This window comes from Oceanicaulis sp. HTCC2633 (genome assembly GCF_000152745.1).
Classification (GTDB): Bacteria; Pseudomonadota; Alphaproteobacteria; order Caulobacterales; family Maricaulaceae; genus Oceanicaulis.
Window position 1 is genome coordinate 2,323,425 of record NZ_CH672428.1, and the last position, 115,343, is coordinate 2,438,767.

General features: G+C 63.0%; 97 protein-coding genes, 1 tRNA gene, 1 pseudogene and 1 riboswitch (1 of these 100 only partly in view). Of the genes and pseudogenes, 40 read left to right on the forward strand and 59 right to left on the reverse strand.

Annotated elements, in window-relative coordinates; all coding sequences use genetic code 11:
* Window positions 1-1,004, forward strand: a pseudogene (locus OA2633_RS16550) (NAD-glutamate dehydrogenase domain-containing protein); the annotation flags it as partial.
* 16 nt (window positions 1,005-1,020) lie between these two features.
* Here OA2633_RS16550 and OA2633_RS11115 read toward each other — a convergent pair.
* The 11 genes from OA2633_RS11115 to cysG form a co-directional block, all read right to left on the reverse strand.
* Entirely contained in the window at window positions 1,021-1,623 is a 603-nt protein-coding gene (locus OA2633_RS11115; protein ID WP_009802647.1) for a response regulator transcription factor, read from the reverse strand.
* Entirely contained in the window at window positions 1,620-2,798 is a 1,179-nt protein-coding gene (locus tag OA2633_RS11120) for a sensor histidine kinase (RefSeq protein ID WP_009802648.1), read from the reverse strand. The genes OA2633_RS11115 and OA2633_RS11120 overlap by 4 nt, the downstream gene beginning before the upstream one ends.
* 77 nt (window positions 2,799-2,875) lie before the next feature.
* Window positions 2,876-3,604: an ABC transporter permease gene (locus tag OA2633_RS11125; RefSeq protein WP_009802649.1), complete on the reverse strand. Its 729-nt coding sequence runs from the start codon at window positions 3,602-3,604 to the stop codon at window positions 2,876-2,878.
* A 2-nt stretch (window positions 3,605-3,606) separates the two neighbouring features.
* Window positions 3,607-4,524 (reverse strand): ABC transporter ATP-binding protein, encoded by a 918-nt coding sequence (locus tag OA2633_RS11130; RefSeq protein ID WP_009802650.1) that lies wholly within the window; start codon window positions 4,522-4,524, stop codon window positions 3,607-3,609.
* A gap of 106 nt (window positions 4,525-4,630) precedes the next feature.
* The gene (locus OA2633_RS11135) at window positions 4,631-4,918 is read right to left on the reverse strand and encodes a hypothetical protein (protein WP_009802651.1); all 288 of its coding nucleotides are present in this window, start codon (window positions 4,916-4,918) and stop codon (window positions 4,631-4,633) included.
* A gap of 140 nt (window positions 4,919-5,058) precedes the next feature.
* Window positions 5,059-5,874 carry a ferredoxin--NADP reductase gene (locus OA2633_RS11140; RefSeq protein WP_009802652.1) on the reverse strand — a complete coding sequence of 272 codons (816 nt, stop codon included), beginning with the start codon at window positions 5,872-5,874 and terminating at the stop codon, window positions 5,059-5,061.
* An 11-nt stretch (window positions 5,875-5,885) separates the two neighbouring features.
* On the reverse strand, window positions 5,886-6,893 hold the full coding sequence (locus OA2633_RS11145) for a cysteine synthase A (RefSeq protein ID WP_009802653.1): 1,008 nt from the start codon (window positions 6,891-6,893) through the stop codon (window positions 5,886-5,888).
* 25 nt (window positions 6,894-6,918) lie between these two features.
* A complete protein-coding gene (locus OA2633_RS11150) occupies window positions 6,919-8,019 on the reverse strand; it encodes a phosphoadenylyl-sulfate reductase (protein WP_009802654.1) in 1,101 nt (366 codons plus the stop codon).
* Entirely contained in the window at window positions 8,009-9,640 is a 1,632-nt protein-coding gene (locus tag OA2633_RS11155; protein ID WP_009802655.1) for a nitrite/sulfite reductase, read from the reverse strand. Before OA2633_RS11155 ends, OA2633_RS11150 begins: the two co-directional genes overlap by 11 nt.
* Entirely contained in the window at window positions 9,633-9,923 is a 291-nt protein-coding gene (locus tag OA2633_RS11160; protein ID WP_009802656.1) for a DUF2849 domain-containing protein, read from the reverse strand. Before OA2633_RS11160 ends, OA2633_RS11155 begins: the two co-directional genes overlap by 8 nt.
* On the reverse strand, window positions 9,865-11,319 hold the full coding sequence (cysG, locus tag OA2633_RS11165) for a siroheme synthase CysG (protein WP_009802657.1): 1,455 nt from the start codon (window positions 11,317-11,319) through the stop codon (window positions 9,865-9,867). Before cysG ends, OA2633_RS11160 begins: the two co-directional genes overlap by 59 nt.
* Before the next feature lie 109 nt (window positions 11,320-11,428).
* Between cysG and OA2633_RS11170 the strand changes: the two genes are divergently transcribed.
* A complete protein-coding gene (locus OA2633_RS11170; RefSeq protein ID WP_009802658.1) occupies window positions 11,429-12,295 on the forward strand; it encodes a LysR family transcriptional regulator in 867 nt (288 codons plus the stop codon).
* Here OA2633_RS11170 and OA2633_RS11175 read toward each other — a convergent pair whose 3' ends face one another.
* The 7 genes from OA2633_RS11175 to OA2633_RS11200 form a co-directional block, all read right to left on the reverse strand.
* Complete coding sequence (locus tag OA2633_RS11175; RefSeq protein WP_009802659.1) at window positions 12,296-13,228, reverse strand: ABC transporter substrate-binding protein; 933 nt, start codon at window positions 13,226-13,228, stop codon at window positions 12,296-12,298. It lies immediately after the preceding gene.
* 17 nt (window positions 13,229-13,245) lie between these two features.
* On the reverse strand, window positions 13,246-15,363 hold the full coding sequence (locus OA2633_RS11180) for a sugar phosphate nucleotidyltransferase (protein ID WP_009802660.1): 2,118 nt from the start codon (window positions 15,361-15,363) through the stop codon (window positions 13,246-13,248).
* A 129-nt stretch (window positions 15,364-15,492) separates the two neighbouring features.
* Window positions 15,493-17,214: a SulP family inorganic anion transporter gene (locus tag OA2633_RS11185; protein WP_009802661.1), complete on the reverse strand. Its 1,722-nt coding sequence runs from the start codon at window positions 17,212-17,214 to the stop codon at window positions 15,493-15,495.
* A 264-nt stretch (window positions 17,215-17,478) separates the two neighbouring features.
* Window positions 17,479-18,000: a hypothetical protein gene (locus OA2633_RS11190; protein ID WP_009802662.1), complete on the reverse strand. Its 522-nt coding sequence runs from the start codon at window positions 17,998-18,000 to the stop codon at window positions 17,479-17,481.
* Window positions 17,997-18,152, reverse strand: a complete 156-nt coding sequence (locus OA2633_RS16155) for a hypothetical protein (RefSeq protein ID WP_009802663.1) — start codon at window positions 18,150-18,152, stop codon at window positions 17,997-17,999. Before OA2633_RS16155 ends, OA2633_RS11190 begins: the two co-directional genes overlap by 4 nt.
* A 267-nt stretch (window positions 18,153-18,419) precedes the next feature.
* Window positions 18,420-19,394, reverse strand: a complete 975-nt coding sequence (locus tag OA2633_RS11195; protein ID WP_009802664.1) for an SDR family NAD(P)-dependent oxidoreductase — start codon at window positions 19,392-19,394, stop codon at window positions 18,420-18,422.
* 3 nt (window positions 19,395-19,397) lie between these two features.
* Window positions 19,398-20,699: a UDP-glucose/GDP-mannose dehydrogenase family protein gene (locus tag OA2633_RS11200; protein WP_009802665.1), complete on the reverse strand. Its 1,302-nt coding sequence runs from the start codon at window positions 20,697-20,699 to the stop codon at window positions 19,398-19,400.
* 437 nt (window positions 20,700-21,136) lie between these two features.
* Here OA2633_RS11200 and OA2633_RS15880 point away from each other — a divergent pair, with 437 nt between their 5' ends.
* The 4 genes from OA2633_RS15880 to OA2633_RS15890 all read left to right on the forward strand — a co-directional run bounded on the left by OA2633_RS15880 (window position 21,137) and on the right by OA2633_RS15890 (window position 26,835).
* A complete protein-coding gene (locus OA2633_RS15880; RefSeq protein ID WP_083783261.1) occupies window positions 21,137-22,387 on the forward strand; it encodes a site-specific integrase in 1,251 nt (416 codons plus the stop codon).
* Window positions 22,388-22,459: 72 nt separating this feature from the next.
* Window positions 22,460-23,551 carry a hypothetical protein gene (locus OA2633_RS11210; protein WP_009802667.1) on the forward strand — a complete coding sequence of 364 codons (1,092 nt, stop codon included), beginning with the start codon at window positions 22,460-22,462 and terminating at the stop codon, window positions 23,549-23,551.
* A gap of 129 nt (window positions 23,552-23,680) precedes the next feature.
* The gene (locus OA2633_RS16740; RefSeq protein ID WP_083783262.1) at window positions 23,681-23,893 is read left to right on the forward strand and encodes a helix-turn-helix domain-containing protein; all 213 of its coding nucleotides are present in this window, start codon (window positions 23,681-23,683) and stop codon (window positions 23,891-23,893) included.
* 896 nt (window positions 23,894-24,789) lie between these two features.
* A complete protein-coding gene (locus tag OA2633_RS15890; protein ID WP_009802668.1) occupies window positions 24,790-26,835 on the forward strand; it encodes a recombinase family protein in 2,046 nt (681 codons plus the stop codon).
* Window positions 26,836-26,867: 32 nt separating this feature from the next.
* On the opposite strand, the gene OA2633_RS11230 is transcribed toward OA2633_RS15890, so the two are convergent.
* A complete protein-coding gene (locus OA2633_RS11230; RefSeq protein ID WP_009802669.1) occupies window positions 26,868-27,224 on the reverse strand; it encodes a hypothetical protein in 357 nt (118 codons plus the stop codon).
* Between the two features lie 594 nt (window positions 27,225-27,818).
* Here OA2633_RS11230 and OA2633_RS16400 point away from each other — a divergent pair.
* Window positions 27,819-28,076: a GIY-YIG nuclease family protein gene (locus OA2633_RS16400; RefSeq protein ID WP_009802670.1), complete on the forward strand. Its 258-nt coding sequence runs from the start codon at window positions 27,819-27,821 to the stop codon at window positions 28,074-28,076.
* A gap of 52 nt (window positions 28,077-28,128) precedes the next feature.
* On the opposite strand, the gene OA2633_RS11240 is transcribed toward OA2633_RS16400, so the two are convergent.
* The 13 genes from OA2633_RS11240 to OA2633_RS11295 form a co-directional block, all read right to left on the reverse strand.
* Window positions 28,129-28,716: a hypothetical protein gene (locus tag OA2633_RS11240; RefSeq protein ID WP_009802671.1), complete on the reverse strand. Its 588-nt coding sequence runs from the start codon at window positions 28,714-28,716 to the stop codon at window positions 28,129-28,131.
* A 583-nt stretch (window positions 28,717-29,299) separates the two neighbouring features.
* Window positions 29,300-31,276 (reverse strand): ATP-binding protein, encoded by a 1,977-nt coding sequence (locus OA2633_RS11245; protein WP_206740505.1) that lies wholly within the window; start codon window positions 31,274-31,276, stop codon window positions 29,300-29,302.
* A gap of 20 nt (window positions 31,277-31,296) precedes the next feature.
* The gene (locus OA2633_RS11250; RefSeq protein ID WP_009802673.1) at window positions 31,297-32,388 is read right to left on the reverse strand and encodes a DNA cytosine methyltransferase; all 1,092 of its coding nucleotides are present in this window, start codon (window positions 32,386-32,388) and stop codon (window positions 31,297-31,299) included.
* Entirely contained in the window at window positions 32,385-32,708 is a 324-nt protein-coding gene (locus OA2633_RS15505) for a hypothetical protein (protein ID WP_009802674.1), read from the reverse strand. Before OA2633_RS15505 ends, OA2633_RS11250 begins: the two co-directional genes overlap by 4 nt.
* Before the next feature lie 315 nt (window positions 32,709-33,023).
* Entirely contained in the window at window positions 33,024-34,253 is a 1,230-nt protein-coding gene (locus OA2633_RS11260) for a TolC family protein (protein WP_009802675.1), read from the reverse strand.
* Window positions 34,250-34,561 (reverse strand): DUF3240 family protein, encoded by a 312-nt coding sequence (locus OA2633_RS15900; RefSeq protein ID WP_009802676.1) that lies wholly within the window; start codon window positions 34,559-34,561, stop codon window positions 34,250-34,252. The genes OA2633_RS11260 and OA2633_RS15900 overlap by 4 nt, the downstream gene beginning before the upstream one ends.
* Complete coding sequence (locus OA2633_RS11265) at window positions 34,537-37,647, reverse strand: efflux RND transporter permease subunit (RefSeq protein ID WP_009802677.1); 3,111 nt, start codon at window positions 37,645-37,647, stop codon at window positions 34,537-34,539. Before OA2633_RS11265 ends, OA2633_RS15900 begins: the two co-directional genes overlap by 25 nt.
* A 2-nt stretch (window positions 37,648-37,649) precedes the next feature.
* The gene (locus OA2633_RS11270; RefSeq protein ID WP_009802678.1) at window positions 37,650-38,705 is read right to left on the reverse strand and encodes an efflux RND transporter periplasmic adaptor subunit; all 1,056 of its coding nucleotides are present in this window, start codon (window positions 38,703-38,705) and stop codon (window positions 37,650-37,652) included.
* Between the two features lie 145 nt (window positions 38,706-38,850).
* Window positions 38,851-39,843 (reverse strand): HAMP domain-containing sensor histidine kinase, encoded by a 993-nt coding sequence (locus tag OA2633_RS11275; protein ID WP_241760738.1) that lies wholly within the window; start codon window positions 39,841-39,843, stop codon window positions 38,851-38,853.
* 5 nt (window positions 39,844-39,848) lie between these two features.
* Complete coding sequence (locus OA2633_RS11280; RefSeq protein ID WP_009802680.1) at window positions 39,849-40,520, reverse strand: response regulator transcription factor; 672 nt, start codon at window positions 40,518-40,520, stop codon at window positions 39,849-39,851.
* Window positions 40,521-40,640: 120 nt separating this feature from the next.
* Window positions 40,641-41,252 (reverse strand): cyclopropane-fatty-acyl-phospholipid synthase family protein, encoded by a 612-nt coding sequence (locus OA2633_RS11285; protein WP_009802681.1) that lies wholly within the window; start codon window positions 41,250-41,252, stop codon window positions 40,641-40,643.
* 52 nt (window positions 41,253-41,304) lie between these two features.
* Window positions 41,305-41,757: a hypothetical protein gene (locus OA2633_RS11290; protein ID WP_009802682.1), complete on the reverse strand. Its 453-nt coding sequence runs from the start codon at window positions 41,755-41,757 to the stop codon at window positions 41,305-41,307.
* A gap of 17 nt (window positions 41,758-41,774) precedes the next feature.
* Window positions 41,775-42,215 carry a hypothetical protein gene (locus tag OA2633_RS11295; RefSeq protein ID WP_009802683.1) on the reverse strand — a complete coding sequence of 147 codons (441 nt, stop codon included), beginning with the start codon at window positions 42,213-42,215 and terminating at the stop codon, window positions 41,775-41,777.
* Window positions 42,216-42,438: 223 nt separating this feature from the next.
* Here OA2633_RS11295 and OA2633_RS15905 point away from each other — a divergent pair, with 223 nt between their 5' ends.
* Complete coding sequence (locus tag OA2633_RS15905; protein WP_083783264.1) at window positions 42,439-42,912, forward strand: DUF2202 domain-containing protein; 474 nt, start codon at window positions 42,439-42,441, stop codon at window positions 42,910-42,912.
* On the opposite strand, the gene OA2633_RS11300 is transcribed toward OA2633_RS15905, so the two are convergent.
* From OA2633_RS11300 to OA2633_RS11335, 9 genes are all read right to left on the reverse strand, one after another.
* Window positions 42,909-44,636 (reverse strand): SulP family inorganic anion transporter, encoded by a 1,728-nt coding sequence (locus OA2633_RS11300; protein WP_009802685.1) that lies wholly within the window; start codon window positions 44,634-44,636, stop codon window positions 42,909-42,911. The genes OA2633_RS15905 and OA2633_RS11300 overlap by 4 nt on opposite strands.
* Before the next feature lie 106 nt (window positions 44,637-44,742).
* Window positions 44,743-46,422, reverse strand: coding sequence for a bifunctional protein tyrosine phosphatase family protein/NAD(P)/FAD-dependent oxidoreductase (locus OA2633_RS11305; RefSeq protein ID WP_009802686.1), 1,680 nt, complete (start codon window positions 46,420-46,422; stop codon window positions 44,743-44,745).
* 12 nt (window positions 46,423-46,434) lie between these two features.
* A complete protein-coding gene (locus OA2633_RS11310; RefSeq protein WP_040613551.1) occupies window positions 46,435-47,316 on the reverse strand; it encodes an MBL fold metallo-hydrolase in 882 nt (293 codons plus the stop codon).
* Between the two features lie 79 nt (window positions 47,317-47,395).
* On the reverse strand, window positions 47,396-47,539 hold the full coding sequence (locus OA2633_RS16310) for a hypothetical protein (RefSeq protein WP_009802688.1): 144 nt from the start codon (window positions 47,537-47,539) through the stop codon (window positions 47,396-47,398).
* Window positions 47,539-48,540 carry a cytochrome d ubiquinol oxidase subunit II gene (gene cydB / locus OA2633_RS11315; protein ID WP_009802689.1) on the reverse strand — a complete coding sequence of 334 codons (1,002 nt, stop codon included), beginning with the start codon at window positions 48,538-48,540 and terminating at the stop codon, window positions 47,539-47,541. The genes OA2633_RS16310 and cydB overlap by 1 nt, the downstream gene beginning before the upstream one ends.
* Before the next feature lie 9 nt (window positions 48,541-48,549).
* Complete coding sequence (locus OA2633_RS11320) at window positions 48,550-49,953, reverse strand: cytochrome ubiquinol oxidase subunit I (RefSeq protein WP_009802690.1); 1,404 nt, start codon at window positions 49,951-49,953, stop codon at window positions 48,550-48,552.
* Between the two features lie 246 nt (window positions 49,954-50,199).
* On the reverse strand, window positions 50,200-50,847 hold the full coding sequence (locus OA2633_RS11325) for a peroxiredoxin (protein WP_009802691.1): 648 nt from the start codon (window positions 50,845-50,847) through the stop codon (window positions 50,200-50,202).
* Window positions 50,848-50,983: 136 nt separating this feature from the next.
* Window positions 50,984-51,478, reverse strand: a complete 495-nt coding sequence (locus tag OA2633_RS15910) for an Rrf2 family transcriptional regulator (RefSeq protein ID WP_206740507.1) — start codon at window positions 51,476-51,478, stop codon at window positions 50,984-50,986.
* Window positions 51,479-51,795: 317 nt separating this feature from the next.
* Window positions 51,796-51,872, reverse strand: a tRNA-Arg gene (locus tag OA2633_RS11335).
* 197 nt (window positions 51,873-52,069) lie between these two features.
* Between OA2633_RS11335 and OA2633_RS11340 the strand changes: the two genes are divergently transcribed.
* On the forward strand, window positions 52,070-52,492 hold the full coding sequence (locus OA2633_RS11340) for a response regulator (RefSeq protein ID WP_009802693.1): 423 nt from the start codon (window positions 52,070-52,072) through the stop codon (window positions 52,490-52,492).
* Between the two features lie 2 nt (window positions 52,493-52,494).
* On the opposite strand, the gene OA2633_RS11345 is transcribed toward OA2633_RS11340, so the two are convergent.
* Window positions 52,495-53,658: a class I SAM-dependent RNA methyltransferase gene (locus OA2633_RS11345; RefSeq protein ID WP_009802694.1), complete on the reverse strand. Its 1,164-nt coding sequence runs from the start codon at window positions 53,656-53,658 to the stop codon at window positions 52,495-52,497.
* A gap of 83 nt (window positions 53,659-53,741) precedes the next feature.
* Here OA2633_RS11345 and OA2633_RS11350 point away from each other — a divergent pair, with 83 nt between their 5' ends.
* From OA2633_RS11350 to map, 4 genes are all read left to right on the forward strand, one after another.
* Window positions 53,742-54,410: an HAD-IB family phosphatase gene (locus OA2633_RS11350; protein ID WP_009802695.1), complete on the forward strand. Its 669-nt coding sequence runs from the start codon at window positions 53,742-53,744 to the stop codon at window positions 54,408-54,410.
* Between the two features lie 79 nt (window positions 54,411-54,489).
* The gene (locus tag OA2633_RS11355) at window positions 54,490-55,233 is read left to right on the forward strand and encodes a 2OG-Fe(II) oxygenase (protein ID WP_009802696.1); all 744 of its coding nucleotides are present in this window, start codon (window positions 54,490-54,492) and stop codon (window positions 55,231-55,233) included.
* Window positions 55,234-55,303: 70 nt separating this feature from the next.
* The gene (locus tag OA2633_RS11360) at window positions 55,304-55,510 is read left to right on the forward strand and encodes a ParD-like family protein (protein ID WP_009802697.1); all 207 of its coding nucleotides are present in this window, start codon (window positions 55,304-55,306) and stop codon (window positions 55,508-55,510) included.
* A 1-nt stretch (window position 55,511) separates the two neighbouring features.
* On the forward strand, window positions 55,512-56,282 hold the full coding sequence (map, locus tag OA2633_RS11365) for a type I methionyl aminopeptidase (RefSeq protein ID WP_009802698.1): 771 nt from the start codon (window positions 55,512-55,514) through the stop codon (window positions 56,280-56,282).
* Window position 56,283: 1 nt separating this feature from the next.
* Here map and polA read toward each other — a convergent pair whose 3' ends face one another.
* The 3 genes from polA to OA2633_RS11380 form a co-directional block, all read right to left on the reverse strand.
* Window positions 56,284-59,058, reverse strand: coding sequence for a DNA polymerase I (gene polA, locus OA2633_RS11370; protein WP_009802699.1), 2,775 nt, complete (start codon window positions 59,056-59,058; stop codon window positions 56,284-56,286).
* Window positions 59,059-59,137: 79 nt separating this feature from the next.
* Window positions 59,138-60,664, reverse strand: coding sequence for an SLC13 family permease (locus OA2633_RS11375; RefSeq protein WP_009802700.1), 1,527 nt, complete (start codon window positions 60,662-60,664; stop codon window positions 59,138-59,140).
* A 97-nt stretch (window positions 60,665-60,761) separates the two neighbouring features.
* On the reverse strand, window positions 60,762-60,962 hold the full coding sequence (locus OA2633_RS11380; protein WP_009802701.1) for a zinc-finger domain-containing protein: 201 nt from the start codon (window positions 60,960-60,962) through the stop codon (window positions 60,762-60,764).
* 175 nt (window positions 60,963-61,137) lie between these two features.
* Between OA2633_RS11380 and OA2633_RS11385 the strand changes: the two genes are divergently transcribed.
* The 4 genes from OA2633_RS11385 to OA2633_RS15510 all read left to right on the forward strand — a co-directional run bounded on the left by OA2633_RS11385 (window position 61,138) and on the right by OA2633_RS15510 (window position 69,792).
* Window positions 61,138-62,100 (forward strand): ABC transporter ATP-binding protein, encoded by a 963-nt coding sequence (locus OA2633_RS11385; protein ID WP_009802702.1) that lies wholly within the window; start codon window positions 61,138-61,140, stop codon window positions 62,098-62,100.
* A 61-nt stretch (window positions 62,101-62,161) separates the two neighbouring features.
* Complete coding sequence (locus OA2633_RS11390) at window positions 62,162-62,458, forward strand: hypothetical protein (RefSeq protein ID WP_009802703.1); 297 nt, start codon at window positions 62,162-62,164, stop codon at window positions 62,456-62,458.
* Between the two features lie 245 nt (window positions 62,459-62,703).
* Window positions 62,704-65,556 carry an S-layer family protein gene (locus tag OA2633_RS11395; RefSeq protein WP_009802704.1) on the forward strand — a complete coding sequence of 951 codons (2,853 nt, stop codon included), beginning with the start codon at window positions 62,704-62,706 and terminating at the stop codon, window positions 65,554-65,556.
* 24 nt (window positions 65,557-65,580) lie between these two features.
* Window positions 65,581-69,792, forward strand: a complete 4,212-nt coding sequence (locus OA2633_RS15510) for an Ig-like domain-containing protein (RefSeq protein ID WP_009802705.1) — start codon at window positions 65,581-65,583, stop codon at window positions 69,790-69,792.
* Between the two features lie 67 nt (window positions 69,793-69,859).
* Here OA2633_RS15510 and OA2633_RS11405 read toward each other — a convergent pair whose 3' ends face one another.
* The gene (locus OA2633_RS11405) at window positions 69,860-70,318 is read right to left on the reverse strand and encodes an Lrp/AsnC family transcriptional regulator (RefSeq protein WP_009802706.1); all 459 of its coding nucleotides are present in this window, start codon (window positions 70,316-70,318) and stop codon (window positions 69,860-69,862) included.
* A 110-nt stretch (window positions 70,319-70,428) separates the two neighbouring features.
* On the opposite strand from OA2633_RS11405, the gene OA2633_RS11410 reads away from it, so the two are divergent.
* Window positions 70,429-72,093 carry an aminotransferase class V-fold PLP-dependent enzyme gene (locus tag OA2633_RS11410; protein WP_009802707.1) on the forward strand — a complete coding sequence of 555 codons (1,665 nt, stop codon included), beginning with the start codon at window positions 70,429-70,431 and terminating at the stop codon, window positions 72,091-72,093.
* On the opposite strand, the gene OA2633_RS11415 is transcribed toward OA2633_RS11410, so the two are convergent.
* Entirely contained in the window at window positions 72,094-72,768 is a 675-nt protein-coding gene (locus OA2633_RS11415; RefSeq protein WP_009802708.1) for a Fe2+-dependent dioxygenase, read from the reverse strand.
* 69 nt (window positions 72,769-72,837) lie between these two features.
* On the opposite strand from OA2633_RS11415, the gene OA2633_RS11420 reads away from it, so the two are divergent.
* The 3 genes from OA2633_RS11420 to OA2633_RS11430 all read left to right on the forward strand — a co-directional run bounded on the left by OA2633_RS11420 (window position 72,838) and on the right by OA2633_RS11430 (window position 76,667).
* Complete coding sequence (locus OA2633_RS11420) at window positions 72,838-73,680, forward strand: hypothetical protein (protein WP_009802709.1); 843 nt, start codon at window positions 72,838-72,840, stop codon at window positions 73,678-73,680.
* A gap of 139 nt (window positions 73,681-73,819) precedes the next feature.
* Window positions 73,820-74,740 (forward strand): alpha/beta fold hydrolase, encoded by a 921-nt coding sequence (locus OA2633_RS11425; protein WP_009802710.1) that lies wholly within the window; start codon window positions 73,820-73,822, stop codon window positions 74,738-74,740.
* A 16-nt stretch (window positions 74,741-74,756) separates the two neighbouring features.
* Window positions 74,757-76,667 (forward strand): amidohydrolase family protein, encoded by a 1,911-nt coding sequence (locus tag OA2633_RS11430; RefSeq protein WP_009802711.1) that lies wholly within the window; start codon window positions 74,757-74,759, stop codon window positions 76,665-76,667.
* Between the two features lie 159 nt (window positions 76,668-76,826).
* On the opposite strand, the gene nth is transcribed toward OA2633_RS11430, so the two are convergent.
* Entirely contained in the window at window positions 76,827-77,519 is a 693-nt protein-coding gene (gene nth, locus OA2633_RS11435) for an endonuclease III (protein WP_009802712.1), read from the reverse strand.
* A gap of 38 nt (window positions 77,520-77,557) precedes the next feature.
* Window positions 77,558-78,277, reverse strand: a complete 720-nt coding sequence (locus OA2633_RS11440; RefSeq protein WP_009802713.1) for a TerC family protein — start codon at window positions 78,275-78,277, stop codon at window positions 77,558-77,560.
* A 125-nt stretch (window positions 78,278-78,402) separates the two neighbouring features.
* Between OA2633_RS11440 and OA2633_RS11445 the strand changes: the two genes are divergently transcribed.
* The 5 genes from OA2633_RS11445 (at window position 78,403) to OA2633_RS11465 (ending at window position 85,379) form a co-directional block, all read left to right on the forward strand.
* The gene (locus OA2633_RS11445; RefSeq protein WP_009802715.1) at window positions 78,403-78,840 is read left to right on the forward strand and encodes a thioesterase family protein; all 438 of its coding nucleotides are present in this window, start codon (window positions 78,403-78,405) and stop codon (window positions 78,838-78,840) included.
* An 80-nt stretch (window positions 78,841-78,920) separates the two neighbouring features.
* Window positions 78,921-80,210, forward strand: coding sequence for a hypothetical protein (locus OA2633_RS11450; RefSeq protein ID WP_009802716.1), 1,290 nt, complete (start codon window positions 78,921-78,923; stop codon window positions 80,208-80,210).
* A 63-nt stretch (window positions 80,211-80,273) separates the two neighbouring features.
* Complete coding sequence (locus OA2633_RS11455) at window positions 80,274-82,742, forward strand: DNA translocase FtsK (RefSeq protein WP_009802717.1); 2,469 nt, start codon at window positions 80,274-80,276, stop codon at window positions 82,740-82,742.
* Window positions 82,743-82,843: 101 nt separating this feature from the next.
* Window positions 82,844-83,977: a hypothetical protein gene (locus tag OA2633_RS11460; RefSeq protein ID WP_009802718.1), complete on the forward strand. Its 1,134-nt coding sequence runs from the start codon at window positions 82,844-82,846 to the stop codon at window positions 83,975-83,977.
* A 229-nt stretch (window positions 83,978-84,206) separates the two neighbouring features.
* Complete coding sequence (locus OA2633_RS11465) at window positions 84,207-85,379, forward strand: DUF418 domain-containing protein (protein ID WP_009802719.1); 1,173 nt, start codon at window positions 84,207-84,209, stop codon at window positions 85,377-85,379.
* 114 nt (window positions 85,380-85,493) lie between these two features.
* Here the strand turns inward: OA2633_RS11465 and OA2633_RS11470 are convergent, their stop codons facing one another.
* Complete coding sequence (locus OA2633_RS11470; protein WP_040613557.1) at window positions 85,494-86,720, reverse strand: argininosuccinate synthase; 1,227 nt, start codon at window positions 86,718-86,720, stop codon at window positions 85,494-85,496.
* Window positions 86,721-86,852: 132 nt separating this feature from the next.
* Between OA2633_RS11470 and OA2633_RS15515 the strand changes: the two genes are divergently transcribed.
* Window positions 86,853-87,389, forward strand: coding sequence for a GAF domain-containing protein (locus OA2633_RS15515; protein WP_009802721.1), 537 nt, complete (start codon window positions 86,853-86,855; stop codon window positions 87,387-87,389).
* Here OA2633_RS15515 and OA2633_RS15520 read toward each other — a convergent pair.
* Both OA2633_RS15520 and OA2633_RS11485 read right to left on the reverse strand, forming a co-directional pair.
* Window positions 87,368-88,054, reverse strand: a complete 687-nt coding sequence (locus OA2633_RS15520) for an SdpI family protein (protein WP_009802722.1) — start codon at window positions 88,052-88,054, stop codon at window positions 87,368-87,370. The genes OA2633_RS15515 and OA2633_RS15520 overlap by 22 nt on opposite strands.
* A complete protein-coding gene (locus tag OA2633_RS11485; protein WP_009802723.1) occupies window positions 88,051-88,335 on the reverse strand; it encodes an autorepressor SdpR family transcription factor in 285 nt (94 codons plus the stop codon). The genes OA2633_RS15520 and OA2633_RS11485 overlap by 4 nt, the downstream gene beginning before the upstream one ends.
* 72 nt (window positions 88,336-88,407) lie before the next feature.
* On the opposite strand from OA2633_RS11485, the gene OA2633_RS11490 reads away from it, so the two are divergent.
* From OA2633_RS11490 to pyrF, 3 genes are all read left to right on the forward strand, one after another.
* Window positions 88,408-89,805: a S9 family peptidase gene (locus tag OA2633_RS11490; RefSeq protein WP_009802724.1), complete on the forward strand. Its 1,398-nt coding sequence runs from the start codon at window positions 88,408-88,410 to the stop codon at window positions 89,803-89,805.
* Between the two features lie 94 nt (window positions 89,806-89,899).
* Window positions 89,900-90,733: an SDR family oxidoreductase gene (locus tag OA2633_RS11495; RefSeq protein WP_009802725.1), complete on the forward strand. Its 834-nt coding sequence runs from the start codon at window positions 89,900-89,902 to the stop codon at window positions 90,731-90,733.
* Window positions 90,734-90,796: 63 nt separating this feature from the next.
* Window positions 90,797-91,483, forward strand: coding sequence for an orotidine-5'-phosphate decarboxylase (pyrF, locus tag OA2633_RS11500; protein WP_009802726.1), 687 nt, complete (start codon window positions 90,797-90,799; stop codon window positions 91,481-91,483).
* 78 nt (window positions 91,484-91,561) lie between these two features.
* Here the strand turns inward: pyrF and trxA are convergent, their stop codons facing one another.
* The 6 genes from trxA to tsaE form a co-directional block, all read right to left on the reverse strand.
* The gene (gene trxA, locus OA2633_RS11505) at window positions 91,562-91,882 is read right to left on the reverse strand and encodes a thioredoxin TrxA (RefSeq protein ID WP_009802727.1); all 321 of its coding nucleotides are present in this window, start codon (window positions 91,880-91,882) and stop codon (window positions 91,562-91,564) included.
* 100 nt (window positions 91,883-91,982) lie between these two features.
* Window positions 91,983-95,642: a double-strand break repair helicase AddA gene (addA, locus tag OA2633_RS11510; protein WP_009802728.1), complete on the reverse strand. Its 3,660-nt coding sequence runs from the start codon at window positions 95,640-95,642 to the stop codon at window positions 91,983-91,985.
* On the reverse strand, window positions 95,639-98,692 hold the full coding sequence (addB, locus tag OA2633_RS11515; protein ID WP_009802729.1) for a double-strand break repair protein AddB: 3,054 nt from the start codon (window positions 98,690-98,692) through the stop codon (window positions 95,639-95,641). Before addB ends, addA begins: the two co-directional genes overlap by 4 nt.
* Complete coding sequence (locus tag OA2633_RS11520; RefSeq protein WP_009802730.1) at window positions 98,689-99,411, reverse strand: nucleotidyltransferase family protein; 723 nt, start codon at window positions 99,409-99,411, stop codon at window positions 98,689-98,691. The genes addB and OA2633_RS11520 overlap by 4 nt, the downstream gene beginning before the upstream one ends.
* Window positions 99,412-99,413: 2 nt before the next feature.
* On the reverse strand, window positions 99,414-100,514 hold the full coding sequence (locus tag OA2633_RS11525) for an aminoglycoside phosphotransferase family protein (protein WP_009802731.1): 1,101 nt from the start codon (window positions 100,512-100,514) through the stop codon (window positions 99,414-99,416).
* Window positions 100,495-100,956 (reverse strand): tRNA (adenosine(37)-N6)-threonylcarbamoyltransferase complex ATPase subunit type 1 TsaE, encoded by a 462-nt coding sequence (gene tsaE / locus OA2633_RS11530; RefSeq protein WP_009802732.1) that lies wholly within the window; start codon window positions 100,954-100,956, stop codon window positions 100,495-100,497. Before tsaE ends, OA2633_RS11525 begins: the two co-directional genes overlap by 20 nt.
* 138 nt (window positions 100,957-101,094) lie before the next feature.
* Between tsaE and OA2633_RS11535 the strand changes: the two genes are divergently transcribed.
* From OA2633_RS11535 to OA2633_RS11575, 9 genes are all read left to right on the forward strand, one after another.
* The gene (locus OA2633_RS11535) at window positions 101,095-102,312 is read left to right on the forward strand and encodes an NAD(P)/FAD-dependent oxidoreductase (RefSeq protein ID WP_009802733.1); all 1,218 of its coding nucleotides are present in this window, start codon (window positions 101,095-101,097) and stop codon (window positions 102,310-102,312) included.
* 57 nt (window positions 102,313-102,369) lie between these two features.
* On the forward strand, window positions 102,370-102,690 hold the full coding sequence (locus OA2633_RS11540; RefSeq protein WP_009802734.1) for a 2Fe-2S iron-sulfur cluster-binding protein: 321 nt from the start codon (window positions 102,370-102,372) through the stop codon (window positions 102,688-102,690).
* Between the two features lie 32 nt (window positions 102,691-102,722).
* Window positions 102,723-102,924: riboswitch (cobalamin riboswitch) on the forward strand.
* Between the two features lie 151 nt (window positions 102,925-103,075).
* Complete coding sequence (locus OA2633_RS11545; protein ID WP_009802735.1) at window positions 103,076-105,028, forward strand: TonB-dependent receptor domain-containing protein; 1,953 nt, start codon at window positions 103,076-103,078, stop codon at window positions 105,026-105,028.
* Window positions 105,028-105,876, forward strand: coding sequence for an ABC transporter substrate-binding protein (locus OA2633_RS11550; protein WP_009802736.1), 849 nt, complete (start codon window positions 105,028-105,030; stop codon window positions 105,874-105,876). Before OA2633_RS11545 ends, OA2633_RS11550 begins: the two co-directional genes overlap by 1 nt.
* Window positions 105,873-106,862, forward strand: a complete 990-nt coding sequence (locus OA2633_RS11555) for an iron ABC transporter permease (protein ID WP_009802737.1) — start codon at window positions 105,873-105,875, stop codon at window positions 106,860-106,862. The genes OA2633_RS11550 and OA2633_RS11555 overlap by 4 nt, the downstream gene beginning before the upstream one ends.
* Entirely contained in the window at window positions 106,859-107,626 is a 768-nt protein-coding gene (locus tag OA2633_RS11560; RefSeq protein ID WP_009802738.1) for an ABC transporter ATP-binding protein, read from the forward strand. The genes OA2633_RS11555 and OA2633_RS11560 overlap by 4 nt, the downstream gene beginning before the upstream one ends.
* A gap of 204 nt (window positions 107,627-107,830) precedes the next feature.
* Window positions 107,831-108,157 carry a DUF4212 domain-containing protein gene (locus OA2633_RS11565; RefSeq protein WP_009802739.1) on the forward strand — a complete coding sequence of 109 codons (327 nt, stop codon included), beginning with the start codon at window positions 107,831-107,833 and terminating at the stop codon, window positions 108,155-108,157.
* A gap of 11 nt (window positions 108,158-108,168) precedes the next feature.
* Window positions 108,169-110,109: a sodium:solute symporter family protein gene (locus OA2633_RS11570; protein ID WP_009802740.1), complete on the forward strand. Its 1,941-nt coding sequence runs from the start codon at window positions 108,169-108,171 to the stop codon at window positions 110,107-110,109.
* 152 nt (window positions 110,110-110,261) lie between these two features.
* Window positions 110,262-113,681 (forward strand): ATP-binding protein, encoded by a 3,420-nt coding sequence (locus tag OA2633_RS11575; protein ID WP_009802741.1) that lies wholly within the window; start codon window positions 110,262-110,264, stop codon window positions 113,679-113,681.
* On the opposite strand, the gene OA2633_RS11580 is transcribed toward OA2633_RS11575, so the two are convergent.
* Complete coding sequence (locus OA2633_RS11580; RefSeq protein ID WP_009802742.1) at window positions 113,678-114,340, reverse strand: response regulator transcription factor; 663 nt, start codon at window positions 114,338-114,340, stop codon at window positions 113,678-113,680. The genes OA2633_RS11575 and OA2633_RS11580 overlap by 4 nt on opposite strands.
* Before the next feature lie 194 nt (window positions 114,341-114,534).
* Here OA2633_RS11580 and OA2633_RS11585 point away from each other — a divergent pair, with 194 nt between their 5' ends.
* On the forward strand, window positions 114,535-115,343 hold the 5' portion of the coding sequence (locus tag OA2633_RS11585; RefSeq protein WP_083783268.1) for a DcaP family trimeric outer membrane transporter. 532 nt of this gene lie beyond the right edge of the window; only the first 809 of its 1,341 coding nucleotides appear in the window; its start codon is at window positions 114,535-114,537; its stop codon lies off the right edge, out of view.

Here is a 115,343-nt window from a genome sequence, read left to right on the forward strand (position 1 = left end):
ACGTGCCGGATGACGCCCACTTCAAGCAATCGCTGGTGACCTATTTCCCGGACAAGCTGGAGAAATTCTCCGACGCGATGGACGGTCACCGCCTCAAGCGCGAGATCATCGCCACGCGTCTCGCCAACGACATGATCAATCTGGGCGGTCCGACCTTCGTGAACCGGGCCATCGAGAGCACCAGCGCGGATGTGGCCGCGGTGGCGCGGGCCTTCGAAGCGGGACGCAATATCTTCCGCTTCAACGAGTATAGCGACCGGATCAACGCGCTCGACAACAAGGCCCCGGCCGAGGTCCAGATCGCGCTGCATGACGAGGTGATCCGCCTGCTGCGCCGTCAGAGCTACTGGCTTTCGCGCCGGACCCTGGGTCAGGACGCCCTACCGATCGCGGATGTGATCGCGGCCTATCAGCCGGGTGTGGATGAGCTCAAGCCGCTGGTCACCGAGATTGCGAGTCCGTTTGATTGCGAAGCGGTCGAGCATCGCTTCCAGGCCTATGTGGAGGCCGGGGCGCCCGAGGACATCGCTCGCGATGTGGCGCGTTTGCGCCCGCTGACCTCGTCGTCTGACGTGATCGATCTCGCAAAGGCTGTGGACTGGCCGCTGGCGGCGGTGGGGCGTCTGTATCACGCCGTGGGGGCGCGCTTCCTGTTCGACCGCTTGCGCGCGGCGGGCAATCAGCTCTCCTCGACCCTGCACTGGGACCGTCTGGCCATGCGCCGCCTGATCGAGGACCTGTATGGCAGCCAGCAGGCGATCTGTGAGGGCATGATGGCCTACGCCAAGTCCGAGCGCGCCGATCTGCTCAAGGATCTGGGCTCCGCCGATGCGGCATGGGCTGATGAGGTGGTCTCGGCCTGGACGGACTCCCAGAGCGTCATGGTCAAGCGCGCCGACCGCGCGCTGGAGGAAATCTCCTCCACCGGCGGATGGACCCTGTCCAAAGTGGCGATCAGCTCCACGCAGTTGCGGGAGCTGGCGGCCGTGGTCGACCGCGGCTAGGGCGCAGGCTGACGGGTCAGAGCCAACCGTTTTCGCGGGCGATCTGGAACGCCTCGATCCGGTTGGCCGCCCCCAGCTTCTGGGTGGCTTCGGCGAGATAGTTTCTCACCGTGCCCGGCGACAGATTGAGAAGGCGGGCGATCTCCTTGTTGGACTTGCCCTCTTCCACCAGTCTCAGAATATCGCGCTCGCGGGCGGTCAGCACGACCGGCGCGCTCCAGGCGGTTTCGGCGAGTTCCGAGGCGATGGCGCGCTGGCCCTGCGCCACGCGGCGCACGGCGTCCGCGAGTTCCTCACTTGGCGCATCCTTGAGCACATAGCCCAGCACCCCTGCCTGCAGCGCGCGCTGCAGATAACCGGGGCGGGCGAAGGTTGTCACGATCAGCACGCGCGTGTCGCTGCCGGACTGACGCAGGGCTTCGGACGCCTCGATCCCGGTCAGGCCGGGCATCTCGATATCGGTGACCAGAACGTCGGGCTTGAGTTCGTGGACGAGGCGAACGGCTTCTTCGCCATCCTGGGCCTGCGCCAGAAGCTCGATATCGGGCTCGAGCGTCAGAAGGGCGGCCAGCGCGCCGCGCAGCAGCGACTGGTCCTCAGCGATGACAATGGAAATCATGGGTGGGACTCAAGGCTCTCGGTATCAGGCTGGGGCGGGGGCAGGCTGAGGGTGACGCGAACGCCGGTGTCCCGGCTTTCGATCTCCATTTCGCCGCCGAGGGATTCAATCCGGCGGCGCATGCCCATGAGGCCGGTGCCGGCGTTCAGCTCGCCGCCCTGTCCGTCATCCTCGATCACGAGGACTCCCTCGGGGGCGAAGCGGATCAGCGCCGCCTCCGCGCCGGAATGGCGAATGATGTTGGTGACCGCTTCGCGCAAGGCGAGGCCGAGCGCCGCATGGGCGGCCTGGTCCAGATCGGGCGGTTCTCCCTCGACCCTCAGGCCTATATCCGCCGCTGACAGCGCAGATCGCGCCCGCGCCAGCTCCTGATGCAGGGTGGTGACATGCATGCCCGCGACGGCCGCGCGCACATCCTTGAGCGTGATGCGGGCGGCGTCTCGGATCTCGATGATTTCAGAGCGCGCCCGGTCCGCATCCGCATCCAGAAGGCGTGCTGCAAGCTCGGATTTGACGGCGATCGTGGTCAGGGTGTGGCCCAGAAGGTCATGCAGATCCTGGGCGATGCGTTCGCGTTCGCGCAGGGCGGCGAGCTCGGCCTCCATGCGCAGATTGCGCTCCCGCACGGACACGCGCTGGGCGGATTCAAACCCGGCGAGGGTCGCCATCCCCGCCATAACGGCGATGAACTGGGACAGCACCATTTCAAAGATCGTCACGCCCAGCAGCCAGGAGGCGCACAGATAGAAGGCGCTCAGCCCGGCCATGGCCAGCAGCGCGACTCTCTGGGGGCGCAGGCCCGCCAGCAGGGTCACCGCATAGATGTGGAAATTGCCGCTCATGCCCACGACCGGGATCAGGGCGAGCGAGAGGGCCGAGGCGTAGCCCGCCGCCATCAGCGTCCGGACGGGTTTGACGCCGTTGCGATAGGGGTCGCCGGCATTGACGTACAGATAGACCGGGATGAAGCTGCCCACGGCGGCGAAACCGATCAGCGCATCCCTCAGGCCCGGGAGCTGGAAGAACCAGGGCGTGAAATAGAAAACGAGATAGATCAGATAGAAGGCAGGCGTCTCTGACAGGCCGCGCAGGCGGTTCGCCCGTGTGGGCGGAGCGCTTTCCGGTCCGGCGCGCTCCGAGGCGCTGTCGGGTTTGTAAAGAGGGTCTGACGCCATGGGAGAGGGGTTTCCGTAGTGTGGCGGGCGGAGCGCGAGCGGATACCCTGCCCTGCTCCGCCTTCCAGAACCAGACCCTAGCGCTGGCGCGCCCAGGCCAGCAGCGCCAGCCCGGCGGCGATGGCCGTGATCGCCAGCGCGGCGAGGATATGGCCCAGAAGGGCCGTCTCACCGCCCGCGCCGCTGACCCCGAGCGCGATTTCAGCCAGATGATAGCTGGGCAGGACTTGCGCGATCTGGCCCATGATCTTCGGGAAGACGCTGATCGGCATCCACAGGCCGCCCAGCACCGCCATGCCCAGATAGGCGATATTGGCGACCGCTACGGCGGCGTTGGCGCCAAAGACAAAACCGAGCGCCAGACCCAGCAGGACAAAGGGGATGGCCGACAGGACATGGACCAGCAGAAGGCCCAGCCAGACCTGAGGGGACAGCTCCACCCCGGCGGCGAAGGCGGCGACGGCGTAGATGGCGCCCAGCGACACGCTGGCGATCAGCACGGTCGCGGTGGTCTTGGCCACCAGCAGGGCGGCGGCGGGCGCCGGCACGGCGCGCTTGAGGGTCAGCCAGCCGCGTTCGCGTTCCTGCGCCACTCCCGCGCCAAAGCCGAACAAAGCGGGGCCCATCACGGCGAAGACGCCGAAGGTGGACAGAAGATAGGCGGCGTTGTCCCGGCTGCCCGGAATGATCACTCCGAACAGGGTGAAGAACATCACCGGCAGGATCAGCGTCGGGATGGCGAATTCGGGCATGCGCGAGAGCTTGAGGACTTCGGCCTTGATTTCAGCAAGATAGGCGTTCGCCATGATCAGGCTCCCTCGGTTTGCGGTTGGCCGGTCAGCGCCTCGAAGGCGTCTTCCAGCGTGGGCTGGGCGACGCCGAGATCGCTCAGCTCCGGGTCCAGCTCGAACAGCGCCTTGAGCGCCGGGACGGCGTTGCTGACCTGCAGGCGCAGCTTGCGACCCGACCGGCTGAGCGCGATCAGGCCGGGCAGGGCGTTGAGGGCGTCATCGTCCAGGGCCGTCACACATTCGATGATGGCGCCGCCCATGCGGGTGCGCAGGCCGTCGGCCGTGTCATCCGCGATGACGCGCCCGTCCTTGAGCACCACGACCCGGTCTGCGAGCGCATCCGCCTCTTCCAGATAGTGGGTGGTGAGGATGACCAGCGTCCCGCTCGCCGCCACATCGCGCACGATCGCCCAGAGCGCGCGTCGCGCTTCGGTGTCGAGCCCGGTCGTGGGTTCGTCGAGAAACAGGAGGTCGGGCTGGCCCACAAGCGCCAGGGCGAACTGGATGCGCCGCTTCTGGCCGCCCGAGAGCTTGCCATAGCGTTGCCGGATGAAGCTCCCGAGGGCGCAGCGCTCGATCAGGGCGTCGAGATCGGCGGGGTCCGGATAATAGCTCGCGAACAGCTCCAGCAATTCGCGCCCGGTCAGGGTGTGCGCCAGATCGGTGTCCTGCATCATCACGCCGATGCGGGTCCGGATGGCGCGATCCCCGGGACGGGCGCCGAACACGCTCAGGCGGCCGCTGCTGGGGCGGGTGAGGCCGAGGGCGGTCTGGACAAAGGTGGTCTTGCCCGCGCCGTTGGGGCCCAGCAGGGCCAGCACGCCGGGCTCTGACAGGGAGAGTTCAAGCCCGTCCAGCGCCGTCTTGCGGCCATAGCGTCGGGTCAGCGCATCCGCCTTGAGAATGGGCGGCGCAAGATCATCGGAAACAGTCATCAGCCCTCACAGCCTGGCGATCAAGGCTGCAAGCATGCCGGATGGGGCCAGGGGAGAGGAGTGACGCGCGTCACATGGGCGGGATGACAGATGTCACCCCGAGCGGTCAGCCGAAGAAATGGATCGCGCCGCCGATCATGGCGCCCCAGAAGACGCCGCAGGAAAAGACCAGGAAGGCGAGGGTCTGACGCGGGCTCCAGCGATTTTCCACCACGGGCGCGGCAAAGGCGGATTCAAGCCGCTCCTGCAGGGCGTGCGCCGGGGAGGGAATGGACGGCGCTTCGCCGCTCGCGCCAATGGTCGGGAAGGGCGGCGGCGCCACGCGCGCTTCAGGCTCCGGCGTCTGGGCCGGGGCGGGCATCGCGTTCATTTCAGTCTTGCGTTGGGCCTGCATGACATCCCTCCATGATCACCGAAGGTAGCAGGAAAAGCTGAACAAAGACCCAACCAGCGTTGTAAACAAAGTGTTAACAGGTTCTAAACGACTGGCGCGGCCGGCGCGGATTTCCGGTCCGGCCGCGGGCCCGACGCGCCTCAGACACCTTCGCCCGCGAAGGCTTTCTCGACAACGAAGTCACCGGGCTTGGCGTTCGAGCCTTCCTCGAAACCGCGCGCCTCGAGCATGGTCTTGAGCTCCTCAAGCATCGCCATGGAGCCGCAGATCATCACGCGGTCAGTCTCGGGGTTCAAAGCGGGCCGGTCGATCATCTCGAACAGCCTGCCGGTCTCGATCAGCGTGGTGATGCGGCCCGTGCGCGGTCCGTCCTCGCGGGTGACGCTGTCAAAATAGACCAGCCGTCCCTCCGCCGCCTCGCCCACCAGCGGATCGGTCTTGATCGCTTCCACGAGGCCGCGCGAATAGGTCAGTTCGGCCTGGGTGCGGCAGGTATGGGTGAACACCACCTCGTCAAACTGCTCATAGACGCCCGGCTCCCGGATCAGGCTCGCAAAGGGCGCCGCCCCGGTGCCGGTGGAGAGCATGTAGAGCCGCTTGCCGGGCTTGAGCGCATCGGTGACGAGCGTGCCGGTGGGCTTGCGGCCCACCAGAACCCGGTCACCGGGCTGGATATGGCGCAGGCGCGAGGTCAGGGCCCCGTTCTCCACCTTGATGGAGTAGAATTCGAGCGTATCGTCCCAGCTCGGGCTCGCCACCGAATAGGCGCGCAGCACCGGTTTCTTCTCGCCCTCAAGCCCGATCATCAGGAATTCGCCCGGCCGGAAGCGCAGCGTCGCCGGGCGCGCCGTGCGGAAGCGGAACAGGTCGTCGGTGAAGTGTTCGACCTCGGTGACCTTGCAGGCGAAGAAGGCGCCCTGATCGATCACGTCCAGGTCTTGAGCCGTATCCAGCATGAAAATCTCCGTCAGGCGCTCAGGCCCGCACTGGCGTCGGCGTCCGTCCAGGGCGGAACCGGCAGCCCGCGGGCGCGTAGAAATTCGGGGTTGAAGAGCTTGGCGGCATAGCGCGCGCCGGAATCACACAGAAGGGTGACGATGGTCCTGCCCGGACCCAGGGTTTTGGCGAGCCGGATGGCCCCGGCGATATTTACGCCTGCCGAGCCGCCCAGCGACAGGCCTTCGGTCTGCACCAGATCGAACAGGAGCGGCAGGAATTCGGCATCCTCGATCCGGTAGGCGTGATCGACACTGAGCCCTTCGAGCTGGCCGGTGATCCGGCCCACGCCAATGCCTTCGGTGATCGAGCCGCCCTCGGATTTGAGCGCGCCTTCAGTGAAGTACGAGTAGAGCGCGCCGCCGGCCGGATCAGCGAGGCCGATCTTCACGTCCGGCGTGGCGGCCCGAAGCGCGGAGGCGATGCCCGCCAGCGAGCCGCCCGTACCCGCCGCGCAGATGAAGCCGTCGATCTTTCCGTCTGTCTGCTCAAGGATCTCCCGGCCCGTGGTGGCCGCGTGGAACGCCTTGTTGGCGGGATTGTCGAACTGGTTGGCCCAGACCGCATTGGGCAGGCTCTCGGCGATTCGGCGCGAGGCGTGGACGAAATGGTGCTCGCTGGAATAGGGGGCGGGGTCGACCTCGATGATCTGTGCGCCGGCCGCGATCAGGGCTTCGCGCTTGCCGGCGCTTTGCCCGCGCGGCATCACGATTAGCGCCTTGTATCCCAAGGCGCCGGCGACCAGCGCCAGCCCGATCCCGGTATTGCCCGCCGTGCCCTCGACGATCACGCCGCCGGGCCTGAGCGAGCCGTCGGCTTCCGCGGCCCGGATGAGGCCCAGCGCGGTGCGATCCTTGACCGAGCCGCCGGGATTGAGAAACTCGGCCTTGCCGAATATCTCGCAGCCCGTGGCCTCTGACGCGGCTTTGAGGCGGATCAGCGGCGTATCGCCGATCAGCTCCACGATCGGTGCGGTCATGACAAATCCTCTTTGATCAGCCGCCTCAGATCAGGCGGATGGCGCCAGCGCGTTTGGCGCGCTCGGCGCGGGCCGGATCAAAGATGCCGCACTCATCCCGGTCCTGACCAGCCCAGCGACCATCGCGAGAGCCGGGCTCGTCCGCCGGGGCGGTGCAGGGCCAGCAGCCGATTGAGGCGTAGCCATCCTCCGCCAGCGGGTGGCGGGGCAGGTCGAGCGCCTTGTACCGATCCGCCACATCCTGCGGGCTGAGGAAGGCGAACGGATTGATCTTCACGCGTTCACCATCAAACTCGACGGCGGCAATATCGCCGCGCTGGCCGCCATGGTAGCGCTTGCGCCCGGTGATCAAGGCATCGAACGGGTCCAGCGCGCGTCCCAGAGGGCGCACCTTGCGCAGATCACAGCACGCCACGCCATCACGGTCATAGAGCCTGTTGTCGGGATCCTCGTTGCGCAGCTCGGCTTCATCAGGCTTGAGGATGTGCAGGTTCGTCAGGCCCAGATGCTTCACCAGACGGTCGCGATAGCTCAGCGTCTGGGGGAAATGCATGCCGGTGTCCAGAAACAGGATCGGCGTGTCCGATGCGATCTCCGCCACGAGCGCGAGCCCCAGCGCCGCTTCCGCACCGAAGGAGGACAGCATGGCCATGCGCCCGCCATAGACCTGGGCGGCGCGGCAGAGAATGGCTTCAGGCGTTGCGCCATCAAGTTCTTTCGCCAGCGCTTCTGCGGTCGCCTTACGCGCCGCCAGCGCCCGGATTTGCAGCGCCGTCGGGCGGGCGGTCACAGCGCCGGGGTCGGGCTGATAGATATAGGGGGCCCCGCCGGTATTGCGGTTGCGGGCCGGGCCGTCGGGACGTTCGATGTCGACCGCGTCAAACCCCATGCGCAACAGGTCATCGACCTGATCGGGCAAGAGCGGGCCTGCGGCGCGCAACTCGCCCTCATAGCCCGAGCGGCGCAGAAGGGCAGCGAGCGAGAAGCCGCGCCCATCCTTGAAGGTGGGAAAGCGGATCACGACCCGGTCCGCGCCCTTGATGGCGGCTTCGGCGTCGGCTGGTGCGGCGTCGCCCGGCAATTCCACGGCCTGCGGTTCGATCCGGCGTAGGGCATCAAGCGCCATAGACGGCCTCCTTGAACGGGTCTGTGCCCAGACGGTTCAGCGTCTGGGTGAAGCTTTCCTGAGGCTGGGCCTGTTCGGCGTAGACCCGCACGCAGGCGATGACGGCGGTCACCGCATCGTCGGCGGACAGGCCCGGACCCAGAATTTTACCAATAGCCGCCTGACCGTCGCCAACCCCTCCGAGGGTGAGCTGGTAGACTTCCTCGCCCGCCTTATCGACGCCGAGAAGGCCGATATTGGCCACATGGTGGTGGCCACAGGCATTGATGCAGCCGGAAATCTTGATGGTCAGATCGCCGGTGGCGTCATCCAGCCCCGCTTCGTGCAGGCCGGTCGAAATGGCCTGGGCGATGGGAATGGAGCGCGCATTGGCGAGATTGCAGTAATCAAGCCCCGGGCAGGCGACGATATCGCTGGCGCGGCCATGATTGGGCGTCGCCAGCCCGGCGCCGTCGAGGGCGCGGAACAGATCGCCCAGAGCCGCCTTGTCCGCATGCGGAAGGACGAGATTCTGCTCCTTGCTGACGCGGATCTCGCTCAGGGCGTAACGATCCGCCAGGTCGGCGATCAGGTCCATTTGCTCGGCGCTGGCGTCGCCCGGCGTGGCGCCCGGCGCCTTGAGGGGGATCACCACGACGGCGCGGTTCTTCACCTTGTGCGGCTTCACATTCACTGCGCGCCAGCGGGCGAAGGCCGTGCCGGTCGGAATGTCGGTCAGCGGCTCGCCTTCCGCCGGCGGCGCGAAATGGCTGCTGACGCGCTCGATCTCTTCGACCGGAAGGGTCAGGGCGCGACCCCGGCTGGCGTCATACTCGGCCTCGACCGCATCGCGGAATTCGTCCGGAGCCATGGCGTCGACCAGGATCTTGATGCGCGCCTTGTACAGATTGTCCCGGCGTCCCGCGAGATTGTAGACGCGCAGGATCGAGGTCAGATAGGCCAGCAGTTCGCGCTGGGGCAGGAAGTCGCGAATGATTTTCGCCACGATGGGCGTACGGCCCTGACCGCCGCCCACATGCACTTCAAACCCGGTTTCGCCAGCGTCATTCTTCACCAGACGCAGGCCGATATCGTGCACGCCGATGGCGGCGCGATCGGCGGGCGAGCCGGTGACCGCGATCTTGAACTTGCGCGGCAGCCAGGTGAATTCGGGGTGGGTGGTGGACCATTGCCGGATCAGCTCGCACCAGGGGCGCGGATCGGCGATCTCGTCCGCCGCCGCGCCTGCAAACGGATCTGTCGTGGTATTGCGGATCGTATTGCCCGAGGTCTGGATGGCGTGCATCTGCACGCCCGCCAGATGGTCGAGCGCATCGGGAATATCCACCAGCGCGGGCCAGTTGTACTGGATGTTCTGGCGGGTGGTGAAATGGCCATAGCCGCGGTCATAGGTGCGCGCCACATAGGCCAGCGAGCGCAATTGTTCCGAGGACAGAACGCCATAGGGAATGGCCACGCGCAGCATGTAGGCGTGCAGCTGCAGATAGACGCCATTCATCAGGCGCAAAGGCTTGAACTCGTCCTCGCTCAAGGCGCCCGAGAGGCGAGCCTGCACCTGTTCGCGGAATTCAGCCGTGCGCGCGTCCAGAACCGCGCGGTCGATCTCGTCATACTTATACATGGGCGCCCCCAAGCTTGGTCGATCCCGCGCTGGGGCCGGTCAGGCGAATGGTCTCGCGCACATGCTTGCGACCCGCGGGCGCAAAGCCGTCGCGATCCGCATCAATCTCGATGGGGTAGGGGCCGACAACGGTCAGCACATCGCGCAGCGCGGTCTCCAGCGCCGCATCCGTGGCGTCATCCTCGAGACGGACAGCCTGATCGGCGTCTTCCGTCCAGCTCTTTTCAGGCGTCAGATAGACCACGCGGCCATCGGTCAGACGGTTTGCCGTGATGGTTTTCATGCGGCGTGCTCCAGTGCTGTTGGCTCAGGCTTGCAAGGTGTTCGGGGGCATGGGCGACCACATCGCCGATCACGAGGACGGCGGGGCCGGTGACGGCTTCATAGGAGATCGTGTGCGCCAGGGCGTCGAGCGTGGTGAAGACCCGGCGCTCGGTGCTCAGGCTGGCGTTCTCGATGATCCCCACAGGGGTGGCGGGGGAGCGGCCGGCTTCGACCAGACGGCGCGCCAGGGTCGCGGCCACCGCGACGCCCATATAGACGACGAGGGTGTGGGTGGCGGCGGCGAGGGCTGTGTAATCGAGATCGGGACCGCCCAACTTGGGACGGCCGGTGACGAAGGTCACGGCCTGCGCGGCGTCGCGATGGGTCAGCGGGATTTGCGCTTGCGCGCCCGCGGCCAGCGCGGCGGAAATCCCGGGGGTGACATGGACTTCAATGCCCGCCGCGCGCACGGCGTCGACTTCTTCGCCGCCACGCCCGAAGATGAAGCTGTCGCCGCCTTTCAGGCGCACGACTCGGCGGCCCAGCTTGGCCTGTTCGATCAGGATTTCGCAAATGCGTTCCTGCGGCACGGGATGGTCGCCCTGGCGCTTGCCCACATCGATGCGGTGGGCGTCGCGGCGGGCGCGGTCGATGATTTCGGGCGAGACCAGGCGGTCATGCACGATCACATCCGCATCGCGGATCAGGCGCGCGGCTTTGACGGTCAGAAGCTCGGGGTCGCCAGGGCCGGCGCCCACGAGATGCACCACGCCCTTGCTGGCGGGGGCGTCGTCTTTCAGGGCGTCGATCAGGGCGGCGCGCACCCCGTCTTCATCGCCCGCATCGGCCAGCTGGGCGGCGGGGCCGCGCAGCGCGCGCTCCCAGTATTTGCGACGGGCGTCCACGCTGGGGAAGGCATCCATGACGCGCTGGCGCAGGCCGCGGGCGGTTTCCGCTAGCAGGCCAATGCCCGGCGCGATGACGGTCTCGATCGCGCTGCGAAGATCGCGCACCAGGATCGGTCCGGCGCCGCCCGAGGACAGGGCGATGGTGATGGCGCCGCGATCCACAAGGGCGGGGGTGTAAAAATCGCAGAGCGGCAGATTGTCGACCACATTGACCAGCGCGCCAGCCTTGCGGGCTTTCGCAGCCAGCTTGATCGCGCGCTTCTCATCCTCGATCCCGATGAAGACGAGGCGGGCGCCCCTGAACACGTCATGGGGGCGGGCGCGGGTGTCGATCCGGGTGTTCGGGTTGAGATCCGACGGCAGGGTCGGGGAGACGCCCAGCGTGCACCAGACCAGCTCGCACGGGGCGGTGCGGAAAAGGCGCAGCTTGTTCAGCGCGGGCTCTCCGGCGCCCAGAACGACCACGCGGGCGTCCTTCAGGGGGATGGCGGGCAGGAACTGATCCATAACACTAAGGCCTTCTCGTAATGCGGCCCGCACTCTCGCTGTCAGTATAGCTTTTTACAAATCAGTATTTTTGCGTCATATAGAAAGAAATTCTTTTCGATGGTGATCCATGGCCGGTCTGGCTCCGCTCAATGCCCTGCGCGCTTTCGAGGCCGCCGCCCGTCAGGGCGGATTTGTCGGCGCGGCGGAGGAACTCAATGTCACGCCCGCCGCCGTGGGCCAGCAGGTGCGCCAGCTCGAAGCCCTGATTGGCGAAGCGCTGTTTGAACGGCAGGGCAAGACGCTGATCCTGACCGAGCGCGGCGCGGCGGCGTTGGAGCCCTTGCGGCGCGGTTTCGAGCTGATGGGAGAGGCCAGCGCCGCCCTGCGTGCGGTGCAGGCGACCCCGACGCTGACCCTTGCCGCGGATCACGATGTGATGATCGCCTGGCTTGGCCGGGACCTGGCCTCGACGGACGCCGCCATAAGGCTGGTGGCGCGCGGTGAAGAGACGGAGCTGACCCTGACGCGCTCCTCTGTCGCTACGGCGCCGGCGGGCGCGGATCGCATCATGGACGAGGTGCTGACCCCGCTCGCGCGGCCCGGTCTGGTCGCGCCGGATGCGGGTTTGGCGGTGCTTGAAACCCTGCCCCTGATCGAGGACAGCGCCAGCGGATTGAGCTGGGCGCAATGGCTCAGCGCGCGGGGCGGCTATGGCCTTGAAGCGCAGCCGCGCCTGCGGGCGGCGGACTCGCTGGCGGCGCTGGCGCTGGCCGAAGAGGGCGCAGGCATCGTGCTGGGACGCAAGCCGCTCGCCTATGACGCCATCCGCGCCGGGCGCCTCGCGCCCGTATTTGCCGACGGGGATCAGCCGACGGACCAGGCGTATTTCCTGCAAGGCGTTGCGGGGCGGTCGCCGTCGGCCGCCGCGACCCGTCTGGCCCAGCATCTGAAGGCCTGCGCAGCGGCGCGTCAGGATCTCGCGGGCGAGCTCTGATCAGGCGTCGAGCCGAGACAGCGGGTGAACCGGGCCCATCTCCGGCTCGATATCGGGCGCGGGATGGTGATCGGGCCACAGCCAGTGGGCCAGCGCTTCGAGGCTGTCGACAATGCGCGGGCTCGATCGGCTGAACAGGCGATTGCCGTCAAACACAACGAGCTGACAGCCCCGGGCTCCGAGCTGGCGCAGCGCAGCGACAGCCTCCAGATCGCCGGCGATGTCCTCAAGCGTGCGCGCGGCGGGGAAGCCGCATGGCGCGATCACCAGACGCTCAGGATTGAGAGCGTGCAGATTGTTCCAGCTCGTCATCCAGCTGGGCCGGTCCGCGGTATTGCCCGCATCCTCGGCGCCCGCCAGCGTCAGGAGTTCATGCATCCAGTGGCCGCCAATGAAGGGCGGGCTGGTCCAGTCCAGCAGCACGGTGCGCGGGCGCGGACCGGGGAGCGCCTGACTGCGCGCGGCCACCGCGTCGATGCGCGCCTGAAGGCTGGCGCGAAGCTCGGCCGCGCGATCAGCAACGCCCGCCGCCACGCCGATCATGGTGATCGTCTCGAGAATGTCGCGCAGCGAATAGGGTTCGAGATTGACGAGGGTCGGCTGCGGATCGAGATCGCTCAGGACCGTGCTGACCTCCGCGCCGGAGACGGCGCACACATCACAGAGCGCCTGACTGATCACGAGATCGGGCTTGAGCGCGGCCAGCGCCTGCGCATCGAGCGCGTAGATCGCATCCTGTCCCTGCAGTTTGGCGCGCACCGCCTCATCAATGTCGCGGGCGGTCTGCGCTTCAAAGAGGGCGCTCGTCAGCGCGGGCAGGTCCCTGACTTGCGGCGGCCAGTCACAGCAATGGGAGACGGCGACCAGATCATCGGTCAGGTCCAGAGCGGCGACGATTTCGGTCGAGCTGGCGAGGAGGGAGGCGATGCGCATGCCGCGAAAGGCTCGGATCAGGATTTGGGCGGGGCGACGAAAGGCGCGATGCCGGTCATCAGATGATAGACCATGCTGGCGGGCACATGATCGACAGCGGGTTCGAACTCCGCGTCGAGACGGTCAACCCAGCCATGGGCGGGGCCCTTCTGCAGATAGCGGGCGTTGATCTCGTCGATCATCGCCTTCACCGGCGCCTGGGGCGAGCCCAGGGTGATATAGGTGCGCAGGCGTTCCAGCTGGGGCCACAACCGATAGGTGGTTGCGCCATTGCCCAGAACGTCCAGCGCCAGGCCGTTGCGAATGCCCTCACGCTCGGCGAAGGCGTAGATGCGGCGCAGCCAGCTGCCGCAATCGCGGCCGATCAACCGGTCCGTCTCGCTCAGCAGATAGATCCATTCATAACAATGGCCGGGCTCGATCCGGTCATCCCGGACCCGGGTCCAGTCCGGACCGAAGCGCTCCAGAACCGCGCCGGTTTCCGGCGCGAACATGAAGCGTTCAAACAGGGTGGCGATCGTCTGGATGCGCGCGGCCGACGCCGGATCGCCCATCACCTCGTAATGACGCAGGCTGGCTTCCAGAAGATGCATGTGCGGATTGGACAGCTTGCCGCCGCCGCCGGTCTCGTGATCGACCCAGCCGCCATAGATGTCGTCGGCGAACAATTCGTCGATCAGGGTGAAGGCTTCCTCGGCCAGCGCTTCGCCTCGCGCATCGCCCAGGGCGGCGAGCTCGGAACCCGCCAGCGCCACAAAGGCGTGATCATAGAGATCGCGGCGCGGATCATTGATCTTGCCCTGACCGTCAAAGCCATGCGCCCAGCCGCCCTGGGGCGCGCGGGCCGGACCATTGAGAAAGGCGACCGCCGCATCGATGACCTGATCAGCGAGTCCGTCCGGATTCCAGCCCAGGGATTTGGCGCGGGCGAAGCTGAACAGCTGGCGCTGGGCGACCCGTCCGCGCCGGTGGAGATTCGGCGCGGCTTCGCCGCTCAGATCGAGCCCCTCGACAAACCCGCCCGAAGCCGGATCGACGGCGCGTGCAGCCCAGCCCGGCATCACCGTGTTCCAGAGCCAGTCGCCCAGGGATTTGCGCTGATCAGCGCGCAACAGGGTCTGGCCCAGGGTCTGGATGGCGGAAACGGCGGGCTTGATCCCCGCCGCGCCGTCCAGGCTCGACACCAGCACGGCGTCGCGGGTGGCGATGACGGCGATGGCGTCCAGCCCGTGGACGGCCACCTTCGGGCCTGAAGACTGGATGAAGACGCGTTCGGCGCCGGGCGCGACCACGGCCCCGCGCAGAACCTTGGGGTCGTGCGTGGCTTCGGCGTGCAGGGCGTGCACGGCGCGGAAATCGCCCACATCGCTCCAGCCCATCGATACGGGCAGGACGGCGATATTGTTCGCCGCTTCCATCACCGCATAGTCGATGGATTCAGAGCGGCATCTGGCGAACAGGGTGCGATCGAGCTGGCCGTGTTCGTCCAGGGCCGCCTCGACGCTCTGAAGAATGTCGGGCGCATGGGCCTCAAGCGCCTCGCGCATCACACGCGCGGTGAACATGAAGACGCCGGCGTTCCAGTAAAAGCGTCCGGTCTCGATATAGGTGCGCGCGGTTTCAACGTCGGGCTTCTCGACAAAGCGCGCGACAGGCTTGGCGGCGCTGTCGGCGGGGAGCGCCTCGATATAGCCATAGCCGGTGGCCGGGAAGTCGGGATTGATCCCGAAGGTCACGATCTGGCCTTCGCAGGCGGCGGGCTGGGCGTTGCGGATGGCGCGGTGAAAGGCCGCCACGTCCTTGATGTGATGGTCGGCCGGCAGGATCAGGAGGATCTCGTCCGGCTCGGCCAGCAAGGTGGCGGCGGCGATGGCCGGCGCGGAATTGCGGCCCATGGGCTCCAGCACCAGCTTCACGCCCGGAAGCTCGGCCTGCAGCTGATCCTTGTGCCGGAAGGAACCCACGGCCATGGCGGGGTTGAACAGGCCTTCATCGCTGACGCGCGACAGGGTTTCGGCCACCATGGATTGCGGGCCGGTCAGGGGCAGGAATTGTTTCGGGGTGCGCGGGGTGGACAGGGGCCATAACCGGGTGCCGCCGCCGCCGCACAGAATGACGGGCGTGACTTTGGTCATGTTGGCTCTCCCCCGTTGATCCGTATCCGTCCAGACCGTGCGTCAGCTATCGCAGCTCGCCTTAAGCCTTGCAATGTTTTGTGTGAGTGTCCGTCACTCAGTAAGGGCTTCAATCCGGAGCGCCGCCCATCAGCGCTCGTGTCGGGTCAGCGCTGTCCACGCATCATGCTGGGACAGGAAGACCTCGCCCGTCAGCGCGGTCAGGAAATGGGTGTGCTTGAGCTTGTCCATGACAGGTCCTTTCACCTCGGACAGGTGCAGGCGCACGCCCATGTCGCGAAGACGCGCGTTGAGCGCCTCCAGGGTTTCAAGCGCGGAGTAATCCACCTCGTTCACCGCCGAGCACATCAGCACGACGTCCCGGACCGCCTCGGCATTCTGGCTGAGTCGCTTGAGCAGCATGTCCTCGAGGAAGTTGGCGTTGGCGAAATACAGGCTCTCATCGATCCGCAGGGTGAGCAGCGAGGGCGTGGTTTCAACCTGGTGGCGGTGGATGTTGCGGAAGTGCTCGCTCCCCGGCACGCGGCCCACCTCGGCGATATGGGGTTTGAACGTCTTGGTGACGTGCAGGAGCATGGACAGGCCGACCCCGGCTGCAACGCCCGCCTCGACGCCCAGGGAGAGGGTCAATGCGATGGTGGCGAAGACCGCGATGAAATCGGACGTGGAATACCGCCAGGTGGCCTTCAGGATCGAGAAGTCCACCAGGCTCAGCACCGCCACGATGATGGTGGCGGCGAGCGTCGCCTTGGGCAGATAGTAGATCAGGGGCGTCAGGGTCAGGGCGGCGAGCGCCAGCCCGAGGGCGGTGAAGGCTCCTGCGGCGGGCGTGCGCGCGCCGGCATCGAAATTGACGACCGAGCGAGCGAAGCCGCCCGTCACGGGATAGCCGCCGGTGAACGCCGCGCCCAGATTGGCCGCGCCCAGTCCGATCAGTTCCTGGTCGGCGTCGATGCGCTGGCGCTTTTTCGCGGCGAGGGTCTTGGCGACCGAGACCGACTCCACGAACCCGATGATCGAGATCAGGACGGCGGGAATGAACAGGGCGCGGATCAGGTCTGGCGACCAGTCCGGCGCGGTCAGGGGCGGCAGGGTCTGGGGCACGACGCCGACCACGGCGACGCCGCGCGCCTCAAGGTCCAGCCCCCAGGTCAGGGCCGTTGTCACAAGCACCGCGAAGACCGGACCGGTCTTTGTGATGAAGCCCGCAATCCGGTCCGGCAGGCCCAGCGTGGTCAGGACGGTTTTCAGACTGGTGCGCACAAAGAACAGGAACGCCATGGCGCCCGCGCCGATCGCGAGAGTCGGCGCATGGATGTCGCCCGCATGCCGGACCAGGGAGATCGTCATCTCGATCAGCGAATGACCCGAGGCCTCGACGCCCAGCACATGCTTGAGCTGGCTGGCGGCGATGAGAACCCCGGAGGCGGTGATGAAACCGGCGATCACCGGATGACTGAGAAAATTCGCCAGAAAGCCCAGTCGCAACACGCCCAGCACCAGCAAGATTGCGCCGGACAGAAAGGCCAGCGTCAGCGCCGCCGCGGCGTAGCTCGCGGTTCCCGGTTCGATCACCTGTCCGATCGCGGATGCGGTCAGCAGCGAGACCACGGCGACCGGACCCACGGCCAGCGCCCGGCTGGTGCCGAACACGGCATAGAGCAGGATGGGCGCGATCGAGGCGTAGAGCCCGGTCTCGGGCGGCAAACCGGCCAGCATGGCGTAGGCCAGCGATTGCGGGATCAGCATCAGGGTGACGATCACCGCCGCTGTCAGATCCTCGCTCAGGGCCGCTCTGTCATAGTCGCGACCCCAATCCAGAACCGGGAAATAGCGTTTGAAGCGGTCCATGGGGTCGGGGGCCTTTCTGATTTGCGGCGGGATCTGCAAACCGTCGCTAACCCTTACTGGGACTGAGCTGATCTTTGTTTGCAATCTGCTTGCTTAAGAGAATCAAACTGGATTTCTGTTCAGCTTTGCTAGCCAAGTGCTTTAAGGTTGTAAGAGTGCTGCTCTATTGTCTTGCCAACTCTGCGTAGCGCGCACGTAGGATTGTACCAATGACAATGATTTAAAAAATAATAGGAGTAATTCAATCATGATTGAATTTCATTTTTAGGCGGATTGGGCGACGAGATAGTAAACTGTTAGGTGCCTTCCAATAATATTTGTCTCCGGCCCAACCGCGATAAACTCCACCCCCTCCGCCTGACACTCATACCTCAGCACCAGGTCGGCGCTGCCGTCCGGCAGGGCGGTGTTGGAGACAAGGGTCAGGGGGCCGATCTGTTCGCGGGTGACCTCCAGATTGGAGAGCGGTCCGGTGAGGAGGCTCGCAAGGCTGCCCGGACCCATCGGGCCGATCCGGCGGTTCTGGCTGGTCCCGTCCGCCGTGCGGACGCGGATCCACACCGTCTCCCCGATCCTCAGCGGTCGTTTCAGTTCGACATTGCAGCGATGCCAGGTCTCCCCGCCCGTATTGATGAGGCGGGCGGGCGTGAAGGGGGCGGGCAGCGGATCGGGCTCGACCCTGACGCCATTGCGCGGCCACAGATCGGGGCGCAGCCCGTTCACATCGAGCCGCACCGGCCCGTCGGCCGGGGCGCCGCTGAGCAGTTCGGGCCCGAAGCCGATCATGCCAGCACCGTGATGCTGGCCGCGGTGGTGCCGGCCTCATGGATATGGGTGAGGGCGAGGGGGTAGAGCACGCCCTCGCGCAGGGCGGGCAGGGTCAGGCTGTCGCCGCCCGCGAGGGTGACGCTGAGATCGCCGCCCAGGCCCAGCAGCACGGCGCGGCTTTCAAAGGGCAGGTCGGTCGTCTGGCCGGGGGTGAGGGCGAGGTTGGCGGCGCGGCGCAGCGGGTCGGTGGCGCGTTAGGCGGGGACAGCTTGGGTCATGGCAAGGCCTTTCAGCTTGGCTTGGGTGAGCGCTGAAAGCCTAGGCGCAATGCGGGCGCCCGCGGACAGGGGCTGGCGCGGAGCGGCGGGCCGCGACGGTCATGGCCGGGGCGCGGCGGGCCGGGCTCCGGGTGTTTGGGCGGGGATAACCGGCGGGGTCTAGTGGCCGTAATAGGCCTTCCACCAGGCGGCGAAACGCTCAAGCCCCTCGGCCAGCATGACTTTGGGCTTGTAGCCGGTCAGGGCGCGCAGCTTGCTCACATCGGCATAGGTGGCGGTGACGTCGCCGGGCTGCATGGGGCGCATGATCTTCTCCGCCTCAAGGCCCAGGGCCTGTTCCAGCGTGGATATCATGTCCATCAGGCCGACCGGATGGCTGTCGCCGATATTGTAGACCTCGTGCCCGCCGGTGGGGGGCGGGTTGTCCAGAACGCCGATCACGCCGTCCACGATGTCGTCGATATAGGTGAAGTCGCGCGCCATCTTGCCTTCGCCATAGACCTCGATGGCCTGGCCGCGCGCCATCATCTGGCTGAACTTGAAATACGCCATGTCCGGCCGGCCCCAGGGGCCATAGACCGTGAAGAAGCGCAGGCCGGACAGCGGGAAGCCGTAAAGATGCGCATAGCTCTGGCTCAGGAGCTCGCACGAACGCTTGGTGGCGGCGTAGAGCGAGACCGGGGTGACGGTGGGGTCGTCCTCGCTGAAGCACTTGCCGTCGAGCGGGCGGTCGCCATAGACCGAGCTCGAGGAGGCGTAGACCATGTGGGTGACGCCGTTATGGCGCGCCGCCTCCAGCAAAGACAGGTGCCCGGCGAGGTTGGAGCGCTCATAGGCGAACGGGTTCTCCAGCGAATAGCGCACCCCCGCCTGGGCGGCGAGATGGACGATCCGCTTCACGCCATGCTGCTTCACCAGCGCGCCGATCATGGCGTGGTCGGCAATGTCTCCGCGCACCATCTCGAAGGCCGTATGCTGGGACAGCTCGGCCGCGCGCGCCTCCTTCAGGCCGGGATCGTAGTAGTCGTTGTAGTTGTCGACTCCCACCACACGCTCACCCCGTTCGAGCAAGCGCTGGGCGACGTGCATGCCGATAAAGCCGGCGGCGCCGGTGACCAGGACGGGCGTGCTCATGACCTATCGCCCCACGCTGACATAATTGAAGCCGCGGCCCTTCATGTCTGCGGGGTCGTAGATATTGCGCAGGTCCACGAGGATGGAGCCCTTCATGGACTCCTTCACACGATCGAGATCGAGCGCGCGGAACTCGTTCCATTCGGTGATGATCACCAGAACGTCCGCATCCTCCGCACACAGATAGGCGCCCGAGGTCATCTCCACATCGCTCAGAAGCTTCTCCGCCTCCAGCGCGCCGGCCGGGTCATACGCCTTGATCCTCGCCCCCGCCTTCTGGAGCGCGGGAATGATGTCGAGCGAGGGCGCATCGCGCATGTCGTCGGTATTGGGCTTGAAGGTCAGCCCCAGCACCGCCACCGTCTTGCCCGACACATCGCCGTCGCATGCCTTGATGACCTTGTCCGCCATCGCCGCCTTGCGCCGGTCATTGATGTCGACCACCGTCTCCACCAGACGCACCGGGCTGTCATGCTCCTGCGCCGTGCGCGTCAGCGCCAGCGTGTCTTTCGGGAAGCACGAGCCGCCATAGCCCGGACCGGCATGCAGGAACTTGTTGCCGATCCGGTTGTCCAGGCCGATCCCCTTGGCCACCTGCTGCACGTCCGCGCCCACCGCCTCGCACAGATCCGCCATCTCGTTGATGAAGGTGATCTTCATCGCCAGGAACGCGTTCGCCGCGTACTTGATCAGCTCCGACGTGCGCCGCGCCGTGAACACGATCGGGGTCTCGTTGAGAAACAGCGGACGATAGAGCTCGCGCATCACCTCGCGCGCGGTGTCGTTCTCAACGCCCACGACGACACGGTCAGGGCGCTTGAAGTCCTCGATCGCCGCGCCCTCGCGCAGGAATTCGGGATTGGACACCACCGCGAACTGCGCATCCGGACGGGTCTTGCGGATCACCGCCTCAACCTCGTCGCCCGTCCCGACCGGCACGGTGGACTTGGTCACCACAACCGTGAACCCGTCCATGGAGCGCGCGATCTCTTCAGCCGCCGCGTACACATAGCTCAGATCCGCATGACCATCGCCCCGCCGCGACGGCGTGCCCACCGCGATGAACACCACATCCGCCGCCTTCACCGCATCGGTCAGATCCGTCTCGAAATCCAGCCGACCCTCGCGCACATTGCGCTCGATCAGAAGATCAAGGCCCGGCTCGTAGATCGGAACCCCGCCCGAGCGAAGCTGATCGATCTTCTCCGAATTCTTGTCGATGCAGGTCACATGGTGACCAAAATCAGCAAAACACGCCCCCGAAACCAGACCCACATATCCAGTCCCGATCATCGCTACGCGCATCTGATCCCCCTCACGCTGTGCCTGTCACAGGGTTTACCGCACCTGCACAATTTCAACAACTCCGGCGGCGCGGGGCGGGCCGGATTTCAGGCTCGGGACAGGGTCGGGCGGGTCCGCGAGTGGGTCCGCCAATGCTTGCAAATATGTCCCCGGACAAGAGAAGGAGATCTGACGCCGCGCCTCGAGGGCTCGATTGGGCGAACGCCCGTCCGCACATTCAACGAGAATATTCCGGGAAAATGGCGCACCCATGAGGATTCGAACCTCAGACCTCTGCCTTCGGAGGGCAAGGGAAGAGTGTTTCCCTGAGTTTCCCTCCCTACCATCGAGCCCATTAATCACATACAGATAAGTCTGGTAGTTAGCATGGGGTGTCTGCGGGTTTCCCGCAATTTACCCGCACTGTGCTGGAAATGTGCTGGATATTTGAGGTGGTTATGTCAGCGGGCAAAGTGAGACTTTCAAAACGTACGATCGATGCAGCTGTACCGGGACCCTCTTCATACAGGCTTTGGGATAGTGACCTTTCCGGGTTCGGACTTCGAGTGTCTCCCAAGGGGAAGAAGGTATACATAATCGGCTATCGTCTCGGGCACGGTGGGCGAGGTGCTCCTTGGCAGGAATACACGATTGGGCAGCATGGAAAACTGACACCTGATGAGGCCAGGACCGAGGCGAAACGTCTCCTTGGTCAGGCTCAATTGGGTGTGGATCCGCGCGAAGAGCGAAACCGTGCCAGAACCGAGCTTACGGTCTCCCAGCTTTGTGATCTTTATCTTACTGAGGGCGCAACGACGAAAAAAGAGTCAACTCTTGCGACTGACCGGTTAAGGATCGAGCGCCACATAAAACCACTGCTTGGCAAGCAGTCCATCTCTGCTGTGACATCTGCCGATATTGAGCGCTTTATTCGAGACGTGGCGGATGGAAAGACTGCAGTTAAAGGATCAGAGTCCCGGCGTCGCACCGATCCTGTTGCCCGTGGGGGTAAAGGCACAGCCACGAGAACGACAGGTCTTCTGGGGGCGATATTCACATTCGCGATGAAGCGAAAAATGCGCACCGACAACCCGGTCCATGGCGTGAAGCGTTTTAAGGACGGCAGCTCACAACGATATCTATCATCTGAAGAACTAGCTCGTGTAGGCGCAGCGCTTCTGCAGCAGGACCTTAGCGCTAAAGGGCGTGCGGTCATTCGGCTCTTAATTCTAACGGGTGCGCGAAAAAGCGAAATCGAGGGTTTGCGATGGAGTGAGGTTGATGTCTCTGGAAGTCGCTTGTTGCTTCAGGACTCCAAGACTGGTGCAAAAGTGGTTCCTATCGGGCCGGCCGCGCTGGAAGTGCTTCAGGGTGTCGAACGGGAACCGACATCACCTTTTGTCTTTCCAGCTGAGCGCCAGCTCATAGAAAACCCGAGAGAGGCTCATCGACACTATGTCGGTACGCCAAAGGTTTGGAATCGAGTGCGTGAACAGGCGGGTTTGCCGGAGGTGAGGCTGCACGACTTGCGGCACACATATGCCAGCCTTGCAGCCGCTGGCGGACAGTCTCTGCCTCTGATTGGCAAGTTGCTCGGACATAAGGATGTTAAAACTACGGCTCAGTATGCTCACTTGGCTGACGACCCCGTCAGACAGGCCGCGCAAGCAACTTCAGACGCTGCCGCTGCAGCGCTCGCTGGAAAGTGACATTGAGCACGGCTTCATCAAGACAGCTTAACTTCCCAAGCTATCGACTGATTGCTCAAAGAGAACGATTGAATGGATGACGACGCACCCAGGGTCCTGATCGGTCGCGAGGACGAGTTTGATGCTGAATGGCATGAGACACGTACTGCTGTAGAAACAACGCTGAAGATGCCACCACCGCCTGGGGCGGAACTGTCTCTAAATAATGGCGAGTATGGCTGGTTGCTGGACGATTTCAAACAGGTTCGCTCGCGATCTGACAGGCTGGTCATGGGGAAGGGCTTTGACCAGGTAGGCGCTCATCTCAACGCCGATGCTGATGGCGTCCAAGTTTTACAATTGATGTATCAACAATGGGAGTTCGCAGACTTTCAGAGCGTGGAGGGTCGCGCCGAAGCTTCAGATGCGATCAATACCATTTTCCAAGCTTATAATTTCCCTAGCTTTGGCAATGCATCCCAGAAGCTGGCTTTAGCGTGGGTTTGGCGGAGTGAGGCATTATGTTGGGCGTATGTGCCGAAAGGCGCTCGTATAGCGGCTCATTTCCCAGGAGATCCGCTTTATACGATCGCACGCGCGATTCTAACAGAAGGTGAGACCTTTCAAAAGCCGGTCAGTGATACTTGGGGAAGTGTAAAATCTAACCCCAAATTCTATGAACATTTTCCTCCGGGAGCCCCTATTCACTGGGCCCTTGCTGTGAGTGCGCTTTTGCGCTCCCTAGAAGTAGTCAGAGAGACTTTTGAGAGTGGTTCCGCCAGAGACTTTGTTCTGGATTCGCTAAGAGCGTCGTACGATGCAGGTGCAGTTTCAGCAGAGTTTGTAGCGCGTCGTTTCGCATCCCACGTTGAACGGTGGGACCAAACTCAAGAAATTCGCCAGCTCAAAGGCAAATTTGAGGGGCAGCTTCGTAGAGAGGAAGCGGAAGCCCGTTGGTATGGTGCCGCTATCAGTTGGCTTGAAGAAAACATGCCGACAATGCGCAACCTAGGGATCGAGAAGATTTATAACGCCATTATTGAGGCCCAACGTAATGGGGAGCTCTCTGCCTCACTCCCCGGGTACGAGCACTTTCGTAACAAATTTGTAGAGTGGGAAGATGAGGGTCGTTTTATGGCTCGGAGCCGTAAGGGTAAGCCAGGGCGTCCGCCGAAAAAAAGCTAGTGCCCCATTTGGAGCATGTCCGGGAAATACCTAAGCCAGTTTATTGAAGGGATAATAAGAGGCTGAAAATTGAGCTTATTTCCTCTCTGCCGATCGCGTTGCCTGCGATTGCAAGGAATAGGATGATCAATGACTGTCTCACCCCCCATTTTGCTCAACACGGCGCAAGTCGCCGAACGTTTCAATCTCAGCGCCAGCTATTTAAACAAACTTCGCCTTACTGGTGGCGGGCCTCGCTTCGTCAAGATCGGGCGCCGTGTCGCTTACGATATCGTTGACCTTTTGGAGTGGGTCGAAGCCCAAAAACGCGTCTCTACGTCTGAGTGTCCATTCCTCGATTAAGTTAATCGTCTGAAATGTGGACGGTAAAAAGCGGCTGCCCTGCAAACCGCACAAGCCTCGCCCCCACCCCTGGAAGGCTGATTTGGCGAAAAGTCACGTCAAAGCCTTCAACGAGGCCTGAGTTTGGCGTTTGTAGAAATCTGGGTGAATCGTTGTCGTGCCAGCATATCGCCGACGATGGTTGTTGAGGTTCGAGCCCGGAGATGAACCCGGCATGATCCGTACTGCCTTCGAATTCCTGCCAGAATGCTTTCTTTTTGTGGGGGGATCCGATCAGCTGAATAGCGGCTTGAGGAAAGTTTAAGAGCGCTGAGTAGAGAACGCTTGGTCCTGCTGTTTCGCCTAAAGAGGCACTCTCCTTGGCGGGAACGCCTAGATCAGCAGCAAGCGAACGGACTGCCAAGGCTGCGACTGCCGAACTTGTCATTTTCCCTCTCGGGCCGTCGCTGGGCGGGAGGTGGCCGCGCAGTCGCCAGTTCCTCTGTCCGTCCATAGAGAGTCCAGTCATCTCGGCGATACGTGCCGGCCCGTGGATGCTCTGTTCGAATTGAAAAATCACAGGCGCCAAACCCTCACTCGCTTTTGAGACGCTAAGCAGTTAGCAGAAGGATGATACGTATCAAAATCTAAGTTGACGACTTTTCATCGAGAAAATAGAATTTCTCAATGAAAAGCACGGAGACAAAAACAATGGCATCCGAACTCGAACTCAGCAGTCACCACATCCTCACAACGCTTCAACGAAACCGTCGTCAGCGCCAAGAGGCTGAATTGAGCAGGTCTATGGATCCGCTCGCTGCGAGTCTGATGCCGCTATCAGTCTCAATAGCTCGCCTATCAGCGAGGACTTATGTCGTCTCCGCAAATGGCGATGAACCCCAGAAGGAATAGGTTCTATGCAAAGCATGCCGCCAAGCGGCAGTCGGGTCGCGTTCTACAGCCGTTACTCGACTGACAGGCAGAACCAGAACTCAATTGATGGCCAAGAGCGCCTTTGTGCGAATTACGCCTCTGAACGTGGCTGGCGGGAGGTTGGGCGCTATAGCGATGCCGAACGATCTGGTACCACAACCCACGGCCGTGCTGGTTTGTTCAAGATGCTGCAGGCTGCCGAATTGGGTGAGTTCGATGTGCTCCTTGTCGAGGATATTGACCGTGCCAGTCGCGATGCAGCTGATATGCATTTTATCGCAAAGCAGCTCGAAGAGCTCGAAGTGGTGCTGTGTACGGTCAGTGGGGGTGTCGTCTCTGACATCGAACTCGCCTTTAAAGCCGTACAGAACCAGCAGTTCATCAAGCAGAACGTTGCGAAATCCAAACGCGGCCAAGAGCTCGCTATTAGCCAAGGGCGTATGTCAGGCTCAGTGGCTTACGGTTATCGCAAGGTGGCAAAATTCGATGATCGAGGAGAGCCCATTAATGGCCTCCGTGAAATAGACCCTGATAAGGCTGAAATTGTTCAGAGAATTCACCATGAGTTCGACGCAGGACGAACCACGTTCGAGATTTGCAAGACCCTGAATGCTGAAGGCGTTCCGAGTCCCAAAGGTAAACTCTGGAGGCCAGGCGCTCTCCTTGGCAATCGCCAGGGTGGGATCGGGATTCTTAGAAATCCAATTTACATCGGACAATTTCAGTTCAGGAAAACGCACCGTCGCTTCCGCAAGGGCGAAGTAAAAATGACGTTCAAGTCCGAAACTGAAAGACTGATATCGGATCACCCGGAGCTTAGGATCATCGATCAAGAGCTCTGGGATCGAAATCAGGCGCGTCTCGCAGAACATCTGGATCGGCCATTCTTCCGAAAAAAGCGCAATCGCTTCGCATTCAGTGGCATGGTGTTCTGTGGCGAGTGCGGCTCAACAGCGATCGTGTCTGGTGGGAAGTATCTGTGTACTGGGCGGCGTGATAAGGGTATCTGTACAAATACGCGGCGAGTTTTCCGTGAAGCCGTTGAAGAAACCGTCTTTCAAAAAATCAAGCAGCATATCCTGGACACGGCAGTGCTCGGGCCAGCGCTTGATGCGTTCCGCGATGAAGTCCAGCGCGCGCATGCGGACCAAGCCGAAAAACTCGAGAGCCAGACCGCCGCTCTTCAGGATGTCGAAGCTCGTATCAGCAACCTGACCGACCAGCTCTCTAACGCGAGCGAATCTGTATATGCGAGCCAAATGCTAATCAAAAAGCTGGATCAACTTGGCGCAGAAAAGCGACAATTGGAAACCCAGATCCAGCGCACGCCGCCACCTGTGCCTATTGGTGAGACCGATGAGATTATCGCTGCAATCTCAGACACAATCGATGAGCTCAGTGCAAACCTCCAAGCGGATGAGGCGGAGGCGGCTCGCGCTAAAGAACTGCTGCGCGGGCTCGTCAGTCGCATTGTACTGACACCCATTGGCCCTCAGAAAGATGGTCGAGGCTCTGGTGATTTAAGGGTGACGGTTGAAGGGCCGATCGCCAATTTGATCGACTTGTCCGATTTGAGCACCGATCGCGTTACGAAGAATGGACATCGGCCGATGTTCGAACTTGATAACGCGAACTTCGTTTGGACCTTCTCATACGAGCTGCAATGGGAGGATACGCGCCTGGATACGGTGCGGTCAGACCTGGAGATCATTGGTCGCTTGCTCGATGAAGCTGACGTTCCGGTATCCATGGATGTCATAGTGGAGGCGTTGGCGGAAGAGGATGAAAGTCAGGGAGTGGTTGCAGATCGTTCCCCTGCCCATCGTGCTCGCAATGCCGTAGCCTACCTCCAGGACCAGGCATTGACCCGTTGTATCAATGTGCGCAGTGCGGATACGGGTTATGTCTGGAACGAACGGCATCTGACGGATGCTGAGTGGAAAGCTCGCATTGCTGAGCCTCCAGTAACCCGGACAATTCCGGTAATACGCGTGCTGCCGCCGGAGGCCGTTGTGGTATTGGTAAGTTGAGGGCAGGGCGTGCGGCGGAAGCGCCGGCTGCGCTAGTCCGCAGCCGCGCTTGGGCTGAGGGGCATATAACCTTCCGCCCTTGCGCCTTCGCGCCAGCTCGGGGCGGCCTTCAGTGAGGCAGCAAGGCGCCAGCGATGCTTGCGCTTGGTGCCGATGTTCCGGACGGTCGGTCGATTGGAGGCGCTTAGCGCATTCATGGACGCCTCGAGCATCCGTTTGCTCGGGGTCGCCGGAACCACATGCAAAGATCGGCTTTCAAGATGCTCCAGGAAGAACCGAGCGACGTAAGCCAGATCATCCTCTGACAGCTCAACTTTGCGATCCTGCAGAGCCTTGCCCAAGGATTTTACAATCATCCGCCAGTGCGAAATATCGACTTGGTCAGTCATTGGGAAATGATCTCGCTGTTCGTGTTTCTCAGCCCTGTCCAGACGCAATGAGCTAAACCGCGTGGAGGTGAAGACCGGATTTGAGTGAGCCGTCCTTTCATGAAGCAGCTCACCTTAGAAGTGTCTTTCCAGGTGAGGCGGCAACGATGATATCGTGTGCTGGGGAGCGGACTAGAGTCAAGTCAATTAATTGAAAAGGTTGCTATTTTTCGTTCTGTCAGCGCCGCGTTGACGGAGCGAAAGCGTTCTGGAAATGAGCTCGTGAACCGCCATGGAGCGCGCATCTGGCTGCCGCATGGATAGATGTACGGCCGTTTGCGCGTGATTTGATCAAATGAGGGCGAAAACAGTTTGCTTTTCCGGTCACTTTAGCGCGCAATCTATAAGGACGAGACCAGCCGGCGCATTACAGATCGAACGGCCGGCCCCCTATTTGGTGACGCTCTGGAGGAAGAGGATCTCGCGAGCGGAATAATCTATGTCCTACGCAGCAAGTCGACCAATCCAGTGGTCGCAGAGAACCGTGAGGTGCTCCACAAGATCGGCGTGACGTGAGGCAGCGAGGAGGCGCGTATCGCTGGTGCGACCTCTCTATTGGCAGAGGTCGAAGTCGTCGCGACCTATGAGTTGTTCAACATCAATCGCAAGAAGTTCGAGCGCTTGATGCACCGCGTCTTTGAGCCCGCTCGGCTCGAGATTTCCATCCCGGATCGGTTTGGAAATCCCGTTGAGCCGCGCGAGTGGTTCCAGGTACCACTGTTTGTGATCGACCAGGGTATTGAGAAGTTCAGGGAAGGGAGCAGAGACGACTTCGTCTATGATCCCTCAAAAGGCTTGCTGATTGAGAGATAAGGCTGTTTGAGCCTATCTCTGTTGCAGTGCCCTTATGCGTGCTGTCCCAGGTTTAGGCGAACTGCTCAGTCTTACCGAACTGGAAAAACCCAAATGCTCGGCCTTTGAGGTCGAAATCCGGGTTGTGCCATGGGTTAAGCCATTGCTGTGCTTGGTGTGGATCGATGAAGAGGGGCTCCCAATAGCTTACGTGTCCGAGGCCGTCACTTGAGCGAACCAATTTCGGGTAGAAACAATCTGGTTCCATAGAGCCAGGTTTAAGGTCGTAGGTTCCGGCGATGTAAAAGACATCTCGCCCATTGCCCGGCCTTACTGTCCTGTAAGGGTCAGAGGGTTTGCGGCTCAAATGGTCATAGACGAAGCTGGCTATCGGCAGAATGCCGCGCTTCTGATTGTGCACATCGATGTCTGTGTTCAGCCGCGGCATTACATTTAACCCGGGCAACCCTGAAACTGTAAGGAACCTACGGTATACGCCGCCCGACTCCCTAATTATGGTAGGCACCGGCTGATCTGCGGTGACCTTGCGCCCCGTGATCCACTCAGGTTTCCGGCGGGGGTTCAGCTTATCCCAGAGGTGGGGTTGTAGCGAAGCGAGGACGTGGCCCTCATCAGGGTATTGGTAGCCTATAATTTTCATATTTCTCTCTTGCGAGTTATGAGCACACTGGATCGATGACCGGTGGTCATAGATTTTGGTGCTAAGATTTTTGGTGGGATTTTGTCAGCATGTACGATGCGCTGCATTGAAAGCGAATTGTCATGCTGCGGACGATTTACCGAAACCTGGGCAGGCTAAACACGGCCTGCTCTTAACTTGAACAGCATCATTAAGCACACGTGATGTCGCGCACGTGCGATGTGTGCTAAAATCAAGCTAAATTTTCGGAGAGAAATGCACCCCGTGCATTCATTTTGTCTTTATACTTCAAATTTTTTAAAATTGCAAGAAAAACAGCTTTCTCGCTGCATTTTTTATCAGCTTGAAACTGATTTGCCTGCTTCACAATTCGTGGCTGGGAAAGAGATTGGGTGCATGCGCGCAACCCAATAAAGGTAGTTAAAGGCGCTGTTTGTTAAACTACCCAATGCGATGGCACATAAGAGTCCGCTTTGGCGCAAAAGCGGACATTAGCTCGTGGTGAAAGTTCGGGTGCTCACAGCGGTGACGGGTACGCAATGCGCTCACATTATACGACTTTGTGTAGGATTGATCTCGGCGCTCATTCCTTGTCAGGAGGGGAGAAGTTATCGATAGCTTCGAACACCCCCCAAAGCTTATCGACCTTTACGTGCTCCGTCAGATAATCGGCATACGCGCGCTGTGAATTGGTGAGGAGTTGGTCGTAAAAAACGATCCGGGCATCTACGTTTTTCAGCGCATCGATTACACCTTGCGGCCCTGTGCCATCGACATCGTCCCATTCCGGTGGGGGTTTTCCGATTAGACAAATGATTTCAATGGGCCAGCCGGCATAATCTGTGGTGCGCAGCAATCGTCTCGCACCATCGCGATACTTCCGAACCTGCTTAGTCAAATCGTCTAGTGGTACAGAAACGGAAGCACGCTTTAGCTCAATGATGACGTGCTTGCCTCCCGCTGTCCGATAGCCAATGTCAATACGGCCTGTCTTCTCATTGCCCTTCAAGGCTGCTGAGTCCTCTTTGAGAAACTTGTTTATGAGCGTCTCAGCGTGCTCCGTGCCCTTTGCTCGCTCCCAAGATGGATCAAGGAGCCAAAGATGCTCGAATATATAATCCCTTAAGACCAATTCTTTATCATTTTGCTTGAGTTTTTCCTGAAGCGCTCGAACAACCCCGATTCTAAGCTTTACAATTTGACCGTAGTAGCTGAGTTCTAAGTCATCTATATTCTTGAATATATCAAGAATTTGCTCCATGGATTCGTCTTTGATGTCATCCAGACGATCCAATTCTTCCTTGCGTCGATAGCTCTCAAAGGCAAGTATCGACGCCTTGAGCAGCTCTTTTTTGTCCGTATCGCCTTGCGAGCGAATCGTGTTGAGCCGGCCAATCCAACGCTCGGCTTTCTTCTTCGTGTCGCCTTTTAGGCTGCTGAGCCAATTCGACACTGCTGGCACAGTCATCGCGACCTTGGCTCCATCGCTCCGCCGCCAATCACTCCAGCGGCTTGCGATATAACGAAGTTCGGACAGAACGATGCGGCGCAGCGCCTCGAAGCGCGGATCGTCTTCCTTGAGTGATTGGCGGCTACTCGTCGCAATGTCACCTTTCTCGTCGACATCCAATTCTTCGCAATGAAGCTCGCCAATGACGTAGTCGGCGTAAATTTCCTTCTGACCGAAAATATCAAGAATGTCCTCTTGGGCCATCTTCCCGCGCATGAAAATCGCGACCCTGTTGAGATTGTCGCCCTCCTCATCTTTAAGCTGGCTTGGACTGGAGACCGTCCCGATCCAACCCGTGAGGCTGATGCCTGCCTTATTCAATTCGTCGTTGATGGCGGTCAGTCTCGGCTCTGCAGGCCGTTCTAGGTTGCTGCATGAACTGGCGAATGTATTCTGATCCCCATACGTCCAAAGGTATTGGAGCGCGTTGTGATAACCACGGTCATCCGGGCCGACCGCGTTGCCGTTGATCTCTACGACGAAATTGTTCTTCGGCCCAATTACCGAAAACCGGCGAGCAACCCTTCGCTTCAACCCTTCGACCGTCATTCCTGACAAGGACTTGGAGATCTTCGACAACACGATTCTTGTGCCGGCCTGTAAGTCGGAAGGCCAGTCGGTCAGTTCATCTGGCTTGTAGGTATTGTCTCCCTTGCCGGCGATCGCCTTCCGTATGACTTCCCTGTCCATGCGAAAGGCGGTTCGGTCGCCGTCCAGCGTCGTGAAGACTTCGGCCACCTGAGCGACAGAGAAGATGGACAGTTTCCCGATGCCCTTGCGTCCCATTGGCTTTCGCCCAAGAGCCGTGACATCTCCTAGCTCGTCGCGCCGTTTAAATCCTACCGTCAAGAAGCGGTCGATGACGCCATCGCGATCCATCCCCGTGCCGTCATCTTCAATGGTGATGGTCTCGGCCACCTTGTCGATCGTGACCTGAACCTTCTTTGCGTCAGCATCCCATGCGTTGGCGACGACTTCCGATAGAACCGCAGGAATGTTGCTATAAAGATTGATCCCCAAGTGCTCCAACGCATTGAGGCTGATCGTCATGACCAGTTCCCGTGGCTCCGTCATCCCACATTCTCCAAATGCGTCCGCACCGCGCGCGCGATAGCTGCCGCCAGCTTGACGGGCACGGCATTTCCGATCAACCGACCAACGGCCTTGAATTGAATCCGTTCTCCAGGGGGCACGAACTCGTAGTCACGAGGAAACCCTTGCAGCATCGCTCCCTCGCGCAACGACAACGCCCTCGGCTGTTCGGGATGGCCGAAACGACCATTGCCGAAGCCGAAGAACTGTGTGGTGATTGTAGGTGACGGTTCGTCCCACTTCATGCGTCCATAGACTGAAGAATAGCCTCGACCTGTTTCTGCTTTATGGCACTTGGCGATCAGGTCGTCGTCCCAATCCCTCCACGTTCCTCCAGGCTTGGACGCGCTGATTCTGCGGACGTTAATTTCCGACAAGCGACTAGAGCAATGAAGCGGGTCAACGTCATTCGCTTCGCCATGGCCGAGCGGTGGTAAAGCACCGATTTCGTCCCTGACCGTGCGTGGTCTATCCTCGTGCGTAGGCACAGGCAGTGCGATAGGGCCTACCTGAGACGCCAATAGGACCAGTCTGTGTCTCGTTTGCGCTAGGCCGAAATCTGGGCCGTAGAGAACTTTCCAGACGACGTGATAGCCGGCCGCTTCGAGGCGCCCCACGAACTGCCGAAAGACGGCACCTTCTTTGAAGTTCAGAAGTCGTGGGACGTTCTCCATGGAAACGACGTCAGGTCGAACCTGATCGATAAGATCGCCGAAATACGAAAGCAGCTTCCACTTCGGATCGTCGTTTTTCTGGTTGTATGTCGAGAACGGCTGACAAGGCGCGCAGCCCACCAAAACACGACGTTTGCCCGGAATGAACAATCCTTCGATTTCTGGCCCTGTTAATTTCGCAACGTCGCGTCTGATGAATGGCGCATCATTGTTGTGCTCAAAAGCATATCGGCACGCTTCGTCGGTATCGATACCTCCGACGATGTCGAATCCTTCAGAGTGAAAGCCGTGCGACAGACCGCCGGCACCGCAAAACAGGTCGACGACAGTGGCACTCGGTTTCGTTGTAAGGTGATGGCCCACTTGGGCCTCTGTCGTGGTGCTCGCAGTCGTCATTTTACCTTCCTCCGATCCTTCAGCTCCTCTTCAGGAACCTCAATACCAGCGGCAGCAAGGGCTTTCAGGACGATCACCCTCATAGGATCGCCAGTTTCCGCCGATCGTATTTTCAGGCTTTTCTTCGTGGAGTGAGGAACGGAGATTTGAAGGTTCTCTTCGTGCTCCGTTGATGACGCAATTGGCATATTGCCCCCCCCCATGGCATGGAACCATGATAGCATGGTATTCATTTTGGGCAAATGAAGGCTTGCATTCCGCTTGGGGCTCAGAACGCTGCTAACTACATAATTATTAATCGCTATCTGGCGATCTTTCATATGTGAAAGTCGCAAAAATAAGCTTCTTCAATTGTAGGGGCAGTCCTTCGGCTTGATACAATCGCTACTAGGCGATTGCCTCAGCGCAGCAGCATCACCCAGCTCATAATTTTCAAGAGAAGGCCATGTATGAAGTTGGGATTTCACGCTTAGCGCATCCGGAAATATGCCTAATTCAAGAACGATTATTCGTAAGAAAGCTCTTCTCTTGTGCTGCAACACGTCAAACTAAATAACGCCCGCTATCTGCTAAGTCAGCTTCCGGGATGAACCGGCAGTAGGCCCCATCAGCTTAGGTATTGATGAAGTGATGATTCAGCCATCGACACTTAGAATGCATCCTAAACGAATGGCGGTCAGCAATTGAGTTTTGAGCCTGTCCGAACTTGCCGCGATTTCCGCCTCACGAGCGCCCCAAAAAGCGCTACGAGCTTCGAGCGTGTCGAGAACCGTCACCGCTTCCAGATCGCGCCCGCGTTCCAGCCGAGCCAGAACCCGTTCCGCCGCGGTGACAGCCTCCCGCGTCTGCTCCACCTGGCGCTCACTGCGGATAGTGCGGGCAATCAGCTCCAGCGCCTGACGACGGATAGCCGCCTCAGCCACAGCGAGACTTGCGACCCGCCCGCCTTGGGCGCTGGCCGCCTCAGAAAGACGCGCGGCTCTCAGCCCGCCTGTAATCGGCAAGGACACGCCAACGCCCACGCCGGTCTCACGACCATCTTGTTCACTGAAGACCTGAAGACCAAGTTGAAGGTCCGCTCGCCGGTCATATTCAGCGCGTTGACGCATCAACTCAGCATGGTTCAGCTCCAGACGCGCGACATGCAATTGCGGGTTCGCCGCCAATATGGCGGACAGAGCGCCTTCGGTGTCTTGTGAAAGCGTGCATGTTTCAGAGAGCAGCCCTTGCCCCAGTTCTGGACGCGCTGTGCCCGGGAAACGCGCCTCAAGCGCCAAACGGGTGAGTTCTTGGTCCGTTTGCGCGCCCTGCAGGGCTGCGGCGGCCAGGGACAGATCGCGTTCCAATCGGTCAAGATCGACACCCCGCCCCCGGTTCTGATCGACCCTGATCGCTTCTGCGTCGCGTCGCGCGCGGGCATCCTCGAGCCGACGGGCCATGATCGCTTCCAGAGCGCGCGCCTGATCCCACTGGCCCCAGAGACTGACCCATTCAAGCGCTTCGCCTTGCCAGGCCGCCTCATAGGACGCATCCGCCATAGCCATTTCCGTGCGGGCCAGCTCATGGTCCAGGCGGCGTTTCTGGGGCCACCGAAAACTGCGCGTCACGCCCACCTGCCACTCACTGGTGTCAGAAGCGGATTCGGCCTGACGCCGGGCGAAGCCTGCATCGAGACTGGTTTCATACTCGCCGATATCGCGCTGCTCGGCCCGAGCCAAGGCGACCTCCCGCTCTGATCGGGCGACCGCAACCGAAGGCGCCGCCTCCAATGCAGCGCGCACCTGCTCTTCTGCAGACTGGGCCTGAGCCAGCGGCGATAGGAACAATGCACCGACGAGCAACAGGGCGGGAAAGGCATAGCTCATATCAGTCGTCCAAACTCTTCAACAGGTTCAATCCAGTAAGCGATTTGTCGACGCGGACAGCGCGCAGCGACTGTATCGAGAATGGTCTCAACGTCTCCGCGCGGCAGGATCATCAGGAACTGCACGGCCTGCATCGCGCCGCGCACGCGTTCGCCCGCGCTGGCGAGATGCATGTCAGCACCCCGCCCTTCACAGGGCAGCATGGTGTAGCCGGGGACGGCGTCTGTCAGATCATCCAGAATGTCAGCCAGGGCTGTTTTGATGTCGCGTGGACAGACAAGGCTTAGCTTGCATAGGGACGGACCCATCGGGCGACCTCCGTAGGTTCGACGTCCAGACCCGTCTCAACGCCGAAACGGCGATAGAGCAGAGGCAGGAGGTAAAGGGTCAGAAGTGTGGAGGAGACGAGCCCCCCAATGACAACCACAGCCAGAGGGCGCTGGATCTCGGCCCCGGGGCCCGAGGCGAACAACAAAGGCGCCAGGCCGAAAGCGGCGGTTGTCGCTGTCATCAAAACAGGGCGCAGGCGTCGTCGCGTCCCTTTCAGGACGATCTCTTCAACAGCCCTGCCCTGAGCGCGCAGATCATTGAAATGGGTAATCAGCACGAGGCCATTCAACACCGCGATGCCCAAAAGTGCGATGAAACCGACAGAAGCGGGAACCGAGAGGTATTCCCCGGACAGACGCAATGCGATGACGCCGCCCACCAGCGCGAAAGGGATATTGGCCAGGATCAACAGCGACTGGCGCACCGAGCGCAGCGTCACGAAGAGGACGATGAAGATCAGCACCAGCGCGACGGGCACCATCAGGCTCAGGCGCGCCGCCGCCCGACGCTGGTTCTCGAACTCACCGCCCCATTCAATCCGATAGCCGGCCGGCAACGCCCCCAACGCCTCGACCGCTGTCTGTGCATCCTCGACAAAGCCCACAAGGTCCCGGCCTGACACAAATGCCTGCACCACGGCATAGCGTGACCCGTTCTCACGGTCGACGACCGCCAGTCCCTCGGCTCGTTCAACACGGGCGATATCGCTCAGCCGCACCTCGCCGCCATCTGGCGCAGCGATGCGCAAATCCTCGAACCCCCAGGGCGTGTCACGATAACGCCGATCGGATCGGATCATGATCGGCGTCCGGCGTCCCGGCTCGATGACCTCGCCAGCGCCCAGACCTTCCAGACGACTGCGCAACTCATTTTGCGTGCTGATGACGTCGAAGCCGTAACGCCCCGCCCGTTCCGGATCGATCGAGACCTGCAGATACTCCGCCAGATCATTGGAGGTGGTGAAGACATCAGCGGCGCCTTCGACTTCAGCCACTGCGGTTTCCACCTCCCCGGCGATCCTGGCCAGAGTGTCTGCGTCCGGACCGAAAATCTTGATCGCCAGATCCCCGCGAGAGCCGGTGAGCATCTCGGACACGCGCATCTCGATAGGTTGGGTGAAGGAGGATTCAATGCCGGGAAAATCGTCCAGAACCGCCCTCATTTCCCCGACCAGCCAGTCCGTATCCGGCCCGCGCCAGTCTTCACGCGGGGCCAGCTGCAGAAAAGCGTCGCTTTCGTTCAGGCTCATGGGATCAAGGCCAAGCTCGTCCGATCCGACACGCGCGATGACATGGCGCACTTCCGGCACGCGCTCGATCAAGGCCGCTTCAATGCGCAAATCATCCGCTTGGCTCTGGTCGAGATTGATGGACGGCAGACTCGCGAGCTGCATCACCACAGCGCCTTCGTTCATGGTGGGCATGAATATCTTGCCGGCGCTGAGATAACTGATCGCAGCGAGCCCGACGCCCAGAGCGGTGATTACATAAATGATGATGGGCGCTTTCAGAGCGCGTCCCAGCGACCATTCAAAAGCCGGCCCCAAGACGCGCATGATGAACGCCTCATCGCCGCGTCCCGCCTTGAGCGTGAAAGCGGCGAGCACCGGGATCAGCGTCATCGCCAAGAGCATGGCGCCGCCCAGCGCAAACACGATGGTTAGCGCCACCGGAGAGAACAGCTTGCCCTCAAGCCCTTGCAACGAGATCAAGGGAATAAAGACCAGGCAGATAATCAGCGTGCCTGCGGCCGTAGGCGTCGCTACCTCGCTCGCGGCGCGATAGACGGTATGAAGCCGGTTCTCAGACTGTCGCTCATTCAGGCGTTCGACAGTGTTTTCCGTCACCACTATCGCGCCGTCCACAATCATGCCGATGGCGATGGCGAGGCCGCCAAGGCTCATCAAATTGGCGGAAAGTCCCACCATCTGCATCAGCAGAAACGTCATCAGCGCCGAGAAGGGCAGGATCAGCGTCACGACCAGCGCAGCGCGCAGATTGCCCAGGAACAACACCAGAATGGCCACAACCAATGCACTGGCGATCAGCAGGGCTTCAGACACCGTGCCCACCGCCCGTTCAATCAGATCCGAGCGGTCGTAGAACGGAACAACCCGCAATCCGTCCGGGAAACTTTGTTCAAGATCGGTCAGACGTTCTTGGACGCGGCTCACCACGGCGCGCGCATCTGCACCGCGCAACGCCACGACAATGCCCTGGACAGCCTCGCCTTCGCCATCCTTGGTCACAGACCCATAGCGTGTCAGCGAACCAATCCGCACCTGCGCAATATCGCTCACCCTGACCGGCGCCTCGACATCGCTGCGCACCACAAGCGCGGCGATGTCTTCAAGGCTTTCCGTGGCGCCCAGGCTTCTTACGACCAGCGCTTCCTCGCCGTCATTGATGCGCCCTGCGCCGTCATTGCGGTTATTCGCTTGCAGAACATCGCGCAGTTGGGAGACGCTGACCCCTGCGGCAGCCATGGCGGCTTCATCGGGCACTATTTCAAAGGTCCGCACCCGCCCGCCCAGCGCATTGACATCTGCAACGCCGGGCAAGGTGCGCAGGCTGGGTCGGATTACCCAGTCCAGGATGGAGCGTCGCTCTTCCAGAGACAGCCCCCCGCCCTCCAGCGTGAACATATACAGCTCGGACAGGGCCGTTGAGATCGGCGCCAGCCCGCCCTCCACAGTGTCGGGCATGCTGGCCCGCACAGAGGCCAGGCGTTCGGAAACCTGCTGACGCGCCCAATAGACGTCCGTGCCGTCTTCAAAATCAATCGTGATGTCGGCAATGGCGTATTTCGCCTTGGCGCGCATGACGGTCTGGTTCGGTATGCCCAGCAATTCCATTTCCAAGGGCGTGACCACCCGGGCCTCGACCTCTTCCGGAGTCATGCCGGGCGCTTTGAGGATAATCTTGACCTGGGTCGGAGCGATTTCAGGGAAGGCATCAATCGGCAAGCGCAGGCCGGCAATGGCGCCCGCGACGGCGAGCGCGAAAGCTGCGCCCAGAATGAAAAGGCGCTGGCTCAGGGCGAAGGCGATCAAACGGTTCAACATGTCTAGCCGCCTTCAAGCTGGTTCTTGAGCGCCGCCAGCCCTGAAACGGCGACCTGATCGCCTTCAGTCACCGGTCCCGGTTCAACCGTCACAGCGTCGCGCGTTCTGGTCAGAACCCGAACAGCGACGGCCTGGAAGGCTTCGCCCCGGTCAACAAACACATGATCTTCGCCCGCCAGCCTGACGATGGCTCGGGCGGGAAGGCTCAGCCCCTGGCGCTCCCCGGCCACAGGCAGCAGCACATCAATCAAAGAGCCGGGGCGTCCGTTCACGCCTGTGGGCAAGGCCACATGCACCGTCACAGCCCGGCGGGCGGGATCGATCATGGTATCAACCGCCACGATCTGACCGGTCCCTGATTGGCCGGGGACGCGAACTCCCCCCCCTTCAGACAAACCATCAGACAGGCGGGCAGGCACATGAAGCCGCGCCCAGACTGCATCGTCGGTATTGATCGCGAAAATGACGGCGCCTTCTTCCAGGCGAAAACCGGGCTCTGTGTTGATCTCGGCCAGCACGCCATCTGCAGGCGCGCGCACCAGAAACTGACCAGCCACCGAGCGAGCCTCGAAAGCGCCAAAGCGGGCGCGCATTGCATCCAGTTCCAGGCGGGTCGAGGTCGCCGTCAGACGACGCTCATGCAGGTCCTCGCCTGTTGTCAGGCCGGCTTCGAGCAGCGCTTCAGCGCGCTGCGCCAGCTCCTGCGCATGCTCGGCTTCCAGTCCGAGAACGTCCAGCTGCGCGCGGAGCTCCTCAAGACCCGGGCTGGAGAGGACCTGGACAGGATCGTCAGCCGACACCCTTTGCCCAGGCAGGACCAATGTCTCGGCGACAATCATTGTCGCCGGCGCAACGACAGCGCGCCGCGATTGCGGCGGCACAACAATCTCCCCTGTCAGGATCACGCCGTCGGCCGTCATGGCGGATCTCGCTTCCACCGTTTCGATGCCGAGGCCCAGACGAGACGCCGGAGAAATCGGGACGGAGTTTGACGGGGCTTGCGCATGTGCGGTGATTGAAACCGGCGCCAGCACAACAGCGACAATCAGCCCGCGCAAAGTTCGTCCAGAACAAGCCAGAACGCTAGCAAGGCACATGAAACTTCTTCTCCACACCGCTCAAGCGCGACCCGTCCTTTGACGGGCGACACACCCAGCGTGCGACGCGGAGCTGACGCGAAGCTGACAGGTCTGATTTCGAGGATCAGTCTTGAGGCGGGAGGCTGCGATTGAACCGGATTCTGAGCCCCGTTTCTTCAGGGCGGCAAGTTTCAAGCTCGCCGTCATGGGCTTCTGCAATCCGGTCCGCAATCGCCAACCCGAGGCCGGCGCTGCCTGTAGCCCCCTGGTCCGCGCGGACTCCACGGGCCTTGAAGCGCTCAAGCGCGGACGCATCAAGTCCGGCGCCGCCATCGAGCACCGTGACTTGCGCCCCGGGGCCCGCTCGGACGACAACCTCTCCACCAGCCGGGGTTTCGCGCAAAGCGTTGTCCACCAGGGTTCTCAAGGCGCTGGCAAGCGCTTCCTCAAGGCCACAGATTCGCACCGGCCCCGCATCTTCATAGGAAAGCGATTTCCCGTCATGGATGGCGCGGGGCGCAAGATCGGCGACAACTCGCTTGCCCAGTGCATCCAGATCAACCGGATTTTGGCCGCCCGGATTATTGGATCGGGCGAGCAGCAGAAGCTGGTCAATCAGTGCAGACAATGCATGGACCTGCGCCTTCAGGGCGACCGCGGTGTCCTGGGGCAGACGGTCAAGCTCCAGCGCCAGAACCGAAAGCGGCGTCTTGAGCTCATGCGCCGCGTCTGCCGCGAAGGCTTCCTGCTGGCGCGCATGGCGGTCCAAACGGTCTGTCAAACGATTGACCGCTTCAGCGAAAGGGTGGATTTCACGTGGCAACGCCTCGAGCGGCGCCTGAAAAGCTTCGCCGCGCGTGCTGGCTTCATTGGCCAGGTCCGCCACCGTCTTGAGCCGCCGCGCCGCCGCGTTGATCACAAGAATGCTGCCCGCCATGGACAGGCCGACAAAGACCAGCAGCGGGATCACGACATGCTCCAGGATCTCGGTCAATGTGGCGTTCAACGGCGGCGGCGTGCGGGAGAAAAACCCGTACTCCAATCCCACAAGCACAATGAGCACCAGCGCCCCAATGAAGGCGCTGACCAGGAAACCGGAAACGAGCATGCGGCGCACAGAGGTCAATTTGCGACCTCCCCGAGATAATAGCCCACGCCGCGCACCACATGGATCAGTCCTCCCGCCCCGGCGTCCGCGAGGCGACGGCGCAGGCGTGAAGCCGTGGCTTCCAGAGCATTCGCACTGACAGCATCATCCCAGCTGTAAAGCGCGGTCTCGATCGCTTCCCGCGGGACCACCGCATCGGGTCGTTTCATGAGGACTTCAAGCAAGGCCGCTTCCCGCCGCCCCAGGCGCAAGGGCGCGTCCTTGAACCGGGCCTCGCGCGCCGCCGGATCAAACGTCAGCTCGCCCACCTCGATCCGTGCAGGCTCTCGAGCGCCGGGCCGCCGCAACAAGGCGCGCAGCCGGGCGGCGATCTCATCAGGATCTGCCGGTTTGACCATGTAGTCATCCGCCCCGGCGTCGAGGCCGATGATCCGCTCGCCCACACTGGCGCGCGCCGTCAGCACCAGCACCGGCGCATGAAGGGCCGGCAAAGATTTCAGCCAGTCCACTCCATCGCCGTCCGGCAGGCCAAGATCCAATACAAGGACATCGTATGCGGTCACGGCGATGTGGTCCGCCGCGCTGGTCAAAGACCCCGCCACATCACAACTGAACCCACGTCGGGTCAGCCCCTCTGCGAGCAGGAGTGACAGCCGGTCATTATCTTCGATTATCAACACCCGCATCAGACCATCCTACAGGGCTAACTGTAAAACGCGTAATGTGTGCAGACTAGCTGACGCGAACCTGACTTTGGGTATTTCCCGGAGAGAGCCGAGCACCACTCGGCTCATGATTGGAGCCGGTCACGGTTTGCGCCCCACATAATCGATGAGGGCGGACATTCCAGAGTGCCCCATACCTTCGTGGATGACGCAATCATGCGCGCTCAGCATGAGGACGTCCAAGCCTGACAGCTCTGACTTGAGCAATTGCTCGGTATAGAGGTTCTCTTCTTGTGGCGGGCCGCCGGTGCCATACGCTAATTGTTCCGTCCTGTAGCCTTGAACCACCAAAAGCCCACCGGGTTTCAGAGACGCAATCGCGTCCTTAAACAGTCGCCGTCTCACCTCTGGTCCCGCAAACTGGATGAAGATCGCAACAACGGCGTCATACTGGTTTTGCGGCCAGCGCCAGTTGATTAAATCGGCCTGCTCAAACTCAATGGAAACATCAGCTTGCTCCGCCAAGACTCTCGCCTTCTCTAGGGCGATCTTGGATCCATCCACCGAGTGAACATGATGGCCCTGTTTTGCGAGCCAAACCCCATTTCGCCCTTCACCATCGGCGAGCGCCAAGATCCTGGATTGCTCGGGCAACTGGTCGGCGACGCGAACCAGGAAGTCATTCGGCGCAGTCCCATAGACATACTCGTCTGTTCTGAAACGTTCGTCCCACATGCGAATAGCTTGAGACATTTGAGAGTTTTCTGACATTGCTTGGCAGTCTAGCTGTTGGAATGAGGGGTGATCAGTCTTCTGACGGTGTCACGCGATAGCTGCCGTGACAGCTTGTGCAATTGCTGAGCGTCATGGCCAACTGATCCAGAGCAACACCCATAGGAGTCTCGTCGGAGAGTTCTGACAGAGAAGCGAGATCGCGATTGAGAGACCGGCTGATCTGCCGGAACCCATCCGGCATATGAGTTTGCATGGACCGTGTCGCTGGGTCATGCGCGGTGCTGCTGAGCTGGTCCGCCACTTCCCTAAACCAATCGAGATCGTCATTGGCCGCCGCTTCGGTCATCGCCTGAACGCCCGACAGCAAGTCCAGCATACGAGATCTGACATGGGCTTGCTCCGCTTGTGTCAGATCAATCGCTATTCTGGGGTCTGAGTAATCATCTTGCGCCACAGCGTATTGGGGACTGATAGCGACCAGGGTCAGTGCGCTCAGCAGACCATATGCCAGATGGATTTTCATGTTTCGGCTCCGCTCGGTCAGAATGTGAACAAGCGGGTGTTTGGCGCCATCATCACATTAGAGATCTCAGGCGGAGTGGCGACGCTTACGCCTTCGAGCAAGTCGTCTTGGGTCGCTTCACTATTGGGCAGGTAGATCGCACACACCTGTACTTGGACTCCATCGGCCATAAGCCCTTCCAGCATTGAGCGCGGCGAAAACCCTCGAGGCTGCATGGGTTGTGTAGAGGTTTCAGGGGCTTCACGCAGCGCCAGATCGCCCGCACTATCGCACAGAAGAATACGCGCTTGAGATCCTTCAGCGAGGCTGGCACGTGTGAGGATCAGAGACATAAGCTGTGTCTGGGGCTGATCGCTCGTCAGAATGGTCAACAAATCAGGCGCTAAAGACTCTGATTGAGCTTGGGTGGGCATTGCGACGCCCAGCATGGCGATGGCGGCGATTACAAGTGTGCGCATGACGCAGCTCCATTGAGATTGAGAAGCTCCAAATTCGCAATGGGATGCAGGAGCTTATTTGAGGGTTACAAAGTACCACATAATAAGTAGTATTCAATATACGAGTTTATGGTATGAACCGTTGCTTGCAGGTATAACGGCGCTCGAGCAGGCTCGGCCGCTTCCGTGAAGAGCAAGACCCAAGGTTCCAAATATTAACCGCCGCTACATAAGGATAAGCACAATGAATGAGACTGATCTGGGCCAGTCTGTTCCGCCCCCTCATCAAGCTCGGGAGCATCTGACACCGCTTCAAATAAACGCGCTTTCGTTCGCACTGGAAGATGAGCGCAAAGCTTATAAAACTTACGGGCTCATACTTGATCGGTTTCCTGGCCAGCGTCCTTTTGTGAATATTATTGAGGCTGAGAACCGCCACATCGAAGCGCTTCTTAGGCTTTATCAAAAATTTGATCTGGAAGTTCCGGTCGATAGGACGCAACCAGACCCTTCGGCCCTTACGGCCTCATTGCAGGATTTATGCGCCATAGGCGTCAAATCAGAGCGCGATAATGTCAGGCTCTTTGATACGGTGTTGATCCCTGCAGCAGGCGACAATCATGAGATTGTCGGGGTGTTCACAAAGTTGCGTGACGCCTCAGCGCATAGACATCTGCCCGCATTTGAGCGTTGTTTAGAGCGACGAAACTGCCGCTAATCCACTGCCTGAGCCGTCGTCAACGCATCCCAGGCGTCAAACTGAGACAGATAGATCTTTCCTGAGAGCGCCTCTAGGAAATGGCTTGAGCGCATCTTGTCCATGACAGGTCCCTTCACCTCGGACAGATGCAGGCGCACTCCCATACCCTTTAAACGCGCATCAAGCGCTTCAAGTGTCTCCATTGCCGAGTAATCGAGATCATTGACGGCGGAAAACATCAAGACGATGTCACGAATATCGTCGCCGTCGCGTGCGAGGCGGTCAAGAACCAGTGACTCCAGAAAGTTCGCATTGGCAAAGTACAGGCTCTCATCAACCCGCAGCGTCAGAAGCGACGGTGATGTTTCGACCTCATGGCGCAGTATATTGCGGAAATGATGCGTGCCTGGAACCAGCCCCACTTCGGCGATATGCGGTTTGGAGGTCTTGGTGATGTGCAGCAATAGAGAGAGTATGACGCCAGAAGCCACCCCGACCTCAACGCCCAGTCCCAGTGTTAGAATGATCGTGACGGCAACAGCCAAGAAGTCTGATTTTGAGTAGCGCCAGGTCGACTTCAGGATTGAAAAATCAACCAGGCTGAGGACCGCAACAATAATCGTCGCCGCCAAGGTGGCCTTGGGCAGGAAGTACACAAGAGGCGTCAAAGAGACCGCGGCGATAGCGAGGCCAATGGCGGTAAAGGCGCCGGCGGCCGGTGTCTCTGCGCCTGCATCAAAATTGACCACAGAGCGGGCGAAGCCACCCGTCACGGGATACCCGCCAGTAAACGCAGCGCCGAGATTGGCGGCGCCGAGCCCGATGAGTTCCTGATCGGGATCTATGCGCTGACGTTTCTTAGCCGCCAGCGTCTTGGAGACCGAGACAGACTCCACAAAGCCGATAATCGAAATCAGGACAGCCGGTATGAACAAAGCGCGAATGATCTCCGGGGACCAGTCCGGCAAGGTCAGCGGTGGCAGCGCTTGAGGAACGGCGCCCACCAGATCGACGCCCTTGTCCTCGAAGTTTAGCCCCCACGCCAGACCTGTCGTCGCTGCGACAGCTAAAACCGGCCCGGCCTTGGTCAGGATGTCAGACAAACGCGCATTGAGACCCAAGGCTCGCAGGGCGGGTTTCATGCCCTTTCGGACCCAGAACAAAAAACCGATCCCAAAGACGCCAATCGCCAAGGTGATCAGGTTGGTCTCATGAAGGTGGCTGATCAAAGACGCGCCCAGTTCAAGCAGCGAATGCCCCTCCGCCGAGACGCCCAGGACGTGCTTGAACTGACTGGCGGCGATCAGAATCCCCGATGCTGTGATGAAGCCGGAAATCACAGGGTGGCTTAGAAAGTTTGCAAGAAAGCCAAGCCTGAAAAGGCCCATAATCACCAGAAAGGTGCCAGACAAAAACGCCAAGGTGAGGGCTGCAGCGGCGTATCCCGCGGTCCCTTGTTCGACCACCTGCCCGATGGCGGACGCGGTCAGAAGTGAGACGACAGCCACCGGTCCCACGGCTAGGGCGCGGCTGGTTCCAAAAACAGCATAGAGCATAATGGGAACGATGGACGCGTAGATCCCGGCTTCTGGCGGGAGGCCCGCCAGAAGCGCATAGGCGAGCGATTGCGGGATGAGCATGATCGTGACGATCACAGCCGCAATCAGATCATTTGAGAGCGCTGTGCGGTTATATGCACGCCCCCAGCTCAGGATCGGGAAATACTGCTTGAAACGGTCCATGGTCCTAAAGGCCTTATAGTCCGACACGCGAGCCGCCGGTGTCGGGCCCAGCGGCTCTGTCTGCGGTCAGACGAATGGGTATGGGGATTGGCGGAGCATTCGCCGCTCAGCTTTCGGAGACCAGTAGCGGCTCGGGCTTGGCCAGCCATTCCTTGCCCTTGAGCATGGCTTGCCAATAGATCGGCGGAAGCATCTTTTCTTTCAGGAACCAGGCGCCGCGGGTCGGCTTGGTTCCATCGAGCGCCCAGGCAGGAAATGATGGCTTTAACACGCCGCCATAGCCGAACTCGGCGAGGACGATCTTGCCCCGTTCAACGGTGAGTGGGCATGAGCCGTAGCCGTCATACGCCGCGGTGGGCGACCGACCGGCAATATCCGCCATGATGTTCTCCGCCACTGTCGGCGCCTGCTTGCGCGCGGCGGCAGCCGTCTTCGCGTTGGGCGCATTCATCACATCGCCCAGCGACCAGATGTTCTCATAGGTCTTATGGCGCAGCGTCGCCTGATCCACATCAACCCAACCCGCAGCGTCCGCCAGGGGAGACACACGGATAAAGTCGGGCGCCACTTGAGGCGGACAGACATGAAGCATGTCGAAATCCTTGGTGACTTCATGCGCTTCTATATCTGGACCGGTGACCTTGAACGTCGCTGTTTTCTGAGGGCCATCGACGGATATGAGCTGGTGGAAGAAATTCAGGCTTGCGCGGTATTTCTCGACGTATTCCATCAAGGCCGGCACATAGTCCTTCACGCCGAAGAGCACGCCTCCGGCCGTCATGAACTCAATGTCGATAGTGTTCAAAACGCCCCGCCGGAACCAGGCGTCGCTCGATAAATACATCGCCTTTTGAGGCGCGCCGGCGCATTTGATCGGCATGGGCGGTTGCGTTAAGATCGCCCGCCCCTTGTCGAGCGCTTTCACGAGCTGCCACGTATAGGGCGCGAGATCGTACCGATAGTTTGAGGTCACGCCATTACGGCCCAGCGTCTCCTCAAGGCCGTCTATCTGAGCCCAGTCGAGTTTCAGTCCGGGGCAAACGACGAGCCGATCATACTTCACGACCCGGCAGCCATCGAGAATGACGGCATTGTTGTCGGGCTCAAAGGCGGCGACAGCGGCCTTGATCCATGTCACGCCTTTGGGGATCAGGCTGCCCATGGTCTTGGCGGTTTGGTTCGCCTTGAAGACGCCGCCGCCCACCATGGTCCAGCCAGGCTGGTAATAATGGATGTCGGCGGGATCAATGATGGCGATGGAGAGATCTGATGAGCGCGCCTTCAAACTGGCCGCCACAGAAATCCCGCCCGCTCCGGCTCCCACAATCACGACATCATATTGCGCGTCACCGGTCTCAGTTGGCGTTTTGCCATTGTTCAAGATGCGGCGCGCCACGCCGTTCATGTCGTAGCCAGCTGCCTTGGTGGCGGCCAGTATTTCAGGTAAGGGTCGCTTCTTGGCTTCGTGAAAGGACCACAAGCTGGCCGATCGCGTGCCTGTGCGGCAATAGGCCAGAACCGGTCGTGGCAAATCCTTCAGTGCTGCGCCAAAGTCGGCGACGTCCGTGTCCGTTACCAGCCCCGCTTTGACGGGCACATATTGCGCCATGATGCCCTGCGCCGCTGCAGCAGCTTGGATTTCCTCAAATCCAGGTTGATCAACGCCCTCACCATCGGGGCGATTGCAGATGATGGCCCGGAATCCTGCTTCCTTGATGGCGGGGATATCTGTAGCCAGGATTTGAGGGCTGACCGCGAACTTCTCTGTTATTTTGTTGATTTGCATCAGATATGCCCCCTAAAGCCCGTTAACGGGAAGTTTGAGCATAGGTCTGCCATCCTTATCTGTGGGCATCTCACCGGCCCGCATATTGACCTGCAAAGACGGCAGAATGAGTTGCGGAACCGCAAGAGTTGCATCGCGTTCGGTCCGAAACTTGACGAAATCCTCCTTCGTCTTGCCGCCTCCCACATGGATGTTATGGGCTTTCTGGTCCGCGACCGTGCTTTCCCAAAGAATCTCGCGACCATTCGGGCCATAATCATGACACATGAAGAGCCGCATCTCGTCGGGCAGGCTCAGGATGCGCTGAATGGAATCATAAAGCGTGCCTGCATCGCCGCCCGGAAAATCCGCGCGTGCAGAACCCGCGTCCGGCATGAAGATCGTGTCGCCTACAAACGCGGCGTTTCCGAAAACATGGACAGTACAGGCTGGCGTGTGGCCAGGGGTATGCATGACGAAGGCTTGCAGGCCGCCAACCTGGTAGGTGTCGCCATCTTCGAAGAGAGCATCGAACTGGCTGCCATCGCGCTCAAACTCGGTGCCTTCGTTGAAGACCTTTCCGAAGGTCTCCTGCACAATCTTGATGTCAGCGCCTATGCCAATTTTACCGCCCAGTCGCTCTTGCAGATAAGGGGCTGCAGACAGATGGTCGGCGTGAACATGGGTCTCGATGATCCACTCAACTTTTAGCCCTTGAGATTGAACATAGTACGCAATCTGATCCGCATGCTCATAGGCGATGCGGCCCGATGCCTGATCGAAATCCATGACGCTGTCGATAATCGCGCAAGCGGATGACGTGGGGTCTTTGACGACATAGCTGATGGTGTTGGTCGCCTCATCAAAGAACGCTTTGACGTCTGGCTTGACCTCCAGCTTTACAGGGTACTGCATTGCTTCCTCCGATTTCATGCGCCTGGTTTTTCACAAGGCTTTGCATGGCATTTAGGGTTTTGAACTTGGACACCGGGCGCTAGAGAAAGAGTTTGATGATCCCGCCCAGGACCGTCACAGTGAGCACGCCAGCGGCCCAGAGCCCGACGAACCAGGCGAGTTCACGCAATCCGGTTTGCCTCACGCCCGTGTCCTGAGCATTGCGCGTTGGATCTTTGAGCATCAGTGATACCCCTCCGCCGGATCGACCTTGCCGCGGAACACCCAGTAAGCGTACGCGGTGTAAGCCAGGATCATGGGCAGCAGGATGAGCGCCCCTACCAGCATGAACATCAAGCTTGAGTCCGGCGCTGCTGCCTCACGAATGGTAATGGCGCGGGGCACCACATAAGGGGCAATTCCGATGCCCAGCCCACCAAAGCACAATCCGAAAAGAGCAATCGCGCTAGGGAACGGCGCCCAGTCCTTTTTGGACCACAGACCCCAGAGCAGGATCGCAGCCGCGAGAGCGGTGAGCGTTGGAACAGGCAGGACGTAGAGTAAGCGCGGGAAGGTGAACCAGCGCTCCGCGATGTCGGGAGAGAGAAAGGGCGTCCACAGGCTCACAAGACCAATAAAACCCAAAGTCGCTAAGGCTGCCAGTCTGGCGAGGCGATAGGCTTGGTCGCGCAACTCGCCTTCGGTTTTCATCACAAGCCAGGTCGAGCCCAGCAAGCCGTAGCCGGCGGTCAGCGCGACACCGCAGGCCAGCGAGAAGGGCGTGAACCAGTCAAACCATCCGCCTGCATAGGCCCGGCCCTCAACTTCGATGCCCTGAACGAACGCCCCAAGCACAACGCCTTGAGAAAAGGTTGCAAGCAAAGATCCGAAGAAGAAGGCGCGATCCCAGATTTTTTGATGGGCCACGTCCCGCCAGCGGTACTCAAATGCGACCCCGCGAAAGACAAGCGCAAGGATCATCGCGATGAATGGGGCGTAAAGCGCCGGCATAACGATGGAGTAGGCCAGCGGGAAGGCGGCGAAGAGGCCGCCGCCGCCCAAGATCAGCCAGGTTTCATTTCCGTCCCAGACAGGCGCGACGGAATTCATCGCCACATTGCGATCCTGATCGGTCTTCAGGAAGGGGAATGACAGCCCAACGCCCAAGTCAAAACCGTCAAGCACGATGTAGATAAAGATGGCGAGCGCAAGAAGTCCCGCCCAGATTTCAGGTAATCCAATCATGATGACCTCCTACTCGGCCGGGAATGCTTTGGGGTCGAGACCAGCCGCTGGCGTGGTGCCCGCAGAGCGGATGGGTTTGCCGTGCTGCTCTTCAGCCTGAGCCGGTCCTGCCCTCATCAGTCTGAGGATGTACAGCGTGCCGGCGCCAAAGATCGCGAAGTAGACGATTACGAAGGCGATTAGAGAGGCTGCGACCGCTGGCGCCGCCACTGGCGCGATCGACTCGCCCGTCGTGAGCAGGCCATAGACCGTGAAGGGCTGACGCCCGACTTCTGTAGTCACCCAACCCGCTAGCACCGCGATAAACCCGCTGGGACCCATCACAAGGGCGGCTTTGTGAAACAGGCTGTTCTCGTAAAACTTGCCACGCCAGCGCAGGAAGAGGCTGATCGCACCCAGAGCCGCCATAGCGAGACCGATCCCAACCATGATCCGGAAGCTCCAGAAGACGATCACCACGGGAGGGCGTTGATCGGCGGGCACATCGGTCAAGCCTGGTGTTTCGCCATCCCAATGGTGAGTCAGGATCAAGGCGGACAATCCTGGAATGCCGATTTCAAAATGATTTTCCTCGGCTTCTTGGTCCGGGATGCCGAACAAGATGAGGGGGGCTCCGGTCTGGCGCTCCCAATGGCCTTCCATCGCCGCCACTTTGATCGGCTGATGTTCGAGCGTGTTAATGCCGTGCATGTCGCCGGCGAAGATCTGGATGGGAGCCACGATCGCCGCCATCCACATGGCCATTGAGAACATTTTTCTCGCTTCGGCGTTGGCGCGATCACGCAGGAGGTGGAATGCGCCCACAGCCCCCACGACAAAAGCCGTGGTGAGGTACGCTGCCAAGGTCATATGGACGAGGCGATAGGGGAAGGACGGGTTGAAGACGATTTCAAACCAGTTCTCGGGAATGAACTGACCAACCTCATTGATGCTGTAGCCTGCCGGGGTCTGCATCCAGGAGTTCACCGACAAGATCCACGTCGCAGAGATCAGTGTGCCGAGCGCGACCATGCCTGTGGCGAACAGGTGCAACTTGCGTGACACGCGCTCCATCCCAAAAAGCATCACGCCCAGGAATCCGGCTTCCAGGAAGAAGGCTGTGAGTACTTCATAGGCCATGAGCGGGCCAATGATCGGTCCGGCTTTGTCAGAGAAGACCGACCAGTTCGTACCGAACTGATAAGACATCACAATCCCGGACACGACGCCCATGCCGAAGGCGACAGCGAAAATCTTCATCCAGAATTTGAAAAGGTTGAGATAAACCCGATTACCGGTTCTGAGCCATTGAACTTCCAGTACGAACAGGAAGCTCGCGAGCCCGATTGAAAAGGCTGGGAAGATGATATGGAACATCACCGTGAACGCGAATTGCACGCGCGCGAGGATGGTGGCGTCTAGGGATTCAAACATCGCTGCGAACTCCGCTTGATGTCGGTTGGGTGAACAAGTGTCTCATGAACTAGAGCCAATTAAGTGGCATTCCATATACAACTTTCGGCCATAGTGTCGCAGGCCTTGACGGTTTGAAGCTGACAGGACCAGCCCCAGAAGAAGCGTGCGCATGGCCCCTGTCAGGGCAGGGACATTGTGACTTAGGGCCATGCGCGCCCGGTAGCGGTTCAATCGAGCGGACCTTCGATTGAACCGCCCTCGAGATCAGCCGAGAGATTTGGTGGAGAAGTACCAATCCACCGTTTCATAGCCTTCAGAGGCGCGGCTCTCGGCGGCGTCGGCGGTGGCCGGCGGCGGCACGATCACCTTGTCGCCCGGGGTCCAGGCTTCAGGGGTCGCCACGCCTTCGCTGTCAGAGGTTTGAAGCGCCTGGATGAGGCGAACAAATTCCTCGATCGAGCGGCCATTACTCATCGGGTAATAGACCATGGCGCGCAGCACGCCCTCAGGGTCAATGATAAAGGTTGCTCGCACCGCAGCAGTGTTAGAGGCGCCAGGCTGGATCATGCCATAAGCGCTCGCCACTTGCATGGAGAGGTCGGCGATAATGGGGAAGCGGACATCAACGCCGAACTTCTCCTTGATGTTCCGCACCCAGGCGATGTGGGCGTAATGACTGTCGATGGACAGTCCCAGAAGTTCGGTGTTAAGGGCGGCGAACCGGTCCTGAGCCTTGGCGAACGCCATGAACTCTGTGGTGCACACCGGGGTGAAATCTGCCGGGTGTGAAAACAGGATCAGCCATTTGCCGCGGTAGTCGGACAAGGACCGCTCACCATGGGTCGTCGGGGCGGTGAAATCGGGCGCTTTCTCATTCAGGCGCGGGAAGGTGCAGGTTTCAATCTCAGTCATTGGGAACTCCATTGTTTGACGCGTTTGGCTCAAAGCCAGTGCGTTATGACGTATCCCTTAAAGTCGCATATGTCATACTACTTATTTTGATGCAACCTATAGACCCTCTCTATGCCGACCCTAAAGTCTATAAATGTTACTGGATTTCGGCGTCGTTCAAGCGAGAAAGCAGGACGCTGCGGTTGGCGGCGATATCGGCGATCGTGACATCATCTAATACAGCCAGGAAGGCGCGTGTCGCTGTCTGGATAGATGCTGAAAGATGGCATACGCCAATGAGCGGGCAGGTGTTTGTTTCTGCATTAAAGCACTCAACAAGCTCCAAAGGCGCTTCAGTAATCCGGATGACCTCTCCAACCGTGACATCCTCGGCCGGCCTGTTGAGGGTGATCCCACCATTGCGCCCTCGAACAGCCTTGATGAACCCTTCTTTTTCGAGCGTGTTCACTGCTTTGAGCAAATGATGACGCGAGATGCCATGAGCGCGCGCAACATCCTCGGTACGGATCAGGTTTGGAGCGTGAAGGGCGGCAAACTGTAAAAGTCGCAATGCAAAATTGGAAAAATTCGTAAGCCTCAATGGGCAACCTTTCACATGGAGATTGTGTGTCGATAGCGGGGCGTTGAACACAGGGCTTCAACAACAGTACACGCTTTAGTCAGATGTCGCATTACCGACACTGATCCGCTTCATTCGATATCCTCTGCTCATAACCATACGCGCCCTGGTGAGAGCGAACCGCATCCAATAGGCCGAGGCGGCTTTTCATACTCCAAGCATTTGGCGGGCGATCTAGGAGGGGCGGAAGTATCGTAGGGGCTTAGGAGTAGATCGCGCTTTGAGATTTTGTGGGAAAGCTGCCGTGAGTCTTTATGCGCACGTGCTGGGTATGTGCTGGAAAGTGTCAGCGCGCTCGGGCGGATTTGATGTTATGTCATTGAAAAGAATGGCGCACCCATGAGGATTCGAACCTCAGACCTCTGCCTTCGGAGGGCAGCGCTCTATCCAGCTGAGCTATGGGTGCCTGATAGGGCGCTCTGTTTAACTTGCTCTGCGGCCAAGTTCAATCATGACAGCGCAGCGGGTGTGGCGCCTGGGTGAGTGTGAAAACTGAATCCGAATTGTTAATATTAATCAAAGGTTGACACGCAAGCATAGGCGTGCGCGGATAGCGTGTATTGTCCTTTATAACCCGTCGTGGGAATGAAAAGGGGTGATGGAATGACACATTACACGCCCCGGCTCTTGCTGGTGGAAGATGATCCGCAAGACGCTTTTCTGGTCGGACGCTATCTGTCCGATCTGCCCTATGGCGGGCAGGTTTCGCAAGTGGACTCCCTGCATAACGCCCGCGCTCAACTCGAGCAGAGCACCGACATTGCTTGCGTGATGGTGGACCTCAAGCTTGCAGACGGGTCAGGCGCCACACTCATTGAGTGGATGTTGTCTGACGATGTCTTGCGGGAAATCCCGATCATCGTCTTCAGCGGAGACCGGTCCACCCACCCCGAGCTTGATACCTTCGCCAATGTCGCCTGCCTGATCCAGAAACCGGCTTCGGCGGAGGGGTATGAGGCGCTGGCCAAGGCCCTGCGTCCGATCGTCGAGAGCGCCCTGGCGCGCGCGGTCTACGCGGCGCAATAGCGCTATTTCAATTCCCCGGTCACGTGGAGACGGATCTTCAGACCGCCATGGTCGATGGGCGCGCTCGTCCGTTCAAAGGCGAGCCCGGTCGCCTTCGCCATCTTCTCATCGGTGGTGATGAAGGCGGCGCGCCAGCCGCTGAACTGGTCGCGCATCACCGCGCCAAAGGTCTTGTAGACCCCGAAGACGGCGGACTTGTCTCCGACCCGGGCGCCATAGGGCGGATTGGCGACCACCCAGCCGGGCGCGCAATCGGGACGCTTGAGGTCTTTCAGACCTCCTTCGCTGAACGTGACACGGTCAGACACTTCAGCCCGTTCGGCGTTCTCTTTCGCCATGCGCACGGCGCCGGGGTCGCGGTCAAAGCCGAAACAGGGCGCGTCTGAGCGGGCATGGGGCGCGCGGTTGCGCAACGCCATGAAGGCGTCGCGGTCAAAACTGGCGAAGCGTTCAAAGGCAAAGCCGCGCGCGCGTCCGGGCGCCAGCCCCGCCGCCAGCTGGGCGGCCTCGATCACGAAGGTTCCCGAGCCGCACACCGGATCCAGCAGCGGTGCGCGGCCGTCATAGCCCATCTCGCGCAGCAGGAGCGCCGCCATTGTCTCGCGCAGGGGCGCCTTGGCGACGGCCTGCTTGTATCCGCGCTTGTGCAAGGGCTCGCCAGAGGAATCCACGCTCAGGGTCACCACGTCATGATCAATGCGTACGCGCACGGTGATCTCCGCATCGTCGCGGATCGCCACCAGCGCCGTACGGGCGATGGCGTTCGCCACGCGCTCGGCGGCGGCGCCGTCATGATAGATGCGCGACTTGCGGCAACTCGCCTCGACCTTGACCGGCGTGCCCGCATGAAAAAGCTCTGGCCAGGGCGTCTGGCGCGCCAGCTGTTCAAGCTGGTTCAGATGCTGACACTTGAACCGGTCCAGCACCGCCAGCACCCGTGTGGCGCCCCGGATCTGGAGGTTCGCCCGCCAGACCTCCGCCCAGCCGCCCTTGATGGTGACGCCGCCCTGTTCGGGGCGGCATTTGGCGAAACCGTTCTCGGCCAGCTCGCTGGCCAGGGCGGATTCAAGCCCGGGCGGGCAGGCGAGGAAAATGTCAAAGCGGGTCTGGGTCATCGCGCCTTCATAAGCGAAGTCCGCTGCTGTGGCGACACGATTGCGCCGCACTCTTCCACCGCTTTCTGCCGCCCGGCTCTGGCCAGTCCGGCGCGCTTGCCGTACATCGCTGGCCTTGCAAGCACGAGGGCAAGATGAGCCGGCTGATTGTCTTTGACGTGGATTCCACGCTGTTGAAGGTCGAGAGCCTCGACTTCGCCGTCGAGCATGCGCTCTCGAGCGCGCCTGATGGCGCGGAGCGGACGGCGCGACTGAAGGCGCTGACCGATCAGGGCATGGCCGGCCAGCTCGATTTCAGAAGCTCGCTTGAACAGCGTCTGGCGATCGCCGGACTGACGCGCCCGGCGGTCGAGGCCGCGCGGGAGCGGCTTCGGACCCAGCTGACAGAGGGCATGGTCGAGCTTCTGAACGCCCTGCGCACGCGCGGAAATGACGTGGCGGCGGTGTCGGGCGGATTTGTGGACCTGGTCGAGCCTGCGCTCTCCGATCTCGGCTTCGCCAATGGCGAAATCCGCGCCAACCGGTTCGTCTATGAGGGGGATGAGGTCATCGGATTCGATCGCCAGAATCCGCTGTCGCGTTCGGGCGGAAAGGCGCCGGTCGTGGCCTCTCTCAAGACCCTGTTCGGCAAGCCGCTGGCCATCATGGTCGGCGATGGGATGACCGATTACGAGGCCTTCGACAAGGGCGCGGCGGATAGCTTTATCGGCTTTGGCGGCGTCGCCCTGCGCGCGCCCGTCCGGGCGAAGGCCCCGGCCTATGCCGAGAGCGTTGCGGCGCTTCATGCGCTTCTTCTGGGCTAGGCTGCAGCTTTCAGATTTGACTTGCCAAGACGGGGTTCCGGGTTCAAAAGCGCGCACCTTTTGAACGGAGCCGCCGGATTTGGACGCTGTCGTCTGCCCGAAGCCATTCTTCTCTGACAATCTGACCGCCAGCCTGCTTGCGGATCTGGAAACGCGCGGCTGGGCCCATGCGCCCGGTGCGCTTGATCCCGAGCTGGTCGCGGCCCTGCGTCTGGAAGCTGAAGCGCTGGAAGAGGCGGGCGAGACCCATATGGGGCGGGTCGGGCGGGCGCAGAACGAGACGAAGGCGCTGTCCATCCGCAAGACCCATATCGCCTGGCTTGATGGCGCCAGCGCGGCGCAGCAGCGCTTCATGGAAGGCGCGGACGCCCTGCGCATCGCGATGAACCGCCGCCTGTTCCTGGGCCTGTTCGAATTCGAGGCGCACTTCGCCGTCTATCCGCCGGGCGGGTTTTACGCGCGCCATATGGACGCCTTCACCCTGCCCACCGCCAGCGCAGGCGCCTTTACCGGGCGCCGGGCCGAACGCGCGCGTGTGGTGTCCATGGTGGCGTATCTGAACAGGGACTGGGCAAGCGCGGATGGCGGCCAGCTGGCTGTGTGGGAGCATGCACCGCTGGATGAACACGGTCGTCCGGATATGAGCCGGCTCGACGACGTGCCGCCTGTGGCGGAGCTGGAGCCTGAAGGCGGCGGGCTGGTGCTAATGCTGTCCGAAGTCATCCCGCACGAGGTGCGCCGGTCGCTGGCGACCCGCTACGCCATCCCCGGCTGGTTCCGCGTCAATACCAGCGTCGGCGGCGCGCTCGATCCGCTGCGCTAGGGCTTGCACGGCGGCGCTTCAGAGAATATACGAAACATATATGTTTCATATATTCGCGCGAGGGCTAGTGATGGGCATTGTGAAAATTGATGATGAGCTGCACGAAGATATCCGCCGCGGCAGCAAGGCCATGTGCCGGTCCATCAATGCGCAGGCGGAATTCTGGCTGAAGATCGGCATGTTGGCCGAAGCTCATCCCACCCTGACCTTCAACGAGATCGTGCGGATGCAGTATGAGGCCGCCGAACTGGATCTGACGCGTCGAAGCGTCGCCTGACATGGTCAAGACAGCGGACGAGCTCGCGCTGATGCGTCATTCGGGACGGCTTCTGGCGTCGGTCTTTGAAATGCTGGACGGGCTGACGCTCGAAGGGATGAGCACGCTGGCGGTCAATGATTGCGTGGAGCGGTTCATTGTCGACACGCTTGAGGCGCGCCCGGCCAGCCTGGGCCAGTATGGCTATCAGTATGTGTTGAACTGTTCGCTCAACAGCGTGGTCTGCCATGGCATGCCGGATGCCGGGACGATCATCCGGGACGGCGACATCCTCAATCTCGACATCACGTTGGAAAAGAACGGCTTTATCGCCGATTCCAGCAAGACCTACATGATCGGAACGCCGTCCGCCGCCGCCCGGCGTCTGGTGAAGGCGACCGAAGCCGCCATGTGGAAGGGCATCGCCGCGGTGCGGCCCGGCGCGCATCTCGGGGATGTCGGCCACGCGATTTCACGGCACGCCAAGAAGACCGGCTATTCGGTGGTGCGCGAGTATTGCGGTCACGGCATCGGGCGCGAGATGCATGAAGAGCCGTCGGTGCTGCACTATGGCAAGCCCGGCTCCGGCATGCGCTTGCGGGAAGGCATGGTCTTCACCATCGAGCCCATGCTCAATCAGGGCAGCCGACACGTCTATACCGAGGACGATGACTGGACGGTCGTCACCCGGGATGGAAAGCTTTCCGCCCAGTTCGAGCACACAGTCGCCGTCACCGCGACCGGCGTTGAGGTCTTGACCCTGCGACCGGGCGAAGCGCTGCGCCTGAGCTGATCTAGTGCGCCTGGCCCCAGGTGCTGGCGGCCTTGGCTTCCACTTCCAGCGGCACGGACAGGTTCTGGGCGGGCAGGGCTGCGGTGCTCATCACTTCGGTGACCAGCTTGATGACCTGATCGGCCTCGCTCTCGGGCGCCTCAAACACCAATTCGTCATGCACCTGCAGCAACATGCGGGTCTTCAGGCCCGCATCGCTGAGCGCGCCCGGCATGCGCACCATGGCGCGGCGGATGATGTCCGCGGCCGCGCCCTGAATGGGAGCATTGATCGCCTGACGTTCCGTGAACTGACGCACGGACGGATTCTTGTCCTTGATGCCGGGCAGATGGATGCGGCGGCCGAAGATGGTGCTCACGCAGCCCTTGGCCTTCGCCTCGTCCTTCATGGCGTCCATATAGTCCTTGATGCCCGGGAACTTCTTGAAATAGCTGTCGATATAGCTTTTTGCCTCATCGCGCCCGATGCCGAGATTGTTGGCGAGGCCGAAGGCGGAAATGCCGTAGATGATGCCGAAATTGATCGCCTTGGCGTTCCGGCGCGTGGTCGGGTCCATGTTCTCGAGCGGCACGCCGAACATTTCGGACGCCGTCAGGGCGTGAATGTCCTGGCCCTCGCGGAAGGCCTGTTTGAGCGCTTCCACATCCGCGATATGGGCCAGCAGCCGCAATTCGATCTGGGAATAGTCGGCCGCGACGATGACATGGCCGGGCTCGGCGGTGAAGGCTTCGCGGATCTTGCGGCCTTCCTCTGTCCGTATGGGGATGTTCTGAAGATTGGGTTCCGAGCTCGACAGGCGTCCGGTGGTGGTTGCGGCCAGCGAAAAGCTGGTATGGACCCGGCCTGTGTTCGGATTGATCGCGTCTTTCAGGGCGTCCGAATAGGTGGATTTGAGCTTGGAGAATTGCCGCCAGGTCAGAAGCGCCTTGGGCAGGTCATGGCCCTGGGCGGCCAGCTCGTCGAGCACGGCGGCGTCGGTCGACCAGGCGCCGGACTTGGTTTTCTTGCCGCCGGGCAGGCCCATCTCGCCAAACAGGATTTCCCCGATCTGCTTGGGGCTGCCCAGATTGAACTTTGTTCCCGCCAGCTTATGGGCGGTCTCTTCGGCCTCGGCCATTTTCTGCGCGAAGTCCGACGACAGACGCGAGAGCTGGGCCACATCCACCTTGACGCCCGCCAGCTCCATATCGGTCAGCACCTGCGGCAGCGGGCGTTCCAGAGTTTCGTAGACAGTGGACAGACCCTTGCCTGCAAGGCCGGCCTTCAAGAGCTCCCACAGGCGCAGGGTGATGTCCGCGTCCTCGGCGGCGTATTCGGTGGCGGTCTTGAGATCGATCTCGGAGAAGCGCTTCTGGGACTTGCCTGTGCCGCACACCTCCTTGAACGAGATACACGTGTGGCCGAGATGGCGCTCCGCGAGCTCGTCCATGCCATGGTTATGCAGGCCCGCCGCCTGCACATAGCTGATCAGCATGGTGTCGTCATAGGGCGCGACGCGGACGCCATAACGCTGGAATACCGCCAGATCGTACTTGAAGTTCTGACCGACCTTCAGGATGGCGTCGTTCTCCAGGATCGCCTTGAGCCGTCCGAGCGCTTCGCTCTCGTCGATCTGGTCGGGCTTCATGCCGCCATCGGCCAGATCACCGCCTTCATGACCCAGCGGGATGTAGCAGGCCTCATTCGGCGCGGTAGCGAGGGACACGCCCACAAGGCGCGAGGCGACGGCGGAGAGGGCGTCGGTCTCCACGTCCACGGCGATAACGCGGGCGTGCTTGGCCTTCTCGATCCATTTCTCTAGCGCCTCGACGGTCTGGACGGTCTCGTATTTGGAGCGGTCCACGGGCGCTGTGGCGTCGCCGGTCTCATCGGCAACCGGCCCTCCCAGCCCTTCCTCGACCCGGCGGGTCAGGGTGCGAAATTCCATGGATTTGAGAAAGCCCACGAGCTTTTCCGCATCCGGGTCCGCCGCGCCGAACACATCCAGTTCATCCGTGATCGGAACATCGGGCTTCAACGTCACCAGAAGACGCGAAACGCGGGCGTTCTCGGCGTTCTCGATCAGCTTTTCGCGGCGCTTGGGCTGTTTGATCTCGCCCGCGCGCTCCAGCAGGGTATCGAGATCGCCATATTCGTGGATCAGCTGGGCGGCGGTCTTGATGCCGATGCCGGGCACGCCGGGCACATTGTCGACGCTGTCACCGGCGAGTGATTGCACATCGACCACCTTGTCGGGCGCGACGCCGAATTTCTCGATGACCTCGTCATGGCCGATGCGCTTGGACTTCATGGGGTCCAGCAGGGTCACCTGATCATTGACCAGTTGCATCAGATCCTTGTCAGAGCTGGCCACGGTGACGCGCGCGCCCTTGTCGGCGGCAAGGCGGGCATAGGTCGCGATCAGATCGTCCGCCTCAAAGCCTTCCATCTCGATACACGGCAGCTCGAACGCCTGGGTGGCTTCGCGGATTAGGGAAAACTGGGGAACCAGGTCTTCGGGCAGGTCGGGCCGGTTGGCCTTGTACTGGTCATAGATCTCGTTGCGGAAGGTTTTCGACGAATGGTCGAAAATCACCGCCAGGTGCGTCGGCTGGTCCTCGCCTTTGAGGTCTTCGAGCAGCTTCCACAGCATGTTGCAGAAGCCCTGAACCGCGCCCACGGGCGTGCCGTCCGACCGGGTCAGCGGCGGCAGGGCGTGATAGGCGCGAAAGATATAGCCCGACCCGTCCACCAGATAGACATGGCTGGAAGAATCAACAGGACGAGTAACGGCCATGACAGCGCTCCGGCGGCAGTTCAGCGAGGGAGCGCTAACCTAGGCGGCGTCGGGTGAGGGGGCAATCGGAAGCCCCACCCTAACCCGGAAACGCCACCCCACTAATCAGGCTGCTCACCAGCGCGATCAGAGGCGCGGCGACCAGATTGATGCGGAAGCCGGCCTTGATCATCTGGGTCATGCTGGCCGCGCCAGACGCGTAGACAATGGCGTTGGGCGCGGTGGCGACCGGCAGCATGAAGGCGCAGCTCGCCGACAGGGCCACGGGCACGATCAGGTGTTCGGGCGGCACGCCGGCCGAGATGGCGACCGCGCCCAGCACCGGCAGGAAGCCCGAGATCGTCGCGACGTTCGAGGTCAGCTCGGTCAGGAACACCACGATGAAGGCGAGGATCAGAACGGTCAGCGGCAGGGGCAGGCTGGCCACCCACTCAAGGTGTGAGCCGATCCATTCCGCGAGCCCTGTCGCCTGAATGGCCGCGGCCAGTGACAGGCCGCCGCCGAACAAGAGGATCACTTCCCAAGGCAGCCGCTTGGCGCTCTCCCAGTCCATCAGGGCCTGACCCTTGCCGGACTTGCCGCCGGCGGGGATCAGGAACATGGCGAGCGCGCCCGCCATCGCGATCTGGGCATTGCCCAGGCTCAGCGTGATCGGAAATTCAAGCTGGGTGCTGATCCAGGCCAGCAGGGGATTCCAGCCAAAGCTGATATCGGGCTGGCCGATCAGAAAACCGGGCAGCACCCGGCCCATCCACAGGATCGCCACCACGCCAAAGGCCAGCGCGACCCGCAGCTCGGGCGTGGTCATGCGGCCCAGTTCCGCCTTGTGCTGGAGGATGATCTCGCGCCCGGCCTCATTGGGGGCGTGGCCATCGACCCGGAACACCCATTTGGTGAGGATCAGCCACATGGACGGGATGATCAGAAGGGCGGCGGGCAGGCCGAGCATCATCCATTGGGGAAAGCTGATGACCGAGCCGTATTCGCGCTGCATGAAGCCCATGGCGATCAGGTTTGTGGGCGTGCCGACCGGCGTCATGATCCCACCGACCGACGCCGAATAGGCGACAGCGAGCGCTAGCGCCGGGGCGAACTGGCCTGCATCCACGCCTTCATCCTTGAGCGCGTCAGCCACCTTGAGGGCGATCGGGATCATCATGAGCGTGGTCGCAGTATTTGAGATCCACATCGAGAGGATCGCGGTGGCGGTCATGAAACCGAGCATCATCAGCGCGGGGCGCGAGCCGAAGGCGGCGACGATATTGAGCGCGATGCGGGTATGCAGATTCCACCGCTCGATGGCGAGGGCGACGATAAATCCGCCCAGCAGCAACATGACGATCGGGTCGGCATAAGGGGCGGAGGCGTCGCGCATCCCTAGGATGCCAAAGACGGGAAACAGCGCCAGCGGGACGAGCGCGGTCGCCGCGATGGGAATGGCTTCACTGGCCCACCAGGCGCCCATCATCAGGGCCAGACTGGCCAGCAGCCAGGCGGACCGGTCCAGCCCTTCGGGCACGGGCAGGAGTTGCAATCCCACCGCGATCACAAGGCCTGTGATCAGTCCGATCCGTTGACGCATCGCCGACGTGTTCGCCTGGCTCATCGCGCTCCCCCCTTTGCGGTCTTTCACACAGGTATAGGGAGGGCGCTTCCGGGATCAATCGAAACCGGAATATCGCCATGACATTTGAGAAAAGGGCTTACGCCTTGGGGTCAGCTTTCGAACCGCGCAGCACGAAGCGACGGTCGCAATAGCCGCACTCGACGAAATCCTCGTCGCCCATTTCATACCAGGTGCGCGGATGGCCCAGAGCGCCGCCGCCGCCGTCGCACATGACGCGCTTCTGGTCGACCACGATCACTTCGGGGGCGGGCAGGGAGGAGGCGTTGGTGTCGGTCATGATGCGCTCTGCCGGTCTGTAAAGAGGGTCCGGTTGAAGAAGATAGACGGCGTTGCGACATGGACGAGGCCCGCGCACGCCGCTAGGGTCCGCTCCGTCTTAAGACGCGCTGTGTGCAGGCGTCAATTGCGCACGCGCTCTCCTCCCGTTCCGCTTGCAGACCGTGAGCCCGCCCATGTCACACGCCCAGCCCGAATTCGCCCTTGAAGCCTATGGCCTGAAGAAGACCTATCCCGGCGGCAAGGGCGCGCCTGCGAAAGAGGCGCTCAAGGGGGTGGACCTGCAGATCCCGCGCGGCTCGATCTTCGGGCTTCTGGGGCCGAACGGGGCGGGCAAATCCACCTTCATCAATATCTTTGCGGGCCTTGTGACCAAGTCCTCCGGCACGGCGAAGATCTGGGGCCTGGATATCGACAAGGATCCGCGCCGCGCCCGCGCCGCGATCGGCGTGGTGCCGCAAGAGCTGAATATGGACGTGTTCTTCACGCCCTATGAGACGCTGGAGCTGATGGCGGGCTTTTACGGCGTGCCGAAAGCCGAGCGCCGGACCGAGGAAATCCTCGCCGCGCTGGGGCTCGAGGACAAGCGCAACGCCTATGTGCGTCAGCTCTCGGGCGGGATGAAGCGCCGCCTTCTGGTTGGCAAGGCGCTGGTGCACAACCCGCCTGTGCTGGTGCTTGATGAACCAACAGCCGGCGTGGATATCGAGCTGCGCCGCCAGCTCTGGGATTATGTGGTCGAACTCAACAAGCTCGGCGTCACCATCGTCCTGACCACGCACTATCTCGAGGAAGCGCAGGAGCTGTGCGACCAGATCGCCATCGTCAATCATGGCGAAGTCGTCGCCTGCGAGCCCAAGGCGGATCTTCTCAAGCGCATGGACAAGAAGACCCTGGTGATCGAGCCGGTGGAGCCCCTCAAGGCCGTCCCGGCAGGCTTTGAACAGCAGGAGGCGGTGATCCGCCCTGACGGCTCTCTGGCCATCACCTATCGCTTCGGCGAAGCCTCGGTGGCGGACATGATCGAGACCTATCGCGCCTCGGGCCAGCGGATCGCCGACCTGCGCACCGAAGAGCCGGATCTTGAGGATGTCTTCCTGGCGCTGACCTATCAGGCGGACGCGAAACAAAGCGCCTGATCCGCGATTGCGCACATCGAAAAGTGAAGCCATTTCGCGTTAACCGCGTTAGTCTGGCGTCATGTCCAGATTCTTCACCCGCCTTCTCGCGCTGATCCTGTCCGGCGCCTTGCTGATCGTCCTTCTGGCCGTCCTGCTCCAGATCAAGCCGGTTGGATTGCCGGGCTGGGGGGTGTTCGCGGCCCTCGCTGCGGGCGCTGTTCTGGCGCCTTGGGCGTTGTACAAGTTCCTGATGCGCGGCACGCGTCCGAAGGTGACCCCGCGCGACGCCGCCGGCGCGGGCATTGCGGTGGGCATGGGGCTCGAACATGAGCGTCAGCGTCGGGATGAGGACGATGCGGATCTCGATCTCGACTAGTCGTCGGCCACGATGCCGATTTGGCTGATCGCGCTCAATTTCCGGGCTTGAAGAACTGCGAAAAAGAGTCCCCGCCAGTGCAACCAAACTGCAGGGCGTCAATAATTTCTTTTACATTTTAATGCCTTAGCTCTCTTTCGAGTCGATCAAAATATCCCCTTATTGGGGATTTTCATGCCCCTAATTAAACTATAGGCTGTGCGCGCCAGCATCAGACAGGGCGCGCTGTGCGCGTTGGGGGAACCATGACCAGCAAACTGATTTTGTCCGTGAAGGGGCTTGTGCTTTTCGCATGGCTTTCGCTCTTCAGCGCCACGGCGCTCGCTCAGGATCTGGGGTCATCCCAAAGCATTGATTTTAACGCTGCGGGCTTTCCCGATCCGGCGCTGTTACTTGGCAAGCCCTATGCGAATTCAGGGTTCACCTTTGACTATTCCGGTAATCTCTACGGTCTTGACGAGAGTGATGCGCGGCAAGGAAAGCTGTGGGTTCAAAGCGCCACTCAAGATGAAACTTTCACTATCGATTACAGTGGAGACAATTTTGATCTGAATTCGTTCATCCTCGTGAACGGATTTTCGACATACAACATTACGGTCAGGGGGTATGACGCCAGCAATTCTGTTGTGGAGACGCAATCCTTTTCAGTCCCCTCAGGAACGCAAACCATCAGCCTGACCAATTCTGGTTTTAACAACGTAAGATACGTCATCATTACCGCCACCTCGGCCAACGGATTTGATGGCAGTTTCTTCGACGATTTCGCGGTCGCTCCTCCCACTGTTCCCGACGTGACCGCACCGCGTGTCACCTCCATTGTACGTCAGACGCCGGCGACAGCGATCACCAGCGTGGACTCACTGGTCTTCCGGGTCACCTTTGACGAGGCGGTGCAGAATGTCTCGAGTGCTGATTTCACGGTTACGGGCGTTAGCGGCGCTGCACTCGGCGTATCTGGCAGTTCAGCCGTCTATGACATTACCGTGTCTGGCGGTGATACGGCCAGCTATACGGGTACGGTCAGCCTCGGTTTTAGAGGCACGCAAGACATCGCTGATACCCCGGCAGGCAATACGCTCGTCAACACCACGCCGACGGGCGCCAATGAGAGCTATACGCTGGACAACACAGCGCCCGCCGCGCCATCCACGCCGGATCTGGACGCGGGGTCTGATACGGGCTCCAGCAACACCGACAACATCACCAATGATACGACGCCGACCTTCACCGGTACGGCGGAGGCCAATGCCACAGTAACGGTATCCTCCACCCTCAGCGGTCCACTGGGCAGCACCACGGCGGATGGCTCCGGCAACTGGAGCTATACGTCAGGGGTTCTGGCTGAGGGCGCGCATACGATCACTGCGACGGCCACGGACGCCGCCAGCAATGTGTCTGCCGCGTCCAGCGCGCTGTCGATCACGATCGACACCACAGCGCCGGATATCACTTCGATCACCCGACTCTCGCCCACCGGGCAGACGATCAGCGCGTCGGCGGCGAATGCGGCTTTCCGGGTGACATATTCCGAGGCGATCGCCGGTTCCAGCCAGGCGGACTATGCGTTCCAGAATGTGTCGGGGACGGCGGCGGGCTCGGTATCAAGCTATGGAACCAGCAGCCCGACCCTGATCAATGTGCAGCTCGGAACCTTGTCGGGCGATGGGGATTTCTCCATCACCCTGAATGGCGGGCATGGCATCACCGACATTGCCGGCAACGCGCTCTCCAGCACGACGCCGACCGGCGTGCGTGAAGTGTTCACCCGGGACGGCACGGCGCCGTCGACCACCTCGTTCGTGCGCACCACCCCCGCCGGCGCGACCACGTCTTCGGATTCCCTGGTGTTCACCGCCAATTACTCCGAATCCGTGAGCGGCGTGGACACCTCCGATTTTGCGGTCACCGGGACGACGGCGACGGTTCAGAGCGTGTCGGCCGCCAGCGGAACCAGCATCGCCATCACCGTGTCTGGCGGCGATCTCGCCAGCTATAACGGGACTGTGGGGCTCAACTACGCCGCCGCGCCCACCATTACGGATGCGGCCGGCAACGCCCTGCCCAACACCGAGCCCGCCACGGACGAGACCTACACCCTCGATAACACGGCGCCGGCGGGCTATTCGGTGACGCTGGATGACGATCCGGTGAATGCGGGGAACCAGACCGCGACCAGTTTCACCTTTGCCGGGGCTGAAGTCGCTGCCAACTACAACTATACGATTTCTTCGTCTGGCGGCGGCGCGAACGTGACCGGGTCGGGGACGATCTCCACGGCGACGGATCAGATTTCGGGCATTGATGTCAGTGGCCTGGGTGACGGCACGCTGACGCTGTCCGTCACGCTGACTGATGGCGCGGGCAATGCGGGTTCGGCGGCGACGGACACCGCGACCAAGGAGGCCCAGCCGCCGCAGGTGAACTCCATCGTGGTGGCGGGCTCGCCCGCCGGCAATGCGACCAGTGTGGACTTCACGGTGACCTTCTCGGAGGCCGCCCAGAACATTTCGACCGATGACTTCTCGCTGACCACGACCGGCACCGCGACCGGGACGATCGCGTCCGTCTCTTCGGCGACCGGAACCACGGTCACCGTAACCGTGAACACCATCAGCGGCGACGGCACGATCCGGCTTGATCTTGATGCGGCCACCAATATCCAGGATGCAGTGGGCAATAGCGGCCCGAACGCCTACACGTCCGGCGCGACGCATACCGTCGACAATACGGCGCCCGCCGCCTTCAACGTGGCGTTCCAGGCCGGTCTGATCACGCAGGCCAACGAAACCTCGAACGATATCCGGTTCACGACTGCCGAGACCGGGACGACCTACGCCTATTCGATCAGCTCTTCGGGCGGGGGCACGCCGGTGACCGGCACGGGAACCATCACCACGGCGACGCAGGACGTGACCGTCAACGTGTCGAGCCTGCCGGACGGCACGCTGACCCTGACCGCGACCCTGACGGACGGTGCCGGCAACGTCACCAATCAGAGCTCGGCGGATACGGTTTCCAAGGCCACGGCCGTGCCCGGCTTTTCCATGGCGTTCGCCCCGACTTCGGTGCTGACCGGCGGAACCTCGACGGCGACCTAAACCATCGACAACTCCGCGATCGGCGTGGCCGCCACCTCGCTTGATTTCAGCAACAACCTGCCGGCCGGCGTGACAGTGGCGACCACGCCAAACGCCAGCACCACCTGTACGGGGGGCACGCTGACGGCGACCAATGGCGCGAACTCGCTGGCCTATACAGGCGGCACCGTTTCGGCCGGCGCGAGCTGTACGGTGTCGGTGGATGTCACCGCCAGCACGACCGGCGCCAAGGCGAACACAACGGGTAATCTGACCTCCAATCTGGGCAATTCAGGCACGGCGTCCGCCACCCTGACCGTGACCCAGCCCTCGCTGAGCGTTGATGACCCCAGCGTTCTGGAAGGCGATGCCGGCACGGCGACCCTGACCTTTACCGTGACGATGGCGCCGGCCTCGTCCCAGACCATCACGGTGGATTACGCCACATCGGACGGGACGGCGACGGCGGGAAGCGATTACACCGCGGCCACGGGCACGCTGACCTTCAACCCGTCCGTCACCACCCAGACCGTGTCCGTGACCGTCACCAGCGATGCGACGATCGAGCCTGACGAAACGGTGATCCTGACGCTCTCCAAGCCGTCGAACGCGACGATCGGGGACGCCACCGGGACCGGCACCATCACCACCGATGATGTGGCGCCGACGGATTTCACCGCGCCGACCCTGGATCTGGTCAGCCGGGCGTCACCCACCGATGAACGCACCAATGTGAACGCCCTGACCTGGGTGCTGGAGTTCAGCGAAGCGGTCCGGCGTGTGGATGTGACCGATTTCGCGGTGACCGGCTCGACGGCTTCCGTAAGCGCCATCTCCGGTTCGGGGAGGGTCTATCAGGTCACGGTGAGCGGCGGCGACCTGTCCGATTACGACGGCGTGGTGGGGCTTGAGCTGCCCAACCCGACCATTGTCGACCTGGCCGGCAATGATCTTGACGGCGGCGCGCCGTCGAGCGCCGAGACCTATCTTCTGGACAATACCGGCCCGGTTGCGACCCTCAGTTCGGATCTGACCGGCGACGCCAGTGAGCCCTTCACGGTGACGGTCGCGTTTGATGAACCCGCGACGGGTCTTCAGCTGTCCGACTTCGTGCTGACCAACGCCAGCGTGAACGCCTTGCGGACGGTGTCCGAAACGGAGTTCACCGTCGAGATCACCCCGGGCGGCCGTGGCGAGCTGACCGTGTCACTGGCGGCTGGGGCAGTGACGGATGCGCTGGGCAATGAGAGCCTCGCATCGGACACCCTGACCTTCGAGACCGACACATCGGGTCCCGGCCTGTCCGGAATCCAGAGCGGCGTGGGCTCGGTGACGGCGCTGGATATTGTCTACTGGAACGTCACCTTCTCTGAAGAGGTGACCGGGGTGACGCGAGATGTCTTCTCGCTCTCCGGGGGCACGAATGCGAATCTGTCTGTTTCAGGCTCGGGCGCGTCCTATCAGGTCACGGCGTCCGGAGGATCGCTGGCGGATTTTGACGGCGTCATCGCCCTGTCGATTTCTGACCCGGATGCGATCCTGGACCTTTCCGGCAATGCCTATGAAGGCGGCGCGCCCAGCGGCCCGGATCAATCCCAGATCCGGATCGACAACACTGCTCCGGTCGCGACCCTGAGTTCGGAAAAGGCGTCTGTGGGCGCAGCCGTGACTGTCACGGTCCGTTTCAGCGAGGATGTGAGGCGGTTCGGCCGCACGGGCGTCACGCTCACCAATGCCAGCCTGGAAGAGCTGACCGAAGTCAGCCCCTCCGAATACACGCTGGTTCTGGCGGCCCAGAGCAACAGCCCGGTCTCGGTCCAGGTGAAGGCGGGCAGCGTGATCGACGCGGCCGGCAATGCCAATCCCGCAAGTTCGACCCTGACCCTTGCCGCAGATGGCGAGGCGCCCGTGCTGCGCAATGTCGTGGCGGGTACGGATCTGCGCACGGCCGACGATACGCTGAGCTGGACTGTCGAGTTTGATGAGGATGTGACGGGCGTTGACGCCTCGGGCTTCACTCTGGCCGGCGCGAGCGGCGTGAGCCTCTCCGTTTCAGGCTCAGGCCGGACCTATGCGGTGACAGCGAGCGGCGGAAACTTGGCCGATCTCGACGGCGAGGTCCAGCTGCAGCTCGTGACGCCGTCCTCGATCGTGGATGTCTGGGGAAATGCGTTCGCGGGCGAAGGTCCGACGAACACCGATGAATCGCGCATCGAGCTCGACAATTCCGGTCCGGCAGCCACCCTGACCGCATTGAGCGACGAGGTTGTCGGCCCCTTCACGCTGACGATCGCCTTTGATGAGGACGTGACCGATCTGGCGCTGTCTGATCTTGCCGTGACCAATGGCGAGGCCAGCAATCTGAGCCGCATCGACACCCGGAGCTTCAGGGTTGCGATCCAGCCCCAGACCTTTGGCGTCATCACCATGACGGTTGCGGCGGGCGCGGTTGAGGACCTGCTGGGCAATCCCAGCGATGCGGGCGAACTGAGCGTCGAGGCGGTCAGCCAGCAAGACGAGATCGATGTCGAGGTCAATATCGATGTCACCTCGCCTGTGGGCGCCCAGGTGCAGAGTTCGGTCAGCAATCCCGGCGTTACCGACGTGCGCTTCAGCGCCAGTGCAGACGTAGGCTGGCTCACCGTCACTCCGGCCCAGGGCGTCATTCCGGCCGGCGCATCCGTTGAGTTCACGGTCACCGTGAACGATCAGGCGGCGGCTCTGGAAGCGGGCGATTATACGGGCACGGTGACCGTGGTCCGTGAAGGCGTCTTCGGTGGCGCGAGCGCGGGACGCGCGGGCGTTCAGGCGGTTCAGGAAACCGTGCTGGCGCGCATTCCCGTGAACCTGATGCTGGTCAGCCAGAAAGGCTCGCTGCAGATTGTCTCGACCACGCCGTCAGGCGTCTCCGGCGATGCGGACTTCACCTATGCCTCCAGCCTGTCCCAGTTTGACGGACTGACCCTGACGACCGTGAACGGCTATGCGCAATCGACTTCAGTCGAGCTCAACAGCGCACAGGTCAGCCTTCAGCAGACGTCGCCGGCCGGATGGCGCGTCGAGTCCATCAGCTGCGCGGGTGATCTCGATGGAGGCTCGCAGGTGGATCTCGCGACGGGCACGATCCAGATCGACCTGGATCCGGAAGAGAACCTGGTCTGCACTTTCGAGAATGTGAGAGATGAAGCAGCGGTGCAGCTGGCCACCCAGCGGGCGATCCGCAACTTCATGCTGCGCCGGGCGGATCGTCTGATTGACGCCGCGCCGGACCTGTCCACGCGTTTGAGCGCGCGGGAGTCCATGGGCGCAGGGCAGTATGCGGCCAATGTCGATCAGGGGCGCTACACCATGTCCCTGACCGCCTCTCTGGCCGGGGCTCGCAACCAGGCCAAGGCGCGTCATTCCGATGCGCCAGGCATGCCGTCCTCCATGCGTGACGATGTGGGCCGCCTGGACGTGTGGCTGTCGGCTGAACTGTCAGGCGTTTCGGACAACCGGGCCGGTGAACGCGCGGAAAGCGATTTCGGTGTGGCGCAACTGGGCCTCGACTGGGCCGTGTCGGACGCACTGTTGGTCGGCGCCATGGTCCAGATGGACTGGATGGACGAGACCGCTCAGGAGGTCTTTGAAGAGGCGGGTGCGATCACGGGCGCCCGTGTCGACGGCGAAGGCTGGATGGCGGGCCCGTACGTGGTCTGGCGCGTGGCGGACAGCGTCATCCTTGACGGTCTCGCCCTCTATGGAACGAGCTCCAACACCGTCAATCCGCTCGGCCTTTACGAGGATGAGTTCGAGACGGATCGCTGGATGCTCCAGGCCAACCTGACCGGTGAGTATGGACACGGCGCATTCCTGGTGCGTCCGCAAGCCACGCTGACCCATTTCGAGGAAACCCAGGACGGCTATACAGACAGCCTGGGCTTTGTCATTCCGAGCCAGAGCATCGCGCTGGGCCGCCTTGCGGCAGGTCCGGAACTGGTCTGGCGTCAGGAACGCGCGTCGGGCGCGCGTTGGGAGCTGCGTTCCAAGCTTCGGGCCGTTTGGGATTATCAGCCGGCAGAGCTTCTGAGCGAGACCGGGGCGTTCATGAACAGCGAGTCCGATCTGCGCGCCGATGGTGAGCTCGGCGTCGCCGCCACGCTGAGCAATGGCGCGGTGTTCGAGCTGTCGGTCGGCGTGTCCGGCATCGGGCAGGAGGATTTCGAGGCCAACTCGGCGCGCTTCCAGCTGCGCTATCCGCTGAGCCTGGGGCAATAGCCGCCTTGCGGCGAACAGCAAGAGGGCGGGCCCTGGGGCCCGCCCTTTTTCGTGGCGCATTCTCGCTTCAGAGCGGCAGCTCGGTCGTGTTCTTGAGCGCTTCCATGGCGAAGGAGGCCGACACGTCAGACAGCGGTGCGATGGAGATCAGGCGCTTGTAGACTGCGTCATAGTCGGAAATCTCGGGCAGCATGATCTTCAGAAGATAATCCACATCCCCGCCCATGCGGTAGAACTCCACCACTTCGGGCATGCGCCGGACGCCTTTTGAAAACGCGTCCAGCCAGTCTGCATCGTGGCGACTGGTCTTGATGAATATGAACAGGGTGGTCTTCAGCCCCAGGGCGTCGGGATCCAGCAAGGTGACCTGTTTGTGGATCACCCCCTCTTCGGTCAGGCGCCGGATCCGGCGGGCGGTGGGCGTGGCGCTCAACCCGATGGCGTCCGCATAGTCCTGGACTGTCCGGTTCGCGTCTTCCTGCATCAGGCGCAGGAGTTTCTTGTCGTAGTCGTCAAGCGTCGCCATTTTGGCCCCTTTGAGTGTTTTTCTCCAGGATTCCGCCAATATAAGGGCGAAATTGGCGATTATCACTCCCGAAATTGGCGTTTGATGGGGGCAGTAGAAAGGCCCCTGGAATGACGAGTTCGACCCGCCCAGATCTGATTGCTGAGACGCGCGCCGCCCTGATTGGCGGGGATGGCGTTCTGCGCACGCCGTTTGGTCTCAAGCCTCTGGTATACGCTGATTATGCAGCCTCCGGGCGCGGAGATCGCCGGATCGAGGCCGAGCTCGAGCGCTTCCAGGCCATGTACGCCAATCCGCATACGGATGACAGCGCCACTGGACGAGAGTCGACGGGCTGGCTGAATCGGGCGGAAGCCCTGATCAAGGAGGCCCTGAATGCGGGTGAGGACGCTATCGTGCTCGCGTGCGGTTCAGGCGCAACGGGGGCGGTGGCGCATCTGCAGCAGATCCTGGGCGTGTTCGAGGCGCCGGCCACACGCGCCGCCAATCATGAGCGGATTGTCGAGATTCTGGGCGAGGCCGAGGCGGCGCGCGTGGAGCAGGAGATGCGCGCCCGCGCGCCGGTGGTGTTCGTCGGCCCGTATGAGCATCATTCCAACGAACTGACCTGGCGTGAGAGCCGCGCCGAGATTGTCCGTATCGGCCTTGATGAAGCGGGCGGGATTGATTTCGGCCAGCTCGAGCGCGCGCTCCGCGATCCGGCATATGCGGGTCGGCGCAAGATCGGCGCATTCTCCGCCGCGTCCAACGTCACCGGGGTGCGGACGGATGTGCCGCGGCTGGCCCGGCTGCTGCATGGGCACGGAGCGATCCTGTGCCTCGATTGCGCCGCCAGCGCACCCTATCTGCCTATCGACATGAACCCGGCGGACGGCGCCGATGCAGCGCCGGATGCGGTCTATTTCTCGCCCCATAAATTCATTGGCGGGCCTGGGGGGTGCGGAATCCTGGCGTTCAGGAGCGCGCTCTACCGCACCGACCTGCCGCCGACCCTGCCGGGCGGCGGTACGGTGACCTATGTGACGCCTGACCATCATGACTTCATCAGTGACATCACAGCGCGCGAACGCGCCGGCACGCCCGGCGTGATGCAGATGATGCGCGCGGCGCTGTCGCTGAAGGCTCTGGCGGATCTGGGGTATGACGAGATCGAGGCGCGCGAGCAGCGCGCACTCCAGCGCGCCTTCGCCGCCTGGAAAGACTGTGACGGCATAGAGATCCTGGGGCCGCAGGCGCCGGAGCGCCGCATCGGCATCGTCTCTTTCAATATCGCCGCAGGAGAGCGCGGAACCCTGCATCCACGCTTTGTGGCGACTTTGCTCAATGACCTGTTCGGCGTTCAGGCGCGCGCCGGGTGTTCCTGCGCCGGGCCCTATGCGCACCATCTGCTCAATCTGGACGAGGCGACGACGGGCGCGCATCGCGAGGCGGTGCTGTCAGGCTATGCGGGACTGCGTCCGGGCTGGTGCCGGCTCAGCCTGCACTGGGTGATGGATGAGGCCGAGATCGACTACCTGATCGAAGCGGTGCGCTTTGTCGCAGAGCATGGCGCAAAGTTCCTGCCGCTCTATGCCTTTAACGCCTCTACCGGGGCCTGGCGCATCCGCGAGCAGACCGAGGCCATGGGGCTGGCCGCCCGATCCGGCGGCCGCGCCATGCTGGCGCGGGCGCTGGAAGAGGCGCGCCTGCTCGCCCAGACCCTGGATCCCGAGCCCTGCTGCGGCTGTCTGCCGGAGAAGGTCGAACCCCTGCGTCGCTTCCTGGTGCCGGCCTGATCACCGCGCCAGACGACGGGTGAGGTTGGCGTAGAGCTTGGACACGGTCAGCATTTCAGGCGAATGCGGTCCGTATTGCGCGCTCAGGCTGGCGTGAAGATTCTCGAGATCAAAGAGCAGTTCGCGATCCCCGGCGTCCGGGATTTCGCTTTCCACCCAGCCCACGCAGACCCGGCGAACGCCCTTCGTCACTGGCGTGACGGCGTGCAGATAGGTGGACGGGTAGACGAAAATGTCGCCCGCCTGACCTTTCACCGCCTGCGTGGCTCCGGCCTGGTCGATGACCAGCTCGCCGCCCTCATAGCTCTCCGGATCGGACAGGAACAGGGTGAAGGAGACATCGGTCCGCATGCGGTCCACACCACGGCCCATGAAGGGATTGTCCACATGCGCGCCGTATTCACCGCCATCCGAAGTCTCGCTCACCAGCAATCGTGAGAACCGCCGGGGCCGGGCCGCGGCGGTGAAGACCGGATGGGTCTGCAGCGTCGTCTCCAGCAGGGTGCGCAATTTCTTGCCGGCGACGGAGCTGAGATCGGCTTGCCGATTGCGTTTGACCTCGCGCGCGACAGGACCGGCGGTCCGGGCGCCATCCTGCCAGCGGAGTTGTTCGAGCAAGGCCTGGGCTTCGGTCAGGCTTTCTGCACTCAGAATGCTACCGATTGTCAGATGCATGTTGACTTCCTGCGAGTGATTTGCAGTTTCTACTGTATCCTTCCAATATCTGGGTGAACAGGGGTTCGCATGAAACAGCAGTTCAAACGCGTCACGGCCATGGGGCTGGGCCTCGTGCTCACCGGGGGGCTCGTCTCCGCGTGCAATCCAGCCTCCGACAGCGAGACCGCAGCATCGGCCCAGCACGCTGCGGCGGACAGTCACGCCGCGCCCGAGACCGATCAGGCGGCGCCGCCGCCCGGCGTGACCGGCGAAGGCGAGGGCGGCATCGTCGTCGAGGATGCGTCTGAAGATCCGGTGGTCTATGGCTCGGCGCTGGCCGTGGCCGAGGCTCATGTGATCGCGGCGCGCGACGCCCACGCTGTCGGCGAGATTGATGCGGCGGGCGAGATGTTCGCCCACCCGGCCAGCGAAGTCCTGTTTGACATGGAAGACACCTTCCGCGAGCTGGGCGTGGAGCCGTTCGAGGATCTGTTCCTGGATGCCTCCGCGGCGGTCTTCAATGACGCCAGCCATGAAGAGATCGTGGAGCGAACGGACGCCATCATCGCCAGGCTGCGCGAAGCCATGACCTCAGCGCCCGACAATGGCGCGTCCGAGGCTCGCATCGCCGCCGGCATCGCCGCGGACCAGATCGACCGCGCCGTGGACATGTACCGGATCGCCCAGGACAACCCGGCCTACGGCCCGTATCTTGATGGCTATGGCTTCTATCATGCCGGCAAGACCGCCTTTGACGAGCATGAGGCGATGATCGAGAGCGAGCTGCCCGAGGCTGCGGCCCGCATCCGCGAGGCGCTGGCGCTGCTGGCGGACGCCTATCCGAGCGCCGCGCCGCAAGACAGCTATCCCGTGAACCGGGCCGAACTGAACACGGCCTCGACCCAGGCGACGCTGGCTGTTCTGCGCTAGACGTCGCACGCGCGTGCTCAACCCCCGGTGCGGCGATCCCGCACCGGGGGTTTTGTTTTGCGTTGAACCTGCATCCTCTCCGCTCCATGCTGGCCGGACAGGCCGCCATCAAAGAGCGGCATTATACGGGGAGACGCAGATGGATGCGCAGGCGAGTCTCGAGGCCTGGCGCGCCGCAGGCGCGTATTTCAACTATCGCGGATACGAGATCTTCTATCGCACCGGTGGAGACTGGGACGATGCGGACAAGCCGGTTCTTGTCCTGATTCATGGCTTCCCGACCGCCAGTTGGGACTGGGTGCGGCTCTGGGACCAGCTGTGTGCAGACTATCGGGTCGCCGCGCTCGACATGATCGGCTTCGGCTATTCGGACAAACCGGCGGACCATGCTTACTCCATCATGGACCAGGCGGATCTGCATGACGCCTTCTTCGCGCAATTGGGCATCAAGCGCTGCCACCTCTTCGTGCATGACTATGGCGATACGGTCGGTCAGGAATTGCTGGCCCGATATCTCGAGCAGGGCGAAGGCGCGGCGGTCGAGCTTTTATCGATCTGCTTTCTCAATGGCGGGCTGTTTCCCGAACAGCATCGCGCCACCCTGACCCAGAGGCTTTTGCATTCTCCCCTCGGTCCGGTCCTGTCGCGTCTGATGAACCGCGCCCGGTTCGCGAAGGGGCTGGGCGAGGTGTTCGGACCGGACACCCAGCCCTCAGAGGCGGAAATGGACGCCTTCTGGGCGCTTGCGATGGAGAAGGGCGGCATGCCGCGCATCGGGCACAAATTGCTGGGCTATATCGATGACCGGCGACAGCATCGCGATCGCTGGGTGGGCGCGCTGGTGAACTCGACGGTGCCCATGCGAGTGATTGATGGCGCGCTCGACCCGGTCTCGGGGGCCCATATGGTGGCGCGGTATCGCGAGCTTGTTCCGAACCCGGACACTCTGCTTCTTCCGCATGTCGGGCACTATCCGCACTGGGAGGACCCCAAGGCCGTGCTTGACGGATTTGTGAATTTCCAGTCCGCTACTCTCAAGGCTCGACAACAGAGCCCATAATCGGGAGGAGCACCTGATGACCCGGACATGGGACACGGTGATTGCGGGCGGGCTGGTGTTTGACGGAACCGGCGCGCCGCCTGTGGTGGAAGACATCGCGATCAAGGATGGGCGGATCGCGGCGCGCGGCGCCGATCTGGACCCGGAGCAGGCGGTCAGGGTCATCGAGGCGCAGGGCGCCTGGGTGATGCCGGGGCTCCTGGATATTCACACCCATCTCGATCTCGAAGTGGAGTTCGACCCCGCCCTCAGGGAAGTGGTCCGCCACGGCACGACAACGGTGCTGATGTCGAACTGCTCCCTCGGGCTGGCCTATGGCAATCAGCGCCGCAATGGCGAGGATCCGCTGGTCGATTGCTTCGCCCGGGTCGAGAACATGCCCAAGCCTGTTCTGCGCAAGGTGGCCGAGAAGGCGAGCTGGACCAGTTCGGCGGGGTATTTCTCTCATCTCGATGACCTGCCGCTTGGGGCGAACGTCATCCCGCTCATCCCCCATTCCATGCTGCGCGCCCAGGTGATGGGGCTGAACGGCTCGGTCAGCCGCACGGCCGGCGAAGCCGATCTGCGCGAGATGGAGACGCTGCTCGAACAGGCCATGACGGAGGGGTATGCGGGTTTTTCAACAGATTCCCTGCCCTTCCATTTCCTGTCCGAGGATCCCAACCGGCGGGTGAAGATTCCCTCCCAGTTCGGCCAGTACAATGAACTCAAGCGCCTGACGGCGATCCTGCGCAAGCATGACCGGATCTGGCAGGCGACCCCGCCCAAGGACAAGCCGCTGGCGGTGTTCCGGAACTTCCTTCTGACATCGGGGCGCCTGCATGGACGGCCGTTGAAGGTCACCGCTGTGGCGGCGCTCGATGTGGCGGCGAACAAGTCGCTCAAGCGTCTCGCCATGATCCTGAGCCATCTCTTCAACTCTCCCATCCTGAAGGGGCATTTCCGGTTTCAGGCGCTGGCCGCCCCCTTCAAGGTGTTCTGGGACGGACCGATCAACCCGCTGGCCGAAGAGATTCCGGCCCTGCGCGAACTCAATGAGCTGGATCTGGAGGATGTGGAGGGGCGCAAGGCGCTGCTGGCCGATCCGGGATTCCGGGACCGCTTTTCACGAATGTGGATGACCGGCAAGTCCGGGTTCGGGCTTGCGCGCCTGAAGCGCATGATGCGCATGGAGACGCTCGCCTTTGATCGTGATTTCGAGCAGATGATCTTTCATGCCGGCGGGCCGGATATCTGGACCGGTGAGAGCTTCCAGCAGGTGTTTGATCGCTACCGCGCCTGGCGGTCGGACCCTGCTTTCGCGCGCACCTCACGCGAGCAGGGCGTGTTCGAGCGACTGCCCGAGAGCGCCGAGACCGAGCCCGGCTTTATGCTGGCGCTGTTCTCCGAATTCGACCTCGGTCTGCGCTGGTGGACAGTGTCCGCCAATCGCGACCCGGAAGTAATCCGTGAGCTGATCAATCACCCGCTGACCCTGCCCGGTTTCAATGATTCCGGCGCCCATATCACCAACATGGCCTTCTATGACGGCAATCTGCGCGCTCTGAAACTGGCGCAGGAAGAGGGGCTGGAGCGCGTGACGAGCCAGATCCGTCGCCTGACCCGCGAGCCGGCGGATTTTCTGGGCGTTAAGGCGGGCCGGATCGAGATCGGCGATTGCGCCGATATCACGGTGATCGATCCTGACGCGCTTGAGGCCTATGATTCAGAAGCCAACAGCACCTTCATCTGGCGCGAGGATTACGGCCATGAGCAGATGGTCAACCGGTCTGACGGCGTGGTGAAAACCGTACTGGTGGCGGGCGAGCCGGTTTATGAGGCGGGGGAATTCACGCCTGCCGCCGGCCGCACTCCGCTGGGCCGCGCCCTGCGCCATGAAAGCTGGAGCGGCGGCCGCGCCAGATCCGAAGCCCTGGCGGCGGAGTAATAAACTCCAACGGCTTCAGGATGGAACGCCCACGCGCCCTCAGGGCTCGCAAGGGCGAATGCCCGCCCGCAGCGAAGCGAGGATCGACCGAGCGGAGGCGAGGGAGAACCAGAAAAGCCGAACCGCAGGTTCGCAAGCGCGCCCGCAGCGTCGCAAGGATCAAGGCGCCGGCGTCTTGTCCTTGAACTTGCAGATGTCGGCGATGGCGCAGCGCCAGCATTCGGGCTTGCGCGCCTTGCACACATAGCGGCCGTGCAGGATCAGCCAGTGATGGGCGCCCTTGAGGTATTGCGGCGGCGTGATCTGTTCGAGCCGCGCTTCCACCTCGTCGGGCGTCTTGCCGGGCGCGAGCTTCGTGCGGTTGCCGACGCGGAAGATATGGGTGTCCACCGCGATGGTGTGCTGACCGAAGGCCTCGTTCAGAACGACGTTCGCGGTCTTGCGACCGACTCCGGGCAGGCGGACCAGCTCGTCGCGGGTCTGGGGCACCTCGCCGTCAAACTCATCGAGGATCATCTGCGAGAGGGCGATGACATTCTTGGCCTTGTTGCGAAAGAGGCCAATGGTCTTGATGTGCTCGCGCACTCCGTCCTCGCCCAGGGCCAGCATCTTTTCGGGCGTGTCGGCGACCTTGAAGAGCTTGTCCGTGGCCTTGTTCACCCCGACATCGGTGGCTTGCGCGGACAACGCGACCGCCACCACCAGCGTGTAGGGGTTGGAGTAATTGAGTTCGGTCTGGGGCTCGGGGCGGTCCTCGGCGAGGCGCGCATAGAGCTCCTCGGCCTGCTCGCGGTTGAGCCCCGGCGTGCGGCGCTTGGACTTGGGCTTTTTCGGCTTGGGCGTCTGGGTCATGGGCTGGCGATAGCCTCCAACCCGTCTCCGCGCAAGCCTCAGGCCCTGGGCTTGCGATTGCGCCGGGCGAGGATGTTGAGCACTTCCACCAGCAGCGAGAAGGCGATGGCGAAGTAGATGTATCCGCGCGGAATATGGAAGCCGAGCCCGTCCGCGACCAGCGCCACGCCGATCAGGAGCAGGAAGGACAATGCAAGCATTTTCGTGGTCGGGTGTCGCGCGATGAAGGCCGCGACGCTGTCGGCGGCGAGTATCATCACCCCGATGGCGACCACCACGGCGGCGATCATGATCGGCAACTGGTCGGTCAGGCCCACCGCAGTGATGACGCTGTCGAGCGAGAAGACGATGTCGATGAGGGCGATCTGCACGATCACCATGGGAAGAAGGCCCGAAGCTGCGCTCTCATGGTCCTCGTCCTCGCCCTCCAGATCATGGTGGATCTCGATGGTGGATTTGGCGAGCAGGAAGCCGCCGCCCGCCAGCATCAGGATGTCCCGCCAGCTGAAGCCATGCTCGAACAGCTCAAACACCGGCTCGGACAGCTGTGCGATCCAGACGAGGCCGGCCAGCATGGCGATGCGGAAGCCGAGCGCCAGCAATAGGCCGAGCCGCCGCGCCAGGGACCGTTGCCCATGCGGCAGGCGCTCGGCCATGACGGCCACAAAGATGATGTTGTCCACGCCCAGCACGATCTCGAGAAAGGCGAGGGTGGCGAAGGAGGCCCAGACGGCCGGGTCGGTGAGGAACTCGATCATGGGCGCACTCTACTCTGAGGACCGCGACCGTTTGAAGACGGCGCGCAATCTGAAGCGGGCGGCTTTTCAAGCCGGCTTCCGAACGGCATAACGCGGTGCAGCAAACGCAGTTCCCGGAAGATCCCATGAAGCCCGAAGCCTATCGCCTGCAGCTTGAGACCTATCCTCTGGTCAACACAATCCCGAGCCGGTTCCAGGATCTCGATCCGCTGGGGCATATCAACAATGTCGCGATTGGCGCCTTCTATGAGGAAGGCCGGGGCAATCTCAATCGCAAGGCGTTTTCTCTGGAAATGCGCAAGACGCACGGCATGCGCATGGTGATCGCGGACGTGCATATCGCCTATCTCGATGAGGCGTTCTACCCCTCCGATCTCGTCGTGGGCTCCGGCATTCTGCGCATTGGCGGGTCGAGCTACACCATTGCTCAGGCCCTGTTTCAGGATGGGCGCTGCATCGGCGCCAGCGAGGCCGTGCTGGTGAACACGGATGGCAAGAAGCCCGCGCCAATCCCCCGGCAAGGTCGCGATGCGCTGGAATCGCTGATGATCAAGACCGCCTAGGCCCGTTTGTCGCGGCTTTTGCACCCTCCTGCCGTTTTGCAGACTTGCTTGCGCCATTTCCTCACGGTCAAACTGCCCTCATGAACGCACTGACCCTTTCGATCAGCGCGGCCGCCCTGCTTCTGGGCGCCGCGTTTCCCGCCTCGGCCCAGAGCCCGTCCCTGCTTGATGCCTCTCGCGCCCTGCGCGAGGAGATGCGCGCGGCCGCACAGATCGAGGACTTTGAAACCGCGCGTCGTCTGAACACTGCGGCGTTGTCGATCCAGCCGGGCCACTCCGCCCTGCTCAATAACGCTGTCCTGCTGGCGGGTTTCGCGGGGGATGTGGACGGGCAGTTCGCGGCTCTCGAAGCGATGGCCGCAGCGGGGCTGAGCTATGATCTCGAGGCCTCCGTGCGCAATCTGGTCGAGCTTGAGACGGCGGATGCAGAGCGCATCGCCGCCTTGCGCACGGCGTTTGCGGAGAATGCGACGCCGGTGGGATCAGCGCGGCTTGTGGCGTCTCCGCCCCTGGGCGACGCCCTAATCGAGGCTCTGGCTGTCGATAACGAGACCGAGCGGGTGTATCTGGGCGGCGTCGCGGAACGCCGGATTTACCGGGTTGAACCTTTTGCGCCGTCCGAGTTCGAAGTATTCGCGGGTGAGGACGATCCCATTGGTTCGATCTTCGGCCTGGCCGCGGATCGGGTGAATGGTCGGCTCTATGCGGTGGAGGGCGTGGTTCCCCAGACCCCGCTCGGCGAGGGTGAAACCCCCGGAACGGCGCTGCTGGCTCTGGATCTTGAAACCGGCGAGCTGATCGAGCGCTATACGATCGACGGCGCCGTGCGCATGGGCGATCTGACCGTGCGCGATGGCGTTGTCTTCGTCTCAGATGCCGACGGCGGCCGCATCTACCGACTGAATGGTCCGCGCGCCGAGCTGGAGCTTTACGCTGAAGATACGCGGTTCGCGTCGCTCCAGGGTCTGGCGCAAGCGCGCGGCGCGCTCTGGGTGGTCGACTATGCGCTGGGTCTGTGGCGGATCGATCCGGTGACCCGGCACGCGCATCTGCAACCCAGCCCCGAAAGCGCCAGCCTGATCGGCCTGGATGGCCTGGTGGCGGACCGGCTCGGGCGTTTGTTCGTGATCCGCAATGGCGCGGCCCCTGTTGGCGTGTTCGAGCTGGTGTTTGACGCGCAAAGCCGACTTGTCGGGATGGAGCCCGTGCTGACCGGCGATCCGCGGATCGGCGAGCCGACCACGGCGCGCGTCTCGGATGGCCGATTGTTCGTGAATGCGGATGCGCCCTGGGACCAGTTTCCTGAAGATGGCGCTGCGCCGGAAGGGCCACGCCGGACGCCGCAAATTCTCGCCGTTCCGATCCCGTAAAGACTGTGGTCGGTTAACGGCGATTAACCCGTCAGGAAGACTCTCTGAGGCAGTCTGGGAGCCATGACCATGGCCGCCGACCCTTCTGCTGATTCTGACGCGCCGGTGCGACGCAAGCCCGGCCTGATCGCCCGTGTGCGCACGGCGCTGATCGGGGCTTTGATGAGTGCTCTTGGCGTCTTCCTGATCCTGTCGACGCTGTCCCATAACCCGCTGGACCCCAGCCTGAATGTCGCCACCGGCCGCGCGCCGAGCAACTGGCTGGGCGCGCCGGGCGCGATCGCGTCCGACCTTCTGTTGCTGTTGATGGGGTGGGCTGGCGCTGCGGCTGCGCTGGCGATCCTCGCCTGGGGGCTGATCCTGCTGGCGCGGGGGCCGCGCGGTCGGTCCAAGACGGTCTCCACCTTCCGCTTTCTGGCGGGGCTGATCGGCATCTGTGGGTTCGCCATGGCGGTATCGGCGCTGCCTCTGCCTGTGAACTGGCCCTTTGGAGCCGGGCTGGGCGGGCTTGTGGGCGATGCGCTGCTGGGCGGCGTGCAGGGGCTGGCTGATGAGGTCAGCGCGCCGGGCGGTCGGGTGATCGCAGGCGCGTTGGGCCTGGTGCTGGCGGTGTTCGGCGTGTTCTTCTGCTTTGGCCTGACCGTGCGTGACCTGACCGCGGCGCGCGATGCGGCCGAGCTGGTCTGGGCGACTGTGCGTGTCTGGATCGATCAGGCGATCGGGGCCATTCCGCGCGCCTGGGGGCGCGGCGAGATTGAAATCGAGACACCGCCAGAGCCTGATGGCCGCGCGGAAACCGCGCCCGCATTTCTCAAACGCAGCCGCGCCCCTGATGGTGCGGCCCGCAAGGCGCCGCGCATCAATCGCGACCCGGTCGAGGTCGAGGCTGATGAGGATGACGACGACATGCCCGACACCGGCGCGCCGGCGCGTCCGAACCCGGTGAAAGTCGCGCGCAAGAAAAGCGTCAAGGAATCCGACCGCGAAGCGCGCGAGATGCAGGGGGCGCTGCCCTTCAGCGACAATAGCTCCGGTTTCGAACTGCCGCGCCTTGACCTTCTGGCGCCCGCCCCGCCGCGCGCGGACACCGTGGACGCCGAGGCGCTGGCCCAGAACGCCGAGTTGCTGACCGGCGTGCTGGCGGACTTCGGCGTCAAGGGCGAAGTGGTTCAGGTGCGCCCCGGTCCGGTCGTGACGCTCTACGAGCTGGAGCCCGCGCCGGGCGTGAAGACCAGCCGGGTGATCAATCTGGCGGATGACATCGCCCGCTCCATGGCGGCCGTGGCCTGCCGGGTGTCGGTGGTGCCGGGGCGGAACGCCATCGGCATCGAGCTTCCCAATCAGCATCGTGAAACCGTCTTCCTGCGCGCGCTGCTCGCTTCGCGTCATTTCGAGACGGCGAAAGCCGAGCTGCCCATGGCGCTGGGCGAGACCATTGGCGGCGAACCCTTCACCGCCGATCTCGCCAAAATGCCCCATCTCCTGATCGCGGGGACCACCGGGTCGGGCAAGTCGGTGGGCGTGAACGCCATGATCCTGTCGCTCTTGTACCGGCTGCCGCCGGAAGAGTGCCGACTGATCATGATCGACCCGAAAATGCTGGAATTGTCGGTCTATGACGGCATCCCGCATCTTCTCAGCCCGGTGGTGATCGATCCCAAGAAAGCCGTCGCGGCGCTGAAATGGACCGTGCGCGAAATGGAGTCGCGCTATCTGAAGATGTCCAAGGTCGGCGTCCGCAACATGAAGGGCTTCAACGAGAAGGCCCGCGAGGCGCGAGAGGCGGGCGAGGTGCTGTCGCGCACCGTGCAGACCGGCTTTGATCGCGAGAGCGGCGAGCCGGTGTACGAGACCGAGACGATCGAGCCCGATCCCATGCCCTATATCGTCGTGGTGATCGACGAGATGGCCGACCTGATGATGGTCGCCGGCAAGGAGATCGAGGGCGCGATCCAGCGACTGGCGCAGATGGCGCGGGCGGCGGGCATCCATCTGATCATGGCGACCCAGCGGCCGTCCGTGGACGTGATCACCGGCACCATCAAGGCGAACTTCCCGACCCGCATCAGCTATCAGGTCACCTCCAAGATCGACTCGCGCACCATTCTGGGCGAGCAGGGCGCCGAGCAGCTTCTGGGCATGGGCGATCTTCTCTACATGGCCGGCGGCGGCCGCATCCGGCGCCTGCATGGCCCGTTTGTCTCCGACCGGGAGGTCGAGGATGTGGCCAATTTCCTCAAATCCCAGGGCGCGCCGGAATATCTCGACGCCGTCACCGAGGATCTGGATGAAGAGGGCGGCGAGGGCGGTCTGGATCTTGTGGGCGGCGGTTCCGGCGATGACCTGTTTGACCAGGCGGTCGCCGTTGTGGCGCGGGATCGCAAGGCCTCCACGAGCTATATCCAGCGTCGTCTGCAGATCGGCTATAACCGCGCTGCGACCCTGATCGAGCGGATGGAGGATGAGGGCATGATCGGCCCCGCCGACCATGCCGGCAAGCGCGAGATCTTCCTGCCTGAACACGGCGATTAGGCCGGTTATTTCACCGTTAACTCTGTTGGCCGCTTTCGCTGGCGCAGCACGGGTCTTTCCCGCACTCTGGACCGTCGAGTGGGGTAGGAGCGGGCTTATCTATGTTCAGTCGCCGTCCATATGATCTCAAAAATCTCATGCGCGGCGGCGCCTCGCCGCGGGTGCTTGATCTGTACGGCCTGCACAAGCGCTTCCCCGATCTCGCCCAGACGCCGAATCCGCTCTTCCGCCATCGCGGGCTGAACCGCTGTTTCCTGATCAAGCACAATCTGCGCCGCAATGAGCGCTCGCTGGTGCGGTCGGGCCGCAATATCGTCACCAAGCTGGTGCTGCCGATCGATCCGCGCGATCCGGGCGCGGGCGCGTTCTGGACCTTCATCGAGGCGCCCAATCTGGAAGCCTGGCTTGAAGAGGCGCTGGGCCGGGACCGCAATCTCTATGAGGAAGAATTCTCAGAGGATGTGCGCACGCTGTCGCGGCTGAAATCGGCCCCGGCGTTCGACCCGTTCCTTCTGGAGGCGCTGTTTCCCGAGCGCGAACTTGACCCGCGCTATTTCACCATGGCCAAGGCTGACGAGGCCGAGTTCAAGATGTTCGCCGCTCGCCATATGGCTGATATTTCCGCCAAGGCGCTGGGTGAAACCAGCACCCGCAAGCGACCCGAGCGCTTGGCTGCCGTCCTGTTCAACGCCAAGAGCCACGCCCAGCGTGAAGACCTGCGCAACGCCCTGCGCATGGACCCCGAGGATTTCACCGTCGGCGTCTTCGGCTGGAAGGGGCTCCTGTATTACTTCTGGCGCATGAACGTCATTACCGAGGGATTGGCGGGCTTCCTGCGCGATCTGGCGCGGCTCGAGAAGGAGGACGCCTCCGCGCCCTTCCGTCCGCTGGCGGCGCCCATCAGCCGTATCCGCCGATCGGTGCGCCTGCGCTGGGAAGACCTCAAGGCGGGCCGCGAGAACTATTATCGCGTCGTTTCGGCCTTCCTGGATGATGGCGACCCGATCGCCATGCGCATGCTGTTGCTGAAGGCGCCGAACCTGTTCAGCCGGATCGGCGATGATGTGGGCTCGCTGACCCATCTCACCACCTACTGGAATTACTGGCGGCGCCAGCGCGGCGAGGGGATCATCCGCCACGAAATGGCGACCACGCTCCTGCCTGATCTGGCAGGCGACATCGCCCGCGATCTCGACGACGACATGCCCCTCTATCTCAAGCGCGGCGTGGCCTAGCCCGGTTTTCCTGTCCATCTCAAAATGTCATCCCCCGCTTAATGCAGGGGATACATGCCCGTTGCCGTGATCACAGGTCACGACATGGGTTCGCCGGATGAACCGGCGAACGCCAGGATTTCAGGACCGCTTTTTACCTTGAGAGCTGAGACCCGGGCTTTGCGTCGTGCTTGGCCCGCCGCTTGCAGACACCTTGATGAAACGTGAACGCGTTTATGGAGGTGTGCCAATGCGAGATCGGATCCGGGTTCTGGACGCTTTGCGCGGTTTTGCCGTGCTGGGGCTTCTGATTGCTCACTTCCCTTCGACTGGCGGGACGAACTTTGCGTTCTCCGACCCGCGTCTTCTGGGCGAAGGCCCGATGGCGATGGGCTTGTGGGCGACGCAGGCGGTGTTCATCGATGCGGTGATGCGCGGCGTGTTCGCCAGCCTGTTCGGCGCCTCCATGGCGATCCTGCTCTTTGGCTCAGGCGATCCGCTGACCCGCAGGGCGGGCTTTGTGATCCGCTGTATCGGCCTGTTCGTGCTGGGCGTTGTGCATATGAGCCTGCTGGCCTGGTCGTCTGATATTCTGGCGATCTACGCCGTCGCGGGCATGGGCGTGCTGATCCTGTCCTGGCTGCCGCCGCGTTATCTCTTCGCTTGCGCCGCTGTGGGCTGGGCCGTGGTGGTCTTCTATGCGGGCTATCGCGAGATCGGGACCGAAACCCCCAGCTATGCCGAGATGATGGCGGTGCAGACCTTCCACGCCGAGGGGTATTGGCCGCACGTTCAGGCCTCTGTTCAGACCTGGATCGCGATGATGACCAACGCCTCCGTCCTGGGACGGATCGCGGAAGCGGGCGGCTATATGCTGCTGGGTCTGGGGCTGATGCGCTCGGGCGCGTTGAACCTGTCAGGCGAAACCCTGCGTCGCGTGGTGCTGGTGTCAGGTCTTGTGGGGATTCCGCTGGCGCTCGGCACGGCGATCCATGGCGCGCTGGCGGGCTTTGTCTTTGATGTCAGCCTGCACCCGGTCATGCGCTTTTCCAAACCCTTCATCGTGATCTTCCTGCTGTCCGGTTTCGTGCTCGCCATGCGTGCGCCCATGTTTGCGCAGGTCAGCAAGGTGATCTTCGAGCCGGTCGGGAAGATGGCGCTGACCGGCTATATGGGCAGCTCGCTGATGATGCTTTGGCTGTTCACCGGCTTTGGCCTCAATCTCTACGGCCAGTTCGATCGGGTCGCCCTGTGGGGGCTGATGATCCCGGCCGGCGGTTTTGTGATCCTCGTCTGCAATCTCTGGCTTTCCCGCTTCAGGCAGGGGCCGATGGAGAAATTGCTGCGCGTGTTCATCGATAGCGGGACGGCATTGATCATGCCGGTCATCAAGCCCCGCTCACGGACCCTGCCGGCGGAGTAGATGCCTGGCGGGGCGTTGAGGGGCGCCCCCGCCGCATCGTTTCAATCTCTGTTGGCGCGTGCGTCCCCGGCTACTGGGTGCCGGGGACGCATCGATTCCAGGGCTTGCAGAGCCCTAGTCGTTCTCGCCGAGGCGATGCTTGCGCTGGGCGATCAGCTTCAGACGCAGGGCGTTCAGGCGAATGAAGCCTTCGGCGTCCTTCTGGTCGTACACATCGTCTTCCTCGAAGGTGACGTGCTCGAGCGAGTAGAGCGAGTGCGGGGAAGACCGGCCCACGACCAGCACATTGCCCTTGTAGAGCTTGAGGCGCACCTCGCCGGTCACATGGCGCTGGGAATGGTCTATGGCGGCCTGGAGCATTTCGCGCTCGGGGCTGAACCAGAAGCCGTTGTAGACGAGCTTGGCGTATTTGGGCATCAGCTCGTCCTTGAGGTGCATGGCGCCGCCATCGAGGGTCAGCTGTTCGATGCCGCGATGGGCCGCCATCAGGATCGTGCCGCCGGGCGTCTCATAGATGCCGCGCGATTTCATGCCGACAAAGCGGTTCTCGACCAGATCCAGACGGCCAATGCCGTGCTTGGCGCCCAGTTCGTTGAGTTTGGTCAGGATCGTCGCCGGGCTCATCGCCTCGCCATTGATGCTGACCGCATCGCCGCGCTCAAAGCCGATGGTGACGTATTCGGGCTGGTCGGGCGCATCCTCGGGGTGCTGGGTGCGCAGGCAGACCTCGTTGAAGGCCTCTTCGGCCGGGTCTTCCAGCATCTTGCCCTCTGAGGAGGTGTGCCACAGGTTCGCATCCACCGAGAACGGCGCTTCACCGCGCTTGTCGGACGGGACCTCGATGCCGTTCTCTTCGGCATAGGCAATGAGTTTGGTGCGGGAATTGAGATCCCATTCGCGCCAGGGCGCGATCACTTTCAGGCTGGGATCCAGAGCCGCCACGCCCAGCTCGAAACGCACCTGGTCATTACCCTTGCCGGTGGCGCCGTGGGCGACGGCGTCCGCGCCGGTTTCATGGGCGATCTCGACAAGGCGCTTGGAGATCAGCGGCCGGGCGATGGAGGTGCCCAGCAGGTACTGGCCTTCATACACGGCGTTGGCGCGGACCATCGGGTAGACGTAATCGCGCACGAATTCCTCGCGCAGGTCATCGATATAGATGTCCTTGATGCCCGCCTTTTCCGCCTTTCGTCGCGCCGGCTCCAGCTCTTCGCCCTGACCGAGGTCAGCGGTGAAGGTCACCACTTCGGCCTGATAGGCGTCCTGCAGCCATTTGAGAATGACCGAGGTGTCCAGCCCGCCCGAATAGGCGAGCACGATTTTCTTGATGTTCTGGCTCATGGCGCGTCCCGGCATGAAAGGTTGTAAACGGCCGGCAACTTAGACCCTGCCGCACTGCAGCGAAAGCGTCAGGTGCTTTACGGACTCAGAAACCTATGTGTGCAGTCTGGGCTGAGAAAAAGGAGCCCGCTTATGTCTGAGACCCCCACAGGGGCGTGCTGCTCGATCATTGCCGATCCGTCTCGGGTGGATGCCGTCAGGACGATTTCAGACGCAAATCCAGATCCGCGTGAAGATCTGGATACGCTCGCACGTCTGACGGCGTTCGCCTTCAAGGCGCCGATCTGCGTGATCTCGCTGGTCAGCGATACCCGTGTTCGCTTCGTCGGCAAGTTCGGACTGGACGCCTGCGAGGTGGCGCTGGATGAATCCCTGTGCACGCAAGTGATCTGCCGGGACGGGCCTGTCGAGGTCCTGAACCTGTCGACCGATCCGGAGCTGTGCGACCATCCGGTTGCTGTCGGCCCGCCGTTCGTGCGCGCCTATTGCGGCCAGCCCCTGCTCTCGCCGGAGGGGCTGAATATCGGCGCCGTTGCAGTGGTCGACACCGCACCCTTCTTCCGCTTTACGGACGAGGATCGAGAGGCGCTGAAGGCTGCGACCGAGACCGCGCGTCGTCTGCTGTTCGGGAATCGTCTGCAGTCCGCTCAATCCGAAGCGGCGGAATAGGTGTCCCGGTCCGGATCGTTCTTCCAGACCCAGTAGGACAGGCCCACGCTGACCCCGGCCAGTGTGGTGACCGTGACGCCGAGAACCGTGAACGCGACCGTTGGCGGCGTCAGCAGAAAGCTGAGCGCGGAGATCGCGCCGCCGCCCATCATCAAACGCCCGCCCCATCGATGGGTGACGTCCCATGACTTGTCCGAGGACAGGGTCCAGGGCGTGCGGATGCCGATCAGCCAGTTGGGGCGTGTCTTGGACAGGACATTGCCCAGCACCGCCAGAAGCACGGCGCAGGCGAAACCGATGAAGGGGCCGGGCGTCTGAGCGCTCTCGATACGTTCGAGAGCCGTCAGCGTGATCAGGGCCTGTGCGGCCGCCATGACCCAGATCACCCCGGACCAGACCGTCAGGACCGCAGGCTCGGAACGGCGGATGTTCTCGCCGCGCGGGTCGATCAGCGGCATCAGGCTGAAGAGGGCGCAGATGAAGAGCGTCATCGCGGGCAGGAGGACGAACCCCTCCAGCTTGCCGCTCATGCGATCGGGCGCGCCGTCGAGACCGAAATGCACGGGGATCGGCGCGTCCGGGGCGGTTCCGAGCCAGCCCCAGATCGAGAGGGCCAGCATCAGCGCGAAGGGCGGCAAGGCGTAAACGAGGCCTTTGCGGATCATTTCGGGACCTCCTTGCTGGAGCCGGTGGTCTTGAACAGGTCCATCATCAGCGCCATCAGCTCTTCCGCGACGCTGACATTGAGGCGGTAGCGGATCTGGTTTCCGGTTCTTTCCGCCTGGATCAGGCCCGCATCCTTGAGCGCCGCGAAATGGCGCGACATGGTGGGCTTGGCGACATCGAACCGGTCCGCCAGCGCCCCCGCTGTCATCGGCCCGTCGCGCAGCAGGCGCAGGACTTCACGGCGCACGGGGTGGGCCAGGGCGGAAAAGACATCACTCATCGCCAAGTATTTAGCCTAGACGCTAATTAGCGTCAATGCTAAGGCTGGGTCAGCCAGAGATGGAGATCCGCCATGAAAGCCGTCAGCCTCGCCCTTCTCCCCTTCGCCCTGATGCTTGCGGCCTGTGATGCGCAAGCGCCCGCGGCGCCGACGCCTGAAGCGTCTGACGCCGCACAGGACGAGGAGGCCTTGCCCGCCGATCCGGGCTTTGAAGGCGACTGGGCCGGGGTGCTCGACGCCGGGGTGCGCACGCTGAATCTCGAGCTGGATATCGACCTGTCCGGCGCGGCGCCTGCGATCACGATGATCTCGGTGGATCAGGGCGGGGCGCGCGTGCCCATGGACATCGTCCGGTTTGACGGGACGCATGTGCACTTCTCAACACCCGGAATGGCGCTTCAATATGATGGCGTGCTGGAAGACGGGGTGATCACCGGGACCTTCAATCAGGGCGGGCTGAGTGCGCCTCTGGTGTTCGAGCGTCCCGCTGATGGTCAGGACGAAGCCTCGGCGGCTGACGTCCATGGCGAAGGCGAGGTGGTCGAGATCGCCCTGGCGGAGGGTCATCTGGAAGGCGTGATCAGTATGCCGGAGGCGCCCCGTGCAGGCCTGGTGCTGATCAGCGGATCAGGCCCGCAGGACCGGGATGGCAATATCGCCGGGCATCCGGTCTATGCCGCCATCGCCGATGCGCTGGCTGAAGCGGGCATGGCGAGCCTGCGCTATGATGATCGCGGCGTGGGCGGGTCTGATGCGCAGGCGCCGCTTGCGCCCGCCGAGCTTGCCGATGACGCGGTGCGGGCGCTCGACGTGCTCAAGGCGCAGACCGGGCTGTCCTGCGTGGGGTATCTCGGTCATTCCGAAGGCGGGTATCTGGCGCTGCTGGCGGCGAACGAGTCCGATGCAGACTTCGTGATCTCGCTCGCGGGGCAGCATCAGGATATGGAAACGCTGCTCTATGATCAGTCCGAAGCGCTGATCCGGGCGTCCGGGCAGGGCGATGCGGCGGTCGAGGCCAATCGCGTGCGTCAAAGAGCCGTGTTCGAAGCGATCGCCAATGCCGCGCCGGGCGAGGCGCCGGCGGCGATCGAGGCGGCGCTGATTGAAGGCGGTCTGCCCGAAAGCTTCGCCCGTCAGCAAGCGGCCATGTGGGGCCAGCCCTATGCCGTGGCGATGTTTGACGGCGATCCGGCGGCTGCGGCCGCCGCCTTTGAGGGGCCTGTGCTTGGGCTCTTTGGCGAGCGCGATCTTCAGGTCTTGCCCGAAAACGCCCAGGCGGCCCTGCTGGAGGCGCGTGGCGACAAACCCACCCGCACCGTGATCGTCCCGGGCGTGGATCATATCTTTGAAGACAGCGAAACCGGCTCGCCTCAGGAATACGGCGCGGCGGGCCATGCCCTGTCGCCCACGGCCCGAGCCATGCTGGCGGAGGAAACCCGCGTCCTGATCGATCAGGCGTGCACGGACTGATCAGACCGGGACAGCGAGCGCACTAGTTCTGGACAGAGCCGGGCGATGCGGTCACCTTTTGCACCTCGTGAGAGATCAAAGGATTGGAGATCACATGGCCCGTCGTCTCGCTCTTGTAACTGGCGCATCCTCCGGCATTGGCGCGGCCTATGCGCGCGAATTCGCGCGCCGGGGCTGGGATCTGGCGCTGGTCGCCCGGCGCGAGGACCGGCTCAAGGACCTGGCCGAGGAGCTGAAGGCTCAGTTCGGCGTGGACAGCCTTGTGATTGCAGCGGACCTGTCAGAGCCTGATGCGCCGGAGACCATCGTCAAGACGATCCATGACCAGGGGCGCATCATTGACGGCCTCGTCAACAATGCCGGCGTGGGGCGTCCGGGCGCCTTCGTAGACCTGAGCTGGGAGGATCAGGCCCAGTTCATGGAATTGATGGTCACCAGCTATCTCAAGCTGATGCACCTGGTCGCCAAACCCATGGCCGAGCGCGGCTATGGCCGCATCATCAATATCGCCTCGGTCTCCGCCCTTCTGCCCGCCGCCAACGCCCATACCCGCTATTCGGGCACGCTCTATCCCGGCGCGAAAAGCCTGCTGATCAAGGTGTCCGAAGCTTTGGGGCTCGAGCTCAAGGATCGTAATGTCCACGTCACCGCCGTGGCCCCGGGCTATACCTGGTCGGAGTTTCATGATGTGAACGGCGCGCGCAACACTGTTTCCAACCTGCCGTCGTTCTGGATGCTGACCGCCGAGGATGTGGCGGTGTCCGGCTATGACGCGGTCGAGCGCGGCGTGCCGCTGCGTGTGCCGGGGGCGTGGTACAAATTCCTCGTCGCCATGTCGCGCGTCCTGCCCGATCCGGTGGGCCAGGCCATCATGCGCATGCAGGAAAAGCGGATGGTCGCGCAGGCCCGGGCCAACGCCGCATCCTGACGCTTGATCGTGCGCGCGCAGCGGTCTAGGCCGCTGCGACCGTCTTTGACCTGGGGGATGACCATGACCGACCGCCGCCTGATCACCGCCCTCGACCTGCCCACCACCAATGACGCCGAAGCGCTGGTGGAGACGCTTGGAGAGGCCTGCGCGCACTACAAGATCGGCCTCCAGCTTCTGCCCATTGGCGGCATGGATCTGGCGCGCTCTCTCAAGGCGCGCGGCCATGACGTCTTCCTCGACTTCAAGCTCCACGACATCCCGGCCACGGTGGAGAAGGCGACCCGCTCGATCACCCAGGCGGGGGCGGATCTTCTGACCGTGCATGCCGAACCGCCGGTAATGCGCGCGGCTGTGGAAGGCCGGCAAGGCTCTGATCTCAAGATTCTCGGCGTCACCGTGCTGACCGCCTATGACGACGCCATGCTGACCCAGATGGGCTATGCCTATGGCGCGCGCGATCTGGTGATGCGGCGCGTCGACCAGGCGCTCGATTGCGGCGTGGACGGCGTGGTCGCCTCGCCGCAGGAAGCCGAAGCCATCCGGGCGCGCGTTCCCGATGATTTCCTGATCGTGACGCCGGGCGTACGCCCGGCTGGCGCAGAACTGGGCGATCAGAAGCGCGTGGCGACGCCCGAAGCCGCGCTGAAGGCTGGCGCCACGCATCTGGTGGTGGGCCGCCCGATCAGCCAGGCCGATGACCCCTTCGCCGCGGCGCAAGCCCTTGCGGACGAGATGGCGAAGGCCTGACCCAGGTCCTTTTTTGCAAAAGAAAAACCCCGGAAGCCGCGCTTCCGGGGTTTTCTGATTTTCAGAAAAGATCGGAGCCTAGACGGCTTCGTTGATCCATTCCTCGATCTTGGACTTGGCCATGGCGCCGACCTTGCGGCTGACTTCCTCGCCATTCTTGAAGATCAGAAGGGTCGGGATGCCGCGCACGCCATACTTGCTGGGGGCCATCGGGTTCTCGTCGATATTGACCTTGGCGATGGTCAGCTTGCCGGCCTTTTCGCTGGCGATCTCTTCGAGCGCCGGACCGATCTGCTTGCAGGGGCCGCACCATTCCGCCCAGAAGTCCACCAGCACCGGGCCGTCAGCCTTCAGCACGTCATTTTCAAAAGTATCGTCGGTAACCGCCTGGGTCGCCATGAGCCTTGCTCCTTACCAATAAACAACACGCAACCGCCCGGAATCAGCACGGCTGCGGGTCTTGAGTTGACCGATCACCTAGGAAGCTCCAGCGCATCGGTCAAGCATCCGCTGGGCGCCGGGCGTGATTGAGGACCGCATCCATCCGCTCCGGAGGGAGTTCCATCAGACGCGGCGCAACTGTCCAAAGTAGGGCGCAGCGCACCGGTTTTTCGGGGTGAAGCCCCTGCAGGAGCGCGCGATACGCGGCCATTTGCGCGAGGTAGGCGCGCGGCACGTCCTCGACCTTTTGGGGCGGCGGACGGTTAGTCTTGTAATCCACGATCAGGACTTCGTGATCGGTCACGACCAGCCGGTCGATCTGACCGTTGATGACCATGCCGCCGGGCAGACCTGCTGCCTGGCCCGCCACCGCAGCCTCGGCGCGGGAGCCGGGCTGGAACAGGGCCGCGAAAGTCGGATCGGAAATCACGCGCAGGGTTTCGGACGCGATCTCCCGCCTCTGGGCGTCGTCAAGATCGGTCTGGTTCTCAAGGTAGCGCAGGGCGGAGGCCTCGCGGCGGCTCTCCTCGATATCGGGCAGGGTCTGCAGCAGCTTGTGGATCAGCTCGCCGCGGCGGAAGCGCGATTGCCCGCCCTTGGCCAGCGGCGACAGGGAGGCCGGTTCAAACCCGCTCTCCTCTTCGCCCAGGAGTTTTGACGGCGCGACCGAGCGCACCGGCGCCGGGTCGGCGGGCGGCGGCTGAATCGCCCAGCCGGGCAGGGTCACAGGGGCTGCTTCGGGCGCGGCGCTCGCCTTGAGCGGCTTGGGGTCCGCGCCATAGCGCAGACCCGGCGCGGCCTCCCAGCCATTTTCAGCGGCAACGCCTTCGAGCGCGGTCTTCACAGGCCGCCAGTCCGCGCCGGTCCAGCTGTGCTGACAACGGTCATGCCAGCTGCCCGCATCCACCTTGCCCGCCACCCCATGGGTGTGCCCGCACACGATCAGGCGATCACGGGCTCGGGTCATCGCCACATAGAGAAGGCGCTGATACTCCCCGTCCGCATCGAGCTCCTTGCGCTCTGCGATCGAGGCCAGAAGCGGCGGCGGCATCTTCATGTCCGGCGACCATAAAAGCCCCGCCTCTTCATGGGCGAACAGACCGCCCGAACGGTCCCTGGGCAATTGGGTGGTGTCGGGCAGGAAGACGATGGGCGCTTCAAGGCCCTTCGCGCCGTGCACGGTCATTACCCGCACCTCGCCGCGCCCCGCTTCCATCTCACGCTTGATCTGCACCGCATCCGCCTGCATCGCCGCCACAAAGCGCGACAAAGACGGCGCGCCTTCCACCTCGTGGGCGAGGGCGCGATTGAGAAATTCTTCCGCCGGGTCGCGGGCCTCTTCGCCAAGGCGCGCATAAAGCCGCGCCAGTCGGCTCTCTCCGGTCGGGCTCGTCTCGGTCAGGAAGCGCGCGAAGAAGGCGTAGGGCGCATCGGTCTCCACACGCGCGCGGGCGGTTTCAAGCGCGGCCCTGGCGTCGCGGAAGCGCGGATCGTCCGAGCGGCGCAGCTTGTCCCACAGGCGCGCGCCCGGCTGCCGGCTGAGGTCAAACAGAGCGTCATCATCAATGGGGGGCGTGACAGCCCTGACCGGATGGAAGAATGGACTTTTGAGCACTTCGGCCAGAGACAGATCGTCTTCGGGCAGTAGCGCGAAGCGCGCCAGGGACAGGAGATCTTCGACCACCAGCTGGTCGGGCAAGGTCATCCGGTCCGCGCCCGCCACCGGCACATTCTTGAGCTTGAGACGGCGGATGATCTCTTCAAACAGGCCGCCGCGACGACGCACCAGCACCAGAATGTCGCCCGCATGGGCGGGACGCAGCCGCCAGGGCTTGCCTTCCTCCCAGACGCCATCGCCGCGCGTGATGATGTCGGCGATCTCGCTGGCGACCGCTTCGGCGAGCTGGTTGCGGGCGGAATCCTTGCGCTCGGCGTCCACCGGACGCAGGTCCAGCTCGTCCTCCTGCCCGCCCTCGGGCTTGGGCACGGCGGGCCAGATCTCCACGCAGCCTGGCGCATTCACCCTTGCGGCCACATGGCCGTCATAGCGGTGGAAGGCCAGCGGATCGCGCGTCTGTTGCGTCTCGGGGTCGCTCATAAGAAGCTTGGTCTCAAGCCCCTCGACCAGATCCTTGCGCTCCGTGTTCAGAACGGCGGCTTCGGCGGCGAAGCAGGCGTCCACAGCCGCCAGCACTTCCGGGCTCGAGCGGAAGGAGACATTGAGGGGCGGGCTCTCAAAGCGCAGGCGTGCGAGTTTCGCCTCGGTCTGAAGTCGTTGACGCTGGGCCAGGAATTCGCGCGGATCGGCGTTCTGGAAGGAATAGATCGACTGCTTCTCGTCCCCGACGCAGAACACGGTGCGCCTCAGCGCGTCAGGATGGCTGGTTTCATAGGCGCCATCGCCTGCGAAGAATTCCTCGGTCAGCGCATTGATGACCGCCCATTGTTCGGGCGCGGTGTCCTGGGCTTCATCGACCAGTACATGATCAAGGCCCTGGTCGAGCTTGTAGAGCGCCCAGCCGCGCGCTTCTGAATCGGTCAGCAGGGCGCGGGCGCGTTCCACAAGGTCGGAGAAATCCACCCGGCGCAGCCGGTTCAGCCGCGCCTGATAGTCGTTGAGCAGGGCGTCCGCAATGCGCAGCGCCGCGCGGGTCATCCGGTTGGCGGTGGCGGCGGCTAGCTTGGGCAGCACCTCATCGCCGACGCGATGGATCTCCGCGCCTTCATCACCAAACAGGGTGACGAGAATGCGATAGCTGTCGCCGGTCTTCTTGGAGTAGATGGATTTGGGCTTCTTCAGCGCGCCAGTCTTGGTCGTGAGAAAGTCGATATAATAGTCAAAGGCTTCCGCGGAATCCTCTTCGGCGACGTCAAGGATCTCAAGAAGCGCTTCCGCGCTCGCCTGATCGGTTTTCGTGCCGCCGGTCTGAAGCGCGCTCAGGGCGGCTTCGAGCGCCCCCACATCCGTATCGCCCCACGCCTCGGCCAGCACCTGATCCACGTCGAGATCCGGGTCGACGCCCAGAAGTTCGCTCGCCTGATCCAGCAGCGCATCCAGCGACCCCGCCTGGGTGCGCGCCGCCATCAGCTCATGACGCTTGCTCATCACGAAGGCGGAGAGGCGCGCCAGCGCATCCGCGCCCGACCCGTCTATCAAAGCGGCGATGGCCTGGGCGATCTCGCCTTCCGGGTCGCGATGGGCCTGTCCGGAGAGAGCCTCAAGCGCCTCGGTCTGTAGCGCCAGTCCGGAGGCGTCATCCTGCACCTCAAAGCCTGGCGGCAGGCCCGCTTCAAGCGGGAAGCGACGCAAAAGGCTTTCGCAAAAGGCGTGCAGGGTCTGGATCTTCAGGCCGCCCGGGGTTTCCAGCGCGCGGGCGAATAGCCGCCGTGCTTCATCCAGAGGCGGGCGCTGGCCCTCGGTCACCAGCGCGTCGAGTTCCTTGGTCAGCGCGTCATCGGGCAGGGTCGACCAGTCGCCCAGCTTTCTGAACAGGCGCGCCTGCATTTCACCCGCCGCCGCCTTGGTGAAGGTCACGCACAGAATGCGGTCGGGCCTCGCGCCCGCCAACAGCAGGCGCGCCACCCGATCAACCAGAACGCGGGTCTTGCCAGATCCGGCATTGGCTTCAACAAACACGCTCGCGGACGGATCGGCGGCGGTCGCCTGCGCTTCGCTGGCGCCGACGACGATGGCGGGATCAAATCCGGGCTGGCTCATGATGCGCCTCCCTCGCCCGCGTCATCGCCGGGCGCGCTCGCCCATTCCTTGCGGCGGGCCAGATGGTCGTAATCGCCCCATTTGTTGGTGAACTTCACGCGCGGCTGGCTGGGATAGGTGCGTTGCGGATCGTCAAAGGCCGCGACCCATTTCATCAGGCGTTCCAGCGCCTGTTCGGCCAGCATGCCGGCGTCATCCCCATCGGGATTGCGCACCATGGATCTGGGCTCTCCCGGCACGCGTCCGCCCGACAGGCGGACATACATCAGATCGCCCGGCTCATGGCTCGGCGCATGTTCGAAGGCGCCGCGCGCGGCCATCGCCGCCTCCAGCGGCAATTGCGGGGCGAATCCGGCGGCCACCTCCTTGGCGGATGGCGGCATGCCGGTCTTGTAATCGAGAATGTCGAGGGCGCCCGAGGGGCGCAGATCGATCCGGTCCGCCCGTCCCGTCAGGGTGAACAATCCGCCCGGCGCGTCGAAGCTGATATCGCCCAGGGCTTCAAGGGCGGCCGGCGTGAAGCCGTCCTCGCGACGGGCTTCCTCGAAAGCGACCATGAATTGCGCGACCCGCTCAAAGCGCTTCATCTCGACGCCGAGCGCGTTCTCGCTGAACCCGGCCTCGGACAAGGCTGTCTGACCATGCGCCAGGAGGCGCTGCAACGCATCCCGCGGCAGGATCTCGGTGTCTCCGAGGCTGCGCACCCAGCGTTCCAGCGCCGCGTGATAGGCCGTGCCGCGTTCGGGCGCTCCCGCCGGCCGGTCCAGCGGGTCGAGCTTGTCGAGCTTGAGGATCTTGCGCGCGAAGATCGAATAGGGATCGCGGATCCAGGTCTCGATCTGGGTGACGCTCAGCTTGCGCGGCCGCGCCTCCACCGGCGGGGCGGGTTCAGGCGGACGGATCATTGTCTGCTCCGCCGTCTCATCGAGCGCATTTGCGAAGCCGAGATAATCCTGCGCCGGGGCCAGCGCTGCTTGCGCGCGCTCTCCCAACGCCCCACGCGCCAGAGTCTGCAGGCGCCACAGCCAGCGCGAGGCCACGGTGGGGGCGCCATCCACTTTCGCGGAGCGGGTCAGCGTCACATCGCGGGCGCAGGCAAGCTGGGCGAAGTCATGGGCGGCGAGGCCGAAGCGTTCCTCGGGCGCCGACAGACCCGCCGCGATCCGCATGCCCCGGCTGAGGAAGGGGTCGGATTTGGGGGGCGCCGGCCAGACGCCTTCGTTGAGACCCGCCAGAATCACCCGGTCGGCTTCGGCGAGACGGGCTTCCAGCGGGCCCAGTATCTGAAGCCTGGGGTGCGCGCCATAACGAGGGCGGATCAGCCGGGACCGGGCGGTTTCCAGAACGGCGCGGGTGAAGTCGTGCAGGCTGACCGGCGGCAGGGCGTCGGCCTCTTCCATGAACTCGCGCATCAGCTGGGCGGCGTTCTCGCCGGCGTCCGTCGCCCAGAGCCGGTCCGCGCCCGCCATCTCGTCATTGCGGGCCAGCGCCTCGGCGCTTTCCACCAGGGCGCGGGTCCAGACCGCCAAGGGCTGATCGCCTTCAAGCGCGCTCAGCGGCGAGAGGGCTGTCGCCATGGCCTCGATGATCCCGCCCCAGCGTCGGCGCCGGTCTTCATCATCGCCCGCGGCGTCACGGACGTGCTCGTACAGGGCATCCCAGTCATGGCCGGGGCGACGGCCGCGCAGGGCGCGGCGCTCCATCGTGCCGAGCACGCCGCGCAGGGGCGCGCGTTCCTCACCGAGCGAAAAGAGCGGCGAGGTCGCAAGCGCCGAGAAGGCCAGCGCCGAACCCGGATCCAGCGCCGCTTGCAAGACGCGGATCAGGAAAGCGCCCGACGGCGTGTCAGACAGGGGCTGACCGGCGGAATCGTCCACCGTGACGCCGAACCGCGCCATTTCGGTGATGACCCGGCGCGACAGGTTCCGGTCGGGCGTGACGAGAATGCCGCGCGCGCCCGGCGTCTCCAATGTCTCGCGCAGCATCAGGGCGATGGCGCGGGCTTCCTCGGCGGGGGCGGGCGCATCGATGACGCTGAGGCCTTCAAGGGCCGTTTCGAACACGTCCTCGCCCCAGGCTTCTTTCAGGTCCTCCACCCGGCGCAGCCAGTCCGCGGTGGCTTCGGCGGGGCGCAGGGCTTCGGCGATGACGCGGGCGCGCGGCGCATCCTGGCGGCCCTCTTCGGCGCCTGGCCAGAACCGGACGTCATGGCGCTCGATCCCAAGGCTCTCGATCAGGGTCTTCATGGCGCGTTGGGGGTGGCCGTCATCAATGGCGGCCCAGCCCTCTTCGTCCATGTCGCGCGCAAAACCGGGCAGCACGATGCAGCCTTGCGGCAGGTTTGCGACCGCGCTCAGCAGCGCGGCGGCGGCGGGGATGGAGCCGGTGGAGCCTGCCGCGATCACGGGATCAGCCGGCGGATTGTCCCGCCAGCGTTTGGCCAGCGCCTTGAGAAGCAGCGAGCGCCGCCGGGCGGGATCCACCCGCTGCATCTCCTTGAGGCGTTCAGGCCAGGCGACGAGCACGATGTCGAGAAACATCGCCGCTTCCTGCATGTGGGCGGGCAGGTTGGCGCGGATCTCTTCGGTCAGCGCGCCCAGATCGTCCACATCCTCGGTGGCGAGGTCATCGAGCAGTCGCGCCAGATCATCAGCCAATGCCAGCGCGCCGCCCGCGCCCATGGAGCGGCCCACCGCCTTTTCCTTCTGAAGGATCAGGCTCGCCAGCTCGAACCGGCGACGCGCGGGGGAGACGGCTTCAGGGGCAATCTCCGCCAGTTCGCCGGGTTCAAATGGCGGCTCGTCCGCATCCACATCGCCAATGGGGCGGATCATCGGCAACAGCGCCGCGCCCGGCGACAGGCGGGTGAAGGCTTCGGCCAGCTCGCGTCCGGCGCGGCGGGTGGGGATCAGCACGGTGACCCGGCTCAACGCCTCGGGATCGGGAAACGCCTCGGTGAGGCCGCGCGCCAGTTCGGTCAGGAACGGCGCAGCGGGGGGCAGGGTGAAGACCCGGGGCGAGGGAGACGAAAACAGACGATCAGCGCTCATGAAAAGGAGCGTAGCCGATTCTCCGCCGCTTCACGCGCTTCAGGATCGCCCACATGCATCCAGAAGGCGTCCATGACGCAGCCATGAAGGCGTCCCGCTTCCAGCGCCGTGTTCCAGATGAGATTGGTGGAGAAGGGCTCGACCGGCAGCCCTTCCAGGACGCGCGGATTCAGGATCTGGACGCCGGTATAGGCATAGGGCGCAGTGGCGCGTTCGCCACGCCGCTCCAGCCGCCCGTCCTCATGCAAAAAGAAATCACCCGGCCCGTCAAAGCCCAGAGTGTTCGCTGTGGGCGTGATCAGCAGCAGGGCGTCCATGCGATCGGGGTCAAAGGCGCGGGCGAGCTTGCGCAATTCGCTCTCGGTCCCGTCTTCACGCCAGACGGAATCGATATTGGCGACAAAGATCGGGTCATCGCCCAGAAGCGGCGCCGCCTTGGCGAGGCCGCCGCCGGTTTCGAGCAGTTCGTCGCGCTCATCGGAAATGGTGAGGGTTGGCGCCGCACGCTGGCTCAGATGGCTTTCCAGCCGGTCAGCGAAATGGTGGACATTGACCACCGCCTCCTCGACGCCCGCTTCAGCGAGGCGGTCGAGCATCCAGTCGATCAGGCTCTTGCCGCCCAGCTCCACCAGCGCCTTGCAACGATCATTGGTGAGCGGGCGCATGCGGGTGCCAAGACCCGCCGCCATCACCATGGCGCGTTTGGGCGCTTGCATCATGCTCAGGCCTCTTCAAACAGGGACGGGGTCAGCGCCATCACGGCGGCCTTGACCGGGGCGAGCGCGGGATGGGCCAGATCGCGGATGAAATGGCGCTCCACACGCGGCAGAAGATCGAGATATTTCGGCTTGCCGTCGCGCTGGGCGAGGCGGACGAAAATCCCCAGGATCTTGGCGTTGCGCTGGGCGGCCAGCACGGCGGCGGCGGCGTCAAAGGCCTCGCGGTCCGACAATCCGGCCGCATTGAAGAAGCGGTCGGTCAGCGGCTTGGCCAGATCGCTCGCCACATCGCGGCGCGCATCCTCGATCAATGAGATCAGATCATACGCCGGGTGGCCGAAGAGCGCGTCCTGAAAGTCCAGAAGTCCAACCTTGGCCTCGTGTTCGCGCTGGGGCAGCCAGATCAGGTTCTCGGCATGGAAGTCGCGCAGCACGAGGCCCGGTGCGTGGGCCTCGAGATGCGGCAGCACCTGGCTCCAGGCATTGCGCCAGTCGGACTTGTCCGCCTCTGACAGGGTCTTGCCGCGCCAGGGCGCGTACCAGTCGGTGAACAGCGCGGTCTCGGCATGCAGCGCCAGCGCATCATAGTCCTGAACCGTCCAGCTCTTGCCGAAGGCGGTGGGCTGTCGCTCGAACGAGGACCGGTAAATCGCGCCCAGCGTCTCGACAGCGGTGGCGTAGAGCGCGCCTTCATGGGCGACCGCAGGGATCAGCCGCGCGAACAGGGCGTCGGTGAGGTCCTCAATGATCAGAAAACCCTGATCGAGATCGGCTTCAAAAATGCGCGGGGCGGAAAAGCCGCGCGCCGTCAGGGCGCCGGCAAGCGCGGTGAACGCCGTTGTGTTGTTGCCGGCCAGGCGCGCCACGGCGTTATAGCCGAGCGCCGTGCGTTCCTCTTCGCTGGCGTCGACCGGGCAGGCGGGCGCTTCGCTGGCGCCCGGCGCGTCCATCAGGATGGCGCTGTCATGACCGCGGCTCAGACGGAAATAGGCGCGCGTCGAGGCGTCGCCGGGGAAGGGCTCGACCTTCGCCTCGCCCCAGCCGGCGGTCTTGATGAATTGGGTGCGCGCAAGGGCGCGCGGATCAGTCTGCAAGTCCGCCAAGACGCGTCTCCCAGCTTCCAAAGGCGTGTAGGCGGGCGGTGCGTCCGCCAGCCTCGGTGTCTTCGAGCGTGATCTCGAGCCGGTCGGCGGGGCGCCAGCCGCCCATGCGGTCGGGCCATTCGATCAGGGCAGCGCCATGATCAAGCGCCTCGTCCACCCCCAGCTCGTCCAGCTCTTCAGGATCTTCCAGACGATAAAGATCCGCATGCAGCAGGACGAGGCCGTCCTTAGTCTCGTAATGCTGCACAAGGGTGTAGGTGGGGCTTGGCGCGTCAGCGATCCCGGTCAGCGCTTCTATCACGCCGCGCGCCAGAGTGGTCTTGCCTGCGCCCAGCCCGCCTTCCAGCAGGACCGCATCTCCAACCTTCAGTTCACGCGCCAGTCGTGCGCCGAGAGCGGCGTTGGCGGCAGGGTCGGGCAGGGAGAGAACAAGCTCGGTCATACAAGGCTGATAGGACGGCTCGCGCGGGGCGGCAAGACTTCGCAGCGCTCGCGCTTGCGCAGCCGGGCGCTTGACTTGCATCCACGGGCGCGGCGCCATGCGAACATAAGAACGAGACAACAGGGAGCGCGGATCGCAGTGTCCGGAACGGTCATCATCGGGGGCGGCCAGGCCGCCTTGTCCGCAGCCGCCGAGCTGCGCAAGCGCAAATACGATGCGCCGATCATCATTCTGGCCGGCGAGACGGCGGCGCCCTACCAGCGACCGCCCCTGTCGAAAGCCTATCTGGCGGGAGAGTTGCCGGTGGACCGGCTCTGGCTCAAGCCTGCGGAATGGTATGAGAAGGCGGATGTAGACCTGCGCACCGGCGTGCGGGTGACCGCAATTGACCGCAGCGCCGCCAATGTCATCACCGACACGGGCGAACGCATCGCTTATGACCGTCTGATCCTCGCCACGGGCGGGGAGGCGCGCCGCCTGCCACTGCCCGGCGCGGACCTGCCTGGCGTTCACGTGCTGCGCACCCTGTCAGAGACCGAAGACCTGTCCGCGTCCTTTCATGGCGCGAAATCCATCGCCATCATTGGCGCAGGCTATATCGGCCTTGAAGTCGCGGCGTCCGCGCGCAAGCGCGGCATGATGGTGACGGTGCTCGAAGCCGCCGAGCGCCCCATGTGCCGCACGGCGAGCCCGCTCCTGGGCGGCTGGTTCGGCGCGATTCATCGCGGCTATGGCGTCGATCTGCGGGTCAATGCGCCGGTGAAGGCCATTGTCGGCGAGAGCGGACAGGTGACCGGCGTTGAGCTTGCCGATGGCGAGATCGTCGAGGCGGACACCGTGCTGGTCGCCGCCGGTCTGACCGTGAATGATCATCTGGCGAGCGCCGCGGGGCTTGCGTGCAAGGATGGCGTGCTGGTGGATGAAACCGCGCGCACCGAGGACGAACGCATCTACGCCATTGGCGATGTCGCGCGCTTTCATTCCAAGCGCTATGACCGCTCGATCCGGCTTGAGTCCGTGCAGAACGCCATCGACCAGGGCAAGGCGGCGGCGCAGGCCATTTGCGGCCTTGAGGTCGATTACGATCCGGTGCCCTGGTTCTGGTCGGACCAGTACGAGATGAAATTGCAGATCACCGGCCTGATCGAGGGCGCGGACGAGATGGTCCGCCGCGGCGATCCAGAAGAGGGCAAGTTCGCGCTGTTCCACCTCAAGCAGGGGCGGATCGTGGCGTGCGAGGCGGTCAATTCCGGTCCCGAATACATGGCCGCCCAAAGGATGATCGCCCAGGGCGCGACGCCGGATCCCGACCGTTTGCGGGATCCCGGAGTGGCGATGCGCGACTTCCTGTCCTAAATAGCGCCCGAACGCGGGTTCAGCGCCTGCACCAGAATTTGTGAGAAGACGACTGACATGGCCAAGATCACCTATATCGAGCATGACGGCTCCGCCCATGAAGTGGACGTGCAGGACGGCCTGACCGTGATGGAAGGCGCCATCCGCAACATGGTGCCGGGCATCGACGCCGATTGCGGCGGCGCATGCGCGTGTGCGACCTGCCATGTCTATGTGGACCCGGCCTGGGCGGACAAGACGGGCGAGCGCTCCTCCATGGAAGAATCCATGCTCGACTTCGCCAGCGACGTTCAGGACACCTCGCGGCTGTCCTGCCAGATCAAGGTCACGGCGGATCTCGACGGCCTGATCGTGCGTCTGCCGGAAGAGCAGGGCTAGGCGCGCTTGACCGGGGGCGCGTCCCCCGATTACACACCGACATACGCGACGGTTCTCCCGCGAGGGAGCGAAGAGGGAACACCGGTGCGACGCGCGAGCGTCTGGTCCGGGGCTGTACCCGCAACTGTGAGCGGCGAGCGAGGCGTCAACAGCCACTGGATCGTCAGATCTGGGAAGGCGGCGCATCGCATTGACCCGCAAGCCAGGAGACCTGCCGACGCGGTCGCTCGTTCACGGTGCGGGAACACACCATCTGAACGCGGAAGCCTTCCGTTTGCAGCGACGTCCGGCGCGTCGAGACTCGTCCTGATCCTGTCAGGGCGGAGCGCCGTTGCACTCGCTGCCGTCCGGGTCGCTCGCGCCTGGTCGCGAACGGAGGCTTCGGATGAAAGCCCAGATTTCCCTTGCGGCGCTTGCCGCCGCACTCTCGACCGCTCCGGTTCTCGCCGCGGAAACGACTGAAACCACCGACGACACCATAGTGGTCACCGGCGTGCGGGCGCCGAGCCTGCTTGAGCGTCTGTCGGTCACGCTGGATGTGATCGACCGCGCCGAGATTGATCTGAAGAACCAGAACACCCTGGTCGAGGCATTGTCTGCGACGCCGGGGCTTGCTGTCGTGCAGTCCGGTCCCGCGGGTTCCACCGCCAGCGTCTTTGTGCGGGGCGCGAACTCCAAGCACGTGCTGGCGCTCTATGACGGCATCCGCCTCAATGATCTGGCGGCGTCCAATGGCGCCTTCAATTTCGGGTCTGACCTGGTGGGCGACGCCGGGCGGATCGAGATCGTGCGCGGCCCGCTCTCCTCGCTTTATGGCTCAGACGCCGTGGGCGGGGTGATCAACATCCTGCCGCGCCGCGCGCCCGAAAGCGGCTCAGAAGTCTATGGCGAAGCCTCTGTGGGGGCGTTCAATACCTATCACGCGCTGATCGGCGGCGGTGTCCGCTCAGGCCGGTTCAATCTCGCGGCCACGGCGGAATACCAGGAAAGCGACGGTTATGACGTCAATCCGTCACGCATTTCCACCGCGACCGGTGATCCGGACCCCTCGCAATTCACGGTGCTGTCCGCCAATGGCGGGTTTGCGCTGACCGAGAGACTGAGCATCGAGGCTTTGCTGCGTCGGCGGGACTCCGAAGTGGATTTCGACACCTTCTCGGGCGGCCCGTCCGGCTTTCAGCGCGCGGATGATCCGGATCTGCGCAGCGAAGATGACAGCACTCTGTGGAGTCTCGGGCTTGTCTATGCGCATCCGGGCAACGCTTTCGAGAGCCGGTTGCGCGCCGGTCGCGTGGACATGACGCTCGACAGCTTCAACGACGGCCTGGTTACGGATCAGTATGACGGCGAGCGTGATTTCGTGCAGTGGTCGAATGCCTGGACCCCGGACGGCCTGTCCGCCCTGGTCGACCCTGTCGTGAGCTTCGGCGTCGAATTTCAGGACGAGACCGCCGAAACCGACACCGCCTTCAATGCGCCTCTGTCGGTCAGCGAGGATCTGTGGTCGGCCTATGCCGCAGTGCAGGCGGGGCTGACCGCACGGTTTGACGTCACCGGCTCCATTCGTCTGGATGACTACGAAGCCTTCGGCAGCCAGACCACCTGGAATCTGGGTGCGGTCTATCGCCTGGATGCGCTGAACACGCGTCTGCGCGCCAGCTATGGCACGTCCTTCAAGGCGCCGAGCCTGTCCGAACGCTATTCGAGCTCGGCCTTTGTCGCCGCCAATCCGGACCTTGATCCGGAAGAGGGTAAGAGCTTCGAGATCGGCTTTGAAAGTGCGGTTTCGCTGCTGGGCCGTGAGGACGCGTTGCGCTTTGGCGCGGTCTGGTATGACAGCGAGATCGAGGATCTGATCGAGTATGTCTATGACGGCGCGCTGTTCATCGGTCAGAACCGCAATGTGGGCGAAGCCGACCTGCAGGGCGTGGAGGTCTTCGCAGAATGGAGTCCGGTCGATCAGGCCAGCCTGCGGGTGGATTACACCTATACGGACGCGACCAATGCCGCGACGGGCGCGCCATTGCTGCGTCGTCCCGAAGACAGCTGGGCTGTGACCGGGACCTGGCGTCCGATCGAAATCGCCTCGCTCAGCGCCACCTGGCGCTATGTGGGCGAGCGTCTGGACGCCACCTATGACGATGACGGTTTCTACGCCAGCGGCGCAGGCCGCACCCCGTCCTATGACACGGTCGACCTGACCGGCGTGCTGGATGTGTATGAGCGCGTCTCGATGGTGCTGGGCGTGCGCAATCTGCTGGATGAAACCTATGAGCCGGTCGCCGGTTTCGCCGGGGCGCCGCGCGCGGTGACCTTCGGCGTGCGGGTGCGTCCGTAATGGTCGGGGCGGCGCTGACCTTCGCCGCTCTGGTTCTGGGCGTCGCCGTCGCTGATCCGGCGGCGGCGCTCGAGCCGCGCGTGGTGTCTCTGGACTATTGCGCCGATCAGTATGTGCTGGGTCTGGCGGATCCCGATCATGTGCTGGCGGTCTCTGACCATGCGGATGATCGCCACTCCTATCTCAGGGCGCAGGCGCAGGGCGTGCCGCAAATTCGCGATGACGGCGAGGATGTTCTGGCGCTCAGTCCGGATCTCATTGTGCGCGGCTATGATGCGGGCGGTCGGGCCGGCGCCTATTTCGACCGGCTGGGCCTTGAGACCTTCGAGCTGGGCTTTGCGTCCGACTTTGACGATGTGGAAGCCATGATCCGCCGCACGGCGGCCGCGCTGGGGCGACCTGAAACCGGCGAAGTGCGCATTTCACGCATGCGCACCCAGCTGGCGCGGGCGTCGGACGGGCCGCGTCTGACAGCGCTCTACATGACGCCATCCGGGCTGACGACGGGGGCTGGAACCCTGATGGACGCCTTCATGGCCGCGGCGGGCTTTGATAATATCATGGCTCAACAAGGCAAGAGCGGATGGGTGAGCCTGCCGCTCGAACAGCTGCACGCCCAGCAGCCCGATATCATCCTCGCCGCCTTCTTTGACGGCGAGACCGCGCCCATCGACAGCTGGTCGGCCAGCCGGCACAGCGTGTTCCGACGGATGATGGAAACGACGCCGGTGATCTATCTCGACGCCGCCGCGCTGTCATGCGGCGCCTGGTTCATCGCTGACGAGGCCCTGCGCGCCCGTGAGGCGGCGAATGTGCTTTTTCACAGCGTGGATGGAGCCATGCCATGAGCCGGGTGATGATCAACCTGATCCTGGGCGCAGGGGTCGGACTCGTCCTGATCCTTTCCGCCTTGCTGGGGAGTTCTGACCTGGCGCTGCCCCATGCCGTTGCGGCTTTGCTGGGCGGCGGTGATGCGACTGCGCACATCATCGTGTGGGAGATCCGCTTGCCACGCGCCCTGGCGGCGGTCGGCGTGGGGGCTGCGCTCGGCGCGTCGGGCGCGCTGATGCAGGGTCTGTTGCGCAATCCGCTGGCTGAACCCGGCGTGCTGGGCGTGTCGGCTTCGGCCTCTCTGGGGGCGATCATCGCGCTCTATTTCGGTTTGGGTCTTCTGGGCGCCTTCACCGTGCCAGTGCTGGCGGTCGCAGGGGCGCTGGCGGCGACGCTCATGCTGAGCGTTCTGGCCGCTGCGCGGATCAGCGCGGTTCAGCTGATCCTGGTGGGCGTGGGCCTGTCGAGCTTCGCCGGGGCGCTGGGCGCTCTGGCGATGAATCTGGCGCCCAATCGGTTCGCCCTGTCCGACATGGTCACCTGGATGCTGGGCTCGGTCACCAATCGCTCGCTGGATGATCTGATGTTTGTGGTGCCCTTCTGGATTGTCGGCGTCGGGTTGGCGGCCCTGACGGCTCCGGGACTGCGGGCGCTGGCTCTGGGCGAAGAGACCGCGCAGACGCTGGGCGTTCATCTGGGTCGCACCCGTGCGGGCGTGATCGGCGCGGCGGCGCTCCTGACCGGCGGCGCGGTCGCGATTTCCGGTGTGATCGGGTTTGTGGGCATTGTGGCGCCGCATCTGGTGCGCCCCTTTGTCCGGCATGACCCGACGGACCTGATCTGGCCGAGCGCGCTTCTGGGCGGCGGCCTCATCGCTCTGGCGGATCTGGTGCTGCGGCTGGCGCCGCTGGACCAGGAATTACGCCTGGGCGTGATGGTGTCGATGATTGGCGCGCCGATCTTCATTCTGATTGCGGCGCGGACACGGGGGATGGGCCGATGATGCAGACCAGCCGCATGCGCCTGATTGTCGACAGGCTTGGGGTGCTGCGCGGCGCGCGCGAGATTCTCTCTGACATTTCAATGGACGTGCAGGCTGGCGAACTGGTCGCTCTTGTGGGGCCGAACGGAGCTGGCAAGTCCACGCTCATCAAGGCGATGCTGGGGCTCGTGGAGTGCGGGACAGGAGCAGTGATGCTGGACGGCGCGCCCGTAACCCGCCTTTCGGCCCGGGAACGCGCGCGCCAGATGGCCTACCTGCCTCAGGACCGGGCCGTCGCCTGGTCGATCACAGGTGGGGATCTGGCGGCTCTGGGACGCTATGCGTGGGGAGGAGCCGCGTATGACCGCCTTGCGGCGGCGGACCGGGAGATGGTGGATTCGGCGCTCGAGCAAGCCGGCGCCCTGTCCCTGAAGCACCGCCTGATCCATGAGCTGTCGGGGGGCGAACAGGCGCGCCTTCATCTGGCGCGCCTGCTGGCGTCGAGGGCCCCGGTCCTGTTTGCCGATGAACCCATTGCCGCGCTCGATCCTCGTCATCAGCTTGAAGCCATGAAGGTGCTTCGGTCCCAGGCGGACAAGGGGGGCAGCGTGATCTGCGCCCTGCATGACCTGAACCTGGCGCGCCGTCACGCCGATCGGATCGCGGTGCTTCACCAGGGGCGTCTGCATGCATTTGCTGCCCCGGAAACCGCCCTGACCGAGAGAGTCCTGGCGGAGGTTTTCGGGGTAAAACCCGCCAGGGGTGGCGGTCTCGCCCTCCTGTGAGCTCCGGGCGTGCTGCGCGGCAGGCACAGGTCTGGCCGAGTTGGCATCTCGCTGATGTGATTGTGGAAACTGTCCTGAGCAGCGCTCTGGGGTGCGAGGGCGCCGCAAGACAGGCTTCGACCAATGTCGGGCTGCCCGCTCTGCGTGAGGCCTGACACCTTCTTGGTCATACGGGGAAAACCCCGATGAAAAGGGAGGAGCACGATGGCTGAGACAGACCATCCCACCGGAGGCGAGCCGCCGAAAGGGCCGCCCGGTGATCACATGATTTCCGAGTCCAAGTTCAAGAAATACTGGCGCGCGAACCTGAACCTCATGGGGGTTCTGCTCGCGATCTGGTTCATCGTGTCCTACGGCTTCGGAATCCTGTTCCGCGACGTTCTGGACAACTTCTCCATCGGCGGCGCGCCGCTGGGGTTCTGGTTCGCGCAACAGGGCGCGATCTACGTCTTTGTCATCCTGATCTTCGTCTATTCCGCGATGATGCACCGCATCGAGCAGAAGTTCGACGTCGATGATGACGAAGGATAGGGGAGGGGATCATGGAAGCGACCGTATTGGGTCTGCCGTCGACCCTGTTCTGGACGGCCTTTTTCGTCATCGGCACTTTCGGGCTCTATATCGGCATCGCCGTCTGGGCTCGCGCTGCATCCACCGATGATTTCTACGTGGCCGGGCACGATGTGCACCCGGTCTTCAACGGCATGGCCACCGCCGCAGACTGGATGAGCGCTGCCTCCTTCCTGTCCATGGCGGGCATTGTGGCGTTCTCGGGCTATGACGGCTCGGTCTATCTCATGGGGTGGACCGGCGGTTATGTGCTGCTCGCGCTCCTCTTGGCGCCCTATCTTCGGAAGTTCGGCAAGTTCACCGTGCCCGACTTTGTCGGCGACCGGTATTACAGCCAGGCCGCCCGCATCGTGGCGGTGATCTGCGCGCTCTTCATCTCCTTCACCTATATCGCCGGCCAGATGCGCGGGGTGGGCATCGCCTTCTCCAACTTCCTGGGCGTGGATATCACCATCGGGGTGATCATCGGGGCGATCATCGTGCTGTTCTACGCCGTGCTCGGCGGGATGAAGGGCATCACCTACACCCAGGTGGCGCAGTATTGCGTGCTGATCTTCGCCTATACGGTCCCGGCGATCTTCCTGAGCCTGTCGATCACCGGCACGCCGCTGCCCCAGCTGGGCTTCATCGGCAACACCGCCGACGGCACGCCCTTGCTGGTTGATCTCGACCGGACCTTGTCCGAGCTCGGCTTCGCGTCCTATCTGGACGGACAGAAATCGATGATCGACGTCTTCGCCATCACGGTGGCGCTGATGGTCGGCACGGCAGGCCTGCCGCACGTGATCATCCGCTTCTTCACCGTGCCCAAGGCGTCCGACGCCCGCAAATCCGCCGGTTGGGCGCTGGTGTTCATCGCCTTGCTCTACACCACGGCTCCGGCGGTTGCGGTCTTCGCCCGTTCGAACTTCATCGAGACGGTCAATGAGAGCGTGTATTCCGAGGAAGTGGCGCGCGGCGACGCCCGGGCCTCCGCCATGGGCGAGGATGCGACCCCGCAATGGTTCTACAACTGGGAGAATACCGGCCTTCTGGAGTTCACCGACAAGAACGGCGACGGCCGGATCCAGTATCGCGCCGATCCCGAAACAAACGAGATGACGCGTCTCGACCGTGACATCTTCGTGCTGGCCAATCCCGAGATCGGCGGCTTGCCGGGCTGGGTGATCGGCCTCGTGGTGGCGGGCGGCCTGGCCGCGGCGCTGTCTACGGCGGCGGGTCTTCTGATGGTGATCAGTTCGGCCGTGTCCCACGATCTGTGCCGCAAGGTGCTGTTCAAGAACATGTCCGACACCCAGGAGCTGCTCGTGGCGCGTCTCGCCGCGGTGGGCGCGGTGCTGGTGGCGATCTATGCCGGCATCAATCCGCCAGGCTTTGTGGCCGCGGTGGTGGCGTTCGCCTTCGGTCTGGCGGCCGCCAGCTTCTTCCCGGTGATCTTCCTCGGGATTTTCTGGAAGCGCATGAACAAGGAAGGCGCCATCGCCGGCATGCTGATCGGTCTGTCGATCACGGCCGCCTATATCGTGCACTTCAAGATCGGCTTCAGCTCGGTCGTGCTGGGCGTCGTGGCGCTGATCATCGGCATCGTCCTTCTGATCATGCACTTCGGCCTCAAGGAGCAGGGCGACACCCGCGCCATGCTGATCGGGTCGATCGTCTTCGGACTGATCTTCCTGGGCGGCGTGTTCGGGGTGCTGCCGGACTTCGCCATCGGCACGGCGAACCAGTGGTTCCTGGGCGTTTCGCCCGAGGGGTTCGGCGCCATCGGCATGGTCATCAGCTTCGCGGTGTCCATCATCGTTTCGCTGGCGACCAAGGCTCCGCCAGAGGATGTGCAGAACATGGTCGAGGAGATCCGACTGCCGTCCAAGGCAGCGCATGTCAGCCATCCGGGAGCGGCCCCGGCTGAATAGCCGACGTCTCTCTCCCTGCAATCGGCGCGGCGGCCTTCGGGCCGCCGCGTTCGGTTTGAGAGCCGGCTCTGGTCAGGCGGGCAGCAGTCCGGCTATCGTTCAGAAGAGTCCGAGCATACCAAAAGACACGGACGGACAGGGGAGGAGGCGACGTGCCGCTCAGTCTCGCGCTTGGGGTGCTTGGCGCCTATGTGGCCCTGCTTTTCGCGATCGCGGCCTGGGGGGATGCGCGCGCGGCCCGGTTCGACCGCTCTTCCCGCCGCCGCGCCGTGCTCTACACCCTGGCGCTGGCGGTCTATTGCACCAGCTGGACCTTCTATGGCGCGGTGGGCGAGGCGGCACGGGCGGGCTGGGATTATCTGCCGATCTATCTGGGGCCGGCGCTGGTCTTCCTGCTGGGCTTTCCGATCGTTCGCCGGCTCGTGGCGCTTGGACGCGAGCATGACACCAGCTCGATCGCGGACTTCCTGTCGCTGCGCTACGGCAAGTCCGCTGCCGTCGGCGCGCTCGCCACGCTGGCGCTGCTTCTGGCGTTGATTCCCTATATCGCGCTGCAGCTCAAAAGCGCCGCCGCCTCGCTGGACTTGCTGACCGGTGGGCCCCTGGGGCGGGGCTGGGGGCTGCCGGTGGCTGTCAGCCTGGCGGCCTTCGCCATGGTGTTCGGCCAGCGTCATACCGACACCGCCGCCAGCCACCGGGGGCTTGTGCTGGCGGTCGGGTTTGAATCCATCATCAAGCTCGTCGCCATGCTGGCGGTGGGCTGGCTGGCGGTCGAGGTCTGGATCCACCTGCCGCAGGAAACGCGCATGCAGACCCTGGCGCAATCCTCGCTCAGCCTTCCGGGGGTGGATTTCCGGTTTCTGGTCCTGACCCTGCTGGGCGCCTTTGCGGCGCTCTGTCTGCCGCGGCAGTTTCACATGATGGTGGTCGAGGTCGCCAAGCCCAGCGACGCCAAGCTCTCGCGCTGGGGCTTTCCGGCCTATCTGGCGCTGGTCGCCATTCTCGTGCCGCCCATCGCCTGGGCCGGCTCCACGCTTCTGGGGGGCTCCAATCCGGACGCCTATGTGCTGGCCCTCCCGCTTGAGCTCGATGCTCGCTGGCTGGCTGTCCTGGTCTTTCTGGGCGGGTTTTCGGCGGCGGCGGGCATGGTGACCATCACTGCGCTGGCCATGTCGACCATGCTGGTGAACAATCTGGTGGGCCCGCTCTTCCTGGCCGAAGCGCGCCGCAGCGATCTCGCCAAACGCTTCCTGATGTGGCGGCGCGCCTCGGTGCTGGGGCTTGTCGGGCTTGCCTATCTCTTCCATCTCGGGCTCGACCGGCAGGCAGCGCTTGCGGGCATTGGCCTGGTCGCCTTCGCCGGGGTCGCCCAGCTCGCGCCGGCCCTGCTGTTCGGCCTGTACTGGCGCAAGGCGAACCGCGCCGGCGCCCTGGCGGGCATGGGCGCAGGGCTCGGGCTATGGGTCGTGCTGATCCTGATCCCCAGCTATGCCGGCGCGCCGCCGCCGGCGCCGGCGGGTGTGGATCCGTTCGCCTTCGCCTCCATGGCGTGTCTTGCTGCGAACATCATCGCCTTCATAGTCGCGGTCGCCTTCTCCTCGACCGGTCTGGTGGATGAGCTGCAGGCGGACGCCTTCACCGGCGCCCGCCCCTTGGAAACCGCGCCCGCCGCGGGCGCCCGGATTTCCGATCTTGAAACCGTCCTCATTCGGGTGCTGGGCGCGCCCCAGGCCGAACGGGCGCTGGATGACCTGTCGCGGGCGGTGGCGCGAACCCTGCGCTCCGGAGACGTGCTGACGGCGGCCGTGGCGGGCCTTGCCGAAGCCCGGCTGGCGCGGGCCGTGGGCGCGGCTTCGGCGCGCATCCTGATGACGCGCGTCCTGCGCGGCGCCCGGGTCAGCCCCGGTGATGTGGTCAAGCTGATCGATGAAACCGCCGAGCAATTGCGCTCCTCCGAGGACCGGCTGAAGGAAAGCGAGCGCTCGATCCGGTTCTACACCGACAATCTGCCGGTGCTGCTGAGCTATGCCGACCGGGATTACCGGCTGCGCTTCGCCAATCGCGGTTATCTGGATTTCTTCGATCTTGATCTCTCCGCCATAGGTCAGCCGCTTGAGTCCTTCATGTCTGCGGAGGAGTACGCCCTGCGGCGTCCGCACATGGAGGCGGCTCTGAACGGCGAGCGGCAGGTCTTTGACATCTCGCGCAGAAAGGGCGGCGGCCGGGCGCGCTCCTGGCAGGTGGTCTATCAGCCGCGCCTGGAGGATGGCGAGGTGGTGGGCTATTTCGGCGTCTACCAGGACAACACCGCCCGCCGCGAAGCCGAACAAGCGCTCAAGCGGGCCTATGACCTTCTGGAGACCCGGGTCGAGGAGCGGACCGCGGCGCTGAAGGCGGAAAGCGAGGCCCGGCTTCAACTGGCGCAGGACCTGGAAGTCGCCCGCCGGGAAGCCGAAGCCGCAACCCAGTCCAAGACGCGGTTTCTCGCCGCGGCCTCACACGACCTCCTTCAGCCGCTCTCCGCCGCCCGGTTATATGCCGGCGCGCTGGAGGGCGCTCTGGGGGAGGGCGGCTCGAGCGAGAACCGCAATCTCGCCCATCAGATCGAACGCGCGATTGATCACGCTGACCGCTTGTTGCGGGCGCTTCTGGATATTTCGAGGCTGGATGCCGGCGGAGTCTCGCCACGACCCAGCGTCTTCGCCATCGATGAACTGATCGAGGAGACCGCCGCCCAGTTCCAGGGGCGCGCCAAGGCCAAGGGGCTCACGCTTCGGGTGGTGAAAAGCCGCCTTGCGGTCTTCTCCGACCGCGGCCTGATGACGAGCGTGGTGCAGAACCTGATCGCCAATGCGGTGCGCTACACCCAGCAAGGCAAGGTGCTGGTCGGGGTCCGGCGTGCGGGCGATCAGGTCCGGTTGCAGGTGATCGATACCGGACCCGGCATTGAGCCGGACCGGCAGGCGGCGATTTTCCGCGAGTTTCATCGCGGCGCGGTCGGGCAGGGCGAGGATCAGGGCCTGGGGCTGGGTCTTGCGGTCGTGGACCGGATCTGTGCGTCTCTGGGGCACAAGATCACGCTCAGGAGCGCCCTGGGAGAGGGCGCGCTCTTTGAGGTCGTGCTGCCGCGAGCGGCGTCCCGGGATACTTCCGCCAGCCCGCCCGCACGGCGCCGGCCGGGCGATCTGCAGGGGCTGACGGTGTTGTGCGTCGATGATGATCCGGACGTGCTTCAGGCGCTGGAAACCCTGCTCGAGCGTTGGGGCTGCGAGGTGCGAGGCGGGCCGGATATCGACACCGCGCGCGCCGCCTTCCCTGTGGTGGGGCCTGACCTGGTGATTCTGGACTTCCAGCTCGAGAACGAGGTGACCGGGCCCGAGGTCTATGACGCCCTGTGCGCGGAATGGGGCCGACGCCCGCCCGGTCTGCTGGTGACAGCGGAACGCAGCGGCGCGGTCGAGGAGGATGCGTTGAAGTCAGGGCTGGAGCTGGTGCGCAAGCCAGCATCGCCAGCGGTGCTGCGCGCCAGCCTCAGTTCACTGAAACGGCGGATGGAGACGCTTCAGCCCTAGACCGATTGCTCGGCGGGCGGCTCCACATTCAGCGCCTGGGCCACCAGAACCGCCTGGGTGCGGTTGATGACGTCGAGCTTTCTGAAGATCGCCGTCACATGCGCTTTCACCGTGGCTTCTGAAATGCCCATGTCGAAGGCGATCTGCTTGTTCAGCCGGCCGGCGGCCAGACCGTGCAGCACGCGCATTTGCGCCGGGGTGAGCTGGGCGATCCGCGCGGCGGCCTCCGCCGCTTCCTGCGCCTGCGGGTCGCCGCTTTCATCGGGCGCCCAGACATCGCCATTGAGCACGGCGGTCAGCGCTTCCACGAGCTGGTTCATGCTGGCGGTCTTGGGGATGAAGCCGGACGCGCCAAACTCGAGCGCGCGCGCCGCCACGCCTGGCGACTGGCTTGCGGAGATAACGACCACCGGCGCGCTGGGATGGTTTTTCCTGAGCTCGGCCAGGCCGATGAACCCCGAGCTGTCAGCCATGTGTAGATCCAGGCAAACCAGATCGGCGCGTCCTTCATCGAGCGCCTTGAGGGTTTCCGCCAGCGTGCTGGTCTCCACAAGCGCGCGTCCGGGAGCGGCCTTGCTGACCGCCGTACTCAATGCGCCGCGAAACAGGGGGTGGTCATCGGCCAGGATGACCCGGCCCTGTGCGCTCTGTGTTGTCACACACGCCTCCTCAAATGGATCGAGACCCTAATGCACGTCGGCATGCGTCGTCGTCTCGGCAAAAAGTAGCACATGCCAAACGCTAACTTTCGACGAACGTCCCATACCGTCCGCCCCTCTGTACAACGATACTTTCATAATAAAGCCGAAAAATCGGCACGGGCCACATGGCTATCCTTGGGAGGGACAACCTTATGACTACGCTTGGTTTTCGAAGTGTACTCGCCGCCACAGCGTCTGCGCTGGTGCTGTCGGCGGCCTCGCAGGCGCAGGACGTGACCGCGCTTGAGGAACGACTGGCGGCGCTGGAGGCCATGGTGGCCGATCTGCGCGGCGAGCTCGAGGAAGCGCGCGCCCAGGCGGACGCCGCGACCGACCGGGTGATCGAGATAGAACAGCGAACGGCGTCCGCGCCGGCCGCGCCAGCCGCCTCTTCTTCGGCGGACCGTGGCTTCATGATGGGCAACACACAGGTGACCTATGGCGGCTATGTGGATCTCGACGCCCATGTCACCGATCTGAGCGATGGTGATTTCGGGGCGACCTCGATTGCCCGGGACTTCTATATTTCAGGTGCGACCCCGGTAGGCGGTTCGGGCGATGGCGAGACCGATTTCGATTTCACCGCCAAATCTAGCCGTTTCTTCTTCGCCACCTCCACTGAATCCGACATCGGCACGGTGACGGGCCGGATCGAGTTTGACTTCCTGGGCTCCGCCAGCGGCGATGAGCGGGTGTCGAACTCCTACAATCCGCGCCTTCGGGTCGCCTGGATGCAGCTGGGCAACTGGCGCATCGGTCAGGACTGGTCGACCTTCACCAACACGGCGGTGATCCCGGAAAGCGCCAGCTTCCTTGTGGGCTCTGACGGCATGCTGTTCGGTCGTCAGGCCCAGATCCGGTACACCAATGGCGGCTTCCAGTTTGCGCTCGAAAATCCGGATACGACGGTGACGCCCTTTGGCGGCGGCGGCCGGATTGATGGCGGCGACGGCGCCTTCCC

Bases quoted from the DNA above. Each gene is read 5' to 3' on its own strand.
- OA2633_RS11420 (WP_009802709.1), top strand. From the start codon at position 72,838: ATGAAACAGCAGTTCAAACGCGTCACGGCCATGGGGCTGGGCCTCGTG.
- OA2633_RS11390 (WP_009802703.1), top strand. From the start codon at position 62,162: ATGTCCAGATTCTTCACCCGCCTTCTCGCGCTGATCCTGTCCGGCGCC.
- OA2633_RS11310 (WP_040613551.1), bottom strand. From the start codon at position 47,316: ATGCAGTACCCTGTAAAGCTGGAGGTCAAGCCAGACGTCAAAGCGTTC.
- OA2633_RS11240 (WP_009802671.1), bottom strand. From the start codon at position 28,716: ATGAAAATTATAGGCTACCAATACCCTGATGAGGGCCACGTCCTCGCT.
- OA2633_RS11195 (WP_009802664.1), bottom strand. From the start codon at position 19,394: ATGAGCACGCCCGTCCTGGTCACCGGCGCCGCCGGCTTTATCGGCATG.
- OA2633_RS11120 (WP_009802648.1), bottom strand. From the start codon at position 2,798: ATGGCGTCAGACCCTCTTTACAAACCCGACAGCGCCTCGGAGCGCGCC.
- OA2633_RS11385 (WP_009802702.1), top strand. From the start codon at position 61,138: ATGTCACACGCCCAGCCCGAATTCGCCCTTGAAGCCTATGGCCTGAAG.
- OA2633_RS11155 (WP_009802655.1), bottom strand. From the start codon at position 9,640: ATGTATAAGTATGACGAGATCGACCGCGCGGTTCTGGACGCGCGCACG.
- OA2633_RS11495 (WP_009802725.1), top strand. From the start codon at position 89,900: ATGGCCCGTCGTCTCGCTCTTGTAACTGGCGCATCCTCCGGCATTGGC.
- OA2633_RS15900 (WP_009802676.1), bottom strand. From the start codon at position 34,561: ATGGGTCCGTCCCTATGCAAGCTAAGCCTTGTCTGTCCACGCGACATC.
- OA2633_RS11350 (WP_009802695.1), top strand. From the start codon at position 53,742: ATGAGCCGGCTGATTGTCTTTGACGTGGATTCCACGCTGTTGAAGGTC.
- OA2633_RS11300 (WP_009802685.1), bottom strand. From the start codon at position 44,636: ATGGACCGTTTCAAGCAGTATTTCCCGATCCTGAGCTGGGGGCGTGCA.
- OA2633_RS11260 (WP_009802675.1), bottom strand. From the start codon at position 34,253: ATGAGCTATGCCTTTCCCGCCCTGTTGCTCGTCGGTGCATTGTTCCTA.
- OA2633_RS15520 (WP_009802722.1), bottom strand. From the start codon at position 88,054: ATGATCCGCAAAGGCCTCGTTTACGCCTTGCCGCCCTTCGCGCTGATG.
- OA2633_RS11285 (WP_009802681.1), bottom strand. From the start codon at position 41,252: ATGTCTCAAGCTATTCGCATGTGGGACGAACGTTTCAGAACAGACGAG.
- OA2633_RS11245 (WP_206740505.1), bottom strand. From the start codon at position 31,276: ATGACGATCAGCCTCAATGCGTTGGAGCACTTGGGGATCAATCTTTAT.
- OA2633_RS11560 (WP_009802738.1), top strand. From the start codon at position 106,859: ATGATGCAGACCAGCCGCATGCGCCTGATTGTCGACAGGCTTGGGGTG.
- cydB (WP_009802689.1), bottom strand. From the start codon at position 48,540: ATGATTGGATTACCTGAAATCTGGGCGGGACTTCTTGCGCTCGCCATC.
- OA2633_RS11290 (WP_009802682.1), bottom strand. From the start codon at position 41,757: ATGAAAATCCATCTGGCATATGGTCTGCTGAGCGCACTGACCCTGGTC.
- OA2633_RS11280 (WP_009802680.1), bottom strand. From the start codon at position 40,520: ATGCGGGTGTTGATAATCGAAGATAATGACCGGCTGTCACTCCTGCTC.
- OA2633_RS11150 (WP_009802654.1), bottom strand. From the start codon at position 8,019: ATGGCGCTTGATGCCCTACGCCGGATCGAACCGCAGGCCGTGGAATTG.
- OA2633_RS11160 (WP_009802656.1), bottom strand. From the start codon at position 9,923: ATGAAAACCATCACGGCAAACCGTCTGACCGATGGCCGCGTGGTCTAT.
- OA2633_RS15515 (WP_009802721.1), top strand. From the start codon at position 86,853: ATGTCTGAGACCCCCACAGGGGCGTGCTGCTCGATCATTGCCGATCCG.
- pyrF (WP_009802726.1), top strand. From the start codon at position 90,797: ATGACCGACCGCCGCCTGATCACCGCCCTCGACCTGCCCACCACCAAT.
- OA2633_RS16740 (WP_083783262.1), top strand. From the start codon at position 23,681: ATGACTGTCTCACCCCCCATTTTGCTCAACACGGCGCAAGTCGCCGAA.
- OA2633_RS11550 (WP_009802736.1), top strand. From the start codon at position 105,028: ATGGTCGGGGCGGCGCTGACCTTCGCCGCTCTGGTTCTGGGCGTCGCC.
- OA2633_RS11140 (WP_009802652.1), bottom strand. From the start codon at position 5,874: ATGCTGGATACGGCTCAAGACCTGGACGTGATCGATCAGGGCGCCTTC.
- OA2633_RS11185 (WP_009802661.1), bottom strand. From the start codon at position 17,214: ATGGACCGCTTCAAACGCTATTTCCCGGTTCTGGATTGGGGTCGCGAC.
- addA (WP_009802728.1), bottom strand. From the start codon at position 95,642: ATGAGCCAGCCCGGATTTGATCCCGCCATCGTCGTCGGCGCCAGCGAA.
- OA2633_RS11380 (WP_009802701.1), bottom strand. From the start codon at position 60,962: ATGACCGACACCAACGCCTCCTCCCTGCCCGCCCCCGAAGTGATCGTG.
- OA2633_RS11410 (WP_009802707.1), top strand. From the start codon at position 70,429: ATGACGAGTTCGACCCGCCCAGATCTGATTGCTGAGACGCGCGCCGCC.
- OA2633_RS11520 (WP_009802730.1), bottom strand. From the start codon at position 99,411: ATGATGCAAGCGCCCAAACGCGCCATGGTGATGGCGGCGGGTCTTGGC.
- OA2633_RS11170 (WP_009802658.1), top strand. From the start codon at position 11,429: ATGGCCGGTCTGGCTCCGCTCAATGCCCTGCGCGCTTTCGAGGCCGCC.
- OA2633_RS11250 (WP_009802673.1), bottom strand. From the start codon at position 32,388: ATGACGACTGCGAGCACCACGACAGAGGCCCAAGTGGGCCATCACCTT.
- OA2633_RS11265 (WP_009802677.1), bottom strand. From the start codon at position 37,647: ATGTTGAACCGTTTGATCGCCTTCGCCCTGAGCCAGCGCCTTTTCATT.
- OA2633_RS15905 (WP_083783264.1), top strand. From the start codon at position 42,439: ATGAATGAGACTGATCTGGGCCAGTCTGTTCCGCCCCCTCATCAAGCT.
- OA2633_RS11445 (WP_009802715.1), top strand. From the start codon at position 78,403: ATGAAGCCCGAAGCCTATCGCCTGCAGCTTGAGACCTATCCTCTGGTC.
- OA2633_RS11395 (WP_009802704.1), top strand. From the start codon at position 62,704: ATGACCAGCAAACTGATTTTGTCCGTGAAGGGGCTTGTGCTTTTCGCA.
- OA2633_RS11115 (WP_009802647.1), bottom strand. From the start codon at position 1,623: ATGATTTCCATTGTCATCGCTGAGGACCAGTCGCTGCTGCGCGGCGCG.
- trxA (WP_009802727.1), bottom strand. From the start codon at position 91,882: ATGGCGACCCAGGCGGTTACCGACGATACTTTTGAAAATGACGTGCTG.
- OA2633_RS11125 (WP_009802649.1), bottom strand. From the start codon at position 3,604: ATGGCGAACGCCTATCTTGCTGAAATCAAGGCCGAAGTCCTCAAGCTC.
- OA2633_RS11490 (WP_009802724.1), top strand. From the start codon at position 88,408: ATGAAAGCCGTCAGCCTCGCCCTTCTCCCCTTCGCCCTGATGCTTGCG.
- OA2633_RS11415 (WP_009802708.1), bottom strand. From the start codon at position 72,768: ATGCATCTGACAATCGGTAGCATTCTGAGTGCAGAAAGCCTGACCGAA.
- OA2633_RS11405 (WP_009802706.1), bottom strand. From the start codon at position 70,318: ATGGCGACGCTTGACGACTACGACAAGAAACTCCTGCGCCTGATGCAG.
- OA2633_RS11570 (WP_009802740.1), top strand. From the start codon at position 108,169: ATGGAAGCGACCGTATTGGGTCTGCCGTCGACCCTGTTCTGGACGGCC.
- OA2633_RS11340 (WP_009802693.1), top strand. From the start codon at position 52,070: ATGACACATTACACGCCCCGGCTCTTGCTGGTGGAAGATGATCCGCAA.
- OA2633_RS15505 (WP_009802674.1), bottom strand. From the start codon at position 32,708: ATGAAAGATCGCCAGATAGCGATTAATAATTATGTAGTTAGCAGCGTT.
- OA2633_RS15880 (WP_083783261.1), top strand. From the start codon at position 21,137: ATGTCAGCGGGCAAAGTGAGACTTTCAAAACGTACGATCGATGCAGCT.
- OA2633_RS11180 (WP_009802660.1), bottom strand. From the start codon at position 15,363: ATGACCAAAGTCACGCCCGTCATTCTGTGCGGCGGCGGCGGCACCCGG.
- OA2633_RS11130 (WP_009802650.1), bottom strand. From the start codon at position 4,524: ATGACTGTTTCCGATGATCTTGCGCCGCCCATTCTCAAGGCGGATGCG.
- OA2633_RS11555 (WP_009802737.1), top strand. From the start codon at position 105,873: ATGAGCCGGGTGATGATCAACCTGATCCTGGGCGCAGGGGTCGGACTC.
- OA2633_RS11305 (WP_009802686.1), bottom strand. From the start codon at position 46,422: ATGCAAATCAACAAAATAACAGAGAAGTTCGCGGTCAGCCCTCAAATC.
- polA (WP_009802699.1), bottom strand. From the start codon at position 59,058: ATGGCCGTTACTCGTCCTGTTGATTCTTCCAGCCATGTCTATCTGGTG.
- OA2633_RS11190 (WP_009802662.1), bottom strand. From the start codon at position 18,000: ATGATCGGCTTCGGGCCCGAACTGCTCAGCGGCGCCCCGGCCGACGGG.
- OA2633_RS11565 (WP_009802739.1), top strand. From the start codon at position 107,831: ATGGCTGAGACAGACCATCCCACCGGAGGCGAGCCGCCGAAAGGGCCG.
- OA2633_RS11200 (WP_009802665.1), bottom strand. From the start codon at position 20,699: ATGCGCGTAGCGATGATCGGGACTGGATATGTGGGTCTGGTTTCGGGG.
- OA2633_RS11425 (WP_009802710.1), top strand. From the start codon at position 73,820: ATGGATGCGCAGGCGAGTCTCGAGGCCTGGCGCGCCGCAGGCGCGTAT.
- OA2633_RS15890 (WP_009802668.1), top strand. From the start codon at position 24,790: ATGCAAAGCATGCCGCCAAGCGGCAGTCGGGTCGCGTTCTACAGCCGT.
- addB (WP_009802729.1), bottom strand. From the start codon at position 98,692: ATGAGCGCTGATCGTCTGTTTTCGTCTCCCTCGCCCCGGGTCTTCACC.
- OA2633_RS11430 (WP_009802711.1), top strand. From the start codon at position 74,757: ATGACCCGGACATGGGACACGGTGATTGCGGGCGGGCTGGTGTTTGAC.
- cysG (WP_009802657.1), bottom strand. From the start codon at position 11,319: ATGGATCAGTTCCTGCCCGCCATCCCCCTGAAGGACGCCCGCGTGGTC.
- OA2633_RS11135 (WP_009802651.1), bottom strand. From the start codon at position 4,918: ATGCAGGCCCAACGCAAGACTGAAATGAACGCGATGCCCGCCCCGGCC.
- OA2633_RS11450 (WP_009802716.1), top strand. From the start codon at position 78,921: ATGAACGCACTGACCCTTTCGATCAGCGCGGCCGCCCTGCTTCTGGGC.
- OA2633_RS11175 (WP_009802659.1), bottom strand. From the start codon at position 13,228: ATGCGCATCGCCTCCCTCCTCGCCAGCTCGACCGAAATCGTCGCCGCT.
- OA2633_RS11230 (WP_009802669.1), bottom strand. From the start codon at position 27,224: ATGACTGACCAAGTCGATATTTCGCACTGGCGGATGATTGTAAAATCC.
- OA2633_RS11210 (WP_009802667.1), top strand. From the start codon at position 22,460: ATGGATGACGACGCACCCAGGGTCCTGATCGGTCGCGAGGACGAGTTT.
- OA2633_RS11485 (WP_009802723.1), bottom strand. From the start codon at position 88,335: ATGAGTGATGTCTTTTCCGCCCTGGCCCACCCCGTGCGCCGTGAAGTC.
- OA2633_RS11375 (WP_009802700.1), bottom strand. From the start codon at position 60,664: ATGAGCCAGGCGAACACGTCGGCGATGCGTCAACGGATCGGACTGATC.
- OA2633_RS11145 (WP_009802653.1), bottom strand. From the start codon at position 6,893: ATGACCGCACCGATCGTGGAGCTGATCGGCGATACGCCGCTGATCCGC.
- OA2633_RS11295 (WP_009802683.1), bottom strand. From the start codon at position 42,215: ATGCGCACACTTGTAATCGCCGCCATCGCCATGCTGGGCGTCGCAATG.
- map (WP_009802698.1), top strand. From the start codon at position 55,512: ATGGTCAAGACAGCGGACGAGCTCGCGCTGATGCGTCATTCGGGACGG.
- OA2633_RS11320 (WP_009802690.1), bottom strand. From the start codon at position 49,953: ATGTTTGAATCCCTAGACGCCACCATCCTCGCGCGCGTGCAATTCGCG.
- OA2633_RS11360 (WP_009802697.1), top strand. From the start codon at position 55,304: ATGGGCATTGTGAAAATTGATGATGAGCTGCACGAAGATATCCGCCGC.
- OA2633_RS11465 (WP_009802719.1), top strand. From the start codon at position 84,207: ATGCGAGATCGGATCCGGGTTCTGGACGCTTTGCGCGGTTTTGCCGTG.
- tsaE (WP_009802732.1), bottom strand. From the start codon at position 100,956: ATGACCGAGCTTGTTCTCTCCCTGCCCGACCCTGCCGCCAACGCCGCT.
- nth (WP_009802712.1), bottom strand. From the start codon at position 77,519: ATGACCCAGACGCCCAAGCCGAAAAAGCCCAAGTCCAAGCGCCGCACG.
- OA2633_RS11455 (WP_009802717.1), top strand. From the start codon at position 80,274: ATGACCATGGCCGCCGACCCTTCTGCTGATTCTGACGCGCCGGTGCGA.
- OA2633_RS11460 (WP_009802718.1), top strand. From the start codon at position 82,844: ATGTTCAGTCGCCGTCCATATGATCTCAAAAATCTCATGCGCGGCGGC.
- OA2633_RS11540 (WP_009802734.1), top strand. From the start codon at position 102,370: ATGGCCAAGATCACCTATATCGAGCATGACGGCTCCGCCCATGAAGTG.
- OA2633_RS16310 (WP_009802688.1), bottom strand. From the start codon at position 47,539: ATGCTCAAAGATCCAACGCGCAATGCTCAGGACACGGGCGTGAGGCAA.
- OA2633_RS11440 (WP_009802713.1), bottom strand. From the start codon at position 78,277: ATGATCGAGTTCCTCACCGACCCGGCCGTCTGGGCCTCCTTCGCCACC.
- OA2633_RS11545 (WP_009802735.1), top strand. From the start codon at position 103,076: ATGAAAGCCCAGATTTCCCTTGCGGCGCTTGCCGCCGCACTCTCGACC.
- OA2633_RS11325 (WP_009802691.1), bottom strand. From the start codon at position 50,847: ATGACTGAGATTGAAACCTGCACCTTCCCGCGCCTGAATGAGAAAGCG.
- OA2633_RS11470 (WP_040613557.1), bottom strand. From the start codon at position 86,720: ATGAGCCAGAACATCAAGAAAATCGTGCTCGCCTATTCGGGCGGGCTG.